Annotated in this window: 106 protein-coding genes, 6 tRNA genes, 3 rRNA genes and 1 pseudogene (1 of these 116 running past the window's edge); 61 read left to right on the plus strand and 55 right to left on the minus strand. The window is 31.1% G+C overall.

Annotation, left to right across the window (positions count from 1 at the left end):
- The first annotated feature begins 7 nt into the window (after nucleotides 1–7).
- The gene (tviB, locus tag AANAER_RS10320; RefSeq protein ID WP_129081145.1) at nucleotides 8–1261 is read left to right on the plus strand and encodes a Vi polysaccharide biosynthesis UDP-N-acetylglucosamine C-6 dehydrogenase TviB; all 1254 of its coding nucleotides are present in this window, start codon (nucleotides 8–10) and stop codon (nucleotides 1259–1261) included.
- A gap of 88 nt (nucleotides 1262–1349) precedes the next feature.
- Here tviB and AANAER_RS10325 read toward each other — a convergent pair whose 3' ends face one another.
- From AANAER_RS10325 to gltB, 11 genes are all read right to left on the minus strand, one after another.
- The gene (locus AANAER_RS10325) at nucleotides 1350–2462 is read right to left on the minus strand and encodes a glycosyltransferase (RefSeq protein ID WP_129081146.1); all 1113 of its coding nucleotides are present in this window, start codon (nucleotides 2460–2462) and stop codon (nucleotides 1350–1352) included.
- Nucleotides 2463–2470: 8 nt separating this feature from the next.
- Nucleotides 2471–3805 (minus strand): O-antigen ligase family protein, encoded by a 1335-nt coding sequence (locus AANAER_RS10330; RefSeq protein ID WP_129081147.1) that lies wholly within the window; start codon nucleotides 3803–3805, stop codon nucleotides 2471–2473.
- Nucleotides 3805–5808, minus strand: a complete 2004-nt coding sequence (locus AANAER_RS10335; protein WP_129081148.1) for an LTA synthase family protein — start codon at nucleotides 5806–5808, stop codon at nucleotides 3805–3807. Before AANAER_RS10335 ends, AANAER_RS10330 begins: the two co-directional genes overlap by 1 nt.
- Before the next feature lies 1 nt (nucleotide 5809).
- On the minus strand, nucleotides 5810–6586 hold the full coding sequence (locus AANAER_RS10340) for a BUD32 family EKC/KEOPS complex subunit (RefSeq protein ID WP_129081149.1): 777 nt from the start codon (nucleotides 6584–6586) through the stop codon (nucleotides 5810–5812).
- Nucleotides 6583–6933 (minus strand): diacylglycerol kinase, encoded by a 351-nt coding sequence (locus AANAER_RS10345; protein ID WP_129081150.1) that lies wholly within the window; start codon nucleotides 6931–6933, stop codon nucleotides 6583–6585. The genes AANAER_RS10340 and AANAER_RS10345 overlap by 4 nt, the downstream gene beginning before the upstream one ends.
- Complete coding sequence (locus AANAER_RS10350; RefSeq protein ID WP_129081151.1) at nucleotides 6933–7844, minus strand: lipid A biosynthesis lauroyl acyltransferase; 912 nt, start codon at nucleotides 7842–7844, stop codon at nucleotides 6933–6935. Before AANAER_RS10350 ends, AANAER_RS10345 begins: the two co-directional genes overlap by 1 nt.
- On the minus strand, nucleotides 7816–8835 hold the full coding sequence (gene waaC / locus AANAER_RS10355; RefSeq protein WP_129081152.1) for a lipopolysaccharide heptosyltransferase I: 1020 nt from the start codon (nucleotides 8833–8835) through the stop codon (nucleotides 7816–7818). Before waaC ends, AANAER_RS10350 begins: the two co-directional genes overlap by 29 nt.
- The gene (locus AANAER_RS10360; protein ID WP_129081153.1) at nucleotides 8832–10304 is read right to left on the minus strand and encodes a Ppx/GppA phosphatase family protein; all 1473 of its coding nucleotides are present in this window, start codon (nucleotides 10302–10304) and stop codon (nucleotides 8832–8834) included. The genes waaC and AANAER_RS10360 overlap by 4 nt, the downstream gene beginning before the upstream one ends.
- Before the next feature lies 1 nt (nucleotide 10305).
- On the minus strand, nucleotides 10306–10560 hold the full coding sequence (locus AANAER_RS10365) for a YfhL family 4Fe-4S dicluster ferredoxin (RefSeq protein ID WP_044418002.1): 255 nt from the start codon (nucleotides 10558–10560) through the stop codon (nucleotides 10306–10308).
- 219 nt (nucleotides 10561–10779) lie between these two features.
- Nucleotides 10780–12153, minus strand: coding sequence for a glutamate synthase subunit beta (locus tag AANAER_RS10370; protein ID WP_129081154.1), 1374 nt, complete (start codon nucleotides 12151–12153; stop codon nucleotides 10780–10782).
- Nucleotides 12154–12157: 4 nt separating this feature from the next.
- Complete coding sequence (gltB, locus tag AANAER_RS10375; protein WP_044417998.1) at nucleotides 12158–16594, minus strand: glutamate synthase large subunit; 4437 nt, start codon at nucleotides 16592–16594, stop codon at nucleotides 12158–12160.
- 215 nt (nucleotides 16595–16809) lie between these two features.
- Between gltB and AANAER_RS10380 the strand changes: the two genes are divergently transcribed.
- From AANAER_RS10380 to AANAER_RS10395, 4 genes are all read left to right on the plus strand, one after another.
- Complete coding sequence (locus AANAER_RS10380; RefSeq protein WP_084593272.1) at nucleotides 16810–17832, plus strand: TRAP transporter substrate-binding protein; 1023 nt, start codon at nucleotides 16810–16812, stop codon at nucleotides 17830–17832.
- Between the two features lie 175 nt (nucleotides 17833–18007).
- Nucleotides 18008–19069 (plus strand): TRAP transporter substrate-binding protein, encoded by a 1062-nt coding sequence (locus tag AANAER_RS10385; RefSeq protein WP_129081155.1) that lies wholly within the window; start codon nucleotides 18008–18010, stop codon nucleotides 19067–19069.
- 3 nt (nucleotides 19070–19072) lie between these two features.
- Nucleotides 19073–19696: a TRAP transporter small permease gene (locus tag AANAER_RS10390; RefSeq protein WP_164969314.1), complete on the plus strand. Its 624-nt coding sequence runs from the start codon at nucleotides 19073–19075 to the stop codon at nucleotides 19694–19696.
- The gene (locus tag AANAER_RS10395) at nucleotides 19693–20976 is read left to right on the plus strand and encodes a TRAP transporter large permease (RefSeq protein WP_129081156.1); all 1284 of its coding nucleotides are present in this window, start codon (nucleotides 19693–19695) and stop codon (nucleotides 20974–20976) included. The genes AANAER_RS10390 and AANAER_RS10395 overlap by 4 nt, the downstream gene beginning before the upstream one ends.
- Before the next feature lie 44 nt (nucleotides 20977–21020).
- Here the strand turns inward: AANAER_RS10395 and AANAER_RS10400 are convergent, their stop codons facing one another.
- Nucleotides 21021–21572, minus strand: coding sequence for a manganese efflux pump MntP (locus tag AANAER_RS10400; RefSeq protein WP_044417994.1), 552 nt, complete (start codon nucleotides 21570–21572; stop codon nucleotides 21021–21023).
- A 108-nt stretch (nucleotides 21573–21680) separates the two neighbouring features.
- Between AANAER_RS10400 and zupT the strand changes: the two genes are divergently transcribed.
- Nucleotides 21681–22520: a zinc transporter ZupT gene (gene zupT / locus AANAER_RS10405; protein ID WP_129081157.1), complete on the plus strand. Its 840-nt coding sequence runs from the start codon at nucleotides 21681–21683 to the stop codon at nucleotides 22518–22520.
- A 71-nt stretch (nucleotides 22521–22591) separates the two neighbouring features.
- Complete coding sequence (locus AANAER_RS10410) at nucleotides 22592–22786, plus strand: hypothetical protein (protein ID WP_129081158.1); 195 nt, start codon at nucleotides 22592–22594, stop codon at nucleotides 22784–22786.
- Between the two features lie 23 nt (nucleotides 22787–22809).
- Here the strand turns inward: AANAER_RS10410 and AANAER_RS10415 are convergent, their stop codons facing one another.
- Genes AANAER_RS10415 through AANAER_RS10425 form a run of 3 tightly spaced genes read right to left on the minus strand, consistent with a single transcriptional unit; the run spans nucleotide 22810 to nucleotide 27211 of the window.
- Nucleotides 22810–23928 carry a sensor histidine kinase gene (locus AANAER_RS10415; RefSeq protein ID WP_044417990.1) on the minus strand — a complete coding sequence of 373 codons (1119 nt, stop codon included), beginning with the start codon at nucleotides 23926–23928 and terminating at the stop codon, nucleotides 22810–22812.
- Entirely contained in the window at nucleotides 23925–25430 is a 1506-nt protein-coding gene (locus AANAER_RS10420) for a sensor histidine kinase (RefSeq protein ID WP_129081159.1), read from the minus strand. The genes AANAER_RS10415 and AANAER_RS10420 overlap by 4 nt, the downstream gene beginning before the upstream one ends.
- 11 nt (nucleotides 25431–25441) lie before the next feature.
- Entirely contained in the window at nucleotides 25442–27211 is a 1770-nt protein-coding gene (locus AANAER_RS10425) for a response regulator (protein WP_129081160.1), read from the minus strand.
- A gap of 121 nt (nucleotides 27212–27332) precedes the next feature.
- Here AANAER_RS10425 and AANAER_RS10430 point away from each other — a divergent pair, with 121 nt between their 5' ends.
- From AANAER_RS10430 to AANAER_RS10440, 3 genes are read left to right on the plus strand one after another with little or no spacing between them, the layout of a single operon-like run.
- Entirely contained in the window at nucleotides 27333–28013 is a 681-nt protein-coding gene (locus tag AANAER_RS10430) for a winged helix-turn-helix domain-containing protein (RefSeq protein WP_129081161.1), read from the plus strand.
- Nucleotides 28014–28062: 49 nt separating this feature from the next.
- The gene (locus AANAER_RS10435; RefSeq protein WP_164969315.1) at nucleotides 28063–28797 is read left to right on the plus strand and encodes a response regulator transcription factor; all 735 of its coding nucleotides are present in this window, start codon (nucleotides 28063–28065) and stop codon (nucleotides 28795–28797) included.
- Nucleotides 28790–30064, plus strand: a complete 1275-nt coding sequence (locus tag AANAER_RS10440) for a response regulator (protein ID WP_129081163.1) — start codon at nucleotides 28790–28792, stop codon at nucleotides 30062–30064. Before AANAER_RS10435 ends, AANAER_RS10440 begins: the two co-directional genes overlap by 8 nt.
- A gap of 1 nt (nucleotide 30065) precedes the next feature.
- On the opposite strand, the gene AANAER_RS10445 is transcribed toward AANAER_RS10440, so the two are convergent.
- Entirely contained in the window at nucleotides 30066–31652 is a 1587-nt protein-coding gene (locus AANAER_RS10445) for a cache domain-containing protein (RefSeq protein WP_129081164.1), read from the minus strand.
- 27 nt (nucleotides 31653–31679) lie between these two features.
- On the opposite strand from AANAER_RS10445, the gene AANAER_RS10450 reads away from it, so the two are divergent.
- Nucleotides 31680–32363, plus strand: coding sequence for a response regulator (locus AANAER_RS10450; protein ID WP_044417979.1), 684 nt, complete (start codon nucleotides 31680–31682; stop codon nucleotides 32361–32363).
- Here AANAER_RS10450 and AANAER_RS10455 read toward each other — a convergent pair.
- The 4 genes from AANAER_RS10455 to AANAER_RS10470 are packed head-to-tail and all read right to left on the minus strand — an operon-like array spanning nucleotide 32358 to nucleotide 36189.
- Complete coding sequence (locus tag AANAER_RS10455) at nucleotides 32358–33185, minus strand: EI24 domain-containing protein (RefSeq protein ID WP_228711119.1); 828 nt, start codon at nucleotides 33183–33185, stop codon at nucleotides 32358–32360. The genes AANAER_RS10450 and AANAER_RS10455 overlap by 6 nt on opposite strands.
- Nucleotides 33178–34101, minus strand: a complete 924-nt coding sequence (locus AANAER_RS10460; protein ID WP_325050988.1) for a radical SAM/SPASM domain-containing protein — start codon at nucleotides 34099–34101, stop codon at nucleotides 33178–33180. The genes AANAER_RS10455 and AANAER_RS10460 overlap by 8 nt, the downstream gene beginning before the upstream one ends.
- Nucleotides 34059–34601, minus strand: coding sequence for a hypothetical protein (locus AANAER_RS10465; RefSeq protein ID WP_044417976.1), 543 nt, complete (start codon nucleotides 34599–34601; stop codon nucleotides 34059–34061). Before AANAER_RS10465 ends, AANAER_RS10460 begins: the two co-directional genes overlap by 43 nt.
- Complete coding sequence (locus tag AANAER_RS10470; protein ID WP_129081165.1) at nucleotides 34594–36189, minus strand: PAS domain-containing sensor histidine kinase; 1596 nt, start codon at nucleotides 36187–36189, stop codon at nucleotides 34594–34596. The genes AANAER_RS10465 and AANAER_RS10470 overlap by 8 nt, the downstream gene beginning before the upstream one ends.
- Nucleotides 36190–36295: 106 nt before the next feature.
- Here AANAER_RS10470 and AANAER_RS10475 point away from each other — a divergent pair, with 106 nt between their 5' ends.
- From AANAER_RS10475 to AANAER_RS10530, 12 genes are all read left to right on the plus strand, one after another.
- Nucleotides 36296–36718, plus strand: a complete 423-nt coding sequence (locus AANAER_RS10475; RefSeq protein ID WP_129081166.1) for an NUDIX domain-containing protein — start codon at nucleotides 36296–36298, stop codon at nucleotides 36716–36718.
- A 276-nt stretch (nucleotides 36719–36994) separates the two neighbouring features.
- A complete protein-coding gene (locus AANAER_RS10480) occupies nucleotides 36995–37228 on the plus strand; it encodes a hypothetical protein (RefSeq protein ID WP_129081167.1) in 234 nt (77 codons plus the stop codon).
- Nucleotides 37228–37887 (plus strand): hypothetical protein, encoded by a 660-nt coding sequence (locus tag AANAER_RS10485; RefSeq protein ID WP_129081168.1) that lies wholly within the window; start codon nucleotides 37228–37230, stop codon nucleotides 37885–37887. Before AANAER_RS10480 ends, AANAER_RS10485 begins: the two co-directional genes overlap by 1 nt.
- Before the next feature lie 60 nt (nucleotides 37888–37947).
- A complete protein-coding gene (locus AANAER_RS10490) occupies nucleotides 37948–39066 on the plus strand; it encodes a branched-chain amino acid ABC transporter substrate-binding protein (RefSeq protein ID WP_129081169.1) in 1119 nt (372 codons plus the stop codon).
- A gap of 17 nt (nucleotides 39067–39083) precedes the next feature.
- Nucleotides 39084–39986: a branched-chain amino acid ABC transporter permease gene (locus AANAER_RS10495; RefSeq protein WP_044417970.1), complete on the plus strand. Its 903-nt coding sequence runs from the start codon at nucleotides 39084–39086 to the stop codon at nucleotides 39984–39986.
- Nucleotides 39986–40939, plus strand: coding sequence for a branched-chain amino acid ABC transporter permease (locus AANAER_RS10500; protein ID WP_129081170.1), 954 nt, complete (start codon nucleotides 39986–39988; stop codon nucleotides 40937–40939). The genes AANAER_RS10495 and AANAER_RS10500 overlap by 1 nt, the downstream gene beginning before the upstream one ends.
- A complete protein-coding gene (locus tag AANAER_RS10505; protein ID WP_044417965.1) occupies nucleotides 40939–41718 on the plus strand; it encodes an ABC transporter ATP-binding protein in 780 nt (259 codons plus the stop codon). Before AANAER_RS10500 ends, AANAER_RS10505 begins: the two co-directional genes overlap by 1 nt.
- 2 nt (nucleotides 41719–41720) lie before the next feature.
- Nucleotides 41721–42443, plus strand: coding sequence for an ABC transporter ATP-binding protein (locus tag AANAER_RS10510; protein WP_044417963.1), 723 nt, complete (start codon nucleotides 41721–41723; stop codon nucleotides 42441–42443).
- A gap of 132 nt (nucleotides 42444–42575) precedes the next feature.
- Nucleotides 42576–46145: a proline dehydrogenase family protein gene (locus AANAER_RS10515; RefSeq protein WP_129081171.1), complete on the plus strand. Its 3570-nt coding sequence runs from the start codon at nucleotides 42576–42578 to the stop codon at nucleotides 46143–46145.
- 65 nt (nucleotides 46146–46210) lie between these two features.
- Nucleotides 46211–47926, plus strand: coding sequence for an FMN-binding glutamate synthase family protein (locus AANAER_RS10520; RefSeq protein WP_129081172.1), 1716 nt, complete (start codon nucleotides 46211–46213; stop codon nucleotides 47924–47926).
- Entirely contained in the window at nucleotides 47919–49805 is a 1887-nt protein-coding gene (locus AANAER_RS10525) for a methyl-accepting chemotaxis protein (RefSeq protein ID WP_129081173.1), read from the plus strand. The genes AANAER_RS10520 and AANAER_RS10525 overlap by 8 nt, the downstream gene beginning before the upstream one ends.
- A 131-nt stretch (nucleotides 49806–49936) precedes the next feature.
- Nucleotides 49937–52663 carry an EAL domain-containing protein gene (locus tag AANAER_RS10530; RefSeq protein ID WP_129081174.1) on the plus strand — a complete coding sequence of 909 codons (2727 nt, stop codon included), beginning with the start codon at nucleotides 49937–49939 and terminating at the stop codon, nucleotides 52661–52663.
- Here AANAER_RS10530 and AANAER_RS10535 read toward each other — a convergent pair.
- From AANAER_RS10535 to AANAER_RS10560, 6 genes are all read right to left on the minus strand, one after another.
- Nucleotides 52660–54084, minus strand: coding sequence for an ATP-binding protein (locus AANAER_RS10535; protein ID WP_164969316.1), 1425 nt, complete (start codon nucleotides 54082–54084; stop codon nucleotides 52660–52662). The genes AANAER_RS10530 and AANAER_RS10535 overlap by 4 nt on opposite strands.
- 99 nt (nucleotides 54085–54183) lie before the next feature.
- Complete coding sequence (locus AANAER_RS10540) at nucleotides 54184–55626, minus strand: sensor domain-containing diguanylate cyclase (protein ID WP_129081176.1); 1443 nt, start codon at nucleotides 55624–55626, stop codon at nucleotides 54184–54186.
- A gap of 219 nt (nucleotides 55627–55845) precedes the next feature.
- Nucleotides 55846–56424 (minus strand): YkgJ family cysteine cluster protein, encoded by a 579-nt coding sequence (locus AANAER_RS10545; RefSeq protein ID WP_164969317.1) that lies wholly within the window; start codon nucleotides 56422–56424, stop codon nucleotides 55846–55848.
- A gap of 8 nt (nucleotides 56425–56432) precedes the next feature.
- Entirely contained in the window at nucleotides 56433–57065 is a 633-nt protein-coding gene (locus AANAER_RS10550; RefSeq protein WP_206732530.1) for a carboxymuconolactone decarboxylase family protein, read from the minus strand.
- Between the two features lie 86 nt (nucleotides 57066–57151).
- The gene (locus AANAER_RS10555; protein WP_129081179.1) at nucleotides 57152–57646 is read right to left on the minus strand and encodes a (R)-mandelonitrile lyase; all 495 of its coding nucleotides are present in this window, start codon (nucleotides 57644–57646) and stop codon (nucleotides 57152–57154) included.
- Nucleotides 57647–57660: 14 nt separating this feature from the next.
- Nucleotides 57661–58098: a cupin domain-containing protein gene (locus AANAER_RS10560; RefSeq protein WP_129081180.1), complete on the minus strand. Its 438-nt coding sequence runs from the start codon at nucleotides 58096–58098 to the stop codon at nucleotides 57661–57663.
- 242 nt (nucleotides 58099–58340) lie between these two features.
- Here AANAER_RS10560 and AANAER_RS10565 point away from each other — a divergent pair, with 242 nt between their 5' ends.
- Nucleotides 58341–59255 (plus strand): AraC family transcriptional regulator, encoded by a 915-nt coding sequence (locus AANAER_RS10565; RefSeq protein ID WP_129081181.1) that lies wholly within the window; start codon nucleotides 58341–58343, stop codon nucleotides 59253–59255.
- Nucleotides 59256–59258: 3 nt separating this feature from the next.
- Here AANAER_RS10565 and AANAER_RS10570 read toward each other — a convergent pair whose 3' ends face one another.
- Nucleotides 59259–59699: a MarR family winged helix-turn-helix transcriptional regulator gene (locus tag AANAER_RS10570; protein ID WP_084593264.1), complete on the minus strand. Its 441-nt coding sequence runs from the start codon at nucleotides 59697–59699 to the stop codon at nucleotides 59259–59261.
- 98 nt (nucleotides 59700–59797) lie between these two features.
- Here AANAER_RS10570 and AANAER_RS10575 point away from each other — a divergent pair, with 98 nt between their 5' ends.
- Together AANAER_RS10575 and AANAER_RS10580 are read left to right on the plus strand one after the other, a co-directional pair.
- Nucleotides 59798–60400 carry an FAD-dependent oxidoreductase gene (locus AANAER_RS10575; protein WP_129081182.1) on the plus strand — a complete coding sequence of 201 codons (603 nt, stop codon included), beginning with the start codon at nucleotides 59798–59800 and terminating at the stop codon, nucleotides 60398–60400.
- A 28-nt stretch (nucleotides 60401–60428) separates the two neighbouring features.
- Nucleotides 60429–61172 carry an SDR family NAD(P)-dependent oxidoreductase gene (locus AANAER_RS10580; protein ID WP_129081183.1) on the plus strand — a complete coding sequence of 248 codons (744 nt, stop codon included), beginning with the start codon at nucleotides 60429–60431 and terminating at the stop codon, nucleotides 61170–61172.
- Between the two features lie 55 nt (nucleotides 61173–61227).
- On the opposite strand, the gene AANAER_RS10585 is transcribed toward AANAER_RS10580, so the two are convergent.
- The 3 genes from AANAER_RS10585 to AANAER_RS10595 form a co-directional block, all read right to left on the minus strand.
- Entirely contained in the window at nucleotides 61228–62400 is a 1173-nt protein-coding gene (locus AANAER_RS10585; RefSeq protein ID WP_129081184.1) for a MalY/PatB family protein, read from the minus strand.
- 16 nt (nucleotides 62401–62416) lie between these two features.
- Complete coding sequence (locus AANAER_RS10590; RefSeq protein WP_129081185.1) at nucleotides 62417–63289, minus strand: DUF3737 family protein; 873 nt, start codon at nucleotides 63287–63289, stop codon at nucleotides 62417–62419.
- Between the two features lie 162 nt (nucleotides 63290–63451).
- The gene (locus tag AANAER_RS10595; RefSeq protein ID WP_129081186.1) at nucleotides 63452–64447 is read right to left on the minus strand and encodes an LLM class flavin-dependent oxidoreductase; all 996 of its coding nucleotides are present in this window, start codon (nucleotides 64445–64447) and stop codon (nucleotides 63452–63454) included.
- A 291-nt stretch (nucleotides 64448–64738) separates the two neighbouring features.
- Here AANAER_RS10595 and AANAER_RS10600 point away from each other — a divergent pair, with 291 nt between their 5' ends.
- The 9 genes from AANAER_RS10600 (at nucleotide 64739) to AANAER_RS10640 (ending at nucleotide 74003) form a co-directional block, all read left to right on the plus strand.
- Nucleotides 64739–65827, plus strand: a complete 1089-nt coding sequence (locus tag AANAER_RS10600) for a Gfo/Idh/MocA family protein (protein ID WP_129081187.1) — start codon at nucleotides 64739–64741, stop codon at nucleotides 65825–65827.
- 24 nt (nucleotides 65828–65851) lie between these two features.
- Nucleotides 65852–67045, plus strand: coding sequence for an MFS transporter (locus AANAER_RS10605; protein WP_129081188.1), 1194 nt, complete (start codon nucleotides 65852–65854; stop codon nucleotides 67043–67045).
- A gap of 136 nt (nucleotides 67046–67181) precedes the next feature.
- Nucleotides 67182–67643 carry a cyclophilin-like fold protein gene (locus AANAER_RS10610; RefSeq protein WP_129081189.1) on the plus strand — a complete coding sequence of 154 codons (462 nt, stop codon included), beginning with the start codon at nucleotides 67182–67184 and terminating at the stop codon, nucleotides 67641–67643.
- Nucleotides 67644–67670: 27 nt separating this feature from the next.
- A complete protein-coding gene (locus AANAER_RS10615; RefSeq protein ID WP_129081190.1) occupies nucleotides 67671–68627 on the plus strand; it encodes an alpha/beta hydrolase in 957 nt (318 codons plus the stop codon).
- Nucleotides 68628–68653: 26 nt separating this feature from the next.
- Nucleotides 68654–69811: an NAD(P)-dependent alcohol dehydrogenase gene (locus AANAER_RS10620; protein ID WP_129081191.1), complete on the plus strand. Its 1158-nt coding sequence runs from the start codon at nucleotides 68654–68656 to the stop codon at nucleotides 69809–69811.
- A 2-nt stretch (nucleotides 69812–69813) separates the two neighbouring features.
- Nucleotides 69814–70542 carry an SDR family NAD(P)-dependent oxidoreductase gene (locus tag AANAER_RS10625; protein WP_129081192.1) on the plus strand — a complete coding sequence of 243 codons (729 nt, stop codon included), beginning with the start codon at nucleotides 69814–69816 and terminating at the stop codon, nucleotides 70540–70542.
- Between the two features lie 17 nt (nucleotides 70543–70559).
- Nucleotides 70560–71708, plus strand: a complete 1149-nt coding sequence (locus AANAER_RS10630) for an iron-containing alcohol dehydrogenase (protein WP_129081193.1) — start codon at nucleotides 70560–70562, stop codon at nucleotides 71706–71708.
- 31 nt (nucleotides 71709–71739) lie between these two features.
- A complete protein-coding gene (locus AANAER_RS10635; protein WP_129081194.1) occupies nucleotides 71740–72936 on the plus strand; it encodes an MFS transporter in 1197 nt (398 codons plus the stop codon).
- The gene (locus AANAER_RS10640) at nucleotides 72933–74003 is read left to right on the plus strand and encodes an MBL fold metallo-hydrolase (protein ID WP_129081195.1); all 1071 of its coding nucleotides are present in this window, start codon (nucleotides 72933–72935) and stop codon (nucleotides 74001–74003) included. Before AANAER_RS10635 ends, AANAER_RS10640 begins: the two co-directional genes overlap by 4 nt.
- A gap of 70 nt (nucleotides 74004–74073) precedes the next feature.
- On the opposite strand, the gene AANAER_RS15160 is transcribed toward AANAER_RS10640, so the two are convergent.
- Nucleotides 74074–74205 carry a hypothetical protein gene (locus AANAER_RS15160; RefSeq protein ID WP_267898121.1) on the minus strand — a complete coding sequence of 44 codons (132 nt, stop codon included), beginning with the start codon at nucleotides 74203–74205 and terminating at the stop codon, nucleotides 74074–74076.
- Nucleotides 74205–75251 carry a TsoY family (seleno)protein gene (locus AANAER_RS10645; RefSeq protein WP_129081196.1) on the minus strand — a complete coding sequence of 349 codons (1047 nt, stop codon included), beginning with the start codon at nucleotides 75249–75251 and terminating at the stop codon, nucleotides 74205–74207. The genes AANAER_RS15160 and AANAER_RS10645 overlap by 1 nt, the downstream gene beginning before the upstream one ends.
- Nucleotides 75252–75347: 96 nt before the next feature.
- Between AANAER_RS10645 and AANAER_RS10650 the strand changes: the two genes are divergently transcribed.
- Nucleotides 75348–75770, plus strand: coding sequence for an HTH domain-containing protein (locus AANAER_RS10650; RefSeq protein ID WP_129081197.1), 423 nt, complete (start codon nucleotides 75348–75350; stop codon nucleotides 75768–75770).
- 6 nt (nucleotides 75771–75776) lie between these two features.
- Here AANAER_RS10650 and AANAER_RS10655 read toward each other — a convergent pair.
- From AANAER_RS10655 to AANAER_RS10665, 3 genes are all read right to left on the minus strand, one after another.
- Nucleotides 75777–75853 (minus strand) — tRNA-Gly (locus AANAER_RS10655).
- Nucleotides 75854–75895: 42 nt separating this feature from the next.
- Nucleotides 75896–75972: transfer RNA gene (locus AANAER_RS10660), tRNA-Ile, on the minus strand.
- Nucleotides 75973–75992: 20 nt separating this feature from the next.
- Nucleotides 75993–76083, minus strand: a tRNA-Ser gene (locus AANAER_RS10665).
- 137 nt (nucleotides 76084–76220) lie between these two features.
- Between AANAER_RS10665 and AANAER_RS10670 the strand changes: the two genes are divergently transcribed.
- Nucleotides 76221–77699 (plus strand): sensor domain-containing diguanylate cyclase, encoded by a 1479-nt coding sequence (locus AANAER_RS10670; protein WP_129081198.1) that lies wholly within the window; start codon nucleotides 76221–76223, stop codon nucleotides 77697–77699.
- Here the strand turns inward: AANAER_RS10670 and pyrF are convergent.
- The 7 genes from pyrF to AANAER_RS10705 form a co-directional block, all read right to left on the minus strand.
- Nucleotides 77696–78382, minus strand: a complete 687-nt coding sequence (gene pyrF, locus AANAER_RS10675) for an orotidine-5'-phosphate decarboxylase (protein WP_129081199.1) — start codon at nucleotides 78380–78382, stop codon at nucleotides 77696–77698. The genes AANAER_RS10670 and pyrF overlap by 4 nt on opposite strands.
- Before the next feature lie 2 nt (nucleotides 78383–78384).
- The gene (nusB, locus tag AANAER_RS10680) at nucleotides 78385–78780 is read right to left on the minus strand and encodes a transcription antitermination factor NusB (protein ID WP_044417905.1); all 396 of its coding nucleotides are present in this window, start codon (nucleotides 78778–78780) and stop codon (nucleotides 78385–78387) included.
- A gap of 1 nt (nucleotide 78781) precedes the next feature.
- Nucleotides 78782–79252 (minus strand): 6,7-dimethyl-8-ribityllumazine synthase, encoded by a 471-nt coding sequence (ribH, locus tag AANAER_RS10685; protein WP_044417903.1) that lies wholly within the window; start codon nucleotides 79250–79252, stop codon nucleotides 78782–78784.
- A 61-nt stretch (nucleotides 79253–79313) separates the two neighbouring features.
- A complete protein-coding gene (gene kdsA / locus AANAER_RS10690; RefSeq protein WP_129081200.1) occupies nucleotides 79314–80111 on the minus strand; it encodes a 3-deoxy-8-phosphooctulonate synthase in 798 nt (265 codons plus the stop codon).
- Entirely contained in the window at nucleotides 80108–81799 is a 1692-nt protein-coding gene (locus tag AANAER_RS10695; protein ID WP_044417900.1) for a potassium channel family protein, read from the minus strand. Before AANAER_RS10695 ends, kdsA begins: the two co-directional genes overlap by 4 nt.
- A gap of 12 nt (nucleotides 81800–81811) precedes the next feature.
- A complete protein-coding gene (locus AANAER_RS10700) occupies nucleotides 81812–82189 on the minus strand; it encodes a DUF6394 family protein (protein WP_044417899.1) in 378 nt (125 codons plus the stop codon).
- 73 nt (nucleotides 82190–82262) lie between these two features.
- The gene (locus AANAER_RS10705) at nucleotides 82263–83147 is read right to left on the minus strand and encodes a DMT family transporter (RefSeq protein WP_129081201.1); all 885 of its coding nucleotides are present in this window, start codon (nucleotides 83145–83147) and stop codon (nucleotides 82263–82265) included.
- Between the two features lie 154 nt (nucleotides 83148–83301).
- Between AANAER_RS10705 and murA the strand changes: the two genes are divergently transcribed.
- The 3 genes from murA to AANAER_RS10720 all read left to right on the plus strand — a co-directional run bounded on the left by murA (nucleotide 83302) and on the right by AANAER_RS10720 (nucleotide 86362).
- Nucleotides 83302–84567 (plus strand): UDP-N-acetylglucosamine 1-carboxyvinyltransferase, encoded by a 1266-nt coding sequence (gene murA, locus AANAER_RS10710; protein WP_129081202.1) that lies wholly within the window; start codon nucleotides 83302–83304, stop codon nucleotides 84565–84567.
- 64 nt (nucleotides 84568–84631) lie between these two features.
- On the plus strand, nucleotides 84632–85732 hold the full coding sequence (locus AANAER_RS10715; protein WP_129081203.1) for a DUF5644 domain-containing protein: 1101 nt from the start codon (nucleotides 84632–84634) through the stop codon (nucleotides 85730–85732).
- A gap of 9 nt (nucleotides 85733–85741) precedes the next feature.
- The gene (locus AANAER_RS10720; RefSeq protein ID WP_129081204.1) at nucleotides 85742–86362 is read left to right on the plus strand and encodes an HNH endonuclease; all 621 of its coding nucleotides are present in this window, start codon (nucleotides 85742–85744) and stop codon (nucleotides 86360–86362) included.
- On the opposite strand, the gene AANAER_RS10725 is transcribed toward AANAER_RS10720, so the two are convergent.
- Together AANAER_RS10725 and AANAER_RS10730 are read right to left on the minus strand one after the other, a co-directional pair.
- A complete protein-coding gene (locus AANAER_RS10725) occupies nucleotides 86359–87816 on the minus strand; it encodes a type II secretion system protein GspD (protein WP_129081205.1) in 1458 nt (485 codons plus the stop codon). The genes AANAER_RS10720 and AANAER_RS10725 overlap by 4 nt on opposite strands.
- 47 nt (nucleotides 87817–87863) lie before the next feature.
- Entirely contained in the window at nucleotides 87864–88439 is a 576-nt protein-coding gene (locus AANAER_RS10730; protein WP_129081206.1) for a YigZ family protein, read from the minus strand.
- 57 nt (nucleotides 88440–88496) lie between these two features.
- Between AANAER_RS10730 and tlyA the strand changes: the two genes are divergently transcribed.
- From tlyA to AANAER_RS10765, 7 genes are read left to right on the plus strand one after another with little or no spacing between them, the layout of a single operon-like run.
- Nucleotides 88497–89204 carry a 23S rRNA (cytidine-2'-O)-methyltransferase TlyA gene (gene tlyA / locus AANAER_RS10735; protein WP_129081207.1) on the plus strand — a complete coding sequence of 236 codons (708 nt, stop codon included), beginning with the start codon at nucleotides 88497–88499 and terminating at the stop codon, nucleotides 89202–89204.
- Nucleotides 89173–90018, plus strand: coding sequence for a bifunctional riboflavin kinase/FAD synthetase (locus tag AANAER_RS10740; protein ID WP_129081208.1), 846 nt, complete (start codon nucleotides 89173–89175; stop codon nucleotides 90016–90018). Before tlyA ends, AANAER_RS10740 begins: the two co-directional genes overlap by 32 nt.
- Nucleotides 90019–90057: 39 nt before the next feature.
- Nucleotides 90058–90768 (plus strand): carboxy-S-adenosyl-L-methionine synthase CmoA, encoded by a 711-nt coding sequence (cmoA, locus tag AANAER_RS10745; RefSeq protein ID WP_129081209.1) that lies wholly within the window; start codon nucleotides 90058–90060, stop codon nucleotides 90766–90768.
- An 11-nt stretch (nucleotides 90769–90779) separates the two neighbouring features.
- Complete coding sequence (bcp, locus tag AANAER_RS10750; protein ID WP_044417881.1) at nucleotides 90780–91286, plus strand: thioredoxin-dependent thiol peroxidase; 507 nt, start codon at nucleotides 90780–90782, stop codon at nucleotides 91284–91286.
- Nucleotides 91286–92368, plus strand: a complete 1083-nt coding sequence (locus AANAER_RS10755; protein WP_052502676.1) for a plasminogen-binding N-terminal domain-containing protein — start codon at nucleotides 91286–91288, stop codon at nucleotides 92366–92368. Before bcp ends, AANAER_RS10755 begins: the two co-directional genes overlap by 1 nt.
- Nucleotides 92368–93753 (plus strand): FAD-binding oxidoreductase, encoded by a 1386-nt coding sequence (locus AANAER_RS10760; RefSeq protein ID WP_407646609.1) that lies wholly within the window; start codon nucleotides 92368–92370, stop codon nucleotides 93751–93753. Before AANAER_RS10755 ends, AANAER_RS10760 begins: the two co-directional genes overlap by 1 nt.
- Before the next feature lie 9 nt (nucleotides 93754–93762).
- A complete protein-coding gene (locus AANAER_RS10765; RefSeq protein WP_129081211.1) occupies nucleotides 93763–94563 on the plus strand; it encodes a YihY/virulence factor BrkB family protein in 801 nt (266 codons plus the stop codon).
- Here AANAER_RS10765 and AANAER_RS10770 read toward each other — a convergent pair.
- Both AANAER_RS10770 and AANAER_RS10775 read right to left on the minus strand, forming a co-directional pair.
- Complete coding sequence (locus AANAER_RS10770) at nucleotides 94560–95549, minus strand: type IV pili methyl-accepting chemotaxis transducer N-terminal domain-containing protein (RefSeq protein ID WP_129081212.1); 990 nt, start codon at nucleotides 95547–95549, stop codon at nucleotides 94560–94562. The two genes, AANAER_RS10765 and AANAER_RS10770, sit on opposite strands and share 4 nt — an antisense overlap.
- A 1-nt stretch (nucleotide 95550) precedes the next feature.
- Nucleotides 95551–96213: a Crp/Fnr family transcriptional regulator gene (locus AANAER_RS10775; protein ID WP_044417875.1), complete on the minus strand. Its 663-nt coding sequence runs from the start codon at nucleotides 96211–96213 to the stop codon at nucleotides 95551–95553.
- Between the two features lie 95 nt (nucleotides 96214–96308).
- Here AANAER_RS10775 and AANAER_RS10780 point away from each other — a divergent pair, with 95 nt between their 5' ends.
- The 14 genes from AANAER_RS10780 to AANAER_RS10845 all read left to right on the plus strand — a co-directional run bounded on the left by AANAER_RS10780 (nucleotide 96309) and on the right by AANAER_RS10845 (nucleotide 108502).
- Nucleotides 96309–96647, plus strand: coding sequence for a nitrous oxide-stimulated promoter family protein (locus tag AANAER_RS10780; protein WP_129081213.1), 339 nt, complete (start codon nucleotides 96309–96311; stop codon nucleotides 96645–96647).
- Nucleotides 96648–96717: 70 nt separating this feature from the next.
- Complete coding sequence (gene moaA, locus AANAER_RS10785; RefSeq protein ID WP_129081214.1) at nucleotides 96718–97689, plus strand: GTP 3',8-cyclase MoaA; 972 nt, start codon at nucleotides 96718–96720, stop codon at nucleotides 97687–97689.
- 182 nt (nucleotides 97690–97871) lie between these two features.
- Nucleotides 97872–100682, plus strand: a complete 2811-nt coding sequence (napA, locus tag AANAER_RS10790) for a nitrate reductase catalytic subunit NapA (protein WP_129081215.1) — start codon at nucleotides 97872–97874, stop codon at nucleotides 100680–100682.
- Between the two features lie 53 nt (nucleotides 100683–100735).
- Complete coding sequence (gene napG, locus AANAER_RS10795) at nucleotides 100736–101533, plus strand: ferredoxin-type protein NapG (RefSeq protein ID WP_164969319.1); 798 nt, start codon at nucleotides 100736–100738, stop codon at nucleotides 101531–101533.
- On the plus strand, nucleotides 101523–102338 hold the full coding sequence (gene napH, locus AANAER_RS10800; protein WP_129081217.1) for a quinol dehydrogenase ferredoxin subunit NapH: 816 nt from the start codon (nucleotides 101523–101525) through the stop codon (nucleotides 102336–102338). Before napG ends, napH begins: the two co-directional genes overlap by 11 nt.
- Before the next feature lies 1 nt (nucleotide 102339).
- Nucleotides 102340–102972 carry a nitrate reductase cytochrome c-type subunit gene (locus tag AANAER_RS10805; protein ID WP_044417862.1) on the plus strand — a complete coding sequence of 211 codons (633 nt, stop codon included), beginning with the start codon at nucleotides 102340–102342 and terminating at the stop codon, nucleotides 102970–102972.
- Between the two features lie 2 nt (nucleotides 102973–102974).
- Nucleotides 102975–103457, plus strand: coding sequence for a ferredoxin-type protein NapF (locus AANAER_RS10810; protein WP_044417861.1), 483 nt, complete (start codon nucleotides 102975–102977; stop codon nucleotides 103455–103457).
- A gap of 10 nt (nucleotides 103458–103467) precedes the next feature.
- Complete coding sequence (locus tag AANAER_RS10815; protein ID WP_129081218.1) at nucleotides 103468–103746, plus strand: hypothetical protein; 279 nt, start codon at nucleotides 103468–103470, stop codon at nucleotides 103744–103746.
- Between the two features lie 10 nt (nucleotides 103747–103756).
- Complete coding sequence (locus AANAER_RS10820; protein WP_129081219.1) at nucleotides 103757–104698, plus strand: WD40 repeat domain-containing protein; 942 nt, start codon at nucleotides 103757–103759, stop codon at nucleotides 104696–104698.
- A 13-nt stretch (nucleotides 104699–104711) separates the two neighbouring features.
- Nucleotides 104712–105095: a chaperone NapD gene (locus AANAER_RS10825; RefSeq protein ID WP_129081220.1), complete on the plus strand. Its 384-nt coding sequence runs from the start codon at nucleotides 104712–104714 to the stop codon at nucleotides 105093–105095.
- Nucleotides 105096–105539, plus strand: coding sequence for a PAS domain-containing protein (locus AANAER_RS10830; RefSeq protein ID WP_129081221.1), 444 nt, complete (start codon nucleotides 105096–105098; stop codon nucleotides 105537–105539).
- Between the two features lie 111 nt (nucleotides 105540–105650).
- Complete coding sequence (locus AANAER_RS10835; protein ID WP_044417850.1) at nucleotides 105651–106196, plus strand: cytochrome c3 family protein; 546 nt, start codon at nucleotides 105651–105653, stop codon at nucleotides 106194–106196.
- A 23-nt stretch (nucleotides 106197–106219) separates the two neighbouring features.
- Nucleotides 106220–107572, plus strand: coding sequence for a multiheme c-type cytochrome (locus AANAER_RS10840; RefSeq protein ID WP_044417848.1), 1353 nt, complete (start codon nucleotides 106220–106222; stop codon nucleotides 107570–107572).
- A gap of 54 nt (nucleotides 107573–107626) precedes the next feature.
- Entirely contained in the window at nucleotides 107627–108502 is an 876-nt protein-coding gene (locus tag AANAER_RS10845; protein ID WP_129081222.1) for a peptidylprolyl isomerase, read from the plus strand.
- An 11-nt stretch (nucleotides 108503–108513) separates the two neighbouring features.
- Here AANAER_RS10845 and AANAER_RS10850 read toward each other — a convergent pair.
- The 9 genes and pseudogenes from AANAER_RS10850 to AANAER_RS10895 form a co-directional block, all read right to left on the minus strand.
- A tRNA-Thr gene (locus AANAER_RS10850) sits at nucleotides 108514–108589 on the minus strand.
- A gap of 146 nt (nucleotides 108590–108735) precedes the next feature.
- A 5S ribosomal RNA gene (gene rrf, locus AANAER_RS10855) occupies nucleotides 108736–108851 on the minus strand.
- 130 nt (nucleotides 108852–108981) lie between these two features.
- Nucleotides 108982–111866 (minus strand): 23S ribosomal RNA (locus AANAER_RS10860).
- 354 nt (nucleotides 111867–112220) lie between these two features.
- Nucleotides 112221–112296: transfer RNA gene (locus AANAER_RS10865), tRNA-Ala, on the minus strand.
- Between the two features lie 37 nt (nucleotides 112297–112333).
- A tRNA-Ile gene (locus AANAER_RS10870) sits at nucleotides 112334–112410 on the minus strand.
- 105 nt (nucleotides 112411–112515) lie between these two features.
- A 16S ribosomal RNA gene (locus tag AANAER_RS10875) occupies nucleotides 112516–114032 on the minus strand.
- The 16S, 23S and 5S rRNA genes sit together here with 3 tRNA genes alongside, the layout of an rRNA operon.
- Nucleotides 114033–114328: 296 nt before the next feature.
- Nucleotides 114329–114604, minus strand: coding sequence for a hypothetical protein (locus AANAER_RS10880; RefSeq protein WP_140544096.1), 276 nt, complete (start codon nucleotides 114602–114604; stop codon nucleotides 114329–114331).
- A pseudogene (locus tag AANAER_RS15100) lies at nucleotides 114582–115086 on the minus strand (transposase); the annotation flags it as partial. The gene AANAER_RS10880 and the pseudogene AANAER_RS15100, both read right to left, overlap by 23 nt.
- A 99-nt stretch (nucleotides 115087–115185) precedes the next feature.
- Nucleotides 115186–115343, minus strand: the 3' portion of a protein-coding gene (locus tag AANAER_RS10895) for a nucleotidyltransferase family protein (protein WP_129082192.1). Its footprint extends 415 nt past the window's final position; only the last 158 of its 573 coding nucleotides appear in the window; its start codon lies beyond the right edge, outside the window; the stop codon is at nucleotides 115186–115188.

A 115343-nucleotide genomic window follows, 5' to 3' on the forward strand; every position in this document is an offset into this window, starting at 1 on the left:
TTTTTTAATGAATAAAATATGTGTAATTGGACTAGGATATGTAGGGCTTCCTCTAGCTCATGCATTTTCTTCAAAATATGAAGTAGTAGGTTTTGATATTTCAAAATGGAGAATTGATGAGTTATCAAAAGGATATGACAGGACTTTAGAATTATCAGAAAACCAAGTAAATGAAGCTATAAAAAATGGCATGAAATTTACTTTAAATATTGATGATATAAAAGATTGTAATATTTATATAGTAACAGTTCCTACGCCGATAGATAAAAATAAAAGACCTGATTTAACACCTCTTATAAAAGCCAGTGAAACTGTGGGAAAAGTTTTAAAAAAAGATGATATAGTAATATACGAATCTACAGTATACCCGGGAGCTACAGAAGAAGAGTGTGTACCTGTACTTGAAAAATTCTCTAATCTTAAGTTCAATCAAGATTTTTATTGCGGTTATTCTCCTGAAAGGATTAATCCGGGGGATAAAACACATACCGTAACAAAAATATTAAAAGTAACAAGCGGAAGTACTCCTGAAATAGGTGAAAAGGTAAATAAACTTTATTCTTCTATTATTACGGCAGGAACTCACTTAGCTCCTACAATAAAAGTTGCAGAAGCTGCAAAAGTAATAGAAAATTCTCAAAGAGATATAAATATAGCTTTTGTAAATGAACTTGCTATTATTTTTAACAAACTAGGTATTGATACAAATGCCGTTTTAGAAGCAGCGGGAACAAAATGGAACTTTTTACCGTTTAGACCAGGACTTGTAGGAGGTCATTGCATAGGAGTAGATCCATATTATCTTACATTTAAAGCACAAAGTATAGGATATAATCCGGAAATAATACTTTCAGGACGTAGATTAAATGATAATATGGGTATCTATGTAGCTAATCAAGTAATAAAACTAATGATAAAAAAAGGTCATAGAATAGAAGGTTCAAAAGTATTAGTATTAGGTATTACTTTTAAAGAAAACTGTCCAGATATTAGAAATAGTAGAGTAATAGATGTAATAAAGGAATTACAAGAATTCGGTTGTAATTGTGAAGTTTATGACCCATGGGCAGACAGTGACGAAGTACAACATGAATATGCTTTAAACTTAATTCAAAGTTCAGCATTGAACATTCAAGATTACGATGGAATTGTACTTGCAGTTGCCCACAAGGAGTTCAAAACTTTGGATTTTACAAACAGGGGAAAAGCAGTTCTTTTTGATATCAAATCTATCTCTAATAATAGTGATGGGAAATTATAATTCTGCATTAAGACCTTTAAACTTATTTTCTTAATCTTTTTATCTTTTTTAAGTAAATCAAGATATATACTTTAAAAAAGATAAAAAATTATTTTACAAGTTCTAATATTTTTTTACTTCTCGCTTCATAAGTAAAATTTTTCAAGCAATAGTCGTATGCATTTTCTGAAAGTTTTTTCATATTATTTTGATTATCAATTAAGCTACTTAAAGCTTTTATCCACTCATTTACATCATCATTTTTTACAAAAATAGCATGATTTTCATTTATTGATTCTCTTATTGCCGGTAAATCTGAGCAAATTATAGACTTCTTTGAAGCCATATATTCAAAAATTTTTATAGGTGACATATAATCACTATTTCTATTACCTGCTTTTTCTCCTTGATATGGAGCTAATAAAATATCACACATATTTCTATACTTATAAGTCTCTTTAGGATTGATAAAACCATAAAAAAATAAATTATCTAACTTTTTAGATTTTTCTTTCCAATATATTATATCTTCTTTTTTCCCTCCAATTATATGAAAATCAATATTTGCAAAATGTTTTGCTAACTCAATTATTGTTTCTATTCCTCTACCTTTAAAAAGACTTCCTATATATCCAATATTTATTTTGTCTTTAGAAAATTCAATATCAGGTAAATCTTGATTATTAAAAAGTCCTGTAGCACTTTGGGCAACTGATATTTCATCTTCTTTAAGATTGTAGCTTTTACTGTAAATTTCTCTAAGCTTTTTTGAAATAGTTACAAATTTTATTTTATTTTTTTTAATACCTAAAAATTTTTTAAACATTTTGTGTTCAAAATCATTTTTACGGAAAGGTTCATGTCTTTCAAAAAGAGTAAAATAACCGTTTTTTTGAGTTAAGTAAAAAGCAAACATATCATCTCTACCGTAAACAAAATCAGGATTAATCTTTTGAACTTTTTTTAAACAAAGATAAGAATATATTTTTTTCTTAAGATATTTTATATTTGGTGAATATATCTTCTTTAGAATAAAATTCTCTTCAACACCATAATATTCAAAGATATCATCTATCTCTTTTTCTTCTAATTTTTTAGTCCAAGGTGCCAAAAGTATTACTTCATGTCCTAGAGAAGCAAAGGAACTACACATTTTCATCACATTTATACTATTTGCTGTTCGTGAAGGTATTATTGATCTTGATATATATACTATTTTCATTTTTCTTCCTATCTTGTGATACCGATTATTAAAAATAAAATTACAAATATAAAATATTTTATTAGTAAGTTTCTATTCATATCGCAATATTCTATATTTTGTTCCTTATTAGTAATCATTGCACTTATTAATACGACAAAAAGTGGCAAGGTAAATGTTCCAAAAAACAATCCTGGAAGCATAAATACCAAAGTAGCCAAAGTCATTATAATCATAATATCTTTTTTATGTTTTGTTGTATTTTTATAAAACAAAATTGTATATATCAAATACAAAAAAGAAATTGCACCTAAAAGTCCAGTTTGTAATAATATTTGAATATAGACATTATGCGGTTTTGTTAAAGATAATACTATATATTTATATTTTTCAGGTAAAATGGAATATACTTCATCCATATGATCTCCTGTACCTACACCCCATATAAGATTATTTTTTATTACATCAATAGCATATTTTGAAAATCCTAATCTTAAACCTATAGAAGAATTATAATCTTCATTTTCCAATACTTTATTTATACTATTAATAGTTAAGTTGACTCTAGCATTAACTGTATCCGCATAATTATAAGCTAAAGTACTTATTATTGTTAAAAAAAGTATTGTTACAGCTAAAACTTTAACAATTTTCTTTTTAAAAGTTAGAAAAACTACAACTAAAATAATAAATATATATAGAATATACCCTGTTCTACTTGCGATAAAAGACATATTAAGAGAAGCTGTAGTCATAAAAACAAGACTAAAAACTTTAACTCCTATTGGAATATGCCTCTTATTTAATAATTGATAAAGTAGAATAGCAACAACCAAAGCTAAACCAACATTATGATCAAGATGAGAAAAAAATGGGGCAGGACTAGTTCTACGATAAACCTCATAAATTTCATATTTTCCAATAGAAAATTCTAAAGGAAAAATTCCAAAATGAATTAAATATGAAAATATTTCGGCAACTAGCATCCCTAAAATAAAGGCTGTTACTATTCTCCAAACAAATCTTTTATCCAAAAAAGATAAAAACATTAAAGGGAAAAGCAAATATTTTGCTTTATCCATATGAGATTTTCCATAAGCTATATTATCAGTATATAGCATTCCAAAAGCATTTATAAAATAAAAGAGCAAAAAAGCTTGTACTATTTTATTTGAAAAAGCCTCTTTTAAATAAAACCAATAATCTCGTCTATATAAGAAAAGAACCAGCATAACAAAAAACATAGAGCTTTTTGCCCCATTATGTATCGGTATTAAAAAAGTATATAAAACTAGAAGATGGTTTAACCAAAGGGTTATTTTATCTTTTAATTCTTGAGAGGGTGCACTTAAAATACTTTTCATTATTTTCCTTTTTTATTATATTGCTTTATTAAATATTCAGTAATGGCTAAGTTTGCTTTGTAATACTCTAACATAGGCTCATTTTTAATATTTAAATTATCAAATCTTTTTGCTATATTTTTGTTATTTATTACTAAAGAGCCGTTAAAGCCATAATGTTTTTTACTATTGTCAAAAAGATTTGTTCCTATTGAGATATAATTTTTATCTTTCAGCGTTAAATTATAAAGCGTAGGAAATATATCTTTATGAGAACCTGCTACTTTCATATCAATATTTAATTTTTCTTTTAACTCTTTTGGAATATAAAAATAAAGAGGAATATTTTTTGAATTTAAAATCTGATTATTGTCATATTTCATAATTCCATCTATTGTATTATTATCTGCTGTTATTGCAATTATCGTATTATCTTTATATTTTGTTTTTTTAAACTCATCTAAAAATTTACCTATTTGATCAACGGCATAGGCATATGAAGCAAATCTCTGTTTTGCTAAATCTATATCTCCGGTTATATGTTTTTTTATTTTTTCGTTAAAAATGAGACTATTTCTTTTATAATCTTTTGGAACATTGTAAGGTGGATGATTATTTGTTGTAAGAGCAACTATAAACTGTTTTTTATTGTCACTGTTTTCAAGTTTTTTTAGAATATGTTTCATCAAATATTGGTCGTAAATTCCCCAAGGATGAAAATAATCCTCTTTTGGTTTTGATTTATCATTTAAATGCTCATAAATATTTATTTTACCCTCTACATTTTTATAACCTTGGTATTTAACGAAATTACCTAAATTTCTCCAAGTTAAATCACCTCCATACACAAAAGTGGTCTCATATCCTGCACTATCATATAAAAATGCCGGAGTATAAGTAAAAGGCGTTTGTTTATAAATAGATTGAGAAAAAGCAAAAGATTTAGGTCTATGAGGGATATTCAAAAGTAAAGATTCCAGACTAGAAATTGTTCCGTCACCTTCTGAAATAAAGTTTGTAAATAGAGTATCTTCATCAAAATGCTTTTTCAAACTTCCTAAAATATTAAAATCATCGCTTTGGTATTTTAAAATAGGCATACCGAAACTTTCAACCATAATTACGACTACATTATATTGTTTATCATCTTTTTTTTCTGTTCTATTTGTTATATTTTTTAATAAATCATCTCTATTTATATCTTTACTGCTTTTATAAACTTCAAAAGCTTTAGCTATATTTTTATCGTACCCTACAACTTTTAACAAATCATATTTTCTAGCTAAATACTTTTCTCTGGCACTTAAAGCATTTGTATAAGCTCTAAAACCATTGTGTGATACTTTATTTATAAAAGAATTAGTTGAAACATTCGGTATCATTTTTCCTAAAGGATACATCCCTAAAGTTCCACGAACCGCTAAAAAGTTTAATATAAAGATAATAAAAAAAATCAAAGCCGAAATTTTTAGCCCGAAGAACGAATTATAACTTTTATCTTTTATATTAAATATTTTTTTAACGGAAAAAAACAGACCAGACAGATACATAAAAAAGAGTGCCAAAATTAAAACTATGTGATAGTTTTGCCAAAAAGTTACAAGCAAAGCTTCTGTATCGTCATCAAAAAATCCAAAAAGTAAAATATTTATATGCTCTTTAAAATATGAATAAAAACCAAAATCCGTACATAAAAACAGAGAAACTATAAAATAGCAAATAAAGATATAATAGAGTAAAAACTTGTTAAAAATATTTAATAAAGACTCTTTTTTTATATAATACAAAATTATTAAAAAAAGCGTCGGAAGAACTTGTATATAACCGATTACCGTTAAATCAATTCTAAATCCCAAAAAAAAGGCTTTAGCTATGTCTTTATAAAATCCGTTTAAACTATTTAAAGGAGAATAGTAAATAAAAAAAACTAATCTAAATATAGACATCAGCACTAAAAATATTATATGTGCAAATATTAACTTTTTAAATATATTTAAAACTTTTGACATAATTATAGTATTCATATTAACTCTCTAAATTTTTTAATATCTTAAGAAGTTTAAAAAAACTTTTTCCATCTCTTCCTAAAATTTTATTTATAAATTTTATATCACTTAAGAAGATAAAAAAAGATAATTTATTTGCAAGATTTTTTAATCTTTTTTTAAATTCATAGTTTTTCGTCAAAGTGATATATTTATCTATTATATAGTTGAAATCTAATTCAAAATTTGCTCTTGTTTTTGTAAAAGAGAGAAGTAAAAGAAGAAAATCTCTAAATTGCAACAATTTTAAATCTACATCATCTTTAAAACTATCTTCCAAATCAATGGCATATATTTTATCCTCTTTAAATGTAAAGTTTCTAGCTTGTGCACCACCGTGAAACTGCTTGGAATTATGAATTTTAGAGAGTTCTAAAATAACTTTATCTATGAAAAAATACATTTTTTCTTTTGTAATATCTCTTTTTCTAATATATGAGTTTACGTTTTTACCGCAATCTTCCAAAACGAAAAAATCACTGTTTTGAAAAACTACTAAAGGAGTATTCAATCCCAAAGTTTTAAATTTTTTTATTTTTGATGTTTCATACTCCATAGCCTCTTTTGCTGTTTTGTTTTCAACAGGAAATAGTATCTCGAATTTTGTTAAAAAATAAAAAAATCTATGTGAAAATAGAGATTTAGTAGATCTTGCTTTTTTAAGCCAATATTTTTTATTATCAAAAACAACGGGAACAATCTCTTCCCCGCTTTGTTTACTCTTCTTTATTAAGAAAGTTTCAAACTCTTTATTCATATAAGAATCATTATCCAACAAACTACATGAAGTATAATAGCAAACATAACGGCAGAGGAACCTATATCTTTTGCAGTTTTAGCCAAAGGGGCATACTCTTTTGTAACTAAGTCGACTACATTTTCAATGGCTGAATTTACAAGCTCAATAATCAATACCAAAATTCCGCTAACCAGTAAAATAAGTTTATTTGATATGGAAGTATCTATCAAAATTATACCTGCAATAATAAATATTGCACAAAAAAGTTCTACTTTAAATGAACTCTCTGTTTTTAGTACATGTTTTAATCCACTTAAAGCATATGTTGTATTTTTAAACAGGTGATATTTGGGCTTATTATTCATTATTTATTTCTCTTATATAACTCTTTATAGAATTTTTTCCAACGTTTATGTTGCCAAAACCAAAGTTCAGGTTTATCTTTTATCTGTTTTTCTATTAAATCAGCTTGCATTTGAGTAAGCTCCTTGATTTTATCTTCTGTTTTAAATTCAGTTTTAGAAGGGTCTATCATTTTACCCACTTTTAAAGTATAATCTCTAAAATCATTCATAACACAAAAGATAGGAATAATAACAGCATCTAACTTTAAAGCCAATCTTGAAGTAGAATCAGTAGCCATTGCTTTTTTACCGAAAAACTTAATTTCAACTCCGTTTTTTATATTTTGATCTATTACCAAAGCCACTGCTTTTTTCTCTTTAAAAGCTTTTAACATCCCCTTAGCGGCAACTTTTTTTTCAAGCATTGTAATATTATTTCTATCTCTAGCTTCTATATACATGTTGTTCATATAAGGATTATCCATCTTTCTGTTTACTACTGCTAATTTCCCGTATTTTAAAGCAACATAAGGAAGAGCTAATTCCCAACCGCCGTAGTGAGCAGTTATATATATAATTTTTCTTTTACTCTTAATTGCTTCTAAAATAACCTCTTCATTTTCAACTTTCCCTTTTTTTAGAAGCTGCTCTTTTGAAATAGACTGATTTTCTACAAATTCATACAAATTAAAAACTAAAGATTTATATGAATTAAAAATAATCTTCTCTTTCTCTTCATTTGAAAGAGAATCTCCAAAAGCTAAGTCTAAATTTACTTTTGCTATATGTTTATGTTCTTTATTATATTTATATGCTAATTTTGCAACTAAAATAAGAATTTTTTTTGAAATATTTTTGGGAGTATAAGAAATTATATATTTAAAAATATTGTATAGAGTGTAATTAAGATAGTCCCTTATCTTTCTTATCATTAAGAAGTTCCTTCGCTATTTTTACTATATCTTCTTCATTGATATCATTTATTGAAAAATCTTCTTTTTTTAGTTTAAGAGGATTTACTTTTGATTTTGATTCAATGATTTTGTTTATATTAGTTATATAAGTGTTTCTTTTTCCTGGCGTACATCCAAAAATTGTAATTGAAGGGACATTTAAGGCCCATGCCATATGTGTGGGTCCCGTATCGTTTCCTATTACTAAATCCATTTTTGAGACTAAAAATTTTAAATCATTTAAATTTAGTTTAGGCAGAACTTTTGAGTTAGAATTTGAGCTTATAAATTCTGCACTCTCTTTTTCTTCATTACTTCCCCAAGCAATTAAAACATTTTCATCTAATATATTTGATATTTTAGCGAATTTCTCTTTAGAGTAAATTTTCGAGTCCCAACTAGCTCCGATTATTAATAATATATTCTTTTTATCTTTTGATAGAAATTTTTCAATATCTTCACTGTTTTGGTTAAAAAACAAAAAAGGTTTTTTTTCTAAAATCTCTTTTTTCGTATATGAAATATTTAAAGGTGTTAAAATAACATCCAAATTTCTTTCAATAACGTTTTTACAGTAATCAGAACTTATTCTTCTTTTATATAAATAAGAAGAGACTCCTTCTCTTGTAGAGGTTCTATCGAAACCTGCTATATCTTTTCCAAGAAGTCTTGATACTATTGCAGATTTTGCCAATCCTTGTGCATCGATTACCAAATCATAACTGTTTTTAGAGTAAGTTCTTACTTTAGTAACTTCTGTTGGTAACTTTTTTTTATCATTTTTTAATGCTTTTAAATTTAAAGTATAAATATTATCTATATCAGGATTATTTTGTAAAACAGGTGCAAAGACCTCTTCTACAAACCAATCAATTTTTATATCAGGATTACTCTTTTTTATAAATTGCAAGGCTAGCATGGCATGGATAATATCACCCATGGCAGAGAGTTTTACGATAGCTATTTTCATGAATAAATTTTAACCTTTAAACCCTTTGGTATCTCTAACTTGTCAATATCATTTTCAATCATAAATATAGGTCTGTCCAAACAGACTCTTAATTTATTGTTTTTTAAATTATATTTTACATTCGGCATGGACATATCTTGATTAATCATCAAATTCAATGATATCATAAAAGATAACCACTGCATAACTTCAAAATCAGGCAAAAGCTGTTCATACTCTTTTAAATCTTTTCTTTTAGGCAAAGATTTTTTAGAGAATTTGATAATATGTGCAACAGTTACTCTTGAAGAGTGAAGAAAATCATAATTCAAGCCGTTTAAGATAAAATCAAAAGTATTATCATTTGACTTGTAAAAATTTAGCACTGTTCCTATTGAATGAAGTTTTGAAGCTATAACCAACAGCTGCCTATATTTTTCATTTAAATTATGCAAAGGTGCTAACACATCAAAAATAGCTTTTGCATTACGTCCGAAATATGAACTCTGTTTTGGATCTATTTCAAATCTGTCAAGCATACTTCTAACACTTACATTAAAGTTTGCAGGAAAAATTCCATTTGAATTTCTTAAAAGATCATCTAAATAAATCCCCTCTCTAACCCCTGCACCTGAGGTAATCACTCTTTTTATTTGCAACTCTTCTAAAATTGTTTTAAAAATAAATGTTCCCTCTTTTATCGTATCGACTCTCTCTTTTTTTACACCCAATGATTTTAAGCTTAAACAATCTTTTGCTTCTAAAATCGCATCGTAAATATACATATTCAAATCAGTGCTGTAATTAAAGCCGTGTAAAATATCAAGAGGATAAGAGTTCTTAGCCATAATAATTCTACTTAAAGCTCTTATTGTTCCACCTATACCTACAATAGTATTGGGAATTTCATAACCGCAATGTAGAACCTCTTCAAGTTTTTCCAAAATATATCTTTTAGCTGCTTCAAAATCGTTTTTTTTGAAAAAAAGCTCATTTATTCTGACTGTTCCTATATTTAATGAAATACACTTTTCTATTTTTCTATTTTTTACAAAAGCAAATTCCGTAGAACCTCCACCTATATCAACTGTTACAAATTCATTGTCATGAAGTAGATTTAAGGCTGCTACTCCACCGTAATATGCCTCTTTTACTCCATCAATAACTTTTATGCTTAATCCCAATTCATTTTTTACTTTTTGTAAAAAAACTTTTGCATTGGGAGCATCCCTTAATGCAGAGGTTGCTACACATATTATTTTTCTGGATTTGAGTGCTTTGGAGATATTTAAAAAAGATTGCAAAGAGTTAAATGCTCTTTGCATAGGAGCTTCTTGAAGGTTACCATTATTTTCATAGCAACCTTCTGAGATTTTAACACGACTTCGCGTCTCGTTAATCAAGTTAAAAGCAAACCTACTGCTTTTTTCCAAAACAACCATTCGCATTGAGTTTGACCCAATGTCTATAATAGTTGTTATCTTGGCCATATTATGCTTCTTCTTCCTGTAATTGTTCGTACTTGAATTGTAGTTCTTCCATTGTTTCTTGATTATCAGAATCTACGATAATACAATCAACAGGACAAACTTCTACACATGCCGGTTCTTCATAGTGACCAACACATTCTGTACACCTGTCCGGATCAATAATATATATTGGATCACCTTCTTCTATAGCATAATTTGGACATTCTTCCCTACATGCATCACATGCAATACATTCATCAGTAATTATTAAAGACATCTACCTTTTCCCTAACTAAAATATTCTGTTGGAGTTATAACCTAAATATCTTTAACTTTTTCTTTAAGTAGTATAAAAAAACAATCTTTTTTAGTCACAATTAAGAATTTATGAATTTAAAATACAAAAGGTTACTAAAATATACAAATTTGAAAAGTAAATAAGGAGAAAAAAAGGAGCATAAAATGGATTTTAAAATCCATTTTATACTTAAAAAAATTATGAGATAACTTTGATTATCTCTTTTGCCGCTTCTCTTCCGTCAACAGCAGCAGTAACAGCTAAATGGGCACCTCTTTGGCAATCTCCACCTGCATATACTTTTTTATTTGAAGTTTGATAGTTGTTTGTTACTATTCCACCCCAAGAGTTAAGTTCAACATTTAGTTGACTTAAGAATTTTGGAGCTTCAGGAGAGAATCCAAGAGCAAAAATAATAACATCTGCTTCTTCTACAAACTCACTTCCTTCAATTATTTTAACTCTTTGTCTTCCACTTTCATCGGCTTGGCTTAAAGTTGTTTCTAAAAGCTCAATTCCGACTGCTTTATCACCCTCTTTGATGATTTTATTAGGACTTACATTGAAAATAAACTCTACACCCTCTTCTTTTGAGTTTACAACCTCTTTTTTTGATCCGGGCATATTTGCTTCATCTCTTCTGTAAAGACATTTTACCGTTGAAGCACCTTCTCTAACTGATGATCTTACGCAGTCCATTGCAGTATCACCACCACCTATTACAACAACTCTTTTATTTTTTACATCAATAAAATCACTGTTTTTCTTACCTAGGTTTCTTTTTTGAATTCCTGTTAAAAACTGCATTGCAAGGTAAGCATTTGAAGCATCTTCACCTTGAATTTTAGGAAGTCTACCCTCTTTTGCTCCAATTCCAAGATAAATAGCATCAAACTCTTTTTCAAGAGATTCAACACTTTTATCTTTTCCTATTTCACAATTTAAATGCAGTTTCATTCCTGCTTCAAGCAACCAGTTGATTCTTCTGTCAACAGTTGTTTTATCAAGTTTAAATCCAGGAATACCGTACATTAAAAGTCCACCGGCTCTATCTTCTCTTTCAAACATTTCAACTTCGATACCACGTCTAAGAAGAAAAGTTGCAGCAGAAATTCCAGATGGTCCAGAACCTACAACTGCTACTTTTTTACCTGAAGTTAAAGGTGCAAACTTCGGTTTTAAACCGTTTTCAAAAGCTCTTTCATTTAGGTGTGTTTCAATCGCACCGATTGATATGGCACCGTGTCCTGTATTAAGTGAACATGCACCTTCGCAAAGTTTATCTTGTGGACAAATTCTTCCTAAAATTTCAGGGAAAGGAGATGTCTCATTTGATAAAGCAAAAGCTAAATCCATATTTTTTTCTGCCGTTTGTTTCAACCAAGCAGGAATAAAGTTATGAAGAGGACAACCTGTATGACAATATGGATCACCACATTGCATACATCTGTCTGCTTGTTCTCTTGCTCTGTGTTTTCCAAATATTTGATACACTTCACCGTAATCTTTTAATCTTTGTAAAACATCTCTTTTTTCAGGGTTTATTCTCTCAAATTTTGTAAAATTTAACATCTTCTTAATCTCCCTCCTCTGGATTAAGCGGTAAAACTGTCATATTTTTAGGTTTTACCAACCAGAAGTCTCTTATCTCTGCTCTAAAGTTTTCTAAAATTGATTCTGCTCTTGATGATTCTGTTTCATTTAGATAATCCATTAATAATCTTTTTAAATAGAGTCTCTCTCTTTCCGTGTCATCCGTATCAATTCTAACTGCCTCAATCAACTCTTGGTTCATTTTATCAACAAAATGTTTTTCAGGATCGTAAACAAATGATAATCCGCCTGTCATACCTGCACCGAAGTTAACCCCTGTATTTCCTAAAATAACAACAATTCCACCTGTCATATATTCACAAGCATTATCACCTGTTCCTTCAACAACAGCCGTACATCCCGAGTTTCTAACTGCAAATCTTTCACCTACAGCTGCTCTTACATAAAGTTTTCCGCCTGTTGCTCCATAAAGACAAGTATTACCTGCTCCTGCAAATTCAGGACCTTGATGAAGCGTATTTACGATAATTTTTCCACCGTTCATACCTTTACCCACATAGTCATTTGCCGCACCTTCTAAATAAAGGTTCATCCCTTTAGATAAAAATGCGCCGAAAGATTGACCTGCAATACCTTTTAAGAAGATATTTATTGAACCGTCAGGAAGTCCGCCATCTCCATAATATTTTGCAATTTCACCTGAAATTAACGTACCGAAAGATCTGTTTAAGTTACAGATATTTTCTTTAACTTTTATAGGTGCAGTCGGTTTTTCTATAGTTCTATGAACTTTTTTAAGAAGTTCTTTTTCAAATTTGTTTTTATCGAAAGGTTCATTTTTCTCTTTTTGACATGTATCAAAACCTTCGATTCTTCTTAAGATATTTTGAAAATCAAATTTTTTGGCAAAATCATCATCAATTACTTTTAATAAATCACTTCTTCCAATAATTTCTCCCAAAGATTTATATCCTAGTTTTGCAAGAATATTTCTAACATCTTCAGCTAAAAATGTAAAATAAGAGATAAGTCTTTCAACTGTACCGTTAAAGAATTCTCTTAAATCTTCATCTTGTGTTGCAACACCTACAGAACATTTATTTGTATGACAAATTCTTAAAATTTTACATCCTAAAAGTGTTAAAGAAGCTGTACCGAAAGCATATGATTCTGCTCCAAGCATCGCAGCTTTTACAACATCAAGACCTGTTTTTAACCCACCGTCTGTTTGAACATGAACAGACTCTCTTAAATGGTTTGCTTTTAAAGCATTATGAGCTTCAGAAAGTCCCATTTCCCATGGATTACCCGTATGTTTAATAGAAGTAAGAGGAGCAGCACCGGTACCACCGTCAGCCCCTGAAATTACGATTCTATCTGCATAAGCTTTTGCAACACCTGCTGCAATTGTTCCTACACCTATTGTAGATACAAGTTTAACTGTGATTTTAGCTTCAGGATTAATCTGTTTTAAGTCAAAGATCAATTGTGCCAAATCTTCAATTGAATAAATATCATGGTGTGGAGGAGGTGAAATAAGAGTTACACCTTCAACCGTATGTCTAAGTGAAGCAATAAGGGCAGTAACTTTATGTCCCGGAAGTTGACCTCCCTCACCTGGTTTTGCACCTTGTGCCACTTTGATTTGAATCTCTTGCGCACTTCTTAAATATCCAGGAGTTACACCGAATCTTCCTGAAGCAACTTGTTTGATTTTTGAGTTTTTAAGAGTCCCGAATCTTTTTGGATCTTCTCCACCTTCACCTGAGTTACTCATTCCGCCTATTGTATTCATAGCCATTGCCAAAGCTTCATGAGCTTCAGGAGAGATTGAACCGCAAGACATTGCTGCTGTCGCAAATCTTTTAAAGATATCCTCTTTTGATTCGACTTGGCTTACATCAATTGCTTCTTTATCTGAATTAAATTCAAAGAAGTCTCTGATAAATTTTTTATCTCTGTTTTCTACAAGCTCTTTTAATTTGTTGAAATCAGAAATATCTTCTTTGTTTTTTGCAAGTTTATTATGCATTGCATTTGTTGTAGCAGGACCGTAATCATGGTATTCACCACCCTCTAAATATTTATAATATCCACCTAGATTTAATGGGAACATATGTTTATTGTCAAAATATGCGTTGAAGTGTTGTTTTTCTATTCTATCTTCAATATCTTTATATGTAAGCCCTGCTAAATCAGAATGTGATCCAGTAAAACACTCGTTTATGATTTCATCACTTAATCCGATAATATCAAATAATCTTGAGTTTCTATATGATGCAACCGTAGAAATACCCATTTTAGACATAATTTTAAGAAGACCTGCATTTAATGCTTTTTGAGTATTTTTAAGAACTCTTTGCATTTTATATCTAGATACATCTTTTCTTTCATATAAAGCAACTACTGAAGAGTAAAGCATATATGGATAAATAGCAGTAGCTCCGTATCCGATTAATACTGCTGCCATATGAGGATCATAAACTTCTCCTGATACTGCAACAACAGATGCACTGTGTCTAATACCCTCTTCTAAAAGTTTTTCATTTATAAATCCTACTGCCATTGCCATAGGAATTATTTTTACACCTTTATTTACATCTCTGTCATCTAAAATTACAACAGAAACTTTATCCTCTTTTACTGCTTTAATTACATAAGAAGCCAATTGTTCTAAAGCTGCTTTTAAATCATTTTTAAATGTTGTAGAGAATACTCTGTTTTTGTAATATTCATCATATCTTGGAGAGTCTATATCCCCAAAAGATGTTAATACGTCAAACTTCTCTTTCATCATAATCGGACTTGCAACTTTTAATCTTTTTGCAAATTCCGGTCTTTCTGCTAAGACATTATGGATATGACCGAAGCCTGTCTCCAAAGACATTACTATTTTTTCTCTGTATGGATCAATTGGAGGATTTGTAACTTGTGCAAATTTTTGTCTAAAAAAGTCTGTAAAGTTTCTATCTACTTGAGAGAAACAGGCTAAAGGAGTATCATCACCCATAGAACCTACGGGCTCTTTCCCGTCTTTTGCCATTGGTCCTATCATTTGATCTAATACTTCATACGTAATATTGAAATATTTTTGTCTTTTTTCCAAATCATCGAATTTGTAATCTTCAATATCAATAAAAGATTCATCAATATACTCTTGAAGATATTCCATATCTCCGTTCAACCATTTACTGTAATTTTGTGAAGATTTTAGGTAATCATTGATATCGTCTTCTTTTAAAACTTTTCCGTGTTTTAAGTCGATACCCATCATTTGTCCGGATTGTAATCTTCCTCTTTCAACAATGATTTCTTCATCTAAACTTACCGTACCGTATTCAGAAGTAATATAGATTTTATGATCTTTTGTAATAATATATTTTGCAGGTCTTAAACCGTTTCTGTCAGTCAAACATCCAAGATGTCTACCGTCAGTTAAAGATACAGCCGCAGGACCGTCCCAAGCTTCCATTGCAGTTGATGTATATTCATAAAATGCTCTTAATTCAGGATCCATATGAGGTGCATTTTGCCAAGGTGCAGGAACCATACTTCTTGCAGCTTTAAAGAAATCAACCCCGTTTACAATCAAAAATTCAAACATATTATCCAATGATGCCGAGTCAGACCCGCCGTCTTGCAAAATAGGAAGAATTCTTTCTATCTCTTCTTTTGTAAAAACTTCTGATTCTACTTGTTCTGATTTAATTTGAACATTTACTCTGTTTGCTTCAACCGAGTTAATTTCACCGTTATGGGCAATTGATCTAAACGGTTGAGCCAATCTCCATTGCGGCAATGTATTTGTAGAAAATCTTTGATGAAACACAGCAAAAGAGATTTTGAAATCTTCGTCTCTTAAATCAATATAAAAATGTTTAATATGCGTCGGCATAATTAGCCCTTTATAGGCTATTACCTTAGATGAAAACGTTGGAATATAAAAATCATCTTTGTTAGCTAATTTGTGTTCACACTCTTTTCTTGTTAAATAAAGCATTGCATCAAATCTTTTTAGACTCATTAAAGCATTTGCACTTACAAATACTTGAATAATATGAGGTAAAGTCTCTAATGCTTGTTGCCCTAAAGCATCTGTTTCAACAGGCACTTCCCTTGTTAACAATACTTTTAAATCATTCTCTTCACACTGTAATTTGAATGTCTCAATATCTTCTAAATCTCTGGCAAAAATCATAGCTACAGCATATTTTTCAGGTAAATCAATACCTTTTTCCGAAGCTATTTTTCTCATAAATTTATCCGGCATAGATAGCAATAACCCTGAACCGTCTCCTGTTTTACCATCTGCTGCAACCGCACCCCTGTGCATCATTCGCTCTAGCGATGTTACGGCATCTTCTAAATTCTCATGACTTGGTCTGTTTTTTAAGTCAGCAATAAGACCAAACCCACAATTATCTTTAAAAGAAGTAAGTAAATCTAAATTACATCCCATCATTATCCTTTATAGTATCTTTATATTCCAAAAAAGTGGACGATTATACTCTTATTTTGTTTAAACGCTGGTTAAGATTTTTTTAAAGGATTTTCGCAAAATTCTATTTTTTATACAAAAAAAGACTTGATTTTTCTATTTTTTTTACTTTGTACATAACTTTTACACAATTTTTGATTATACTCTTTTTCTAACTGATATAAGGAGTGAAAATAATGGAAACAAAAGGAATCCTGTCTACAGGTAAAAAACTAGTAATAGGAACAGTTGCAGCAGCAATGATGGCAACTTCTGCAGTAGCAGCAGAATATACGTTAAAGTTCTCACACGTTGTAAGTGCTAATACGCCAAAGGGAAAAGCGGCGGATTTTTTTGAGAAAAGATTGGAAGAGTTATCTGGAGGAAGAATAGATGTACAAGTTTATCCGTCATCTCAACTTTACAACGACAATGCAGTTGTAAAAGCGTTAAGACTTAATTCTGTTCAAATGGCAGCACCTGCATTTTCAAAATTCGGGAAAATCGTACCTCAATTAGCTCTATTTGATTTACCGTTCATCTTTAAAGATATTGATCATTTGCATAGAGTACAAGACGGTGAAGTAGGAACAAAACTAAAAGATATGGTAACTGCTAAAGGTATTATTGCTTTAGATTTCTGGGATAACGGATTTAAACAATTTACATCTTCACAAAAACCTATTCTTATGCCAAAAGATGCGGAAGGTCAAAAATTTAGAATTATGTCTTCTAAAGTATTAGAAGCACAAATGAAAGCTGTAGGAGGTAATCCTCAAATGATGCCTTTTTCAGAAGTTTATTCTGGATTGCAACAAGGTGTAATTGATGCAGCTGAAAATCCTATTTCAAATATCTACACTAAAAAATTTCACGAAGTACAAAAATATCTTACAATTTCAAATCACGGATATTTAGGATATTTAGTAGTTATGTCTAAAAAATTCTGGAACTCTTTACCTGATGATTTAAAAGCTGACGTAAAACAAGCTATGAAAGAAGCAACTGCTAAAGAGAGAGAATTGGCACAAGCTTTAGACAAAGAGCAGTTTGAAGAAATCAAAAAATATGCTAAAGATACAGGAAAACTTGAAATATTCACATTAAATGACCAACAAAGAGAGGCTTGGAGAGAAGCTGAAAGTAAAATCTATCCTGAATTCTACAATAAAAGAAAAATCGGAAAAGATTTAATTGAAGGTGCATTAAACACTAAATAATTTAACTTTTAAACTATCGGCTCTTCCGATAGTTTAAATTCTTATATAAATTCCCGTAAACTGCTATTTTATAGATGATTTTATACAAGATTTAAATTTAAAAATTTCTTCTTATGTACATAATAGCTACATAACTTTTAATTATAATTTATATACAATAGAGGAAGGAGAGAAAATGACAAAATATGCACTAAAATGTGTAATATCAAGTATCATAATCTTACCCATACTGTTTTTTAGTGGTTGTAAAGGGAAAGAAAAAGAGCATAAAGTTGAAGAGAAAAAAGATGCTCCGATTTTGGGTGAATACATTCTTAAGTTTTCTCATGTAGTTAGCCCAAATACACCAAAAGGAAAAGCGGCAAGCTTTTTTGAAAAAAGATTAGAAGAGTTGAGTGAAGGAAGAATTGATGTACAAGTCTATCCTTCATCTCAACTTTATAAAGATAATGCTGTTTTAAAAGCATTAAAACTCGATACTGTTCAAATGGCGGCACCGAGTTTTTCAAAGTTTGGGAAAATTGTTCCTCAACTAGCACTGTTTGATCTGCCGTTTCTTTTTAAAGATATGGCTCATATACATAGAGTGCAAGACGGGAAAGAGGGACAAAAGTTAAAAGATATGGTTAATGCAAAAGGTTATATTGCTTTAGCTTTTTGGGATAACAATTTTAAACAGTTGTCTTCATCTAAAAAACCTTTGATTTTGCCTGAAGATGCAAAAGGACAAAAATTTAGAATTATGTCCTCAAAGGTTTTAGAAGAGCAATTTAATGTAATAGGTGCTAATCCGCAAATGATGCCGTTTTCGGAAGTTTATTCGGGATTACAACAAGGAGTTATAGATGGTCAAGAGAATACTATTTCTAACATCTATACAAAAAAATTCCATGAAGTTCAAAAATACCTGACTATGACAAATCATGGTTATTTGGGATATTTAGTTGTAATGTCTGAAGAGTTTTGGAACTCTTTACCGCAAGATTTGCAAAAAGCTGTTGTACAGGCTATGAAAGAGGCAACGGCAAAACAAAGAGAATATGCTCAAGAGTTAAATGCCAAGCAGTTTAACTTGATAAAAGAGTATGCAAAACAAAGCGGTAAATTAGAGATTATTAATTTAACAAAAGAGCAAAAAGATGCTTGGAGAAGAGCCGTTAGTAAAATCTACCCCGATTTTTATGATTCAAATAAAATCGGTGAAGATTTGATTAAAGGCGTTTTAGCGACGGAGTAAAAAATGATTATTTTTAGAATTTTAGGTAAAATCATCGGTTTTATAAACCAATCAATTGCAGCAATCGGTATTACAGGCGGTGTTGCAATCGCATTTACTAATGTTGTAGCAAGATATGTTTTTGATGCATCATTAGTTTGGGCCACAGAACTAACTATTTTAATGTTTTTGTGGAGTGTATTTTTTGCAGCGGCATACTGTTTTAAACAAGATGCACATATTGCAGTAACAATTATTCTTGATATTGTACCGACAAAAGTTGCAAAAGTAATGTTACTTATATCTCATGTAGTAACACTTGTATTCTTAATTGCAGTTGCATATTACGGTTATGAATATCTTCTTTTGGTAATTGATTTGGATGAAAGATCAATTGATTTATGGGGTATGCCTATGTGGATTCCTTATTTAGTAATTCCTATTGCTTTTTCACTTGCAGCATATAGAGTTTTGGAAAAAATATATATTATTTTAAAAACACCTCACGAAGAGGTCTTAAAAGACAGTGAAGCAGAACAAGTTTTAGCAGGAATGGGAGTTGGAGCAGAAGATAAAAACAATGAAAATGTTAAGGAGCTAAATAAAATGGTTAAAGACGTTGAGAAGAAAACAGGAGGATTACTATGAGTATAGCTTTATTATTTGCAATATTTTTCCTTCTGGTTATTCTTGGAACTCCTATTGCTATCTGTTTGGGAGCATCTACATTTATTACGCTTTTAATCTTTACTGATATTTCTCCTATTGAAGTTTCGGCAATGATTTTTGAAAAAGTTGAACACTACTCATTGATGGCAATTCCAATGTTCATTCTTGCAGGTAATCTTTTAAGTAAAGGTAGTGCGGCACAAAGAATTATAGAATTTGCAAAATCATGCGTAGGTCACTTACCCGGAGGATTACCGATTTCAGCTATTTTTGCATCAATTATTTTTGCAGCTGTTTCAGGTTCGTCTCCGGCAACAGTTGTTGCTATCGGATCTATTATGTTTGGTGCTATTATGCAAGCTGGATATCCAAAAAAATATGCAGTGGGAACTATTGCAACAGCAGGTTCTTTAGGTATTTTAATTCCACCTTCAATTGTATTAATTGTTTACGGAGTTACGGCAGAAGTATCTATCGGTAAACTTTTTATGGCAGGTGTAATTCCGGGTCTTATGCTTGGGATTATGATGATGACTATTACTTATATTGGAGCTAGAAGATTAGGTTTTGAAAAAGAAGAACCGCAACCTCTTAAAATAAGACTTAAAAAGATGAAAGATGCTTCGTGGGGACTTTTTACTATCGTTTTAGTAATCGGTGGTATTTACGGGGGAATTTTTACTCCTACTGAAGCAGCGGCAGTTGCAGCGGTTTGGGCATTTATAGTTTCTGTTTTTATTTATAAAGATATAAAACTTTCAGAACTTTATGCAACAGCTTTAGAGTCTGCTAAAACTACTTCAATGATTATGTTTATTATCGCAAATGCGATGCTTTTTGCACACTTTTTAACAATTGAAAATATACCTCAACAAATCACTGAAGCACTTGTTGCTGCAAATGTAAATAAATATATGTTCCTTTTGATGGTTAACTTACTTCTAATTTTAGCCGGTTCATTTATGGAACCAAGTGCTATTATTATGATTATGGTTCCTTTACTGCTTCCTGTGGCAGTAGCTCTTGGAATTGATCCGATTCATTTTGGTATTTTAATTACGGTGAATATGGAGTTAGGAATGGTGTCCCCGCCTGTTGGACTAAATCTGTTTGTTACATCCGGGCTTACTGGTATGAGTATAAAAGATGTAATAGTTGCAGCGTTCCCTTGGACCATGACTATTTTAGTAGGTCTTATTTTAATTACATATATACCTGAGATTTCTCTGTTTTTGCCTAATTTAATGTATGGGCATTAATTAAAAATTTATAAAGTAGAGAGGGATTTTAACTCCTCTCTATTTTATAATAAAGTTTGTTCTATTAGAATTTTCAATCCGATAAGAATTAAAACAACTCCACCTATTTTTTCAGCTTTATCTTCTAAAAAACCTCCGCCTTTTATACCTATATAATTACCTACTATAGAAAAAACAAATGTTACAAGAGCAATTATAATCATTGATAAATAAGGATTTAGTTTCAAAAGAGAGAGTGTAAATCCAGCAGCCATTGCATCAATACTTGTTGCTATTGCCAAGATTAACAAAACCTTGTTTGTTACAATTTTTATTTCCTCTTCCGTACTCTCTTCAAAACTTTCATAAAGCATTTTACCTCCTATTAAAGTTAAAAGAAAAAAGGCAATCCAATGATCTATTGTTTCAATAAAACTTCCCACTCCAACACTTGCTAGATAACCTATTAGAGGCATAAAACCTTGAAAAAAACCGAAAAACAGTCCGATTTTCAAAGCTAAAAATTTATCAAATTTTTTGGTTTTTACACCTAAACCTATTGAAACTGCAAAGGCATCCATAGATAAGGCAAATGCCAAAAGAAATACTTCTATCATCTCTTATATAATCCTTTATTTTATTTAAAAGTGGGATTATAGCTAAATAATAAAATATACCTCTTTAAAAGAATTTTGCTAAAATATAAAAAAAGGTGGAAAATTATTATGCTTGAATCATATGAATTAAACAATTATCTGTACGCTTTTTTATTAACTTTATTTGCAGGCTTATCAACTTCATTAGGTGCAATAATCGCTTTTTTTTCAAAAAAAAGGAGTGAAACTCTGCTCTCCCTGGGACTTGGATTTTCTGCCGGGGTTATGATTTATGTTTCATTTATGGAGATTTTGAAAAAATCTCAGGACTCTTTTTTTAATCTATATTCAAATGATGTTTTTTCTGAATTTCTAACTATATGCTGCTTTTTTTTAGGCATTGCTTTAAGTGCATTTATCGACAAACTTATTCCCGAAGATGTAAATCCCCATGAACCTAAATCATATAATCAATTAGAAGAGTTAAAAGATTCAAAACAAACACATATTACAAAACTAAAAAGAACAGGTATTTTTACTGCACTTGCCATAGGAATTCATAACTTTCCCGAAGGTTTTGCCACATTTATCTCCTCTTTGGATGATTTGACTATCGGAGTAACTATTGCTTTGGCAATTGCTATACACAATATACCTGAGGGTATGGCAATTTCACTTCCTATCTATCATGCAACCCAAAATAAGAAAAAGGCTTTTTGGTACTCTACTTTATCCGGACTTGCGGAACCTATCGGAGCTGTTATAGGATTTTTCCTACTTTTGCCTTTGATGGGCAGTGCAACGTTGGGAATCACTTTTGCAATTGTTGCGGGAATTATGATTTATATCTCTTTTGATGAGCTTTTACCTGCTGCAAGGGTTTACGGAAATGCCCATACTTCAATCTTAGGTCTTGTTTTAGGAATGTTGATTATGGCAATAAGTCTTTTAACTTTTAAAATATTTTAAAAATACTGTTTTGATACACTTTTGACACACTTTTTATATATAGTTATATATATGGATATAAAGGATTAGTCATGAGCCAAAGTATAAAAAACGGGAAAAATAAAGTTTTAAACATCTCCAATATATTAACACAAAAAGAGAAAAAAATGTTGCAAAACGTGGGGTATGTGCTTTTGTCGGGAAATCTTGTGAAAAAAGTAGCTAACTCACAAAACTTTAAAATAAAAAAAAGTGACAGTGTTTTGTTTTTACAGCTGAGTAACTAAGCTATAAATTAATATAACTTAAGTTACTCTTGAATTTTATCAAACTCCATAATAAATTTAACTCCTACGTTAGAATTTTCCAAAGTTAAATTTCCTTCAAAAGAGTTTTTAACTACGAGTTTAACCATATAAAGTCCTATTCCTGTACCTTCGGCTTTTGTAGTATAATAAGGATCAAACACTTTTTCTAAATTTTCTTCATCTATTCCTCCTGCATTATCGGCAAGAGTTAAATAGTTCTTATCATCTTTTGAATAGACTTCGATTATAATCTTTCTATCTTCTATATTTCTATCTTGAAATGCTTGTATAGAGTTTGTTACAAGATTCATTAAAACTTGTGTCAATTCCATTTCGACACCTTTTAAAGAGAAATCATTTTCAAAATTTATTTCAAGGTCTATATTGTTTTTCTTTATTACCGAATCAACTAATTCAAAACTTCCGTCCAATGTTTTTTTGATAGAAAATGTTTTTTTATCTTTGTTTGATTTAAAAAATTCCAAAAAACCGTCTATGGTATCCCTCATATGATGGATTTGTAATTTCGTATTTTCCGAGAATTCATCTATTGCTTCTTTATCCAACTCACCGTAATCATATGAATACTTTATATCATCACAATATAAAGACAAAATATTAAGAGGTTGTTTCAACTGATGTGAAATCACACCTATCATCTCTCCTATTGATGCCATTTTAGTATTGTGAACAACTAATTTATTCGCCTCTTTTAAAGACTCTTTAGTCTCTTTGTTTTTATGAAAAAGATCAATATATACTTTTAGTTTTGAACTTAAAAGGTTTACATCAATCGGTTTTGAGATATATTCGATTACACCTAAATCATACCCTTTTTGCTGATAAGCATCTTTATCGTATATTCCTGTAATAAAAATAATAGGAATATCTTTTAACTTGTCAATTCCTTTTATATATTCTACAAACTGGAAACCGTCGATATCAGGCATTTGAATATCACTTAAAATCAAATCTACATCATTATCCATTAGAATTTGTATTGCATCTTTTGCATTTAAAGCAGTATAGATATCAACATCAAACTCTTCTATTAAAAGTTGTAAAGAGTAAATATTCTCTTCAACATCATCTAAAATTAAAATTGAAAATCTGTTTTTCATCTTCTTCTCCCTATAAACTCTTCTATATCGGTTATATCTACAATATTACCTTTTATTACATAAATATCGTTTTTAAATATCTCTTTTAAAAGGTTTAACTCATGCTTTGATATGCCTGCACTGTCTAAGATTATTACATCAAAAGAACTGTTTGCATTTTGAAAAAGTTCTTCCAAGTTTGTTACTTGTTTTAAAGTATGAACTTTTTGTAATAATATTACTATATTAATAAACTTTACCGCATCTGTGTTGTAAAGCAGAATATTTCTATGTACTTGTATTTTCGTCTCATTTCTAACTCCTTCTTTTTTATTCACTTTGCTGCTTTGCTCCTCTAAATCAAGAATATCCAAGCATTTGATTGCTTCACTGTTTTTAGGAACTGTTGCATAAAAAGTCGTTCCCTTTCCTACTTCGCTTTTTACAAAAATCGAACCTTTTAAAAGCTCCAACAACTCTTTTGTAATAGCAAGCCCCAAACCTGTACCTCCAAACTTCCTTGTTGTACTGCTGTCTGCTTGTTTAAATCTGTCAAAGATATCGCTTAATCTATTTTGAGGAATTCCTATTCCCTGATCTTCCACGGAGATAGTTACCTGGTCATCTTCATCTTTTGCTTTTAAATAGATTGCTTTGCCTCCTTCTACAAATTTAACCGCATTGCTTAAAAGGTTTTTTACAATCTGTTTAATCTTTTTTTCATCGCTGTAAACTTCTGTTATTTTTTTATCATATTCAAAATGTAATTTGATTTTTTTCTCTTGTGTTTGAGGAAGAAACATTGAATATATCTCTTTTAGAAGTTTATATAAATTTATTTGAGAATAATCAACAACCACCCTTTTAGACTCAAGTTTTGATAAATCCAAAACATCATTTATCAAATCCAAAAGATATTTTCCCGAACTATTTATTATTTGCAAATTTTTAATATCCCTTTGCGTTAAGTTCTCGCTTCTATTCTCTTTCATTACAGAAGAGATTACATTTATAGAATTTAGAGGAGTTTTAAGTTCATGACTCATATTTGCCAAAAAAATATCTTTTGCTTTGTTTGCTAGCTGCAACTGCTCTTTTTGCTCTTTTAAAAGCTTATTTGTATCTTTTAGTTTTTTTATATTTAAACAAGATTTTATACTCAAATTTAATTTGGGAATAAAACTTTTAAACATTTCTAGGAAAAAATCCTTATCTATACTCTCTTTTTCCACTAAAAATATTGAACCGTACTCCAATCTTAAAATTATTACACTCATTTCTTCATCAACTCTGTTAATACTTTGCGTATAATTTTTATAAAGTTTTGGTTCAAACTCAGTTATAGTGCCGAAAGAAGCAATTTCTTCAACTTTTTTTTCATATTCGACGCAATAAAGAGCATAAAAAGCATTTGTCTGTTCAACAAATGTTTTTACTACCTCACTCATCATTTCAGATAAATCCAGGCAATTACCTATTGAACTATAACATTTATAAGTAGTTTCCAAATTACTAACTTGCATAACAGCCTCTTTTAATCTTTATATTTATTTCTTATTTCTACTATTTTATTCATATTTTTAAATAGTAGATCTACAAGTTTAGGTTCAAACTCTTTACCTGCTTTTTCACGCATATACTCTTTTATCTCTTCTAAATCCCAACTTTTTTTATAACATCGTTTACTGCTTAAAGCATCAAAAACATCGGCAACAGCCGTTATTCTTCCGAAAACATGAATCTCTTTGCCTTTTAAGTTGTTTGGATATCCTGTTCCGTCCCATTTTTCATGATGTTCATGGGCTACTATTGAAGAGCTTTTTAATATTCTTCTTTCTGAATTTTTGAACATATTAAAGCCTATTGTGGTATGGCTTTTCATAATTTCAAACTCTTCTTGCGTTAATTTATCGGGTTTATTTAAAATATAATCGGGAATTCCCACTTTTCCTATATCATGCATTGGTGAAGCCATTTTTAACAAAGTTGCCTCATCTTCACTTAAACCGTACTCTTTTGCCAGCAAATATGAATATAAAGCCACCCTTCTTACATGATTTGCAGTCTCTTTACTTCTTGATTCACCGATAGAACCTAAAGTTAAAATCAAATCTTTTTGTGTTTTTTCTATCTCCAACTGTAACTCTATAATTTTACTTACATCGTTTCCTACAGCCAAATACTCAAAAACTTCACTCTCTTCATTAAAAACAGGAGAAAAGGTAAAATCAATATATTTCTCTTTGCCTTTAAACAAAAACTTGATAACTTTTTGTTTAATATTTTTATTTACTAAAGAGTCAAAAATTTCCCCGTAGATTTCTTCATCATTTAATACTTCATCAAAACTTTTGCCTAAATATGCATTTATACTTAAATTCGATAATTTTAAAAATCTACTGTTTACGTTTGATATTCTAAAATTTCTATCCAAATTTATCAAAATCGATGAATTATCCAAACATCTTTTATACTCGTTTAAAAGATGACTTTTACTAACTAAAGTATCTTTAAACTCTTCTAATTCAACTTTTAAAAGTTTAGTCAAACCTTCATCATCCGTAACATCATTGGAAATACATATAAACTCTATTATTTTTTCATTACTATCTCTTATTGGTATAACAGTAGAGTTTAATACATATTTTTTATGATTTTTCCCTTTACAAGAGTGTTTACCTTTCCAAAATTTTTTACTCTCCAATAATTTTAATATATCAGAAGATAAGATAGAAGATTTTTCTATGCTGTTAAAATTAAAAATTTTATCTTTCACATCTTCTAAACTAAACCCTGTTACTTTTTCATATTGAGAGTTTACAAAGGTTATTTTCCCTTCTATATTAAATTTAACGACGATTGTACTCTCATCTATCGCTTCTTTATACTGTTTTAAAATCTTTTTTGATTCTAAAGCTTCAATTTTTTCACATATCGCATAGATTTTTTCAATTAAGATATCCAACTCTATTGGTTTTAAAAGATAACTGTCTATATTAAGTTCTATTGCTTTTATTAAACACTGCGTTTCCGTTCTTGCCGTAGTTAAGATAATAGGAGTATTGCTGTTTATCTCTTTTATCTTTTCAGACATTCTTAAACCGTCTACAATAGGCATATTAATATCACTGATTACCAAATCTATACTCTTTTTTGAAAAAGTGTCAAGAGCCTCTTGCCCATTTAAACAAAGATATACATTATTAAAGACTCTATTTAAAAATTTTACAAGTTTTGTTGCAGCTTCAAACTCATCTTCAACATATAAAATGTTTAATCTTTTTAAAAACTCTTTATTTACCATTTCAAATCCTTTGCCGAATTATAACTACAAAAGGTATTTAAAAAGTATTTTTTTTAAATGAAAGAATAGTACTTTTGAAATATTGTTTGTTGTTATAATTCTCAAAAATAAGGAGGTTATCATGACAATGAAAATGGATGCTTGTGAATTTTTAAAAGAAAAATCTATTTTAATATTGAGTTTCGATAAAGCCATAAGTAATAGAATAGAGAACTCTTTGAGACCATATTCAACAAAAGTGGAAGTTTTAAGAATAATTCCTAATTATCTTAATATTTCAAAATATGATCTAATCATTATTGATTTAGAGTATTATGAAAAAAGAGAGTTGATTAAAACATTTTCAAACGATTATTATAATACGCCTATAATTTTCCTGATATCAAAACTTGAAAATATTGATTTGAACAACTTTAGTAATATTTGTATCAAAAATATTCTATTAAAAGATGATAATTTAAAGAATATCTCTATTTATATTCAAATTATTTTACAAAAAAAAGACAAAATAATTTTTAAAAACGGATATTCTTATTTGTTAAAAGAGAATCGTTTTTATTTCAAAAACAGTGAAGTTCCTTTAACAAAACTTGAGATTAAACTTTTTGAATATTTGATAAAGAATATTAATAGAACCATAGATTATCAGGAGTTGGTATCTAATGTCTGGGATGATAAAAGTTGTACTATCTACAGTATTAGAAACGTAGTAAATAAAATAAGAGAAAAATCATATTATGAGATTATTAGTAACATTTCAAAAAAGGGATATACTATTAATAATGACTATATTTATATTTAAAAAATTATGGTATTATTATTGTAATACCTTTTTTAGTAGAATATATATTATGGAAAAAATTGAAGATTATGAAAAAAACATTAGAATACTGTTAGTTGAAGATGATTATCTGACTCAAGTAAAATTAGTAAAGATTTTAAACAGGGTTTATGATGATATTGTAGTTGCAAAAAACGGTGAAGAGGCTTTAACTATTTTTAAAGCCTATCACTCACAAAATAAATCTTTTGATTTAGTAGTAAGTGATATTAATATGCCTATTATGAATGGAATTAATCTCCTTGAAAACATAAGGCAGATAGATGAACTTCTACCTTTTATTTTCGTAACCGCAAGATTGGATTTAGAGACTCTTCTACAAGTTGTAAAACTTGATATTGACGATTATATTCTAAAACCTATTGAAATAGAACCTCTTTTAAAAAGTATAGAAAAGACTATGAGAAAAAGTCTAAAAAGAAAAGAGAATCTAAATATATCTCAGAAACTCTGTTTAAGTGATGATTTGTATTGGGACAGTATAGAAAAATATATTTATAAAGATGAAAAACAAGTTAAATTAACAAAAAAAGAGATTATGTTTTTAGATATTTTATGTAGAAGAATCAATCAAGTTGTAAACACTGAAGATATCGTATATACTCTTTGGGAAGATGATATTGAAGTAGATTCGAATATAGCAAATCTTAAAAATCTAATCTCAAGAATCAGAGTTAAAATACCTAATCTGAATATAGAAAACGTATATGGTTTAGGATATAAATTAAGGATGAAGCATGAATGAAATTGATACATCAACTTTTAAAGTTCTTTATATTGAAGACGAAGATTTAGCAAGAGAAAAATTCGGTAAATTTTTAAAAAGAAGATTCGGAGAAGTAGTTCTTTGTGAAAACGGTGTCGAAGGTTTTATGAAATTTCAGGAAAGTTTCACGAAAAATGAAAAATTCGATTTGATTTTAAGTGATATAAATATGCCTAAAATGGATGGCTTAGAGGTTTTAGAAAATATTAGAAAATATGACAAAGAGATTCCCGTAATATTTTTAACGGCAAGATCAGAATCTGAACAAATGTTAAAAGCTATAAATCTTCATGTGGAGAGTTATATATTAAAACCCCTTGATTTTGATATGGTAAATGAAAAACTTGATAAAGTTTGCAAAGATATCTATTATAAAAAAATGTTTATAAAACAAGAACAAGAGATGAAAAATTATATAGATGTTTTAGATCAAGAAGCACTTGTTTCAAAAACAGACGCAAAAGGAGTTATAACTTTTGTTAATAACGGATTTTGTGAAGTTTCAGGTTACTCAAGAGAGGAGTTAATAGGAAAACCTCATAATATAGTAAGACATCCCGATGTTCCCAAAGATTTTTTTAAAGAGATGTGGGAAACTATAAAAGCGGGTAAAATCTGGACAGGAATTCACAAAAATCTGGCAAAAGACGGATCCACATACTTTATTAACTCAAAAATCTTTCCTATTTTTGAATTAGGAGGAAACAACGTAAAAGAGTATATGTCCGTAAGATTTTTGGTTACCGATTTGGAACAACAAAAAAGAGAAAGCCATAAAAACTATTTAAGCCAGCTTACAAATTATAAAAAAAATCTGAATGTTATAAATAAAGAAAAAGAGACTTTAGAAAAAACGATTCAAGAACTTGAGTTCTCAATTTCCGCTTTAAATGAGAAGTATAAAGTAAGTGAAATGAAAAGAAAAGAGTTACACTCTCAATTAGAAGCTTATGAAAAAAACAATTTAGAGTATAATAAAATCGATTTAATGACAAAAAGAGACAAAACCAAACAGTTTGAAGAGATATATAAATCTTATAACCTTATAAAAGGGAAATTAAACAGAGTAGAAAAAGAGTTAAAAGAGAAAGAAAAACAGTATCAAAGCAAAGTTGAACAAATCGATGACTTCGTATCAAGAGAGATAAAACTAAATAAAAGAATCTCAGATTTAAAAGATTTAGTAACAAATCTTCAAAAAGAGAATACTCAAGTTTTGAAAAACAAATCAATACTTCCTTTTTAATCTATTTAGGCAAGATTATTTCAAATCTTGCTCCAGCTTTCCCCTCTTTTACTTTTAATTCCCCTTTCATATTTTTTTCAACAATAATTTTTGACATATAAAGCCCTATTCCTGTACCGTCACTGCCATTTTTTGTCGTAAAATAGGGTTCGAAAATTTTGCTTTTGGGCTCTACTTTTATACCTCCGCCGTTATCTTCTACGATTATAATTATATTTTCGTCTACCTCTTTACTATCTATTTTTATCCAGGGTTTTTTTATTTTGTTTTTTATTAGAATATCTTTTGCATTTGTAATAATATTTAAAATAACCTGTTCAAACTCATTTAAATAGGTATTCAACTTTAGATTATTATCTATACAAATTGTAATACTAATTCTATTGTTTGATAAAGAACTTGAAACTATAGTCATAATAGAATCCATTGCTGTTTTTAAACTAAATTGCTCTTTTGCTTTTTTAGGCATAAAAAAGTTTCTAAAATCATCTATAGTATGAGACATATATTCTAAAACCCTGTCTGCCTCTTTTGATTTTTTTTTCATTAACTCTTCATCAAGCTGCCCCATATTGTATTTGAATTTTATAAACATAAGTATTGTAGAAAGCTCCGACAAAGGTTGTCTCCATTGATGGGCAATATTTGAGATCATCTCTCCTAAAGCAATAAATCTTGATTTTTGTACCAGCAACTGTTCATGTTCTCTGTTTTTTTCTATCTCCTGCTCTACTCTTTTTTCCAAAGTCTCATTTAACTCTTTTAATTCCTGAGATTTTGAGTGAACACTCTCTTGATAACTTTTTAAAACCTCATCGATTTTTTGTGAGATTAAAATAGAGATTACTATTGCCATAGAAAGGAAAAGTAAAAAAAGAAGAATATTTTGGAAAACTTGGTTTTGAACTCTTTTTTTCAGATGCTCTTTGTTTATCGCAATCTCTTTTTCTATATCATCAACATAAACTCCCACGGCAATAACCCAATTCCATCTTTTAAAATATCTAAAATAAGAAAGCTTCATTTTAGCTTCATTGGTATAAACTTTATTATAAGTATATTTAGTAAAAGATTCACCCTTTTGTCTTATATCTTTTAAAAAAGCTTCTCTAAATTTTTTGCCGTTGCTGTCTTTATAGTTTGTTGAGATAGGTTTTCCCAAAAGATCGGGTCTGTTTGGATTTACCAAAAGTTTTGCAAAATTATCTCCTCCTTGCATATTCATAATTTGATATACGAAAATATAGTTGCTTTTATCTCTGTTAAATTTTATATTATTTAGAAGTCTTACGGTATCTGCTTTTAACTCCCTTTCATCTTCGTCACTTTTAGTTGCATTATAATTTATAATATCAATAATAGTGTTAATCTCTTTTTTCAAAGCACTTTTTTGATCATCATATTGATCTTGGACAAATTTTTCCATCTGAATTTCAAAATCTTCATAAGTATTTTTTACATAAAAATAAGAGATTAGAAAAATCATTGTAGTCATAATGATTATAAAAATGTAGATTATCATTTTTGAGATATTTTTTTCGCTAATAAACTTCACTTCAACTTCCGTAAAATGGATTTTTGTTATCATACCATATCTTTAATAATAAGGCTTTATATGGATAAATCACTAATTTCTAAACTTAGTAACTTTTCCCTTTTATATGTGGAAGATGAAGAGGGAATAAGAAATAACATATATGAAATTCTTAGACATCTATTTAAAAAGACTTTTGTCGCAAAAAATGCAAAGGAAGCATATAATATGTATCAGTCAAATCGTCCCGATTTGATAATTACCGATATTAAAATGCCGAATGAAACAGGAATCGATTTAATAAAAAAAATCAGAAAAAGAGACAGCAAAGTAAGAGTTATAATAACTTCTGCGTACACTGATTTAGATTATATGTTAGATGCAACGGAACTGCATTTAGTAAAATATATTATAAAACCTATTACCGAAAATAAATTAAAAGAGGCCTTTGAAGCTTTTATAAAAAGTTATGATGACTCAAAAGTTTTCAATTTAAAAGAGGGATGGCTGTTTGATGCTAGTAAATCTATAATTCAGAATGAAGAGATTGAGTATAAATTAACAAAAAAAGAGAATCTGTTTTTAAAACTTCTTCTTAAGAAAAACAGAATAATCACTTACCAAGAGATGGAAAACGTAATTTGGAACGAAGATAATATTATGACACCAAATGCAATGAGACTCTTTATAAAAAACTTTAGAAAAAAACTTCCTTCTAATGTACTAAGAAATGTTCAAGGAACAGGATATAGATTAGTTTTATAAATCCTGTTCGATTAACTTATTTTTATCTTCCACTTTTTTTAACTTTTCCAATTCTATAAAATATCCATGACCTAAATATATTATAAAAAATACGGCAGAAAAAAGCATTAAAGAAGGAATCATTGATAAAAAGTAGAGTAACAAAGTTCTAAATCTAAAAGTATTTGCCTTTTTTGAGTGTATATATCTATACTCTTGTTCCGTTAAAAGTGTTGAAGCAACATCATAATTTAACATTTTATGAAAAAAGTAGTAAAAAGGCAGATTTATTGCCAAAAGATTTATAAAAGGTATAAAATACAGAGGAATAAAAAGAATAAAAAGTAAAACCATTACTATAAAACTCTTTATTGCAATAAGAACAGGACTTAAAAAAGAGCCGAATCCATTTGTTTGAATATGAGAATAGTGTCTTTTATGCAGTACATTTAAAATTGTAGGAGTTAAAAAACCTATAATAATCACAGTCAAAAAGACAGAAAACATCATAATAAAAATTGTTCCCACAGTATATATTAAAAAGCCTACTAACCATGAGGTAATAGAGTATTTAAATAAAAATGCCATTAAAGAGGTAATCCAGATAAAGTAAAAAGGTGCTTCTTCATCTATCATAACATTTTGCCCGTTTTGAGTCTGTTCGATATATATTTGCAAGGAATCAAACCCGTAACCTGCTGCCGTATAAAACATTACTAACATAATAATCAAAGTAAAAACAAGAGGTAAAAGTGCAATCTTAAGCATAGGTTTCGTAAAAAAATCTTTTATACTTAAAATAATTACTTCTCCTTCTAACATTTCAGAATTCTTCTTAGTCAAATCTTCTCCTATAACTGCATTTTTGGCAAAGTTCTTCTACTACTTCACCTTTTTTAAACCCTTTTTGTATATCTAAAACTCTTTTTGAATTTAGAATATCAAGCAGACTCTCTTTTTGTAAATTTCCTAAATCTATAATACCATCTTTATCCAAACAACAAGGTATCACTTTTCCGCTACTTAAAATCCCAAAATGAGAGTCCAAACCGTAACAAAAACCCTTTTTTGATACAAACTCGTTTTTTAAACTAGGCCATTGAAAATAATCGTCAAAATTTAGAAATACCATTCTTGCAACTCTTATATTTTTCGGTCTGTTTTGATAAACTTCATCAATATCAATACTGCTTTGAAATCTTTTGTTTATTCTTAAAAAAACCTCTTTATTAAACTCTTTTGCACTTTTAGAATCATCTAAATTCCAGATTCTAAGATTTATAAAAAAGTGTTGCTTCTTTTTTACTGCATACTCTATAAAATCCAAAATTGGATTTAAATATTCATCCAAACTTTTTTTATGGGAGTTTGCATTATATGAGTTTATTGAAAAATTTATCTGCTTTATTGCCCTATTCATCAAAATATCAAAATGTTTATTTTCCAAATTATTTGCAGTTGTCGTAATATTTACTTTTAAACCGTTGTTTAAACTTATATTCAAATATTTATCCAAGTTGCTTAAGACCAAAGGGTCTCCTACAATATGATAAGCCAATTCATTGGTTACCTCTTTTAACTCTTTGTTTATTTTTTCAAAAAAATCTAAACTCATAGTATTGTTTGGAAGTAGTTTAGGAGGACAAAAACTACATTTCAGATTACAGATATTTGTTATTTCAATATGAACTTTTCTAAACTTTTTTATATTTTTTCCTATCTTAATAAATAAGGCAAATCTCTTTTTAAAGACTCTAATAAATCTTCATTTATAAAAAACTTGGCATACTCTTGATTTTGATTTTTATAAGCATAAGCACATACATATCTGTTTCTTCTAAGCAGTTCTAAACTCTGCTCTAAAATAACTTTGGTCTCTTCATCGCTATTTTGGTAATACTCGTAAATTGCTTTTAAAGGTTCTTCATAATTTGTATCTTTAAAAAATACTACATTATCTTCTAAAAGCTCTATTACATTCTCTTTATTTGATTTTATATTAAAAAAAGCCTCTTTAATATCATTCATTCTAAGATCAAATTTATATCCTAAAAGCAATAACTCTTTAAAATTTTCAATACTGTTTTTTTGAAAATAGTATTGCAGAAGAAGCGTTAAATAATGCTCTTTTACATCATCTTCATACTCTTCTATATATTCTAAAATATAATCTAAATTTTCAATTTTTCCATCTTCTAAAAGAGCTTTATGTATTATTCCTACTTGGGCTAATACTTCATGCAATCTATTATCATCCATTTTTTGTTCCTCTAATAATCGACAAAGGTAATCTTATTTTAAAACATGCCCCTTTGTAAGTTCTATTTTCATACTCTATAATATCATTGTAAGCTTCAAGTTTTCCATGAATATGTTTTATAATATTTTTTGACATATAAAGCCCTATTCCCGTTCCGTGATATTTATGTTTTGTAGTAAAATAGGGTTCAAAAATTCTATCAAGTATTTTTTCATCTATCCCCCCTGCACTATCTTTAATTTCCAAAATTATTGAGTTTTCGTTTCTATAAGATTTTAAAGATACGATTTTTTTATTTCTTTTTCTAACCAATTCATCAACTGCATTACTTATAATATTTAATATAACTTGCAAAAGTTCATTTTCATAGGTAAAAAGTTCAAGCTCTTCTAAATCTTTTATAAAAATTATAGAAACACTATTAAATCTTGATCTTATAAGTTTGATGGCATTTTCAACCAAATTTTCCACTTTAAAGATATTTTTCTCTTTATCAGGTTTAAAAAAGTTCCTAAAATCATCAATAGTTTTAGACAAATACTGTACTTGTTCGTGAATTGTATTAAGTCCTGAAGTTAAAAGCTCTTTATCTAAAATTCCCTCTTCATTTTGCAATATCATTCCGCTTGCCAATACGGAAACTCCTGATAAAGGTTGTCTCCATTGATGGGCAATATTTTCTATCATTTCACCCATTGCTGCCATTTTTGACTGTTTTTTCATTATAATTTCATACTCAATAAGTTCTTTTTTTACTTTGCTTATTTCATGTTGTAAAGTTCTGTTATACTCTTTTAGTTTCTGATTCAATTCCTCTTTTTTATTCTCAATTTCAATTCTGTCACTTATATTCCTTGAAATTGCCGTAACAAAACTTTTTCCCAAATAGTTTTTTAACTGTAAAGAGGTCTCCACGGGAATTGTAGAACCGTCTTTTGCTTCATAAATACCGAAAGTTATTAAATTCTTTTTAGTTTTGATTTTAGTAAAAATATCTCGGACATCGTTGTTTTTCACATCTTCAAAAGGTTTTCTTATTTGAGAAATTTTCATCTCTTTTAACTCATCAAGAGAATATCCCAAACTTTTACACACTATTTTATTGGCAAACTCTATTTTTTCATTCTCTAAATCAACTAAAAATATCATATCCCTTGAAGAGTTTATCAATTCAAAATAGAGATTTATCTTTTCCGTTCTTTTTAATCTATGAGTAATATCTTTAGAAAAAGAGATAACAAATTCTTGATTATCGATTATTTTAAATTTGGATACAACCTCTACAGGAAAAACTTCTCCACTCTTTTTTTTATGTGTCGTCTCTACAATATTCGAATGAGCTCCCACTTCACCGTTTTTAAATCTTTCAAAAACTTCCAAGTATTTTTCTTTGCTATCTATAACAGCATCTATATCCCAGATTTTAAGCTCCTGAAGTTCTTCTAAAGAGTATTCAAGTTTAACCAAAGCATTTTCATTTGCAAAAACAAATTTTCCGTCTTTGTTAAGCCAAATTATTCCTTGATTGGATAATTCAAAAGAGGATTCTAAAATTTCATTAAGATTTTTTTCTAAAAAATTGGTCATAGTTAAGAATTTCTTTGTTTATAATTTGCATATGATTTTATTTAACTTAAAATTAAAAATAGTTAAAAACTGATAATATAAGAAAAATAGAAAACAAGGCTTTTATATGATAAAAACTCCTTTTTTGGCAACTGACGGAATTATAGAATTATATGATGAAAACAATAATTTTAAAGGTATAGTTTTAATACAAAGATTAAATAAACCTCACGGTTTGGCACTTCCAGGAGGTTTTGTAGATATAGGAGAAAAAGTTGAAGATGCCCTAAAAAGAGAGATGAAAGAGGAGACCTCTTTGGATGTAGAGATAAAAAGACTTCAAAACATATATTCAGATCCAAAAAGAGATCCCAGATTTCATACAGCCTCGGCAGTTTATATTTGTAAATCAAAAGGAGAACCAAAAGCGAATGATGATGCAAAAGAGGTATATATCTACGATTTAGATAAAATTCCTTTGGATAAGTTGGTATTTGACCATAAAAAAATTATAGAAGATTATCTTCTTTCAAAAGAGCAAATTTTGTGATTTGTTCTACTCTTACTAAAAAATAAAAAGAAGTACAAATGTATTCCCATTCTACTCACTTTAAAATAAAAAATTTTTTTTCTTATCTTTTTTTCTCAACTTAAAATCCCCAAAAAATGGAACTGTCTAATTAGTTTATTAATATTGACTATTAATTATACAAGAAAGGTGGCAAAAATTAAGTTTCAAATAAGTTTTTATATGAAATAATTTCCTTAAGTTTAATTTAGTAGTACAAAAAGTAGTACAAAAAAAACTTTATAAGGATTTAAAAAATTGGCTAAGCTTAAAAATAGACGATCTGTGATACAAAAGGTTATTAGTAAACATTCAAAAAGTAAGAAAAAAGAGATTTCTCAACTTACAATAAAAATCGACAGTAGATTGGATGATGCTTTAGCAATTTTAAGTAAAGATTTAAGTATCTCAAAAAACAGACTTATAGAAGACATCCTCTTTGAAAGCGGTATTTTAGAAGAGGTAGATGAAAACTATGTGGAGATTGAATAATGAGTAACTTTCCAAAAAAAGATGAAATTGTTAACGCAGTTTTAAAAGGCATTGAAAATGCAAAAAAAAATTATACCTTTTGGACTTGTGATGATTTATATCTTTCATACGCTCCACCTAAATTTCTCTCAATACATGTAGCCCAGGAAATAGGCGAACTAAAAGATGCTCCCGAACTTTTCATAGATGCAACGATTTCAGATATTCTTAGATGTTCTTTACCCAACAGATCAGATTTTAGAGAGTTTATGAGAAAAAAATATATTATGGATAGAAGCTTATGTATAACTTTAGATGAAAGAAAAGAGCATAAAAGTGATAACGACTCTATTTCAAAAGTAGTTATGTCTTTGAAAAACGGTGTAAGAAACGTCCAACAAGAGTATTTAGACGATGTAGAACTTATATGTAAATTAATAGAAAGAGACAATTCAAACGATACAACCTTAGATTACGGAATATTCGCTTTTTATTTAGATATTTCAAGCAGTGCAAGAAAAAAAGCACAAATCAGACTAGAAGCAATTATAGAATCTTTTGATAAAGTAGTATCGAAATTCAAAAATCTTAAATCAAATTTTAAAGGAGGAGAAATACACAAAATCGACAAAGTTGGAGAGTGGTGTATAGGATGTTATATCATTGAACCATCATTATAATTTAATAGAACAAAATAGTAGGACAACCAAAAAAGTAGTAAAAAATTTAAGGAGTTAAATATGAAAAAGATTGTTAAAGCATTAGCTTTAAGTGGAATTGTAGCTTGCTCATTATTTGCAAGTGATGTAGTAAAAGTCGGAGTACAAGCACCAATTACGGGAAAATATGCAAATGAAGGTCAAAGTATCGATAACTTTGTTAAACTATTAGTTGACGAGAAAAACAAAGAGGGTGGACTTTTAGGTAAAAAAATCGAAGTTGTTACTTGTGATGATGAAGCAAAAGCTCAAAAAGCCGCTGTTTGTGCTAAAAAACTTGTAAATGCAGGTGTTTTTGCCGTAATCGGTTCATATACATCAGGAGCAACAGAAGCTGCACAAACAACATATTACAGAAATAAAGTATTACAAACAAGCGACGGAACAAGTGATTCTTTAATTAAGAAAAAATATTGGACTTTTTTTAGAAACTCATTCCCAAATGAGGCACAGAGTGATTTTACTGCTGACTATTTTGTAAATGTAAAAAAATATCAAAAAATAGTAGTTTTATCTGATTACTCTTCTTACTCAAACGGCTTGGGAGACGCAACAGAAAACTCAATTAAAAAAATCGGCGGAAATGTAATTTTCAGAGGAAAAATCAAATCCGGGACTCAAAACTTTACGGCAGTTCTTACTAAAATAAAAGCTATGAATCCCGACGTTATTTACTACTCTGGATATTATACGGACGGTGGACTACTTAGAGCACAACAACTTCAACTAGGAATAAATGCAGATTTTGTAGGCGGTGATTCAAATGATAATCCCGATTTTTATAAACTTGCAGGTAAAGCATCGGCAGGAACTATAATTATAAACTTCCCTACTCCTGAAATATTACCTTATAAAGAGGCAAAAAAATATCTATCTGCATATAAAAGAGAGTTTGGGGCAAACCCTCCTTCAATTTGGCCTGTAACAAATGCCGACGGATTAAGAGCTATTTTTGAAGCTGCTGAGAAAACAAACTCACTTGATACAAAAACAATCTCTGATTATATTAGAAATACTATGAAAGACTTCCCTGGAATTACAGGTCCCTTTAATATTAGAGAAGACGGAGAAAGAGTCGGAGCTAAATTCGTAGTATATAAATTGAACGATAACGGAACAAAAGACGTTGTTGAGCAATAATAAAATAAAGAGGTAATATGGATATTTTTCTTCAACAGTTAATTAACGGTTTAACTATAGGAAGTCTATATGCATTGGTTGCTTTAGGTTATACAATGGTCTATGGGGTAATGAAGTTAATCAACTTCGCCCATGGAGACCTTGTCGCCTTCTCAGCATATGTAGGGCTTACTATTTTCTCACAACTATTTGGAAGCAGTGCAAGTTCTTTTGTGAATGTAATTATTATTTTCGTATTGACTTCTATTATTGTGGCTTTTGTGGGTGTTCTTCTTGAGCGTCTGGCATATAGGCCTTTAAGAACGGCACCGAGACTTAGTGCTGTAGTTTCGGCATTAGGAGCATCTTTAGTTATTCAAAACGGAATTATGCTTATTTGGGGTCCGAATATGCAAATTTTCCCGGCAGATTTACTTCCAAATACAACTTGGAACTTTGGCGGAGTAATTATTACTTTCACGCAATTATGTATTTTAATTTTATCTGCCGTTTTAATGGCTGCTTTGTTTATTTTTATTAATAAAACAAAAATGGGAACGGCAATCAGAGCAACGGCAATAGACCAAGATGCGGCAAAACTAATGGGTATAAACGTAAATAAAGTAATTACCCTGATTTTCATAATAGGTTCAATGCTTGGAGCAATAGGCGGTTTGTTTATCGGTTTATATTATAGAGCTTTAACTTTTGATATGGGATGGCTTTATGGATTAAATGCCTTTATTGCAGCAATTATAGGAGGTATAGGTTCAATCCCGGGAGCTATGATAGGCGGTCTTTTATTAGGATTGTTTAATGCTTTAATTGCAGGATATATTTCGACGGAATGGGCGGAAACCTTTACTTTTATTTTACTGATTATAATTTTAATTGTAAGACCTACAGGTATCTTAGGTGAAAAAACGGCGGAGAAAGTATAATGAATAAAACAACAATATTAGCAACTATTTTTATAGTAGTAATGGCAGTTTTTCCGTTTTTAGTCGATTCTACCTGGCTTACTATCGGTATTACTTTTTTAGTATTTGCAACGGTTGCTTTTTCTCAAGATATAATTTTAGGAAGAGCAGGAGTATTTAATATGGGACATGCCATTTTCTTTGGTATAGGAGCATATACAACTGCTATTTTAAATGTGCATTTTGGATTTGAGATAATAGAAACAATCCCTTTTGCAATCATTTTCCCTATAATCATTGCCATTTTACTTGCAGGTCCTATTATACACCTAAGAGGAGATTATCTTTTAGTTGCAACTATCGGATTTAATATTATATTTGAACAAGTCCTAAAAAATGACGTATTTGGATTAACAGGCGGTCCAAACGGAATTTTCGGAATTGATGTGGTAAGAATTTTCGGATATGAACTATTCTCGGATACGGCAATTTATTATATGGCTTTTATTCTAATGATTTTAACTCTTATAATTATCAGAAATCTTGACAATTCAAGATACGGAAGAGCTTTATACTATATAAACAAAGATGAAATTGCGGCAAAATCTATGGGAATAAATATTCCTTATTATAAACTTTTTGCATTTGCATTAGGTGCTGCTATTGCAGGAGCCGCAGGAAGTATTTTTGCCGTTCAGTATTCAGCCGTAAGTCCCGAATCATTTAACTTTATGCAGTCTGTTATGTTCTTTGCAATCGTACTTGTAGGAGGTTCAGCCTCACTTCCGGGAGTTATTATAGGTACTTTCGTAATGTTCGTACTGCCTGAACTTTTTACTGAATTTAAAGAATCAAGATATCTGATTTTCGGTGCTGCTATGGTTTTAACTATGGTTTTAAGACCGAACGGTGTCTGGCCTGCAACTTTTGGAAATATACCGAAGTTTTTAAGACCTAACAAAGGAGCTAAATAATGGAATATGTATTAGAAATAGAAAACGTATCTAAATTTTTCCACGGTTTAGTTGCCATTGACGATCTAACAATAAAAGTAAAACCAGGGCAAATATATGGAATCATAGGTCCAAACGGTGCGGGAAAAACTACTCTTTTTAACTGTGTAACAGGTATTTATACTCCAGAAGAAGGAACTATAAAATACAAAGGTGAAAATATCACGGGAATGGAACCTCATAAAATTGCAGGTCGAGGTATTTTAAGAACTTTTCAAAACATAAGACTTTTTAAAGAGATGAGTGTTGCAGAAAATATTATGGCAGGATACCACACAAAATCAAAACAAAAATGGTACCACGCAATTATCCATACGCCTTTTTACAAAAAAGATGAAAAAAAAGCTTGGGAAAAAGTTGAAGAACTAATGAAATTTTTCGGTTTAAGCAAATATGCCATGACTCCTACAGGAGATCTCTCTTACGGGAATCAAAGAAAAGTCGAAATGGCAAGAGCCCTTGCAGCAGATCCCGAACTTTTAATTTTAGATGAACCGGCTGCAGGTCTTAATGAAAATGAGACAAAAGAGCTTACAGAGATTATTAGAAGTATAAGCAAAATGGATATCGGTATTATGATGATTGAACATGATATGGAAATGGTAATGAGTCTAACAGATTATATAACTGTAATTAACTTCGGAAAAGAGATCTCGCAAGGAGTTCCGAGTTTTGTTCAAGATGACCCAAGAGTTATTGAAGCCTATATAGGTTCAGACGATGATGAGGATGAGGAGTAGCAATGGTAAACAATGAAATTCTATTAGAAGTAAAAGATTTAGAAGTTAGTTACGGTGCCATTGCCGCAATAAAAGGTATCTCTTTACATGTAAACAGAGGTGAAGTAGTAACAATTCTAGGGGCAAACGGTGCGGGAAAAACCACAACTCTTAGAACAATATCAGGTCTTTTAAAAGCAAAAGCAGGTCATATTATTTTTGATAAAAACGATATTACCAAATCCGAAGCCCATGATATTGTTGCCCTTGGAATGTCTCACTCACCTGAAGGAAGACGGGTTTTCGGAACTTTAAGTGTAGAAGAGAACCTTATGATGGGAGCATATACTTTAAAAAATCACGATAAGGAGACACTAGAGTGGATATATGATATTTTACCTAGATTAAAAGAGAGAAAAAAACAGCTTGCAGGTACTCTTTCAGGAGGAGAACAACAAATGTTGGCAATCGGAAGAGCAATCATGTCAAAACCGAAATTATTGATTTTGGACGAGCCATCTTTAGGTTTGGCACCGATTTTAATTAAAGCAATTTTCAAAGCAGTAAAACAGATTGCACAAAGCGGTGTTACGGTGTTATTAGTTGAACAAAATGCAAAAGCGGCTTTAAAATTAGCTGATAGAGCATATGTTTTAGAAGTAGGGAAAATTACCCATGAAGGTACAGCGCAAGAGTTATTAAATTCTAAAACAATACAAGAAGCCTATTTGGGTAAAAAACATTAATTAAAAAGAAGAAAAATATCAAGTAGCAAGAGGGGCGTACTTGGCGGTTGTCCCCTCTAAAGCACATTTAAAAGCGTGCGCTTTAAGCTACTTAAACTTTTATTAAACTTTGATAAATTTTAAGGATCGCAAATGAAAAATGAACAAGAAATGATTCAATCGGCTATAAAATTAGCAGAAAAATGGCAAAACAGAGCAACACAGCTTGTAAGTGACTTTGACAAAGAGTTTTACGTAAAAATGAACAAAATGTTGGAACATCCCGAAGATAAAGCTTTATTAATTGAGCTTATGGATCAATGTTTCAGATGTAAATCAAACAAAAGAGTAGCTGACCAAATCTGCTTTTTATTAGAAAAGCACGGTATGGCACATTTTTTTACTACAAAAGATAAAACTCTATTATGGTTGTTTCAAAACTTAGGAAAATATCTTCCTGATATCTCTGTTCCGCTGTTTGTAAAACAAATTAGAGAAGATACTAAAACAGTTGTATTAAAAGGAGAAAAAGAGCCTTTTAATAAACATTTAGAGATGAGAAAAAAAGAGGGAACCAGAGTAAATATCAACCTAATAGGAGAGGTTGTATTAGGTGAAGAAGAGGCACAAGAGAGAATTGAAAAATATTTAGAAGCTTTAAAAAATCCTAATATAGACTATATCTCAATTAAAATTTCTACAATCTATTCTCAAATCAATGCTTTGGATATTGAGCATACAGTTGAAGTTTTAGTAGAAAAACTAAGCAAACTCTATGCACAAGCAAAAAAATATCCATATATAGCTCCTGACGGAACAAAATCAAATAAATTTATAAATCTTGATATGGAAGAGTATAGAGATTTAGCAATTACTGTTGAAGTATTCAAAAGAACTTTAGAAAAAGAGGAGTTTAAAGACTTCTATGCAGGAATAGTTCTTCAAGCATATCTTCCGGATTCTCATCTTTGGCAAAAACACCTTAGAGACTGGGCAAAACAAAGAGTTGAAAACGGCGGAAGCCCTATTAAATTCAGACTTGTAAAAGGTGCAAATATGGAGATGGAAGAGACAGAATCATCTCAAAGACATTGGGAAATGGTAACATATACAGACAAAAGTGATACGGACTCAAACTATAAAAGAATGGCAAGATATGCCCTACAACCCGAAAACGCCCAATATATGAATATAGGAACAGCTTCACACAATCTTTTTGAACAAGCTTTTGCAGTAACAATGGCTGAAAACTTTAAAACAGAGCAATACCATACCGTAGAGATGCTTGAAGGTATGAGTGAAGCTGCAAGATTAGCAGTAAAAGAGATTTCAAAAAATGTAATTTTATATGCACCTACTGCGGCAATGGAACAGTTTACAAATGCTATTGCCTATCTTGTTAGAAGACTTGATGAAAATACGGGAGATGATAACTTTATTAGATATTCATTCGGACTTAAAGTAGGAAGCGCAGATTGGAATATGCAAAAAGAGCTTTTCCTAAAATCATTTGAAAATGAAAAAACTTCATTTGTAGGTTCAAAAAGAAAACAAAACAGACTTACTGAAAAATGGGAAGATTATAATAAAAGTTCATACGATACAAAAGAGTATGCTTCAGAAGCAGATACCGATTTTGTACTTCCTGCTAACCAAGAGTGGGCAAGAGATATCGTAAAAAAATGGAAATTTTCAAAAGATACCCAACATGAAGTTAAACCTATAATTGTTGCAGGAGAAGAGATTAGAGATAGAATTATTGTTGAAGCTATTGATAAATCTCAACTAGAAGAAAAAGTTTTAGCAGGTAAATTTGCAACTGCAACTGCAACTGACCTTAAAAAAGCAGTTGATACGGCAAAAGCAGATGTGGACGGATGGAGAAGTTTAAGCCATGAACAAAGACATGCAGCTTTAAAACAAGTTGCTATAAAGGTAAGAGAAAGAAGAGCTGAACTACTTGGAGTTGCAGCGGCAGAAGTGGGTAAAGTGTTCACTGAAACAGATGTTGAAGTTAGTGAAGCAATCGACTTTTTAGAATTTTATCCATACTCAACCCACTATTTTGAAAAATACGAAAACTTGGAATTTGCAGGAAAAGGTGTAGGTGTTGTTATTCCTCCTTGGAACTTCCCTGTTGCCATTCCTTTAGGCGGTATTGCGGCAACTTTAGCTTCTGGAAATACGGCAATAATCAAACCTGCATCGGCAGCTGCACTTACGGCTTATGAAATGTGCAAATGCTTCTGGGATGCCGGTATTTCTAAAAATATATTGCAATTCGTACCTTGTCCGGGAAGTTTGGCAGGAGAACATTTGATCGGAAACAAAGATGTTGATTTTGTTATTCTAACAGGTGGAGAAGATACTGCTGCAACTATGTTAAAAACAAGAGCAGATTTATACCTAACAGCTGAAACAGGCGGTAAAGATGCAACAATCGTTACTAGTATGGCAGATAGAGAACAAGCTATTAAAAATGTTTGCCACAGTGCTTTTTCAAACTCAGGTCAAAAATGTTCGGCAACTTCACTTTTAGTTTTGGAAGAAGAAGTTTACAATGACGAAGCCTTTAAAAAAGCCTTAGCTGATGCGGCAAGATCTATGAGTGTAGGTTCTGTTTGGAACTTAAACAACAGAATAGGAACATTGGCAAATCCTGTATCAGGAAAACTGAAAAAAGCAATTGATACATTAGAAGACGGTGAAGAGTGGCTTGTATCTCCTGAATTTGCACATAATAATGAGTATATGTTAAAACCTGCTATAAAATGGGGTGTAAAAGAGGGAAGCTTTATGCATATGAATGAGCTTTTCGGACCCGTACTAGCTGTAATAAAAGCAAAAAATTTAAAACATGCGGTTGATATTGTAAATGCTACAGGATATGGACTTACTTCTGGTATTGAATCTTTAGATGAAAGAGAAGTTGAATACTGGAAAAATAATACAAAAGCAGGTAACCTTTATATTAACAGAGGAACCACGGGTGCTATTGTTACAAGACAACCTTTCGGCGGTATGGGAAAATCTGCAATCGGTGCAGGAAGAAAAGTCGGTATTTTTAATTATGTAACTCAATTTATGGATTTTAAAGAGATCTCTAAACCAAAAATTTCGACTAGATATAATAATGATTTAACAAGATTTATCGAAAAAGCAAAACAATCAAATAAAAACAAAGAAGATTTTGAAAAATTAGAGATTGCACTTCAATCATATCTTGATAATTTTACACATGAATTCTCTTTAGAAAAAGATTACTGCAAAGTAAGAGGTGAAGACAATTTATTTAAATATCTTCCTATTAAAAACGTTCTTATCAGAGTATCTAAAGATGATTCTATTTTTGAAGCAGTTTCAAGAATACTTGCAGCAAGAGTTGCAAAAACGCACTTTAGAGTATCTATTGATAACAATGAAGAGGTATTTAACTTCCTTGAAGAATCAAAGGCCCAATTATTTACTGCAAGAGATACTATGGCAAAAGAAGATGATTCCCAATTCTTACAGGCACTTGCTAATTATGAAAGAGTTATCTACTCGGATATTGCAAAAGTTCCGTCAAGCGTATTTGAAAAAGCGGCACAGTCTCTTACTTTTATTGTAAGAGCTAAACCTATGATGGAAGGAAGACTTGAACTTCTTAACTACTTTATAGAACAATCAATCTCTCACTCTTTCCACAGATATGGAAATATCGGTGCAAGAGGAATTAAATAAGAAGGTCTCCTTCTTATTTAAACCTTTGATTATCTACTAACAATCATAACAAACTAGGAAAAAAAATGGAAATATGGATTATAATATTCATATGTTTCTTCATCTTTATATTTGCTTGGTATATACATGATAAATATGTACAAAGAAAACATCAAATTTTAGTAAACTACCCTATTATAGGAAGATTACGATTTGTTTTTCAAGAGTTTAGAGAGCCCTTTAGACAATATTTCGGTGATGAAAAGTTTTATGAATCAATGGATAAATTAGAGTGGGTTTACAGTGCCGCAAGAGATAAAGTTAATTTCTCATCTTTTTCCCCCTCTCAACCTCTGCCAAAACCTAAATTTATGTTAAGACATACGAATATTGTTTTAAACGATAATGAAGTAGAAAATGATTTTAGAGTAACTTTCGGAGAAAAAAGGGAAAAACCTTTTATCACTTCATCTATAATTGCAAGAGCCCCTATGAGTGACGGTTCTATTTCTCCTGAGGGAACAAGAGCTTTTGTTCAGGGTTCAAAACTGGGCAGTTTTCCTATTAACACGGGAGAAGGCGGTCTAACCTCAAACTTTTTTGTAACACACAATAACTATAACGCCAAATATATTACAGAAATAAAAGGGAATAAAAAACAATCTAAAATATTTAAAATTTCAAAAATACTTTTTAATTTACCTGTTGCAGTAGATATCTACAGAAAAATCATTTTTAAAAATGATCCTCTAGCTGATACTTATGTTTTCAACAAAGAAAAAGAGTGCTTTTTCAGACCTAATTGGGATGCGCCCGTGGACTCTTTTCCAAAAGAAGTTCCCGAAGATATGCCTGATATTATTTTACAAAGAAGTTCAGGACTTTACGGAGTTAGAACAATAAACGGAGAATTTGACAAACAAAGATATAAAAAGCAGATGAGTTTTTGTCGTATGACAGAGATAAAAATAGCCCAAGGAGCAAAACAAACGGGAGGAAAACTGATTGCAAATAAAGTAACCCCTGCTATTGCTTATTATAGAAATATTCCTGCTTATAAAGATGCTTTCTCTCCAAACAGATTTCCTTATGCAAACAGTGTTGAAGAGCTTTTTGATTTTATAGGAGAACTTCAAAAAATATCACAAAAACCAGTAGGAATAAAAATAGTAATTTCAGATTATGAAAATATTGTTCCCCTTGCAAAAGAGATAAAAAGAAGAGTCGAATTAAATCTTCCTTATCCTGATTATATCTCAATTGACGGAGGAAGAGGAGGAAGTGCAACGGCTCCACTTGATATGATGGAAAGAATCGGTATGGATATAAGAGATGCCCTTTATCTTGTTGACAAAGTCTTAAAAGATTACGAGATAAGAGATAAAATAAAGATCTCGGCAAGCGGAAAGATCTTGACTCCTGATGATGTTATTATAATACTTTGTTTAGGTGCCGATTTCGTTCAAATAGCAAGAGGATTTATGATGAGTGCCGGCTGCATAAGAGCAAGATATTGTTCAGGTGCTACAAAACATCAATGTCCAGTAGGTCTTGCCACGCAAAATAAAAAAAAGAGAAAACACTATTTTGTAAACAAACACTCAGAATATATAAAAAATTATCATAATCAGATATTAAAAAATATGAAAAGTTTACTTGCAGTAATGGGAGTAAAAAATATAAAAGAATTAGATAAAAACAAACTTATCTTTTTGGATAAAGATTCAAAAATACATGATGATATGGATGCTTTGTTCGAAAGAAGAATATTTTTAAAAAAGGATAATAAAAAAAATGTTTAGATTAAACAATCTTAAAATTGTAAATAAAGTTAACATTTCACCCGTAGTTGTAATGTTATTTTTAATACTTATCTCACTATTTTCCATAAATACTTTAAAAAACGATAAAAAAACTTTTAAAGATATTGTAGAAGTAAAATTTGAGCTTTTAAATTTAGGAAACAAACTTTTAATAGATACAAGTTCATACAATACTTTAGTCTATAAAGTTTTTAATTATGTAACAAATGCTTATGAAGATTCTCAAATCAATGAACAAATAGAGCTTATAGGAAAGATAAAAAAAGTTGTCGCAAAAGATTTAAAAGAGTTAAAACTTTTAGCAAAAGAGAATACTCAGATAAATAAAAACGTTCTTAGTGTGGAAAAATATATTATAAGTTATAACCAAGCAGTAGACGATGCTATGAATGACGTAATGAATATAACTTTAGACAGACTTCTAGATGCAGATATATTTTTTGTAAAAATTGAAAAAGAGTTAAAAAAAATAAATACCTATGTAAATAAAACAAATATTATCGCATATAAACAATCTCTTGAAAATATAGACTGGGCAAGCAATATAATGTACTTTTTAGTTGCGGCAGTTCTTCTTTTATCTTTATTGATTACTTTTTTAGTGGCAAAATCTATAAAAGATCCTCTAAAAGAGTTTCAGCTTGGCTTATTGGACTTTTTCAAATATCTAAATCAAGATACAAAAGAGGCAAAACTTATAAAACTTGACGGAAATGATGAATTAGGACAAATGGCTAAAATAGTAAATAACAATATAAAAAAATCTAAAGTTCAAATTGACAAAGACAGAGAACTGGTAAACAATGCAATTAATTGTGCAAATGAAGCAAAAAAAGGTTTTTTAAATATAAAAATTGAAGGTGAAACAACAAATCCAGCTTTAAATAAATTAAAAGAGGTGATAAACGAAATGCTTGAAAAAATAGAGATTAATATTAAAAATGCAATGAATGTTCTCTCTTTTTACACCCAATATGATTACAGACCTAGAATTGATACGACACATATTCAAGGAGATTTAAAAGACTTAAGTTTAGATATAAACTCTTTAGCAGAAGCAATTAGCTCAATGTTAAAAGAGAATCAAAGCATAGGAACAGTTTTATCTTCAAGTGCAAACAGTCTTTCAAGCGATGTTGAAAATCTTACAAAAGCCGCAAACACGCAGGCAGCTTCCCTTGAAGAGACGGCAGCTGCAATTGAAGAGATTACTTCAAATATGCAAAATAGTTCGGAAAATATAAACAAAATGAATTCTTATGCAAACGAAGTATCAAACTCTGTAACAAAAGGGCAAAATTTGGCAGCGAAAACGACCTCTTCAATGGATGAGATTAATGAAGAAGTAACAGCTATTAATGAAGCAATTACGGTAATAGATCAAATAGCCTTCCAAACAAATATACTTTCACTAAACGCAGCAGTCGAAGCGGCAACAGCGGGAGAAGCTGGAAAAGGCTTTGCCGTAGTTGCACAAGAAGTTAGAAACTTAGCTGCAAGAAGTGCCCAGGCAGCTAAAGAGATTAAAGAGTTAGTAGGAAGAGCAACAATTAAAGCCGATGAAGGTAAAGAGATCTCTTCTGAAATGATAAACGGATATAAAGAGCTAAATGAAAATATTCATAATACTCTTCTTCTTATAGATGAAGTTTTTCAATCATCAAAAGAACAATTTACGACAATGCAGCAGATAAACAATACTGTAAATAACTTAGACAGCGTAACACAACAAAACAGTATTGTCGCCCAAAAAACAGAAGAAGTGGCTATTGAAGTAAACAAAATAGCACAAAAGGTTGTAGAACAAACAAATAATAAAAAGTTTGAAGAAGAAAAAAAAGAAGAAATTCCGGCTTAATCTAATAAAGAAGAGAGAAATAATTTTATCTCTTCTTCTTAAATTATTAATATAAATTATCCAATTTAGACTTGATTTTATGAAATAACAATATTATAATAAACAATAAAAGTTTAAATATAGGGTTGTGCATGAAATTACCTTTATCAAAATTAAATTTTCTGACTCTGTTAACAAGTGCACTACTTTTCTCTTGTGTTACAGCTTTTTTCGTATTTAAATTTTCAAACGACTTTTATGAAAATAGAGTAGAAGAGATTGAAAAAAAGTATATACAAAACAATAAAATTCTTATAAAAAATGAAGTTGACAAAGTTGTCAAAAGAACAGAAACTCTGCAAAACCTTGCTTATAAAAACAACAAAATAATCTTAAAGGATAAAATAGATTTTCTTTTAAGAGTTTTATCAAGCAATTATTCATTGAACAAAAATATAGAAAAAACAATTAATGAATATAAACCTCACCTTGATTATTATAAATGGGATAATAATACGGGATATATCTATATTTTTGATCAAAAAGGGAAAATCCTTTATCATGGAAATAACAAAAACTATATTTCTAAAAATATTTTTGATATTGCAAAAAACAATAAAGAGTTATTAAATCTTTTAAATGAGGTTTTGAAAAAAGATGATTCTTACGGAAGTTATCTCTGGAAAAAACCGAATATAAAAAAAGATGAGCTTTTTAAAAAATATGTTTATATAAAAAAAGATAAACAAATGGGTATTTATATTGCAGCAGGAGTTTATAAAAGTGAAGTAGATAAAAAAATCATCTCCACTCTTTTTGATGAATTAGAAGTTGATAGATTCGGACAAAACGATTACGGATACTTTTGGGTTCAAAATATAGAAAACAAAATGCTACTGCACCCTATTTCCAAAGAGCTTGTAAATAAGGATTTAACAAACCTTGCAAGTAAAAAAGACAAAGACAATAAATTTATAAGTGAAATAAGTAAAAAAGCACAAAAAGAGACTTTTGGTTATATATCATATTTTTGGCAAAGACCGGATTCTTTGAAAATAGATGAAAAAACTTCGTATTTCCATCTTATAAAAGAGTGGGATTTGATAGTATGTTCAGGATTTTACCTTACTGAATTAAAAGAGTTGTTAAAAGATGAGAAAAAAGAGTTAAAAAGACTTTTATTCAATAACTCTATAAAAATTATCGGCATCTTAATTATTTTGACACTTATCACAATCATTATAGGACTTTATATCTCATATAAAATAAAAAGAAACGAAAAAGAGAGACTTGAAAACAACAATATGCTGCAACAATATAAGATGATTTTAGATGCAACTTCCGTGGTATCAAAATCCGATACAAAAGGAAATATTTTATATGTAAACGATCACTTTGAAAAAATAAGCGGTTATAAAAAAGAGGTGATAAAAAATAGAAGTTACAGTATCTTAAGACATCCGGGAAATCATAAAAGCCTGTTTAAAAATTTATGGGGAACGATTAGCAAAGGAAATATCTGGAAAGGAATAATAAAAAACAGAAGAAAAAACGGTGAAACATATTTTAGTAAAACTACCATTGTACCTATTAAAGATTCAAAAGGAGAAATAATAGAGTATATTTCCTCTTCAACAGACGTAACGGAACTTATTGAAAACAGAAGCAAACTTAACGACCTTTTTAAAAATGATCCTCTGACTGGACTGGGAAACAGAGTTAGTTTAATAAATCATTTAGCTAAAAAAAGCAAAGGAGTCTTAGCTCTTATTAATATTGACCGATTTAAAGAGATAAACGACAGTTTTAATCATAAAACGGGAGATGAAGTAATAAAAATCTTTGCAAACAGACTTTTTAACTATTTTGCAGAAAAAGATTGCAAACTATACAGAGTACAAGCAGATATAATTGCCATATATTCTCAAAACAAAAGTAAAGATAAAATAATAAAAGAGTTAGAGACTTTTATGGATTTAAACAGCAAAAAAGCTTATGAAGTAGAAGATACAAAATTTTTATTAACCTATACCTGCGGTGTCGCTTCAGACAGCGAAAACCTTCTTACTTTTGCAGATATTGCCCTTAGTGAAGCAAAAAACAAAAAAGTAAAAATAAAAGAGTATGACTCTTCAATGAAAAGCATAGAAAAATTTAAAAACAATCTTCAATGGGTTGAAAAACTGCATAAAGCTATTACAGAAGATAGGATAATAGCCCATTATCAACCTATTTATAACTATAAAACAGGGAAAATTGAAAAATATGAAGCTTTGATGAGACTTGTGGAAGATGATAAAATCATATATCCAAATGAGTATTTAGGCATTGCAAAAAGAACAAAACTATATCCTGAACTTACTTATAAGATGGTTGAAAAAGTAATAAATAAATTTTCAAATATCAATAAAGAGTTTTCTCTAAACTTGAGTGTAGAAGATCTGATGAATGAAGAGCTTATGACTTATATTTTTGATTTTGCCCAACAAAAAAAGATTTTCCATAAAATGGTATTGGAAATAGTCGAATCAGAAGAGATTGAAGATAGTGATTATATAACAAAACTTTTGGAGAAATTCAAAGAAAAAGGCTGCAAAATTGCAATTGATGATTTTGGAAGCGGTTATTCAAATTATGATTATTTGATAAAACTTCAAGCTGATTATATAAAAATCGACGGTTCTATAATAAAACATATATTAGAAGATGAAAGAACACAAAATCTGGTAAAATCAATAGTCAGTTTTGCCAAAAAATCAAATATGAAAGTTATAGCCGAATTTGTCTCTTCAAAAGAGATTGATGAGTTGCTTAGAAAATTGGGAGTAGATTATGCACAAGGATTTTATTACGGTAAACCTTTAGAAGATTTAATCTAATAGTTAAATATAATCTTAAAATAGGCTCCTTTGTAAGTTTTATTATTATATTCAAACTCTCTGTTTTCTACAAAAATAACTCCTTTGTGCCGTTCTCTTATTATTTTATCACACATAGACAGCCCTATTCCCGTCCCTACAGTAGGATGTTTTGTAGTAAAATAGGGCTCAAAAATTCTATCTATGATTTCTTCTTGAATTCCCCCTGCGGTATCAAGAATAGACAAAAGAAACTCTTTACTGTTTAACTTTTTCGTCTCTATAAAAATAACCCTCTCACTCTTTTTTTCATCTAATAAAACAAGAGCATCTTTTGAATTTTTTATTATATTTATTAAAGCTTGAGATAATTCGTTAATATTACCTAAAATCAGTATATCTTCATCAATTTTTGTCTCTATTTTTATATGATTGGATTTTAAGGAAGCATCTACCAAACTAAGAGTCTTTTTTATCACCTCTGTTATTTTAATCTCTGAATAGTTTTTCTCACTTTTTATAAAATCTCTAAAATCATCTATTGTTTTTGACAAATAATCTGCTTGCTGCAAAATTTGCTTAGAAGCTTCTCTTAGTTCTTTTTCAAAGACTTTTTGCCCGTAATCAAGCTTAAGATTTATTCCGCTTACAATGGTGGTAATTACGCTTAAAGGTTGTCTCCATTGGTGAGCAATATTTCCAATCATCTCTCCCATAGAGATAAGTTTTGATTGATCTGATAGAGTTTTTTCCCTTTTTTTAACTTTTTCATGCTCTTCTAAAATAAGTTTTTTTTGTTCATCGACTTTTTTTTCTAAATTTTGATTTAACTCTTTTAATCTTTTTTCCGTTTTTATAATTCTTTTCACCGATGGAATAACAATTAAAACAGCCTCGAAAAGAATAGTTAGAAGTGTTCCTATAAGAATAAAGAGTTCTCTTTGTTTTAAGGCATAAGTATACATTTCACTCTCTTTTTCATATTTATTAACGGCAAAATCTAATTTGGGCAGTAAATCAAAAGAAAAACTCAAAATAGATTCTACAAGTTTTACGTTGCCGCTATCAAATAAAAAGTTATCAAGCAAACTAAAATATTTTTCAACATCTCCATTCAAATTATATTTTTTTCCGTAATATATTTTATTGATTTCATCACTTGTTAGATTTTCTAATAAAAAATGGTGGTCTCTTTTCATCAAAGAGATTATCTCTTTTAGATGTTTAAAAAGAAGTTTATCTTTGGATTCATTTACTCTTTTTACCATAAGAGCAGTTTTTTGAGAAAGCATTCTTTGTTTACCGCTTATATTTATAAGTTTTGCGTAAACCTCTTGAGTTTTGATTAATTGATTCATTGTAAAAAAAGCAAAAAATGCCCAGAAAATTAGAGAAGCAATCAAAATTGCATAAGTAATTTTTATATTAAATATTGTTTTCATTTTATACACCATTGTATATTATAAAATAAAAATGCAACAAAAAAGTTACATAATTTTTTATTATACAATGATATAATAATCTATATTATAAGACAATTATCAGTTTAGAATTTTTGTTCTGTTTTTACCCTCTTTTTTAGCTTCGTACATAGCTTCATCGGCTCTTTGAACAACCTTTTCGATAGTATCTTCTTGAGAAACCATTGTTAAACCGAAACTTGCAGTAATACAATAGTTGCAAATATTTTTTAATTTTAAATCCTCTTCTAAAGAACTTCTTATTTTTTCACAAACTACTAAAGTATCATCTAAAGAAGAATCTATTAAAGCTACGATAAACTCTTCTCCTCCCCATCTTGCTATTAAATCTGTTTTTCTTACACTTTTTTTCAAAATAGAGGCAATACGTCTTAATACCATATCTCCTTTTTGATGTCCTAACTTATCGTTAATACTCTTAAAATCATCAACATCAAAGAAAATCACTCCAAGATCTGAGTCTCTTCTTCTTTTTAATAAAAGATGAGAATTAAACTTCTCTTCAAATGTTCTTCTATTTGGAATGTTTGTCAAAGTATCGTAAGAAGAGAGATACTCCAATTTTTTACTATAATTTTTAATAATAAAATATATAAGAAACGAAATTATAAAAGTTATAACTATCGAAGTTAATAAGTTTAGATAAAATACGTTTTCTACATCTTCCGTGAAGTCGTTTAAATTTGCTTCAACCGTTAAATACAGATCAAGTTCGGGAATATATTTTGTATTTAAAATATATTTATTCCCCTCTTTTTTATACTCTATAACATTTGTTTTTTTAGAAAGAATCAGCTCTTTATACTCTTTCAACTTCTCATAGTCATCTAAAGTTTTTTTCTTGTTTATCGTTCTTTCCGATAAAACCACTCTTCCGTTTTTATCAAAAAAAGTAACGATAAATTTGTGTTTTAATCTAAAAGATTTAAGCAAATCATCGATATACGAAATCTTAAGTGCCACACCCGTTGCACCTAAAAAGTGAAAATTATGATCAAAAATTTTATAATTTATAAACATAATCATATGATTTGAAAGATGCTCGTTAAAATCCAAATTTATTTCATGTTTATTTTGAATATTTTTAAATCTAAAATACCACTGATTGTCTTTTTTATTTTTATCAATAGTCTCCGTAAAACCGTTTTGAGTATAATAATTTTTTGTTTTGTCCGAAACCAAAAAGGTATTAAACATATCATATTTATTTTTTATAGCTTCAAGATATCTTATAATTTTTTGACTATTATCCTCATCGTTTACCAACCAATCTTGAACGAAAGTATCATTAGCCATCAAAGAAGAGACTAAATAAGGCTGAATTATACTTTTTTGAATATCCGTATAAATATTATCTAAAGAGAGAGGTAAAGCCTGATCTTTTAGTTGAGACTGTGCATTATTTAAAGAAACAACATAATTTATAGTTGAAATTGAAAGCGATAGAATAATTAATAACGTAGTAATTAGAAAAACAACTCTATATTTTGATTTTAATAACATTTTTCCTCTTTTAAAAGATATGCTGTATTGTATTTAAATAAAAATTAAATCAATATTTCAAGGGTTAAAGAGGAAAGAGGAGATTAGAGAAAGCGAGTAAAATCTCCTCTGACATATTGAATTTACTTGACATGTATGCTAGTTATAATTGTAGCAATATTGTTGAATTTTAATCCATATTAATTGTATAAAAAATATACTTTTTATGATTTATCCTTATCAAAAAGAAAAAGTTTTTATATGCTTAAGAGATTTTTTGTGCATATTTATATGAGTATTTTCCAAGTCTCCATTGTAATTATAAAGTTGAAGACCTGCTATTACTATGCTAGGAACTAGACTATTTTCTATTGTATTTAAGAAATTTTTTGTTTTATCGAGTTTTTCGATAAAGTTATCTACTCTTGGATGAAAGAATTTTTCATTAAACATATCCTCTTTGCAAATCAGTTCGCCCTGTTTTTTTGTATTTAAAGCTTCACAATCCATATTTATAAAAAATTGATCAAAATAGGGAGAGATAGGAAACATTCTACAAGCGGGCGGTCTTTGCTCATATATTTGACATCTGTTATTTACATAATATACGCAACTGCTTGAACCGTCATTTATAACCATTAAGATTCTTAACTCTTCTCCTATATAAGCAAACTGTATAAGAAAATTTTCATATACATGTTCAAAATCTTCCAAAATCAAAGGTGCAAATATAACTTTCGGTGCACTGCAACAATCTTTTGAACATTCATCGCATGAGGTGAAATACTGTGTACCCGCTTTTTTTATGTTGATAAACACACTTCCCCTTATTTAAGCGTTTCTAATACACTGTTTGCTTCTTGAGCTTTTTTCTCTCCTAAACAATCTTTAATAACTAAGGTAAACTCTTTTAACTCGTCTTTTGTCCAGCCGCTGTTCATTGAAGCTTTAAAATGAAAAGCTATAGGTCCTTTTACATTTCCAAGAGCGGCTAATACGGAGATAGTAGACAACTCTCTTTGTTTAGGGGTTAAAATATCTCTTACAAATATATCTGCAAACAGATGCTCTTTTAGATAAGTATCAATTATCGGTGAGAAGAGTTGATAACCGCTTGGTTCTGGAATTTTATCCTGACCTGCCAATTTTGCTCTTACCTTTGCACCGTATTCATCTTTATTAAAATTTTCAGGAAGCGGCGATGACTCTTTTCCCTCTTTATCTTCTATTCCTTTGGCTTTTCTATCTTCCATAACTTTCATAAAAGTTCCGATTCCTCCAAGACTTCTGGGAAAACCTGCATAAGCATAAGTTTGAACCAATACCTCTTTTACTTCATTAACGCTTAAACCGTTATCTAATCCTTCATTTAAAACCTGATATAGTTTATTGGTATCTCCTACAGTTGTTAATGCGGAGATTTTTATAATACTCTGATCTTTTTTATCCAATAATTTCAAATCCAACTCCTTTGCATTTAATAAGTTAAAAAGTGTAAAACAACTACATAATATTAAAAATAGATTTTTTTTCATACTTCTGCCTTTTAGTTAGAATTATATTGTTCATCACTAACAGCTTCCATCCACTCTACGTTTTTACCTTTTTCATCTGCTTCCGTAATAACAAAATGTGTCATTGCAATATCTTTTGATGCCCCGTGCCAGTGTTTTACCCCGGGCGGACACCAAACTACGTCACCTGGTTTGATTATAGTTTTTTTACCGCCCCAAGTTTGAGTATATCCTACTCCTGAAGTAACAATTATATGCTGTCCTCTTGGATGAGTATGCCATTTTGATCTGGCACCCGGCTCAAAAGTTACATAAGCTCCTGAATGCATCTTAGTATCGCTTTTAGGATATACGGGATCTATTCTAACTTCACCACCTGTAAAATATTTTTTGAAGTCTGTTTTATTTACTATAATTGATTTTCTATTCTCTAGTTTTGTTACTGTTTGTTCTTGTTTTATTTCACTTGCTTCTAATTGAGTAACTGCCAATACTACTGCCAAACTCAGAAAACTAAATACCTTCATTCTTTCTCCTTCTTTTATTTAAGTTTTTTATAATAGTCGTCAGATACGGGTTCTAACCATTCATTGCTTGTTTCAGTGCCGGGAACTTCAACGGAGATATGACTAAACCAACTATCGGCTTTTGCCCCGTGCCAATGTTTTGCTCCTGTGGGGATATATACAACAGAACCCTCTTTTAAACTTTGAGGTTCATCGCCTTCTTTTTGATACCACCCTTCACCTGCTGTACAAATAAGTATTTGCCCGCCGCCTGTTTTGGCATGATGAATATGCCAATTATTACGACATGCAGGTTCAAAAGTTACATTAGCCAAAATAAGAGGTGCTTCACCTGGTTTTAATAAAAAGTTTAGAAAAGAATCTCCTATAAAATATTGTGCATAGTTATCATTAGGAATACCTGTTCCAAACATATTTACTTTTTCAAATTCACTTTTATCTGTATATTTCATTTTATTTCCCTTTTTTAAAAGTGTTTAAATAACATTCATATAGTTATCACTATTTCAAGTATATAAAAATTTTTTACATTTGACTAGCATAATTTTATAAATTGATTGCCTAATACTCTAAATCAAATAAATCATTTTTATTTTTTGGAGTATTAGGCAATTTTTATAGAGAATTTTTATATTAAGATTAAAAAATTTCTTATATAATAAGAAAAAAATATTGATTAAAAACAAGGGTTTTAATGGAAAATTTAGTAGAAAAGCTTCAGAAAGACGCGTTGGATTTTATTGAAACAAAATATACATTAAATATAAACGGTGGATTACAAACTGAAATATCAAATTTAGATTTCTATTTTTCCGATGAGACTACTGAATTTAATGCAATCGTATACGAACCCTCTTTATGTATTATTTTACAAGGGAGTAAAGCCGTAGGATTTGGAAATGAACTTTACAATTACGGACCCAAAGAGTATTTATTATCTTCGACACATGTTCCTGCAAAAGTAAAAGTGCTTGAAGCAAGTAAAGAAAAACCTTTTGTCTCTTTTCGTATTAAATTTGAACTTGAAGATATTTATGATGTTATAAAAAATATTGATACTCAAAAACTGGCACTGGATTCAAAATCCGAAAAAGGTCTCTTTTTTGATGAAATAAATGAAAAACTATATGACCCTATATTAAGATTGATTAAACTTCTTGATAAAGAACAAGAGGAGATTAATTATCTTTCTAGTTTAATAATAAAAGAGATACTTTTTATTTTAATCAATGACAAAAGCGGTTACTTTCTAAATAAATTTGCAATGGAAGGTACAGTTTCAAATAAAATTGTAAAAGCCATATCTGAAATAAAAGATAATTTTAATGAAAAATTAAATGTTAAAGAGTTGGCAAAACTTATTGATATGAGTGAATCCTCTTTATATCAAAATTTTAAAACAATAACATCAATGTCTCCTATTCAATTTCAAAAAAAGATTCGTTTAGAAGAGGCTAAATTAATGCTCTTAAATCAAAATATCGAAGCTTCGGAAGTAGCTTTTGCAGTAGGATACGAAAGTCCTTCTCAATTTAGCAGAGAGTATTCAAGAATGTTCGGTATGTCGCCTAAAGCTCATGCCGAGTTTCTAAAAAAAGAGATTGCCTAAGCTTTAAGCTTTATTAGAAGAGAGGGTAACTTTTTGAAGTAACCTCAACAACTGCTCCGCTTCCTCTTCTTCCAAATTTTCCGTAAGCTCTTTATTTACTTTTACGGCACATAAAATAAGTTTTTCCGTTAAAGCTGCTCCGCTTTGAGTAAGTACGATTTTCTTTTTTCTTTTATCATCGGTGCATTTTTTTCTTTGAAGGTAACCTTTTTTTTCTAATCTATCAATCAATCTTGTAATACTAGTTTCATCACCGTAAGTAAATTTCAATAACTCTTTTTGAGTGGTCACGTTATTCTTATATAAATTTATAAGAATACTAAACTGTAAATGGGTTAGATTATATGATTTTAATCTAATTTCCATCAATCTTTTCGTATTAATAAATATGATGTTAAAGTGGTATCCGAAGGACTCTTCTAATTTAAATTCTTTTTTTTCCATTCCTTATTATATCATAATATATTAATACTTGTCTTTAACAAGTATTTAAGTTTCAAACTATTATACTTGTCAAATGCAAGTATAATAAGGAATAGAAAATGGAAAGATATAGTGTTATTATCATCGGCGGCGGTGTTTCAGGTTTATCTTGTGCTATTACATTAGGATCTGCCGAAACAAAATTAGAAACTATCTCTGAGAATAAGATATTAGTTATCGACTCAGGAGAATCACACTTAAAAAAAGCTCAGTTATATAATGTAGCAGGAGTAGAAGAAGGAACAAAAGGTTTAGAACTTTTAAACTCTCTTTCAAAAAGAGCAGAAGCTTATAAAAATGTATCTATTTTAGATGATACCGTATTATCGGTTGAGGGAGAAAAAGATAATTTTACGGTAAAAACAGAGACTCATACATTTACTGCAAATATTGTGGTTTTTGCCAACGGTATGCAAACAATAGATGTTGAAGGTATCGGTGCACCTGTAGTAGATCATATTAGAGCACCTCGTCCGAAAATGCTTATGATTGAAAATAATTACGGCGTTATTAGTGAAGGAAAATATGTTACGGGTTGTGCAGCAGGTGCTTCATCAATGTTTTCTACGGCTGCCGGTTACGGTGCACAAACGGCTACGGATATTATCAGTTCATGGATAGGTAAATATACCGTTATTCATGATGTACCGAAAAAAGATTAACAAAAAATTTATTTTACAAGGAGTTATTATGGAAAAAAAGAATGTTCTTATAACAGGTGGAGCAAGAGGAATCGGAGCAGCAGTTGCAAAAGAAGTTGCCAGAAAAGGATACAGAGTATTTATAAATTACGTAAACAGCACTCAAGTTGCAAATGAGTTGGCTTCTGATATAAATTTAAACGGTGGAGAAGCTCATACTATTCAAACAGATGTTAGAGACGATGCTCAAATCAAACAAATGTTTGATAAAATCGAAGTTGATTACGGAGGTGTTGATATTCTTGTTTCAAATGCAAATATGAATTTCGTACCTAAATCTTTTATTGAACAAACATGGGCAGAGTTTTCTCAAAAATTAAATGATGAAATGCATGCAGCATATGTTTGTGCCCAACATGCGGCAACATCAATGATAGAAAAAAAATTCGGTCGTATAGTTTTTATTTCTAGTACTTTATCGGAAGATCCTTTACCTAGTTTTATTGCTCACGGTTCGGCAAAAGGAGCATTGGACTCTTTTAATAAATATCTGGCACAAGAGTTAGGACCTCATGGAATTACTACTAATATAGTAGCACCTGGATTAGTTTTAACAGATGCAACAAGTCAGGCACCCGATGAGTTTAAAGAGTTTATCAAATCAACAACTCCTACAGGAACAATTGCCCAACCTAAAGATATTGCAAATGCAGTAGCTTTTTTTATAAAAGATTCTAGCTCTCATATTACTGGAACTTATCTTCCTGTATGCGGTGGAGCTTACCTCTCTTAAAAAAAGGTATTTCAAGTATTTAAAAATACTTGAAATATCCATATTTTTTTAGTTTTTAATGATTTGCTTTTATCAAATCTATGGCACTATGAAGTCTTTTTACTCCCTCTTGTAAAGTTTTCATAGGACAAGCGATATTTATTCTTATAAAATTTTCTCCGTTTTTACCGTAAGTGATTCCCGAAGCAATACGCAGTCTCCCTAATTTTTTAATTTTTTGAGCCAATACTTCTGATTTGATATTTAATTTAGAACAATCAATCCAAAGCAAATATGTTGCTTCTAGTTTGATAACGTTTAATTCAGGTATATTCTTTTTTATATATTCAATAAAAAAATCTCTGTTTTTTTCTAAGTAAACTAAAAGTTCATCCAACCAATCATCTGCAAAAGTATAAGCACTTATCAAAGCTTCAATACCGAAAACATTTGGTTCGATTGCTTCATTTATATTTAAAGAACGATTGATTTTTTTCTTAAACTCTTGATTTGCCACTATTATATTTGATGTTTTCAAACCTGCAAGATTGAAAGTTTTACTAGGAGCTGTACAGACAATAAAATTTTCTAAAAATTCTTTGCTTATAGAGATAATAGGAGTATATACAAAATCGCTGTATACGATATCTCTGTGTATATCATCGCTTACGATAATAACATTGTTTTTAATACACAAATCTCCCATTTTTTTGAGTTCTTCTTTACTCCATACTCTTCCTACTGGATTATGAGGATTACACAAAATAAACAGTTTGACCTTTTCATCTTTGACTTTTTCTTCAAAATCCGAAAAATTTATCGAGTATGACTCTCCTTCATAAACTAATTCATTGCTTACTATTTCACATCCGTTATTTTTTATTGAACTGTTAAAATAGTTATAAACAGGCGTTTGAATCAGAACTTTATCCCCTGCTTTACAAAAAGCTTGAACAATTGCACTTAAAGAGGGAATAACTCCCACCGTAGGTTCAATCCACTCTTTTTCAATTTTAAAGCAGTGTCTGTTTTTCCACCAATTAATCTCTGCATCATAATATTTTTCAGGAATACTGCTATAACCGAAAACTCCGTGCAGAGTTCTTAATAATATACTATCTACAATGGGAGTAGCAACTTTAAAATCCATATCCGCAACCCACATAGGCAAAACATCTTTGGGAGTTGTATCCCATTTATAACTGTTTGTATTTCTTCTATCTATAATTTTGTCAAAATTATATTTCATCTATATCACCTTGTTTTTACTTCTTACTTATTTGTGTGACTATTTTTAAATTTTTTAAATCTACTTTTTCATCGTCAAGTATTAAATTTTTTATCTCTTTTGCTTCTATTGTGCCGCTAATTGGATTTTTTACGCTATGAATTGAAGTTGTTACTTGAGCATTTAAAGTAGAATATTCAAACGCCAAATCCGTATTAAGCATTTCGCAATTTTCCAAAATAAGATTTTTGGCATAACACAAAGGTTGAGTACCTGCTATTTTGCAATTTACAAATTTTAAATTTTTTGAATACCAACCTAAATATTCTCCGTTTATTACTGAATCGTAAACCGTAACATTTTCACTATTCCAAAAAGCATCTTTTGATTTTATTTCTATATTTTTAAGCTTCATATTTTTTGTATGTTGAAAAGAGTAGTTTCCGTCAAGAGTAAAGTTTTCAATATCAATATTACTGCTGTGAAAAAGCAAATAATCTCCTTTGAACTGCACATCTTTGATTTTTATATCTTCACAATCCCATAAAGTTTCATTTGTATTAAAAGCTGTATTTTGTATGGTAATATTTTTTGCATCTCTAAATATTTTGGGAGAATCTACTTTACAGTTTTCTAAAACGACTTTGTTCGTATACCAAATACTTGCTCTAGCACCGTCATAAAAAAAACTGTCTTTGATATTTAGATTTTTATTATGCCAAAAAAGATATTTACTGGAAAATTTACAATTTTTTGCATTTATATTATTTCCAATTTTTACGGCAGACTCTCCACTTATAAACTCACAATCATCTAAGTGTAAAAACGAAGATTTAAATAGAGGTCTTTCCCCTTCAAATTTTTGTTTTTTTATATATTCATATCTTTTGTCAATATAATGATTCTTCATATTTTTTATATTACCTTTCACAAAACGCTTAGATAAATCAATTTTAAAACTATATAAAAATGCCTAAATAAGCTTTTATTAGTATATAAAAAATATGAAATATGTAATAGAATAATAATCTAAATTAATTGCCTAATATTATGAAATCAGAAATTTGATATTTTAAAACCAAACTTCTGAAATAAGTTCATAAGATTTTATTCTCTTTTCAGGATTATGTATCCAAGAATTTATCATAATCTCATTGGCATCTGTTCTTTTTATAAGATTTTCTAAGCTTTTTTTGACAGTTTCAGGTGTTCCCCAGATAGATTCTCTTGTCTTATGTCTAATACTTCTTTCTTCCCAATCTTCCCATAAACTACTCATATTTTCTGTAGGTTTAGGCACTAATTTATCTTCACCTCTATATAAATAAAGAAATTTTTGAAGTTCCGTTGTCGCTAAAAACTCTGCTTCTTCCTTTGTTTTTGCGCATACTGCATTTATACAAATCATCAAATATGGCTCTTTTAACTGTTTTGAAGCTTTAAAATTTGCACGATAAATCTTTATCGCATCTTCCATTGCATCGGGAGCAAAATGTGAAGCAAAAGCAAAAGGCAAGCCTTCTTGTGCCGCTAATTTTGCACTGAATGTACTAGAACCCAAAAGCCAAAGGGGTATATCAAGATCATATCCTGGAACGGCTTTTATTCTTTTTTCATCTGCTTGGTCGGAGAAATAATATTGCAAATCTTTGAGCATCATAGGAAAATCAGAACCGTCGTTATTTATATCTCTTCTAAGTGCCATTGCAGTTTGTCTATCTGTCCCGGGAGCTCTTCCCAAACCTAAATCAATTCTATTTGGAAAAAGAGATTCTAATGTCCCAAATTGTTCGGCAATAACCAAAGGTGAATGATTAGGAAGCATAATTCCGCCCGAACCTAATCTGATTTTATCCGTTTTTGATCCAATATAACTTAATATAACCGAAGTAGCGGCACTTGCAATACTGCTGAAATTATGGTGTTCGGCAACCCAATAGCGCTCAAAACCGAACTCTTCCACTGCTTTAGCCAATTTCGTACTATTTTTTATAGATTCAGAGATAGTAAAACCTTCTCCTATCGGAACTAAATCTAATACAGATAAGGGTATCTTTTTATTATTCATATTTTCTCCTGCTTAAAACTTTAGTATACAAAAATATTTTCTAGTATAGTAGAACAAAATTATGAAAACATTGCCTAAAAATATAAGATGTAAAATTTTAGTTACTTTTATATAAATAGATATTTTTTATTCATCCTTACAGTAAAAAACAGAAAATTGTAGAATTAGACAAGTACAATGGATTATCCTTCTATTAAAAATCAATAATATAATTTATAATAGTTTATAGAAATTTTATAAAATTCAAAATAATTAAAATCTATTTGACTTTTAAATAATAAGGATATAAAAATGAATAAAAATATTATAAAAGTAGGATTTATCGGATTAAATCCAGATAGTCATTGGGCAGCTATGGCTCATATGCCTGCACTTAAAGCTCTTGATAAAGATTTTGAAGTAGTAGGTGTAGCAAATTCAACTCTGCAAAGCGCTCAAAAAACAGCAAAAGCTTTTAACCTTCCTTACGCATTTGAAACTCCCCAAGATTTAATAAATTCTTCCGAAGTTGATCTTGTAGTAGTAACGGTAAAAGTTCCTTATCATTATGAATTTGTTAAAGCCGCACTTAAAGCAGGCAAACATATACATTGCGAATGGCCTTTGGGAAATGGACTAAAAGAAGCAGCAGAATTAGCAGAATTAGCAAAACAAAAAGGTGTCGTAAATAGTGTAGGAACTCAAATGAGAACTGCAGTTGAAGTTAAATATCTAAAAAAACTTGTTTCAGAAGGTTATTTAGGAGAGGTTTTATCTACTACTTTAGTTGCAGACGGAGGAAATTGGGGAGCAGAAACTATTGCCGATCTTGCATATCTTAGTGATAAGACAAAAGGAGCTACGATGCTAACTATCCCTTTTGGGCATACTTTAGCAGGAGTAAGAGAAGTTCTAGGGGAGATTTCCGATATTTCTGCAAGAATGATAAAAAGACGAGAAAACGTATATATAACAGATACAAAAAAAAGTATCCCAAATAGTGTTGAAGATCAAATTATGGTTAACGGTATATTTAAAAGCGGTGCTGCTTTTTCTGCCCATTATAGAGGAGGATTATCGAAAGGAACAAACTTCTTATGGGAAATTAACGGAACCAAAGGTGATATAAAAGTAACAGGAGATATAGGTCACGGTCAAATGACTCAATTACATATTTTAGGAGCACAAAACAGTGATGAAAAGATGAAAGAACTTCTAGTACCGGAAGAGATGTATCTAGAAAAACCTGAAAATGTTATTCCCCGAAATGTTTTTGGAATTTATTCTTTAATTGCAAAAGATATAAAAGAAGGGACAAGAGAAGCACCGAGTTTTCAAGATGCAGTATCATTGCACAAATTGCTTGATGAAATTGAAAAATCATCAAACAATAAAAAATAGATTAAAAACTCAAGGAGTAATAACTTGCAAAAAATTAAAGTTAATTTAGGCTTTATAGCTGCTTCTCTTGCTTTTTTAGTGATTTTTGCCGCTTCTGCCACACCTATACCTTTATATGATATATATCGTAAAGCAGATGGTTTAAACTACAACGATCTTGCTCTTACTGCCGTCGTATATTTTATAGGAGCAATTACGGCTCTGCTTATATTCGGACGAATATCAAACCATTTAGGAAGAAAACCCGTAATTTTTCTATGTTTTGCTCTTGCCGCTGTTTCTAGTATTATATTATTAGATGTAAGCAGTGCAACACCTCTTATTTTAGGAAGATTGTTATTGGGTTTAGCTTGCGGTTTGGCTTCAAGTGCAGTTGCCTCGTATATCGTAGATAAAGGCTCTTTTCTTCCTAACTGGGTACCCGCTGCCGTTGTTAGTAATTCTCCTATGGTCGGACTTACAATAGGTGCAGTCGTGTCAGGCAGTCTTGTTGAATATGCTCCTTATCCAAAAGAATTATGCTATTTTGTTGTTTTGGCAGCACTTGCAATTTGTACGGTTTTAATTACATTTAGTAAAGAAAGCGTTGAACAAAAACCCGGTGTTATATCATCTTTGAAACCGAAATTTTCGCTGCCGCACGAAGATAAACGTTTATATCCTATTGCCGCTTGTACTTTTATAGCAACATGGGCATTAGGCGGTTTTTACCAAGCTTACGGTCCTTCTATAGCCGTAAGCCAATTAGGCACGCACAGCACATTAATGGCAGCTATAGTATTTTCATCGTATTTGCTTCCTTGTGCCCTAGGAGGTCCTCTTACGGCAGGTTTTTCTCCTGCAAATGCCCAACGTTACGGAATGGTTGTTTATACCTTAGCCGTAATAGGTATTTTAATCTCTATTAAATTTTCTTTAATTGAAAGTTTTTTAATCACAAGTGCTTTTGCAGGAGCGGCACAAGGAGCCGTATTAACAGGAAGTATACGTTCTTTACTGGCAGATATTTCAAGCCAAGAGAGAGCCGGAGTTTTATCTTTGATATATGCAACTTCATATGCAGGTGCAGCTATTCCAAGTTTTATTGCAGGACAACTATCTCATTTTATGAATTTATTTCAAATTGCAGTTTTCTACGGTCTTTTAGCCGTTATTGCATGTATTATTACTCTTATGTTTGCCCGTAACCCAAAACATGTAGAGATCAAAATTGATTAAAGTGATTTAGTTATTTACTACTTGGATTTTAGATATTTATAGAATTAGGCAATAATCATAGAGTATTCTTCTACCGCTTTTAAAACTATTAAATTATAATAAAATTATAAACAATCAAAAAAAGTGGGAAGTGAAAATGAAAAAAACAATTAAAAAAGTCTTTATGGTTTTATTATCTCTTCCCCTACTCTCTTGTTTGGCAAATCCAAATAAAGAGATTGATAATAAAATAGAATTTCAAAAAGGAGAAACAATGAAAATAAGTGTTCAGGCAAAAGGAGAGACTGCCGTTTTTAAATTAAACAACTCACAAGCGGCAAAAGAGCTTTATGAACAACTGCCTTTAGAAATTGAAGTTGAAAATTTTGGAAACAATGAAAAAATATTTTATCCGCCAAAAAAACTTTCAACAAACAATACCCCTCTTGCAAAGGCAAAAAACGGAACTCTTGCTTATTATGCACCTTGGGGAGACGTTGTTATGTTTTATAAAGATTTCGGAAGTGCAGGAGGTTTATATGAACTTGGAGAAATCGTATCAGGATTAGAATATATTAAAAATATGTCAGGAATAATTAAAATAAACAAAGAAGAGTAAAAATAGATAAAAAAGAAAGGAGTTATTATGATGTGGGATAAAATTTTTGAAAAAAGTGATAATGTAATAATCCAAAGAGTCTCTTATAGAAATAGATACGGAATAAGCGTATCTGCGGATTTATATCTCCCAAAAGAGATAGATAGTTCAAAAAAATATCAGGCACTTGTTATAGGAACACCTTACGGAGGAGTAAAAGAACAAGGAGCAGGATTATATGCTCAAACAATGGCAGAAAGAGGTTTTATAACTCTTGCTTTTGACGAATCTTATAACGGAACAAGCGGTGGAGAACCAAGAAGAACATCTTCTCCCGAAATTTTTACGGAAGATTTTAGTGCAGGAGTAGACTTCTTAGGAACGAGACCTTATGTTGACAGAGAAAGAATAGGAGCTATAGGAATTTGCGGAAGCAGCGCTTTTGCATTGAAAGCTGCCCAAGTAGACCAAAGAATCAAAGCCGTGGCAACTGCTAGTATGTATGATATGAGCCGTGTTTTAAGAAACGGCTGGTTAGATAGTATGAGCAGTGAAGAGAGAAAAGAGAATCTTACAAACTTAAGTTTACAAAGATGGGAAGATTTTGAAAATTCTCTTCCTAAAATTGCACCAGGCTTTCCCAATAAACCCCAAGAGAGTATTCCCGAAGGTTTAGATTCTATTACAAGTGAATTTTTTGAGTTTTATGCTATGAAAAGAGGCTTTCATCCAAATGCTCCTGCTGCTTTTACCTTAACCAGTCAAATGGCTTTTATGAATTTCCCTCTTTTGAATTATCTTGAAGATATTTCTCCTAGACCTATTCTTCTAATTATAGGAGAAAATGCCCATTCTAGATATTTCAGTGAAGATGCTTATAAAAAAGCAGCGCAACCAAAAGAGCTCTATATCGTACCAAATGCAAGACATATTGATTTATATGATAGAACTGATTTGATTCCTTTTGACAAACTGGAGTCTTTTTTTAATGAAAATTTGAAATAAACTTTAATCTGAAAAAAGGAGAAACAATGAACGGGAAAACTCAAACAAGAAGAGATTTTATAAAAAACTCGGCAATAATCGGTGCAGGTTTGGTATTTTACAAACCTACGGATATTTTAGCAAATGATAAAGGAATTATAATGAATAAAAATTTAAAAGTAAAAGGTTATGCAGCTTTTGATGAATCAGGAGTAATAAAACCGTGGGAATTTGAAAGAAGACCCGTGGGAGATAATGATGTTTTAATAGAGATAAAATATGCAAGTATCTGCCACTCTGATATTCACCAAGAAAAAGGAGATTGGGGTAAACAACAATATCCACAAGTTCCCGGACATGAGATTGTAGGAATCGTTACTAAAGTAGGAAAAAACGTAACTAAATTCAAAGTTGGAGACAGAGCGGGTGTAGGATGTATGGTTGACGGTTGTACAGAGTGCGAAAATGAAGAACAATATCAACCCGATACTCTTTTTACTTACGGATATCCTGATAAAAGAGACCCGACAGGAATTACCCAAGGAGGTTATTCAACACATATCGTAGTAAGAGATCATTTTGTAGTGCATATTCCGGAAAATATCAGTTTCCAAGAGGCTGCTCCGCTTTTATGTGCGGGAATCACCACCTACTCTCCTTTAATGAAAGCAAAATTTAAAAAAGGAGATAAAGTAGGAGTTGCAGGAATCGGAGGTTTAGGACATATGGCAGTAAAACTTGCTGCATCTATGGGAGCAGAAGTTTATGCTTTTACTACAAGTGCCGATAAAAAAGATGATATTTTAGGTTTTGGGGCAAAAGAGGTAATAGTTGTCGACAGCAGTGAAAAACTTGCACCTTATGCAAAAACGCTTGATTATATGATTTCAACTATTCCTGCTCAGTTTGATGTTGCAGCTTATGCCGCTACTGTAAAACCTTATGGTTTTTTCACACAAGTAGGTATGCCTAAAGGTTTTGAACTAACATTAAGCAACATAGGTTTTGCGGCAAACAGAGTTAATTTTAACGCTTCTTTAATTGGAGGTATGAAAGAGACTCAAGAGGTAGTTGATTATTGTGCAAAAAATAAAATCTATCCGCAAATTGAGATTATTGATGCAGAAGAGATAACTCAAGCTTGGCAAAATGTTATAGATAAAAAAGCAAGATACAGATACGTAATAGATTCGGCAACAATTTAATTATGGCAAAAATATTTATTACAGGTTCTTCCGACGGATTAGGTTTATTTACCGCTCAAAAATTAGTAGAATCGGGGCATGAAGTAGTACTTCATGCCAAAAATGACAAAAGAGCTGAACAAACAGCTGCAAAGTTTCAAAAAAAGATGAAAATATTAACTGCCGATTTATCCGATTTAGAAGAAGTAAAACATCTTGCAAAGAAGGTTAACAGCTTAGGAAATTTCGATGTTATTATACACAATGCAGGAGTTTATAATGAATCAAAAGAGAAAATTTTTAAAATCAACAATCTTGCCGTATATATCTTAACAGCTTTAATCAATAAACCCAAACGTCTTATATATATCGGTTCAAATATGCACCCACAAGGTGATACAAATATAGAAAAGTTATCCCTTGAAAAAGGAGTTGATTATTCAACTTCAAAACTTCAAATCTTGATGTTAAGTTTAGCACTTGCAAGACTATGTCCAGAAATTTATACAAACACGGTAGACCCGGGATGGGTAAAAACAAAAATGGCAAACTATAATGCACCCGATAGTTTGGAAGACGGTAGTCAAACACAAATATGGCTTGCTTCAGATGATACTTTAACATTTAACGGAAAATATTTTTATCACTTGAAAGAGAGCGATTACTCTTCAAAAGCCGAAGATATAGAGATGCAAAATAAATTATTAAAGATTTATGAAAAAATTACAGGTATACCTTTACCGAAAGAATAAAAATAAAGAGGAATTTTATGAGAGATTTTACATATTATAATCCAACAAGAATAGAGTTTGGAAAAGATAAAGAGAAGCAAATAGGAAATTATATTTCAGAATATAAAATAAAAAAAGTTTTAATAACATACGGAAGTGACAGAATCAAAAAAAGTGGACTTTTCGACAAAGTTACGGCTAGTTTAACCGCTCAAGGTATAGAATATTTAGAGTTAGGAGGAATTCAAAGTAATCCTCTTTTATCAAAAGTTCATGAAGGTATCCAATTAGCAAAAAAAGAGAAAGTCGATGCACTTTTAGCTGTTGGCGGAGGTTCAGTTTTAGACAGTACAAAAGGAATCGCGGCAGGTGCTTGTTATGACGGAGATGTTTGGGATTTTTATACATTCACTGCAACAATAGAAAAAGCTCTGCCCGTGTTTGATATTATCACCCTTGCAGCAACGGGAAGTGAGATGAACTCTTTTGCGGTTCTTACAAATGAAAAAACAAAACAAAAATATTATATAGCATCACCTTTTGTTTTTCCAAAAGTTTCGGTTATTAATCCCGAACTTCAAAAAAGCGTATCTAAAGAGTATTTGGTATATTCGGCAGTTGATGTTATTGCCCACTCTATAGAAGGATATTTTACTGCAACATATCAATCCGAAATTGTTTGTTCATATATTGAAACAAATATAAAAGCTGCAATAAGAACTGCCGAAATTCTTTTAAAAGATCCTGATAACTACGATGCAAGAGGAGAGTTTGCATGGGCTGCAACACAAGCGCTCAACGGTTCCACTTATACGGGAGTTGAAGGAGCAACTTCACCAAATCATATGATAGAACACGATATCTCTGCTTTATATAACGTTCCTCACGGAGCAGGTTTGTCTGTTGTAATTCCGGCTTGGATGAAATGGTATTATAAACAAAACGAAGAGCAATTTAAAAGATTTGCAGAAGAAGTCTTTGGATTAAATAGTGCCGTTGAAGGTATTGAAGCCTTAGAAAACTGGTTTAAAAAAATAGGCTCACCTACAAGACTTTCAGAGTTTGATATAAAAGAATCAGAATTAGAAAAAATTGCCCAAAATGTAGAAGGAAATACAAAATATTTCGGTCTAAGCGAAAAATACAATAAAGCAAAAGTTTTAGAAATATTAAAATTGGCATTATAAGATTAAAGAAGAAAGCAGTTATACGAATAAAATGAATAATGTAGAAAATAAAGAGGTCATAGATCCTGTATGGGGTGCAGTTTGGGCAATGTCCTTATGTGCCTTTGTTTTAATTGCATCAGAATTTATGCCGGTAAGTTTACTTACGCCTATTGCCTCTGATTTGGGTATCACGGAAGGTCATGCAGGACAAACAATTTCAATATCAGGATTGTTTGCCGTAGCTACAAGCCTGTTTTTAACAACGATAGTAGGTCATATTGACAGAAGAACTATTCTACTGTTTTTTACTATCTTAATGGGAGTTTCAGGAGTAATCGTTGCTTTTGCTCCTAATTCCATAATGTTAATGTTAGGAAGAGCACTTTTAGGTATTTGCATAGGCGGTTTTTGGTCTATGTCTGCTGCAACGGTAATGAGACTGGTTCCTAAAAATTCCGTGCCTAAAGCTTTGGCAATACTCAATGGAGGAAATGCCTTGGCTACTACAATCGCAGCACCTCTTGGAAGTTTTTTAGGTGGAATAATAGGTTGGAGAGGTGCATTTTTTTGTATTGTTCCTATTGCAATTATTGCTTTTGTCTGGCAGTATAAAAGACTACCCGAACTTCCGGCAAGACACGCATACGGACATAGACCCAAATTAAGCAGTGTTTTTAAACTATTAAAACGCTGGCAAGTTACTTTGGGAATGGTTTCTATAATGCTGTTTTTTATGGCGTTGTTTTCACTTTTCACATATTTAAGACCTTTTTTGGAAGTTGAAACAAAACTCGATGTGGATATGGTTTCATTGGCTCTTTTAGTCTTAGGAGTCTCGGGACTAATAGGTACAATATTAATAGGTTATATTGTAAAAACAAAACTCTTTAGCCTGTTAACGATTATTCCTTTTCTTATGATGTTTTTAGTAATTGGATTTATACTTTTCGGACATATAACGGCTTGGGTTTTTATACTTATAGCTCTTTGGGGATTACTTGCAACATCAGCCCCTGTTGCCCATTGGACCTGGGTAAGCAAAACCTTGCCCAATGATGCTGAAGCAGGAGGCGGTCTGATGGTTGCCGTAGTTCAGCTTGCTATTACTTTAGGTTCAGCTCTTGGAGGGCTGTTCTTTGATATATACGGATATGAAATTACATTTGTATTTAGTGCCGTAATATTTGCAATAGCAACTATGATGTCAAGTATAACGGCATTTTATACTTTAAAAAAAATAAGATGAGAAAAAAACTATTAAAAAGCTTAATAGTATTATCTCTGTTTACGGGAATAGTAATGGCAGGATGTAGTCAAAATAAGAAAAATATTCAATGTAATTTAAAACATTATGAAAATGGAAAGTTTAAAAATCTTGAAGCAGATTTTAAGTCGGATTTTAAAGATTTTATTTCTAATGTTTGGGCGGTATTTACGGATACAACCAAAAATAAGATACCTCCTAAAAACGCTATTCCCGTTGTAAAACTTACAAAAGAAGATATTATAAATATGCCTGATAATTCCGTAGTAAGATTAGTACATTCAACACTTTTGTTTAAACTTGATAACAAATATATTTTAACCGATCCAGTATTTTCGGAAACAATAACGCCTTTTCCTTTTGTTGCTCCAAAACGTTTTCATGATTTGCCTATCACTATTGAGCAGTTGCCCAAAATTGACGTAGTTATTATCTCCCATAATCATTATGATCATTTGGATGAACAAAGCATCCTAAAATTAAAAGACAAAGTAGAATATTTTTATACAACTTTAGGTGTAAAACAAAAGCTTTTAGATTTGGGTGTAAATACGATGAAAGTGTGCGAATTAGATTGGTGGCAGTCATGTACGGCAAATAATCTAAAAATTACGGCAACCCCTGCCCAACACTTTTCAGGGAGAGGATTATTTGATAAAAATAAAACATTATGGGCTTCTTGGGTTATTACCTCTACAAAAGCAAATCTCTTTTTTAGCGGTGACAGCGGATATTTTAATACTTTTAAGAAAATAGGTGAAAAGTATGGACCTTTTGATATGACTTTTATAGAAGCAGGAGCATACAATGAAAGATGGAAAGAGATACATATGATGCCAAAACAGAGTGTTCAGGCAAATATTGATTTAAAAGGGAAAATATTATTTCCAGTGCATAACAGCAGTTTTAATCTCTCTATTCATCCTTGGAATGAACCTTTAAACAAAGTTGTAGAAGAAGCTAAAAAACAGAATGTGACTGTAACTCATCCTAAAATGGGAGAAATAATCCCTTTATTATCAAAAAAAGAGACGCAAAAATGGTGGTAACTTTTATACATAATCAAACTAAACAATCTACAAGAGATTAATCTTGCAGATGTTAAGTTAAAGTAAAAAATTATGCTTTTACTTTAATTAATTTTGCTTCTAATTTAAAAAAAGTAGATATAGTTTTATATTGAACAAAAATCAATATTGCCAAAAGAACAAAAAACAGCGGTGAAAATAGAGTTATAATGTCATTTTTCACTAATCCAGCCATAATAAAAAAGAAACATAAAAAGCAACTCCCGGACAAATAATTGCAAAACTTAAATTACTCTTTTCTTCTCCATTGATAAAATCTTTAAAATAATTCAATTTTTTCATTACGAAATATCCTACCAAACCAAATACTATTTCTAAAGAGAAAATAGAAGAAGTAATTAAAAACAGCCATGCTGTAGGAACATGATCATTGATAAGATGATGATAAAAACCAAAAGTCAATCTTATAAATGCAATACTAAGCAGTGTCAAAATAGGAAGCATAATCCAAATACTTACGCTTGTCTCTTTTGTAATACCGTGTTCCAAAATTTCTCTCATTGCTAATATAATTTTTATAAAAGTTAAACTAACGGCAATAACAGCAAAAAATACAGCCATAAAGATTCCTATACTTGAAACTGCCGTATTGGCACTCATAGCACCCGGTGCAGAGAATCCTACAGAAATCATTGCAAAAGCAAAAATTGCAATTAACTGACTGAAATTATTGTTTTCATTTAGATTAAAATCACCGCTTATTATCATATGTGTAAAATATCCTAAATATATTTTAAGAGCATAAAAAGCAATAATAAAAAAACAAATTAATGCAAAAGGGAAAATATACTCGATAATATCGTAAATCCCCGGTACCGTTAATGCAGCTAAAATAAAAACAGTATTCATACTCATTCCGAAAGTAAGAGGCATTGCCATCAAAGAGACTTCACTGTTTGTTCTTTTTAATTTTTCAAAACCTTTAGTGTTTTTAAACTTTCTGTACTCTTTTATATTCCAAAGCAGAAGCTCAAAATGTTTGAAAATAAAGAAAAATGTAGCAAGCATAGCCAAAACAACCAATGCTGATATAAAATCACCCTTTTTTATAAAAGGAAGAAGAAAATCTATGCTTACCATCTCAACACCCTTATGCGGTATCAAAAAATTTAGATATAAAAAAAAAGATACTGCCAAACCACCTGAACCTAAAGAGGCTAAAAAATACATCGGTGAATACTTTTCACCCAAATTACTAACTTTTGCCATAAATTTTTATCCTTTATCATAAACTTAATAGTAGTTATTGTAAACTAAGTTGACATTCTAGTCTAAAAAATATATTTTGTCAAGGAGGTTGACAATATGGAAGAAAAATATTTTGATTTAAAGTTTTTATTGTTGGAAAAACTAAATCTAATTGAAGAACTAAGTTTTATAGAGGCAAAAAAAGAGAAATTTGAGAGTAACGATATAGTTACCTCTACAAGAATACTAACACTGATACAAAATGGAACTTTTACCTCTTCAGAACTGGCCAAAAAACTTAATATAAGCAGACAAGCCATACATAAAAGTATTAATAATCTTTGCAGCAAAGGGTACTTATTGCTACATAATGAAGAAACAATTAAAAAAAACAAACATATCTATATAACGGAAAAAGGCAAAGAATTACTAATATGCAGAAACAATGTAATGAAAAAAGTCGAAAAAACGGTTAAAGAAAAAATAGGAAAAGATGATTTCTTAAAATTAAAAGAATTACTAAAAAAAGATTGGGATTAAATCAAGTGGAGCGGGAAACGAGACTCGAACTCGCGACAATCTGCTTGGAAGGCAGAGGCTCTAGCCAACTGAGCTATTCCCGCATTTAAAAAAGTATAAAGAAGCCTGAAAAAGGCACTTTAAAGTGGTGGGTCATGAAGGACTCGAACCTTCGACCACTCGGTTATGAGCCGAGTGCTCTAACCAGCTGAGCTAATGACCCACGCTGACTTAAAAAGCCAATGGCGGACAAGGAGGGATTCGAACCCTCGGTACCGTTGCCAGTACGCATCCTTAGCAGGGATGTGGTTTCAGCCAACTCACCCACTTGTCCTTGTTTTCAGGGATGTAATTGTACTTACTTTGTTCTTAAATATCTCTTAATTTTTTACATCTTTTAGATATAACTACTTATGTTATCTAACTCTTTTAAGTTAGCTAGGAGTATAATTTTTTAAAGAAGGATCTAATATGGACGAGAAATTCAAAAAAATAGCTCCGTATTTAACTATTTTTATAGTTATATTTTTTCTTATAGGTTCTTACGTTCTTTATAAAAGTGAAGCTAGAAATATAGAAAAAAAAGTTTATAACATTCTTTCTCACAACACTTATCATTTTAAAGAGTATTTTTCTATTTCTGAATCTTTCCTTTATGCTATGAAATACACTATTGAGGACAAATTTGAATTAGGTTATAGTTGTGTCCACCCTTCTTATAAAGATTTAATTTATAAAAAAGATCTAAATTTTTATCAAATAAGAGACAACAGAACTTCTTTGATGGGAATAGGAAATCCAAAAGATTTTTCAGCTGAACTGATAAATGAATTAAACAGCACATTATATTTGACACCTCTGTTTTTTTCCGCTAAAAAAATAATTCCCGATATGAGAAGAATTTATTATAAATCGGCAAATCATTTTATTTTTACCTCTGAAAACCTTCAATATAAAGATAAAAAACAATTTCTATCTATATACAAAAAAAGTTCATGGGAAAAATTTATAAAAAATCAAAATAAATATAAAGATATGATTATCTCAAATACATATAATGGATACTTGAAAAAAGAGCATCTACTGACATTGTCCCTTCCTGTTTACAAAGAAAAAAATTTCACGGGACTTGTTTCTATTGAAAAAAATTTAAATACCTTAACTGAATATTTAAAAAGAGTCGCCTTAAGCGGCAGAACATATCTAGTAAACGGCAAAGATGATATTATAGTATCAAAAGAGAATTCTTCACTTAACACAAAATTAACCGATAATTCGGATATTATAAAAATTCCAATCGTTGAAAATCAACTTTATCTAACCCATGTAATAGATAAATATAAATTAAGAAAAGAGGCTTTTTACAGAAGTTCGGGAAAAATTTTAATACTTCTTCTTCTAATAGTTATCTCTATAATTTTAATATATTTAAAAGTTGTTTTAACAAAAGTTCAATATTTGGCAAATACTGATGCACTAACAAAACTTTTAAATAGAAGAGCTATGAAAGAATCCATTGAAAATCAAATGAAAATAAGCAGAAGATATAATCAAGACCTCTCTTTTTTACTTATTGATATAGACTATTTTAAAAAAGTAAACGATAAATACGGTCATCAAACAGGAGATTTGGTATTAACAAAAGTTTCTGATCTTTTTAAACATTTGATAAGAAGCTGTGATATAGCTGCTAGATACGGTGGAGAAGAGTTTTTAATTGCTTTAGCTAATACAGATATAAATGAAGCATATCTTATGGCAGAAAGAGTTAGAAAACTTGCAAATAAAATAAAAATAAAAGGGATAAATCTAAATCTAACAGTAAGTATAGGCTGCTGTAGTTTAAAAGAAGAAGATGATTATGAATCTATTTTAAGAAGAGTAGATAAACTTATGTACAAAGCAAAAAAAAGAGGAAGAGACAATAGTGTAAAAGAAGAGATAGATTAGATACTTTTTAGTATCTTTTCTACCACTTCTTTTGGATTTTGAGCTTTATAAATCGGTCTTCCCACAACTATAAAATCAACCAAATTCTTTTTTGCAAAAGGTATATCTGCAACTCTTTTTTGATCTTGTGCATCTTCACCGAAAGGTCTGATTCCCGGACACAAGGTTATAAACTCTTTTGAAGTATTATCTTTTATATCTAGACTTTCAAAAGCAGAACATACAACACCGTCAACTCCCGATTCAAAAGTATCAATCGCAAGTTTAGTGGCTTTTGTTTCAATATCTTCATTATAAACAGATCTAAACTCTTCATTATCAAAAGAAGTAAGTGCAGTAACAGCCAAAACCAAGGGTTTGTTAGGAATATCTTTTATCCTTTGCATTACTGTTTGCATAGCTCTTTTCCCTGAACTTGCATGCACGTTAAACATATCTACAAGATTAAACAAAGCTATCTCTTCTGCCGCATCTGCCATAGTATTTGGAATATCATAAAGTTTTAAATCTAAAAATATTTTAAAATTGGGATTTATAGCTTTTAAATCTTCTAAAAATTTTTTCCCGTCTCTAATATAACTTCTAAAACCCACTTTTAACCAAACATCAAAATCTTTGATTTGTTCAACTAAAGCTAAATTCTCTTTTGCACTAGGTAAGTCTAAAGATACGCACAACTTCACTTTTAAGCCTTTTTAACTTTGTCTAGAACTCCGTTTATAAATTTAGGAGCAGAATCTGAAGCCAGCTTTTTAGCCAATTCTATTGCTTCATTTATAACGATTGCTTTATCTAAACCTTTGAAAATAATTTCATAAATAGCAAGTCTTAAAATAGATTTTTCAACACTTCCCGTGTCTTTTATTCCACCTTGATTTAAATGACTTATTATCTCTTTGTCAATCTCTTCCAGGTTTTTAATTACACCGTTAAAAAGATCAAGGGCAAACTCTTTTTGTTTGTTTCTGATTTTTTTATCTTCCAAAATTTCATCAACAAACTTTACGATTCCCTCATTTCCTAAATCATAGGCATAAAGCAATCCGATAACTGATTCTCTCGCTTGTGTTCTTGTTGCCAAATTATTTTCCTAATTCACTATATAAATCTAGCATTTCAATAATTGTAGTCATTGCTTCTGCACCTTTGTTCCCTACTTTGCTACCTGCTCTTTCGATTGCCTGTTCTATTGTATCTGTCGTTAAAACTCCGTTTGACACGGGTTTTCCGTATTTTAAAGTAACATTTGCAATACCTTTGGTAGCTTCTGCACTAATATAATCAAAATGAGGAGTTGCTCCTCTAATTACTGCACCTACGCAGCATACGGCATCATATCTACCGCTTGCCAATGCTTTTTCAAGAGCAAAGGGAATTTCAAAAGCACCCGGAACTAAAATCAAATCTAAATTCTCTTCTTTTCCGCCGTGTCTTAAAAAAGAGTCTTTTGCTCCCTCAACTAATCTATCAGTAATAATATGGTTAAATCTTCCATTTACAATAGCGATTTTTTCATCGCCTTTTAAGCTTAATTTACCTTCTATAATTTTCATAAAAAACCTTTTGTATTTTCCTAAAGTCTATTATTATACTTAAAAATGTGTTTAATATTTATTAAAGTTTCAGAGCATCTTTTATAGCAAAGATCTCATCAACTGTTTTATACAAGTCATCTATTTGAAGCATATTAGGTCCGTCACTTAAGGCAATAGAAGGATCATAATGTGTTTCAAAAAAGAATCCGTCTACACCTACAGCAGCCGCAGCTCTTGCAAGACTTGGAACTATTGCACTGTTTCCTCCTGTTGTTTCACCCGTACTTGGAACTTGTGCAGAATGAGTTGCGTCAAAAATAACGGGAGCAAACTCTCTCATGGCAATTAAATTTTTCATATCAACAACCAAAGCGCCGTATCCAAAAGTATTTCCTCTTTCACAAAGCCATACACCGTTATCTTTAGAATTTTGATAACTTACCTCATCAACACCTCGTGTTTTTAAAACTTTTTCAACAGGATGTTTCATACTGTTTGCAGCTAAAAACTGCCCTTTTTTTATATTTATTTTACAAGGTGTTTTTGCAGCTGCTACAAGTAAATCCGTTTGTCTGCATAAAAACGCCGGAATTTGAAGTACGTCGACTACCTCTGAAGTAGGTTTGGCTTGATAAGATTCATGAATATCCGTAACAACTCTATAACCAAACTGTTCTTTAATCTCTTGAAACATTTTAAGACCTTCATCTAGTCCCGGTCCTCTAAATGAGTTTAAGCTTGTTCTGTTTGCTTTGTCAAAAGAGGCTTTAAAATAAAAATCGACTCTTTTATTTTCACTTAAAGGCTTTAACATTTCAGCTATTTTCATAACCTTGTCTCTATCTTCTAATACACAAGGTCCTGTTAATATAATCATTTTTTGTTCCTTACAAATATTGTTCTTTTTTCTTCACCCGTATATGCATAATAAAACTCATAAAGATTTTGTGCAATATACTCAATATCATCTTTTGCATTTTCATCACAAGCAAATAAGATTTCATCCCCCTCTTTTAAAGGAGTTTCATAAGCAGGTAGAATTTTCTCTTCCTCTTCTCTTATTAATAAAAGCGGTATTATATTGTTTTTTTGTTCTCTATTATATAAAGAACGGCTGAAAATCTTCAATAAAACCTCTTTACCCTCTTTTATCGTATCAATTATTTGAGGCGCTTGATATTTATCTACTTTAAGTTCATAAAGTTTTGGATTTTCATCTATTGTTTGAACTAAATCTCTAACTAATTTTGCACCCCAAATATCATCCTCTTTGCACATCAAAGTAATAAATTTATCAGACAAAGGACTTATCAAAGCATTAGTCGTTTTATTTATCAAAATTCTTGAAGGCATAAAAATATGATCGATTTTTGCATTTTTAAAAATAGAAAAATCTTCCATTTCATTCTCTCTTGCTATTGTCATAATTCTTGGATTAAGTTTTTTCGCTGTTGCCAAGATTGAAAGATTTGTCGTATCATCATTAGTTGCAGAGATAATTGCAACGGCATCTTGAATTCCCACATTAGAGAGCATCTCTTTATCATCTGCATTTCCGTAAGTAATATGCAAACTCTCATTTGGAATAAAGTTTTCGACTTTTAATCTATCTAATTCAACAAATTCTGCTTCAACTTTATCTTCTCTTAGATTTTCATAAATATGCTGTCCCATTCTTCCATATCCGCAGACTATATATTTTCCTTTTGGAAATATTGGCAAATTTGCATTTAAATCATCGATTTTATATATCCACTTTTCAAGTTTCAAAAGATTCGGGGCATTTAAAGCCATCGCTATTTCACTTGAAATTATTGAAAAAGGATTTGCTATAATCTCTACGTTTAAGTCTCTTAAATTTTCACTGTGGTTTAAAGTAGTTGATTTAACGGCAAGTCTTATATGAGAATTTAAAAGTTTGGAAGTAAGCGCAATTCTAAGATTTAAAGAATCATCTTCAAAAATAGAGACTAAACCTTTACAATTATATTTTTTGATTCCGGCTTCCATTAAGACTTTGGGAGTATAAGCATCTGCAACCAAAACAGGTACCGTAGGAGTAAAATTTTCCAAAATCAAATCATTTGCCCTACTCTCGTTTTTTTCAATAACTACTGTTCTAATATTTTGCTCTAACGCCCTGTGTATTATCTCGCTGCTTATTTTATTGTAACCTAAAATAATAATAAATTTTTGTTTTAAAGTTTTTACCTGTCTTTTAAATTTCGCCCTTTTTATCTCCCTTAAAAAGACTTTATCTCCTAAAAGACTAACAACAGAACCGATTCCGTAAAACCATCCAAGAACAGTTAAATAAATAGAGAAACTAACCCATAAACGCTGAGGATAAGTAAAAGTATAAGGAGTCTCCCCGAAACCTATTGTTGTTGCCGTATACGTTACAAAATAAAAAGCATCAAATATTGTCATTTGATAAGGCTGACCTTTGTCATCGACTCCTGTAATAACAAGTAATCCAACTATTGCAATAGTATATGTAATAACAATAATTAAAAAAGGTCCTCTCATCCTTTGAAGGACGATAAATAAAGAGCTATCTTTCACTAGAAAACCTTTTTATCTTTTTGATTTCAGGGTATCTCCCACATAAAGAGTTACGGAAACGATATTTGCCAATAATGCACCGCCTGATAAAGAGATAATAATTCCTATAATCTCAGGAGTTATACTATAAGCATAAAAAGCAATTGTCCAAATTGAAGCAGCTGCTATTAATTGGATATCAGCAACAAGAGAAGTTGCCAGAAGGACGGAACCCATTTGTGTTTTATCTCCAAGCTTCAAAGTTGTTGCAATTATATTTACGACAATAGCAGCCAAAAGTTCATATTTACTGTGGCTTTCCAAAGAGTTCATATCTCCGTAAAAAAAACCGAAGTTTAGGGTCATAGCCAATATAATAAAAAAACCTGATATAACTTTATCTAAATTCATAAAAACTATCCTTCATCTCTTAAATAATAGTTAATTTTATCAAATTGATGATTAAGATTAATAAAACTCACTTTTAATTCTTTTTTGAAGAGACGAAAACGCCGCTTATAACAATTAAAACAATTCCTAAAATAACCCAAATATCAGGAAATTTATCTCCCAAAAACAATCCTACAATTATAGAAAAAGCAATATTGGCATAAGATATTGTTCCTATTATCCCTGCTTTTGCTACAGAATAGGCTTTTGTCATAAAAATTTGAGCTAAAGTCGCAAAAATTCCTAAAAAGACAATAACAATCCAGTCTGAACTTTTAGGCATTACAAAAGTTCCGAAAATATAATCATAATTTGAATTTGTATAAAACTCCGAAATAATCATTAAAAGAAGAGGTCCTATGGTTCCTATTCCCATAAAAGACATAACAATAGTTCTTCCGTCATAATATTTTCTAAGTTCCCTAATAGAGGTATAAGCAAGCCCTGCTCCCACACCCGATAAAATTCCAAGCCAATCTGTTTTATCCAAAGAACTTCCGTCAAATTTAGTAATAAACAAAATTCCGATAAAACCTACAAATACTCCAAGCCAACCTCTAAAAGCCAACTTCTCTTTTACAAAAATATAGGCAAATACTGCACTGAAAATTGTAGAAGTTTTTGAAAAAGTCATAGCTTCACCCAAAGGAATATTTGCAATATTATAAAAGAAAAAAAGTAAAGCAATAAATCCTGCAAGTCCCCTAAAAATAAGTAAAAGAGGTTTTCCACCTTTTTGATTTAAAGGTGATTTATAAATTGATAAAAGTATTAAAACTACGCCGAAAACATTTCTGAAAAAAACAACTTCAAGCGAACTCATAGAACCACTTAATTGTTTTGCAAAAGCTCCCATGCAAGCAAAGCAAAAAGAGGCAAAAAGCATATATTTAATACCCAAAGATACATCATTGGTCATTAAAAATCCTTAAAATAATGGTGGCATTTTATATCTTTTCTTTTTAAATAAAGATTATTATTAAACTTAAATTATAAAATTAATATTTTTAGTATAATTTGGGTAAAATTCAAAGATTTTTATAAATAATGAGTCTTACTCTATTAGGAAAATAATGGAATATCTAAAAATTACCGGTAAAACAAAATTAGAAGGTGAAGTAAAAATATCAGGTGCAAAAAATGCAGCTTTACCTCTTATAGCAGCAACAATCTTGGCAAAAAATGAAATTTCTATATGTAATCTACCCGATGTTGTTGATATTAATACACTTTTAAAACTGATTGGAAAATTAGGCGGAAAATTCAAAAAAGAAGAGGATTGTATCAAAATTGATACTTCAAAATTAAATAAAACAACTGCAACTTACGATATTGTAAAAACAATGAGAGCCTCAATTTTGGTTTTAGGTCCCATTTTGGCAAGATTCGGACACTGTGAAGTATCACTTCCGGGAGGTTGTGCAATCGGGCAAAGACCTGTAGATCTGCACCTTAAAGCGTTAGAAGCAATGGGAGCAAAAATCAATATAAATCACGGATATATAGAAGCTTCTGCTCCAAACGGTCTGAAAGGAACAAAAATTGTATTCGATAAAGTTACGGTGGGTGGAACAGAAAACAGTGTTATGGCAGCAGCTCTAGCAGAAGGTGTAACAACAATCATCAATGCGGCAAAAGAGCCGGAAGTACAACAACTTTGCGAAGTAATAAGCAATGCAGGGGTTAAAATTGAAGGTATAGGAACATCTAAATTAGTAATTCACGGTTCAAACAAAGAACTTTTACATATGCAAGATTTTGATGTTATTCCCGATAGAATTGAAGCCGGAACTTATATGTGTGCCGCAGCTATTACAAATTCGAAATTAAAAATTACAAATGTGAAACCTCTTCATTTAGAAGCTGTTATTGCTAAATTAGAAGAGATGAATTTTAAAGTTCTTCAAGATAAAGATTCCGTTACAATATTGCCGACAGAAGAGATAAAACCCGTAAATATTATTACAAGTGAATATCCGGGATTTCCTACAGATATGCAGGCGCAATTTATGGCTTTGGCTACTCAGGCAAATGGAACAAGCACCATTGATGAAAGATTGTTTGAAAATAGATTTATGCATGTAAGTGAACTTCTTAGACTTGGAGCTGATATTCATCTAAACGGTAATATAGCAAGCATAAACGGAGCAACCGATACTTTAAACGGAACAGATGTCATGGCAACTGATTTAAGAGCATCCTCGGCGCTGGTTTTATCTGCACTTGTTGCAAAAGGAGAGACTTCAATTCACAGAATATATCATCTTGACAGAGGATATGAGGATTTAGAAGGGAAGTTAAACAAAATAGGTGCAAAAGTAGCAAGATATAAAGAATAAAATATTTTATAAATTAAGAATAAATTTTATAAAATAGATTTAAAATAAGCTTAAAGGTTATTATATGAAATTAGAGATCTCACTTTTTAGATTTAATTATAAATCAGACTATTTACCTTACTATACAAAAAATTTTGTAAAAGTAAAAGATGAAAAAACATTACTTGATATTTTAAACAGTATCAATGAGGAGCAGCCTTTTGCATATGAAAATATTTTAGACTTTCCTTTAGTTGTAAACGGTGTTTATACTTATGCTTCAATTACCTTAGAAGAACTTACAAAAGAGTTCGGTTGCGATTTAACTATTGAACCTATTTCTATAAGAAGAGCTCATACTGATTTATTGATTAATGACGCGGATTTTCAAGAAAGATTAAAAATTTTATCTGAGTTTATCGATAATGAAGATAAAAAAGTTTATGAAAGTTATAAATTATATTTCTATGCTTCAAATACAATGAATTACGAATATGATTATATAGGAGACTCTATCCTTCTTCTTGCAGCTGATTTAATTGAAAAAAATCCGGCAGACGAAAGTGAGATTTTAAAAGCGATTATAGAATATGATACTTCAATCGTATATCATACAAGTTTGGAAAAAAGAGTATATAATCTTGATTTAAAAGTTGAAGAAAAAATCCAAAATTTAAAAAATAAACTAAACCTCTCAAAACCTCTAAAAGAACAAAATCTGTTTTTAGATAAAAAAAACAGTATAGATTTTGGAACATTTGAAGAAAATTACGAAGTAAAATATAACTTTGAAGACTTTAACCTTGCATATTTTCAAGGAACAAAAGAGGATTCTCAAACTCTTGAACTACTTGGAAAATTAAGTGCAAAACTTATTGATACACCTTCAATGCACTCAGATTTGGCTTTGGAATCATTTCATGTAAACTCTGAATTTACGATGAAATTAGCTTCAACTGTTATGTTAGATGCTTTTGACAATAGTGCAGATCTACTTATAGTTGATAGTGATGAACTTTTTTATCTATTTGATTCAAACAGAAAAAGTATGGAAAAAGTTTCGGGAAGAGAGATTATAACTCCTGTAATCCATAAAAACGAACTGCAAAAATTAGTCTCAGGAAAACATGACGATACTTTAAAAAGCCAGCTAAAAAAACATATAGTAGATCCTGAAATTATTTAGGCTTAAAAAATGGTATTAGATATAACCTTTACAGTAATAGGCTCTTTGCTTATTTTATCTCTAATACCTCTTTATATATATAGAAAAGAGATTTACCGAAAATTTTCTAAAGCAGGAGATACAAAAACACTTATTAACGATTTAAAAAGTTATTTAAGTGCCAACTGTCCAAAAATCAAATTTGATTATAATGTTTTAAAAAAGTTTGAAAAAGAGAGTGACATAAGAGTAAAACAGACACTTATAGTAGAAGAACTCATCAAACAATTTGCCTATTTCCAATATGAGATGAATACGCAAAAATCGGTTCCTCATAATATGCTTTGGAGTAGTTACGACCAAAACTCAAAACTTTTAAAAGATAATAAACTTCCCAAAGATTGGACTCAAAGAAAAAAAACGGCCTGGGTTAGAGATGAAGGAAAATGCGACAGATGTGGCTGTAAAACGGAACTTTCAAAAACAAATGCTCTATTAGTAAAGCAGATGAAAGACGGAGGCGGTTTTAATCTGGAAAATATAGTGATTTTGTGCAATGATTGTTCAAGAATAATAAAATCTTCAAATCTGGAAAAAACAAGAAAAGATTTGAATCTTTTAGATAAACTTATGGGCAAAATCTTTTTTTAAATTCCGAAATACTCTTTAATCATCTCTTTGTGCAGAGTTTTACTGCTAAGAGTCTCATTTTTATTCTCAACTTTTTTTGTTTTTCTCTTTTTTAGCTTTATTAATACTTTTTCCAAAAACTGATCTTCCAGACTTTTTAATTTTGACAACTCTTTTCTTACATACGTTAAATCTCTGTTTTCAGGAATTATATATGGAGTTATTACCACAACAAGATTTTTGTTTTGTGAATTTTCGCTTCTGTTTTTAAAAAGTTCGCCTATTAAAGGAATATCTCCAGCAAAAGGAACTTTTTGTACTGTTTTTTCATTTTTCTTTTCCATTAATCCTCCTATAATAACACTCTCGCCGTTGTTTAATATGGCTTGTGTTTTTATCTCTTTTTTTGAAGTATCAGGATTAAAATAGGTATTATCTCTGTTTTTTATATTTTCAACAAGGGTTGTAACTTCTAAATATACTTTGTTGTTTTTAGATACTCTTGGCTTAACATTAAGGGTTAAACCCACATCTTCTCTTTCATAACTATTTGTCGTATTTCCTCCGTCAGTTACCGTTGTTCCTGTTTGAATTGAGATAGTTTCACCTACATAAATTGAACTTGCTTTATTGTTTATACACAAAATTGAAGGCTCAGAGATAATATCAAGTCCATAAGTTTTATTAAGAAGATTTAAAGAGGCTCCCAATGCCAAGGTTGAAGTAACATTGGGTATTTCTAGACCTATACTTGAAGTATTTATAGCAATAGCTTCACCTCCGTTTAGATTTGAAGAGAAAGTATATAAACCGCCTGAATAAGACTTTCCTCCTAAAATGCCGAATTTTATACCTATATCTTCAATCAAATCATTATCCAACTCCACAATCAAAGCTTTGACATAAACCTGTTTTTTCTCAATATCCAGCTTTTTGATAAACTCTTTTAGATTTTCAATCTCTTCTAAATTTCCGTCTAAAACAATAGAATTTAACTCTTCATTCACAGCAACAGTAGGTTTTGAAAACTTTTCATAAACTCTTTTTTCAATAATCTTATTAAGAACTTTTTCTACGTTTTTTGCATCGATATTCTCTAAAAATAGAATCTCGCAATGATTTTTTATCTTATCTGTTTTTTTCTCTTTTTTAGGAAGTTCTATATTTTCTTCTTTAGGATCAATTTTTACTACTCTTAAGATTTCTTTGCTTTGAACTATTTTATAGCCTTTTGATTTTAGTGTATATTTTAAAATATCAAGTAAGCTCTCTTTTTTTATTGCAGAGCTTGAGAGAAAATCCAATTTACCCTCGATTTTATTAGTTACTAAAATATTTTTTTCTATCTCTTTTGAAGTAATTTTTATAAGTTCGTTTATATCCAAATCTTTAAAGTTTATATTTATTAACTGGGAGCAGAAAAGAGAAGACGGAAGATGAAAAGACAAAAAGAGAAAAGAGAACAAGAGTTTCATTTAAATCCTTAAATATTATAATTTAAAAGATTATATTTTAAAAGCTCTTAAAGTTTAATTTCCACCTCTCTTGGAAGTTCTGTTTTTAAACTGCTTAACTGTTCATCGCTTATTTGCAGATGAAGTTTTACCTTTGAAGTAAACTCTTTATTGCTAACAATAATATTCAAACTGTTTATAAGATATTCAACTTTTGAAAGAGTAGAATAATCAACTTCTATAATAGCTGTTTGCAGTTTTTCATATTTTAAAAGTTCGGCACTGTTTATTACCAAATTTACAGAATCACTGTAAGCTCTGACTAAACCTCCCGTTCCTAGCTTTGTACCGCCAAAATACCTTACGATTATAACTGCACTGTTTATAAGTTCATTTCCCGCCAATACATTTAATGCAGGTTTACCGCTGGTTCCTTTTGGCTCTCCGTCATCACTGCTGTTTTCAACAATCTGCTCAAACTCATTTAAATATCTATACGCATAAACAAAATGTCTTGCTTTAGTATGTTCTTCTCTTAATCTTTTCATTAAAGAATCAAACAGAGAATAAGGAGTTAAATAGGCTATAAATTTTGATTTTTTTTCTTCATAAGTTTGCGAAAACTCTTCTTTTATAAAATACATGATGAAATTTTACTTAAAATAATCTAATTTAGAGCTTTTTTTTATTATAATCTTTTCATGAGATTAGACCTTTATCTAACAAAAAATTTTGATATTCAAAGCAGAAACAAAGCCCATGAAATTATAAAGTCAAATAAAGTAAAAGTTGACGGTAAAACTGTTTCAAAACCCTCATTTTTAGTAGATGAAACTTCAAAAATAGAACTATTGGAAGAGGATTTTTATGTAAGCAGAGCGGCATATAAACTAAAACATTTTTTAGATGAGATAAAAATTGATTTAAAAAACAAAGAGGCTTTGGATATAGGAAGCAGTACGGGTGGATTTACCCAGATTTTGCTCTTAAACAGTATCAAAAAAGTTACTTGCGTGGATGTAGGTTCAAATCAGTTACATGAAAAAATAAAAAACGATAAAAGAATTGTTTTTTTTGAAAAACAAGATATAAGAAAATTTCAAAGTGATAAAAAGTTTGATCTTGTAACTTGTGATGTCTCTTTTATCTCTATTTTAAATATATTAAAAGAGATAGACTCTTTTGCAAAAAATGAGATTATAATTTTATTTAAACCTCAGTTTGAAGTAGGAACAAATGTTAAAAGAGATAAAAAAGGTGTGGTAAAAGATAAAAAAGCCGTTTTAAAAGCAAGAGAGAAATTTTTAGATCAAACCAAACTTTTAAACTGGAAACTAAAATACAATTCACAAAGTAAACTTGAAGGAAAAGAGGGAAATGAAGAAGAGCTCTTCTATTTTAATAAATAAAAAAGATATTACGGCAATAGCCTTGGGAGGTTTTGACGGGATGCACTTAGCACATCAAAAACTCTTTAAACATTTAGGAGAAAAAGGAGCTATTGTCTCTATAGAATCCGAATATGCCAATTTAACGCCTAAAACATACAGACAAGAGTACTCTTCTTATCCTATTTATTACTATCTTTTAGAAAATATAAAAAATTTAAGCGGTCAAGAGTTTATCTCTTTGATAAAAGAGGAATTCCCAAATCTAAAAAAGATTGTAGTAGGTTTTGATTTTTGTTTCGGGAAAAACAGAAAAAACTGTATAAATGAGTTAAAAGAGCTTTTTAAAGGAGAAGTTGTTGTCGTAGATGAAGTAAAAACACACGGCATAGCAATTCACTCAAGAGTTATTAGAGATTATATTAAAGACGGAAATATAAAAATGGCAAACTCTCTTTTGGGAAGAGAGTATAAAATATTCGGAACACAAGTAAAAGGTCAAGGATTAGGCTCTAAAAGTTTTGTTCCTACTATAAATTTAAATATTGAAGATTTTATTCTGCCTACAGAAGGTGTTTATGCAACTAAAACAATAATAAATGAAGAAGAGTACGACTCGGTAACTTTTTTAGGACACAGAGTAACAACAGACGGAAGTTTTGCCGTAGAAACACATATTTTGGGAAAAGAGATAATAAACAAATTTTCATTGGTTCAAATAAAATTTTACGACAAAATAAGAGAGAACAAAAAGTTTGACTCTTTTGAAGCTTTAAAAAAACAGATTGAAGTTGATATAAACAAAACAAAAGAGTTTTTTTCAAAAGCAGTTTGATAAATTGTTATTAATCTTCATTTAGATAAAATATCTCTTATGACAGATAAGGTATTTGAAAAAACAATTACAAAACAGTTTGAATTTGATGAAGACGTAGCATCGGTATTTGACGATATGTTAAGCCGTTCTATCCCTTTTTACAAAGAGATGCAAAGACTTACCATAAATTTTGGACTTAAATTTTTAAAAGAGAGTGACAAAGTCTATGATTTGGGATGTTCTACAGCTTCAACACTTATCGAACTTAGCAAACACTCACCGTTTCCTCTTGAATTAATAGGAATAGATAACTCTGAAGCGATGCTTCAAAGAGCAAGAAAAAAGTGTAAAGCTTTCGGAGTGGAAGTAAAACTTTTAAATGAAGATCTGCATAAAGCAAACTACGATGATGCAAAACTTATAATTTCAAACTATACTTTACAATTTATAAGACCTCTACAAAGAGAAAAATTAGTAAAAAAAATCTATAATAGCCTACAAAAAGATGGAATATTTATTTTTTGTGAAAAAGTTATCTCATCTGATAAAGTTTTAGGCAAACAGTACATTGATGAATATTATGAATTTAAAAAAAGACAAGGCTACAGTGAATTTGAAATTTCGCAAAAAAGGGAAGCTTTGGAAAATGTACTTATACCTTATACTGAAGAAGAAAATAAAAATATGATTTTAGATGCAGGTTTTAGCCATTGTGAAACACTTTTCAAATGGGTAAATTTTGCAACATTTATAGCAATAAAAAAATAAAAAGGAAAAGAATGTTAGAAGTTGGACAAACAGCACCGAAATTTTGCGCACAAAACCAAGATGATATAGAGATTTGCTCAAGGGATCTTTTAGGCAAATGGATCGTTTTATATTTTTATCCTAAAGATTTGACTCCTGGATGTACAAATGAAGCTTGCGATTTTACGGCTGCTATGCCTGAATTTGAAGATTTAGATGCGGTTATTTTAGGAGTTAGCCCCGATGATACGGCAAAACACAGAAGATTTATAGAAAAAAAAGAGCTTACAATTACGCTTCTATCCGATATTGATAAGAAAATGTGTGAAGATTATCAAGTTTGGCAACTAAAACAATTTATGGGAAAAGAGTTTATGGGAGTTGTCAGAACAACTTTTATAATAGACCCTGAAGGTAAAATTGCTGCCGTTTGGCCAAAAGTCAGTGTAAGAAAAAAGAAAACCGTAAAAGGTGAAAAAATAGAGATACTTCATGCAAATGAAGTAAAAGAAAAATTAAAAGAGCTACAAGGAAAGTAATGAAATTTTTAACAAAAACAGTATTTGCCCTATTTGCAACAACGATTCTCTCTCAAGGACTAAGTGCAAAAACAACAATCTGCTATAAAAAAGATTGGAAAACTCCCTCAACAATCGAAGACACAAAACTTGACGGGGGTGAATGCGACGGTGAATTATCTTACAAAGATATGCTTAAGAACGGTTGGTTTCTAAAAGATATAAAAATAGAAAAAGGTACAGTAGGATTAAACTATATTTATGTATTAACAGACCAAAAAATGATTGACATAGATAATAGTACCTTTATGGAAAACAAAGTAGTAAAACTTGATTACAAAGCAATCGCTTCTAAAATTACTAATATTACTGATGAAACGGCAAAAATCAGTATCGGTAACTTAAGAGTCGGACAAAGTGCAATTATTCAACATAGATATGAAAACAGTAAATCACTTATTGTTTCAAGTGCTTATGTAACCTCTTCAAACAGCAACAGTTCAACAATCAAATTTATTCCTTTTCTTGATTTAAAACAAAATGCCCTTCCAACTTCAAACAGAAAACCTCAAGACGGTGATATTGCTATATTAAATTATCTTTATGATGCTTCACTTATAATTGCACCTTCACAAGATGCTTTTACGGCAACAAGACAAAAATTCAAAGAGAATAACTTTTTACACTCTGATCTTTTTGCAGCTTATTTAAAAAAAGAGGGTATTCCTTTTCCTTCAAAACAGATTATTCAAGATTATGCCCTGTCTCAAAACTTGGGAACAATATTTTTTGTAATAGGAAGTACGGTTTATGTAGTAGATACAAGAACTTTTGCAATTTTAGAAAAAGATGCGATATCATATAACTTTGTAGAAGATGAAAAGATGCCTTTTTATACAAGAGTAGAAAAAATCGAAAAAAATCTTGTTACTTCTTTATTAGACGTTTCAAGCTGGTTCTCTTTTCTTGACGATATTTTCGGCGATGATGAAAGATCAGAAGATGAAATTCTTCTTGAAGATGAGATTGCTTCGGGAGAAATTAACGTAAAACCGGAAATCTATAATAATTATTATAAAACTATTTTAGGTATTAAACAATGATGAACCAAGAACATATAGACTTTTTTATCTCTATAGTAGGTAAAGAGAATGTATACAGTGATAAAGCCCACAAAATAGCATATTGCTATGATGCAACAAAAGAGAGATTTGAACCCGATGCGGTAGTTTTTCCAAGAGATGAACAAGATGTATCGAAAGTTTTAAAATACTGCAATGAACATAAAATAGTTATTGTTCCAAGAGGTGCGGGAAGCGGTTTTACAGGCGGAGCTCTTCCTTCAAACGGAGGAATTATTTTAAGTTTAGAAAGACATATGAATAAACTTCTTGAAATTGATATGGAAAATATGGTGGGAGTTGTACAACCCGGACTTGTTAATATGCAGTTTCAAAAAGCAGTTGAAGAAGTAGGACTTTTTTATCCGCCTGATCCTGCTAGTGAAGAGTATTCTACTTTAGGTGGAAACGTATCTGAAAATGCAGGAGGAATGAGAGCAGCTAAATACGGTATTACCAAAGATTATGTTGTTGCTCTAAGAGCAGTTCTTCCAAACGGTGATATTATTGTTGCGGGTAAAAAAACTATTAAAGATGTAGCAGGATACAATACGGCAGGAATTTTAATTGCCAGTGAGGGAACTCTTGCAGTTATTACACAAATGACTTTAAAACTTATTCCAAAACCAAAATTCAAAAAAACATATATGGGAATTTTTCCTGACGTAAATAAAGCAATGAATGCAGTTTTTAAATCTCTTGCAGCCGGAGCAAATCCTGTTGCCATGGAATTTTTAGATGCGCTTGTAATAAAAGCCTTAAAAGAAAAATTTCCTCAAGTAGAATTACCTCAAGATGCAGGTGGAATTTTAGTAGGAGACGTTGACGGAAGTTCCTTAGCCGATGTAAATGCACAACTTGAAACCCTGAAAGAATCTTTTTCTAAAAACGGTTCTATCGGATTTATTATTGCAAAAGATGAAGAAGAGAGTAAAAAACTTTGGTTTGCAAGAAGAAATGCTTCTCCTGCAACTGCCATTTATGGAACAAAAAAATTAAATGAAGATATCTCCGTTCCAAGATCAAAACTTCCCGAAGCTTTAGACGGAATCTATGCAATCGGTAAAAAATACGGTTTTAATGTTCCTTGTTTCGGTCATGCAGGAGACGGAAATATCCATGTTAACGTTATGGTAAAAGATAAAAATAATCCAAAAGAGATGGAAGACGGACATAAAGCTATTAAAGAGATTTTCCAATTTGTAGTTGATTTGGAAGGAACTTTAAGCGGAGAACATGGTATTGGATTATCTAAAGCTCCTTTTATGAATATTGCTTTTACCCAAGCTGAAATCAATCTATTTAAAAACATAAAAAAAGCTTTTGATCCAAACAATATTCTAAATCCTCATAAAATGGGTCTCTAAAATTGTAAAATGGAAGATTCTGATATCGTAAAAAAACCTTTTAGGAGTCTATTAAAAGCTTTAGACTCCTTTTTCAACGATGACACGACATATTATGCCGCAAGTCTAAGTTTTTTTACAATTTTCTCTCTTTTACCTATTATCGCACTTTTGATTTCAATAATTTCAAGTTTGGAAATAGTTCAACAATATCATGATATTTTTGTTGAGTATATTTTTGATATCTTAAATCCTACTCATTCAAAAGCTTTTATCCAAACTTTCACCGACTATATCTCAAACTCAAATAAACTGGGATTTTTGGGTCTTTTATATATGCTTTTCGTATTTATTATGTTTTTTAAAGATTATGAATATATAGTAAATAAAATACACAATGCAAAAAGAAAACCTCTGCTTCAATCTTTCTTTTTCTATCTTGTATTTTTAATTACTCTGCCTCTTATGTTAGCAGCACTAAACATTGCGTTAAGTTTTTATGAAAACAGTTTTTTTAACTGGTTTATAACCTTCATGTTTGCATGGTTTATATTTTTCGGTCTGTTTAAATTAAGCGTTAATAAGCCGATCTCTTTTAAAGCTGCCGCAATTTCATCTTTATTTACTCTAATAGTTTTGTCTATTACAAAAAATCTGTTTGTCTATTATGTAATTTATAATAAAACTTATACGACAATTTACGGTTCTTTGGCTATTTTATTATTTTCATTTTTTTGGATTTATATCTCTTGGGTGATTTATCTTTACGGAATAAAGATGTGTCATAGATTGAATATTCAGGAAAGAATAAAAAACAGAGCAAAAGATTAATCTTTACTCTGCACTACTTTTAAAACATTATCTAACTGCTTTTTTAAATCATTTAATTTTTTTGTTGTTTTTATAAGATTGTCGGAAGACTCTATTGCAATATCTTCACTTCTGTCAATTCCTTTCATAATATCCGATTTATTCTCCAAATCATCAATTATATCTTCAAACTCATCTGTTAAATCCTGAAGTTTTTCAGAAGCCAGTCTTGATTGTTCTAAAGCCACTTGGGAATAATCCATTGCAGAATTTACTTTATTGATAAAAAAGTTAATATTATCTGCCATCTCCACAAACTCTTTTTCGGATTCAACTTTTATAGGTTCGATTTTATTTATATCTGTTGCTCCCATTTTTTTATATTTTTCTAAAAACTCGTTTGCATGAGTCTCTATTTGTTTTAATTGAATCAAAGAGTAAAGAGAAAAAATAAAAAGAAAAGAGAAAGCCAAATATTGAAAGTTTTTAATAAAAGCTGTCTTATGTTCAATATATTCCGTATATAAAGTTACAATTTCATCGACCTCATCAAGAAGTTTATTATTTGTTTGATATATATATTTAATAAGAGAATTAAGCTCTTGAATATCATTACTTAAAAGTGCTTTTTTAAACTCATTCGTATTTTTTTCAAAAGTTGTCCAAAGAACAGTAACTTTTGCAATCTGATTTACAATTTTTTCTGTAGGAGCTTTTGATATTTTCAAAAGTTCATTTCCTTCTCCTAAAGTATTCAAACCAAATTTAAATTCATCAATCGCATTATCTATTTCGGTAAAATTATTCGTTTTTGTTTGATAAAGATAAAATATATTTTTTGTAATTCTTTGAGTAAGCATTCTTTGCTTCCCTGCAATATTTACTATCGTCGCATCTTTTATATTTTTTTGATTTAGATAAATAGTAATTGCTATTACAAAAAATATCGAACCTAGAAGCAAAGCTCCTAAAATTTTAATTTTTTGACTAACACCGATTTTTTTCATTTTATATTCCTAAATAAATACTTCTTAATTCATCTTCTTTTAAAATTATAACTTCACCTTTTTCTATTGAAATAGTCTCATTTCTGACTAATCTTTTTAAAACTCTTGAAAGAGTTTCAGGTTGAATATGAAGCAGTAAAGCCACTTCATTTCTTTTTAGTTGGTTAAACATAGATAAATCATTTGTTAACATAAAAGCAACTTTTGAAGTTGCATCAAAAACCAACTCCCTGTTTACAATACATTGAAGCTGTTGATTTTTATAAATAAGTTCGTTTATAAATTTTAAAACTAGCTCGTTTTGAGATAAAAACTCTTTTTTAAACCTTTTAAAATCTATAGATAGAAGAAGACTATCTCTTAAAAATTCACTATTTGAAAAACAGTTAATTTTATTATCTTTTAAATTTGACAACTCTGAAATCATTGAGTTTGGATATACATAATATAAAAATATCTCATTGTCATATTTATCGATTTTATAAACTTTTAAAAGTCCATCAACCAAAAACAACAATCTATCTGTAGACTCAGTCTCATAAAATAGCACCGTATCGGTGTTATAAGAGGAGAGTTCAGACATTGATGCAATTAATTCCAGCTCTTTATCTTCTAAATGAGAAAAGAGACTTATTGATTTTATAGCTTCTTTTGTTTTAATCATAAATCTATTATATAAAAAAAAACTGAAATATTAATTGACTCAAATCAATTTAATATTTTTTTTATTTTTGTAAAATGGAAATAAAAAGATAAGAAATGACAAAAGAGAAATTTAAAAGTGAAATTCAGATACTAAAAAAATTTTCTGAACTATATTGCAAAAACAAACATTCAAATCAAAACTCTTTTAAATCTGTAATTATATATAAAGATGAAAAAATCCATATAAATCTAAATTTATGCGAAGAGTGTGAAGAGATTATCAATTACAGCATAAAAAGATTACAAGAGTGCCCTCATGAGGAAAAACCAAGATGCAGAAAATGTCCAAATCCCTGTTATGAAAAAGTTTATTGGAAAAATTTATCAAAAATCATGAGGTATAGTGCTCTTAAATCAGGTCTTACAAAAATAAAAAAATTTTTTTCCGAATAAATTCAAAATATTGATTTAAGTCAAGCAATAAAGTTCTTTTTTGGTGTAAGATTTTAAATAGGAGATTATTATGTTAGTAGATAAATTTGACAGAAAAATTGATTATTTAAGGGTGTCCGTAACACAAAGATGTAATTTCAGATGCCAATACTGTATGCCTGAAAAACCTTTTGAATGGACGCCTAAAGAGGATTTACTTTCATATGAACAGATGTTTGATTTTATCAAAGTAGCAATTGATAAGGGAATAAAAAAAATAAGAATAACAGGTGGAGAACCTTTAGTTAGAGATGATTTACATAAATTGATTTCTATGATTTCATCTTATAAACCTGATATCGATTTAGCCATTACTACAAACGCTTATCTTCTAAAAGAGCAAATTTTTAAACTAAAAGAGGCTGGATTAAAAAGAGTAAATATCTCTCTTGACTCTTTAGAAAAAGAGACTTTTTGGTATTTAAGTAAAAGAGATGCACTTCAAAAAGTATTAGACTCAATTGAAGCTGCTTTAAAAGCAGAAGTAAAAGTCAAAATAAACAGCGTAATTTTAAAAAATATAAATGAAAATGAGATATTAAATCTCTATAATTTTGCAAAATCGAAAAATATACAAATCCGTTTTATAGAGTATATGGAAAATAAAAATGCCTATATAGATTTAAAAACAGTTCCAAGTTCCCAAATAATAGAAACCATAAAAAGCAAATATTGTCTTGAAGAGACCAATCTTCCCAAAAGCTCCGCGGCAAAACTATATAAAGATGAAGATGGATATGTTTTTGGAATTATTGAACCTTATGACGACTCATTTTGCAAAGCCTGCAACAGAATAAGACTAAGTGCAAACGGAGATTTAATTCCTTGTTTATATTATGAAGATTCCTTAAATATAAAAAGCAGCCTGCATAACAAACAAAAAACGGAAAATATTTTAAAACAGGTAATAGATAATCGACCTGAAAAAAACAAATGGTCACATAATAAAACAGCAGAAAATACGGAAATATCAAGTAGAGCTTTTTATTTTACGGGAGGATAAAAAACTTTTTATAAGACTCCTTCTCTTCTGCTTTATTAAACTTTATAAAATCTCACTTAATTTTTTTTATTATATTAAAAACAAATCTTTTTTTAATTATTTGACTTAAGTCAAGGTATTAATTTTTATTTGGTGTTAAACTTGTCTTGTTAGAAAAGAAAAATTTTAGAGGGAGGAAGAAGATGTCACTTTCAAGAAGAGATTTTCTAAAAAGCTCTGCAGCAGCTTCAGCAGCTGCTGCAGTGGGCATGAATGTACCAAGCAGTTTAAAAGCTGCAGCTTCTACGGCAGAAGCCGGTTGGCGATGGGATAAAGCTGCATGTAGATTCTGCGGTACAGGTTGCGGAATTATGATGGCAACAAAAAACGGAAAAATTGTTGCGGTAAAAGGAGACCCTGCAGCTCCTGTAAACAGAGGGTTAAACTGTATTAAAGGGTATTTTAATGCAAAAATTATGTATGGAGCAGATAGATTAAGAACTCCTCTTTTAAGAGTAAATGCAAAAGGAGAATTCGATAAAAACGGTAAATTTGCTCCTGTGTCATGGAAAAGAGCTTTTGATGAAATGGAAAAACATATCAAAATAGCTTTAAAAGAATCAGGTCCCGAAGGAGTCGGAGTATTTGCATCAGGGCAATATACTATTATGGAAGGTTATGCAGCCCAAAAAATGATGAAAGCCGGATTTAGATCTAATGCAATTGATCCAAATGCAAGACACTGTATGGCTTCAGCTGTCGTCGGATTTTATCAAACTTTCGGAATCGATGAACCAAGTGGATGTTATGATGATATCGAATTAACCGATACGGTTGTAACATGGGGAGCTAATATGGCGGAAATGCACCCTATTTTATGGTCAAGAGTTACAGATAGAAAATTAACAGATCCAAAAAGAGTAAAAGTCGTAAATATCTCGACATATAGACATAGATGTTCTGACTTGGCAGATATGGAGATTATTTTTACACCTAATACAGATTTAGCTTTATGGAACTATATAGCACATGAAATCGTATATAATCATCCCGAAGCTATTGACTGGGATTTTGTAAAAAAACATATAATTTTTGCTGCAAGTCCCGTAAATATGGGTTATGGAATGAGAAGAGCAGGAGAAAAATCTCTTGTAGAAGGGAAATATACTAAAAAAGAGATGGAAACTATCTCTAAAGAGATGAAAAAAATCGTATCACAAACTGAGGCACCTGCTCTTGCTCCATATGGATATAAAGAGGGTGAAGTGATGGAGAATAAACCAGCTGGATTAAAACACTGGGAAATCTCATTTGAAGAGTATAAAAAATTCCTTGAACCTTATACCTTAGATTATGTTGCAAAAATAGCAAAAGGTAATCCCGATGAAGATATAAATGAATTTAAGAAAAAACTTAAAACATTGGCTTCATTATATGTTGAAAAAGGAAGAAGAGTGGTGTCTTTTTGGACAATGGGAATGAATCAACATACAAGAGGAACTTGGGTTAATACTTTGTCATATAATGTTCACTTCTTATTAAACAAACAAGCAAAACCAGGTTCTGGAGCATTCTCTTTAACAGGACAACCAAGTGCATGTGGAACAGCAAGAGAAGTGGGAACATTTTGTCATAGACTACCTGCTGATATGATGGTTGCAAATCCCGCTCACAGAAAAATTGCGGAAAAAAGATGGAAAATTCCTCAAGGAACACTAAATCCTGTAGGAAATCAACATATTATGAAAATCCACAGAGATATAGAAGACGGCATTATCAAATTTGCTTGGGTAAATGTATGTAACCCTTATCAAGATAGCGCAAGTGCAACTCACTGGATAAAAGCTGCAAGACAAATGGATAACTTTATCGTTTGTTCAGACGGGTATCCCGGAATCTCTGCAAAAGTATCCGATTTGATACTTCCAAGTGCAATGATTTATGAAAAATGGGGAGCATACGGAAATGCCGAAAGAAGAACCCAACACTGGAGACAACAAGTACTTCCTGTAGGTGACGCAATGTCGGATACCTGGCAATGGGTAGAATTGGCAAAAAGATTTACGGTAAAAGATTTATGGAAAGACTATACCTTAAGAAACGGTAAAAAACTTCCTAATGTAATCTCTAAAGCAAAAGAGATGGGATATGATGAAAATACAACTATGTATGATATTCTATTTGCAAACGAAGAGGCAAAAAGTTACAAACTAGATCACAATGATCCAATACAAAAAGGTTATGATAATTCAGAAGGTTTCGGTGACAGCAGAAATGTAGAGGGAAGTGACGGAGAAGTTTGGAAAGGTTACGGATTTTTTATCCAAAAATATCTATTTGAAGAGTATGCTTCATTCGGTAGAGGTCATGCCCACGATTTGGCAGACTTTGATACATATCACAGAGTAAGAGGACTTAAATGGCCCGTAGTTGACGGTAAAGAGACTCAATGGCGATTTAATACAAAATATGATCCTTATGCAAAAAAATACGGTAAAGAGACAGGAGATACAGATTTTGCTTTTTACGGAAAACTAGCAAAAGCACTTCCAAGCGGAGATTTATTAGGAATTAAAAACAAAACTAAAAAATCTTTAAAAAACAAAGCAAAAATATTTGCAAGACCCTATATGGATCCTCCGGAAGTTCCAAATGAAGAGTATCCTATTTGGTTATGCACAGGAAGAGTTTTGGAACACTGGCACAGTGGAACAATGACAATGAGAGTTCCTGAATTATATAGAGCAGTTCCTGAAGCTTTATGTTATATGCATCCCGAAGATGCAAAAAAATACGGCTTAAAACAAGGTGAATTATGCTGGGTAGAATCAAGACGTGGAAAAGTTAAAGCTAGAGTTGAAACAAGAGGAAGAAACAGACCTTCAAAAGGTTTAGTTTTCGTACCTTGGTTTGACGAAAAAGTTTTCATCAACAAAGTTTGTTTGGACGCAACTTGTCCTCAATCAAAACAGACTGATTATAAAAAATGTGCAGTAAAAGTTTATAAAGCATAAAAACATTAAGGAGTACTGCTTTGAACAGTAACAATCCTTTAAAAGAGAAAAAGATGAAGAACGAAGAGATAAGTGACAGAAGAAAATTTTTTCTAACTATGGCAAGAGCGGCAGGACTTGCTGCCCTTGGAGGTCTTATGTGGAGTGCATATGTTGATGAAGTTACGGCTTCACAACTGACACTTAGACCTCCTGGTGCTTTAGATGAAAAAGATTTTCTAAAAACATGTATCAAATGCGGAATGTGCGTAGAAGCATGTCCTTATGATACTCTCAAATTGGCAAAACCGGGAGACAACAAACCTTTGGGAACTCCTTTTTTTGAACCAAGAGAGACTCCATGTTATATGTGTACAGATATACCTTGTGTTCCTGTTTGTCCGACCGATGCCCTAAATTTAGACAAAGTCAGCACAAACGGAAAACTTGATATCAATAAAGCACAAATGGGAGTCGCTGTTGTAGATACAAAAAACTGTATTGCTTTTTGGGGAATTCAATGCGATGCCTGCTATAGAGCCTGTCCCTTATTAGATGTTGCTATAAAATTAGAATATACAAAAAATGAAAGAACAGGAAAACATGCTTTTTTAAAACCGATTGTCGATAGTGATTTTTGTACAGGCTGCGGTCTTTGCGAAAGAGCTTGCGTAACGGAAAAAGCATCAATTTTTGTTCTGCCTAGAGAAGTGGCTTTAGGACGTGCCGGAGATTATTATATCAAAGGCTGGGATAAAAACGATGAAAAAAGATTGGAAAATGCAACAAGCAAAACAACCAAAACAGAACTTAGCAAACAAAAAGCTGTAGATTCGTTAAATGATATGGAAGGACTTTTAGATGATGAATAATAAATTTTTAATTCTTAGAAGATTTACCCAAATATCAATAATGTTTTTATATTTTGCGGCAAATGCCTGGGGATGGAACTTTTTAATTGGAAATTTAAGCTCATCAAAAATCTTAAATCTTATTCCAATGAGTGACCCTTATGCAGTATTACAAATGTTTGTATCAGGAGCAATTATAGCTTCAGATGTTTTCGTAGGTGCTTTAATTGTTGTTTTATTCTACTCTATAATCGGAGGAAGAGCATTTTGCTCTTGGGTTTGTCCTGTTAATATGATAACCGATTTAGCAAATTATACAAGAAGAAAATTCGGATTAAACAGAATTCAAAAAAAACAACCTGCAACTAGAAATATGAGATACTGGATAATTGCTTTAAGTTTAATTATCTCTTTTATTTTTGCAGTACCGGCTTTTGAATTTATCTCTCCTATTTCAATGATACACAGAGGTATTGTTTTTGGATTAGGATTCGGCTGGGCAGCAATTTTAATGATATTTTTGTTTGATCTTTTTGTTTTAAAAAACGGTTGGTGCGGACATATCTGTCCTTTAGGCGGATTTTATTCCCTAATAGGAAGATTTAGTCTTATAAAAGTAGAGCACCAAGAAGAAAAATGTACGCTTTGTATGAAATGCAAAGAGGTTTGTCCAGAGAGTCAAGTACTTTTTATGGTAGGAAAAGAATCGGGACAAGTTTTATCAGCAGAGTGTACGAATTGTGGAAGATGTATTGAAGTTTGTGAAGATGATGCAATGAATTTTTCAATAAGAGATCTAATTGCAAATAAAAAGAAGGAGAAATGATATGAAACTTGTTACTAAACTTGGGCTTGGTTTAGCAGTGACTTCATTTATAGTATTTATAGGTTGCAGTAAAGCTCAACCGACATATTCAGAAGAGTCATTAGGGTTAAGAAAAGATAACCTTTATAATGAAGATAAAGTTGTGCCTGAAGAGACACATTATAGTAAAGTAGCACCTAGTACGGGAGGAAAAACATTTAAAAGAGCTTTTCAAGACGCTCCGCCGATGATTCCACACGATGTTGAGGGTATGTTACCTATTACTATAAACAATAACCAATGCGTAAGCTGTCATTCGCCTGAAGTAGCACCGTCGTTAGGGGCTTTGCCATATCCTAACTCACATATGATTAATTTCAGACCTGATACTTCATTGGCAAAAGATGGTAAAATTACAAAAAACGGTAAAGAGATTGACAACACTTCTAGTGAAAAACTTGCGAATGTTTCAATTAAACATTTAAATAAGTTATCATCTGCTAGATTTAACTGTACTCAATGTCATGCACCGCAAAGCAAAGGAGAATTGGTAGGAAATACATTCCAACCGGATTTTACCGATAAAGAGGGAAATAAAAAATCAAGCTGGAGCGGAAGCAAACTAACCGAAGGGTTAAATACTTTAATGGAATAAAGATGGAAAGAAGAGAGCTTTTTAGCTCTCTTGCCAACTCTTTTTCAAAAAAAGAGGGTCAAGAGAGTATTATTCGACCACCGTACTACAAAGATTTAGATTCTTTTTACAAAGAGTGTCTTGATTGCGATAATCAATGTGCCACTTTTTGCGAAGAGAATATAATTGTTATAAAAGAGGATAAAACTCCTATCTTAGATTTCAGTCTTGGAGGCTGCACTTATTGTGATGCTTGTGCAAATAATTGTCCTAAAGAGGTATTATCCCTTGAAAATAAAAAAAGAGTTAATGCCAAATTTGAGATAGATATACTAAAATGTATGAGTTGGCATCAAACAATGTGTTTTTCCTGTAAAGACCCTTGTTTAGATGATGCTATAAAATTTTTAGGAGTTTTTCGTCCCTCAATAGATGAAAATCTTTGTACAAATTGTGGATTTTGTGTTAACATTTGTCCAAGCAATGCAATAAAAATAGTTGATTAAGGAGAAGAAAATGCCGGTAAAATTCGTATCTCACGTAGATGAAGACAAAGATCAAAATTGGTTTATAAAACTAACCGATACCTTAAGTAATAACAGTGTTATTTGCAAAGATTTAGATGAGTACAAAATAAAACTTGAAGAGTATTCAAGTGAATATGGTTTTGATATAGAAGTGGTATGGACGAAATCAAAGTCACTTTCACCTAAAAATTATCAAGATTTAAACAATCAAATGGCTCTTTTACAAGAAGAGTATAAAAATGAAATAGATGAAATAAATCAAAAATAAGGAGATTAAAATGTATAAAATTTTACTCTTAATCTTTTTTTCTCTAAATCTTTTTGCTACACAAATAATGCAGCCTCAAGAAGTTTTTAAAGCCTCAGGCAGTGTTCAAGATATAAAATTTAAAAACAATAAAATTTATACGGCAACAGATAACGGAAGTATAGAAATTTTTGATTTAAATACAAAAAATAAAATCAACACTATAAAAATCCCCGATATAAAAGATTTTATGGGTGATTCTATTGCCTCAAAAATCTACTCTATTGATCTGCTTGAAAATAAAATTTTAATTGTATCTCAAGGAATGAAAGGTTATAGAAATATCTATATTTATGAAAATAACTCCTTGAAAAAAATTATAGGAATAGACAAAAAGTATTATATTCAAAAAGCATATTTCGTAAATAAAGATGAAATAATCTTTGCCCTTCTTAGCAATCAAATAGGTTTATATAATATAAAAACAAAAACCTTAGAGTATTTAGTTCAAGTTAGTGCTTCATCCTTTTCCGATTTTGTAATAAGTGAAAATAAAAAAAGTATCGCTTCAACAGATGAGAGCGGAATAGTACGAGTATTAGATATTCAAAAAGGAAGTATAAAAAAAGAGTTAAAAGCCTTAAATCTTGATAAAGTATATCAGCTTGACTTTAAAAAAGGAGTAATTTTAACAGCAGGACAAGATAGAAAAGCCGTTTTATACGATAAATTAAACACTTACAGTCTTGATTTTGATTTTTTACTTTACAGCTGTGCTTTAGATAAAACTGCAAAATTCGCAGCAATAGCCTTTAATGAACAAAATGATGTATTAATTTTTAATACAAAAACAAAAAAATATCTTTATGAATTAAAAGGTCAAGATGCAACTATAACAAAAATATTATTTATAAATAAAAATGAAGTCTTAGTAAGCAGTGATAGTCAGAAAATAAACTATTTTAGATTTTAAAAGGAGAGATAAAATGAATATTTCAAGTATAGTAGTACAAACTACTCCAAAATATTTGGATCAGGTTGTAGAAGCTTTAGTAGCTTGCAAAGAGTGTGATTACTATATACATGACGATAAAGGAAGAGTAGTTGTCACAATAGAAGGAAACGGCGTAGATGAAGAACTTGCAAAATTAAGAGTAATAGAAGCAATTCCCCATGTAATCTCGGCAGATATGCAAATGGCATATAGTGAAGAGGAGTTAGAAGAGCATATGGAAGTTTTGGAAAATGCCGATTTAGTTCCTAAAATGTTGAATGATGAAAATGTAGATCCTAAAAAAATTCTTTATAGAGGAGACTTGAAAAAGAAAGATTTAGAAGGCTTTGCAAAAGATTTTAGTAAGGTTGATTAGATGGAATATAATGAGAGTGAATTTCTAATAGAAACAATAGTTCCAAAAAATGAACTTATTATTTCAAGAACAGATTTAAAAGGTGTTATTACCTACGTAAATGACACCTTTGCTCAAATTAGCGGTTATGAAGAAGAGGAATTAATAGGAAATCCTCATAATATAGTAAGACATCCGGATATGCCAAAAAAAATCTTTAGGCAGATGTGGGAAAAACTCCAAAACAAGCAAAAATGGGAAGGAGTTATAAAAAACTTAAGAAAAGATCATGGATTTTATTGGGTCCATGCAATAATAAGCGGTGTTTATAAAGACAATCACTTAGTAGAATACAAATCAATAAGAACTCCAATAACTTACGAAACAAAACTAAAATATCAAAAACTCTATGATCAATATAGAAATATTGATAAAGAGAATATTCGAAGAGTAGTCTATTCATAAAATAGACTGCTTTTTTCTTTTTTTTAATCAACTCTCTTGACTTAGGTCAATAAAAATGAACATTCATTTAGGTTATAATGAAAACGGTGAATCTAACGGTAAAGGAGTACGATGGAAAAGATTAAAAAATCCAAATCCAAAGTCATTGTTCCGTTATCACTTGTTTTAGTCGGGCTTATTGTAGGTCTGATTATTTCGTTTGGTAGCTCAGTCGGGGTAAAACATACAAGCGATAAAAACTACTGTGCAAGCTGTCACACCATGCAACCCGTTGTTGATTCATATAAAATGGATATACATGGAGGAGCAGGAGAGCACGGCATAGAAGTAAAATGTGTTTATTGTCATTTACCGCAAGACTCAATGGCTAATTACTTAATCACTAAGGTTAAAACAGGAATGCATGATTTATATGTAGAAAACTTTGAAGATACTTCAAAAATAGATTGGCATAAGATGAGAGAACACAGAGAATCTTTCACTTATGATAGTGCCTGCCTTAATTGTCACACAAATCTTAAAAATGCAACAGAATCAAATCTAAAAGCATTTAATGCACACAGAAAGTATTTTGCAAAAACTACAGATAAAACTTGTGTTGGTTGTCACGAGAATGTAGGACATAAAGATTTAGGTTTATATTTGCCTAAAAATTAAGTCCCAAAAGAAAAGGAGAAGAGATGTTAAAGAAGTTACTGTTATCAATATTTGCTTCAAGTATTATGCTTTTTGCGGCTAATGTCGGTGACTTAAGTTCAGTTAAAACCCTCAAAGTTGACAGGGATATGACAAAAATTGGAAAAAGCTGTGTAGAGTGTCATGCCAAAGAAACACCAGGCATGGTAAATGATTGGAAAGAGAGCCGCCACGGTCATGTGGGAATCTCATGTATTGATTGCCACCAAGTAAAAAAAGATTCACCAATGGCAACACAAGCCTGTCCAGGAGTAAAAGGGACAGAAGTATATATTTCGTTATTGGTTACTCCTAAAACTTGCCAAAGATGTCACCCTAACGAAGTAAAAGAGTTTGAAGAGAGTGGACATGCAAGAGCAGGTCTGCAAGTTCATGCAAAAGCAGGAATGCAGTCACTAATACACCATTTTGAAGGTGCAGATAATCCTCACACAAAAGGTTCACCCGAAGCAACAGGATGTATGCAATGCCACGGTAGAGTCGTGGAATTAGATTCAAACAAAAGACCGACACCCCAAACTTGGCCGCAAGCAGGAATGGGAACTATTTATCCCGATGGAAGTGTAGGAAACTGTGCTACTTGCCATACAAGACACAAATTCTCTATTGAAGAGGCTAGAAAACCTGCCGCTTGTGCTTCATGTCACTTAGGACCGGATCATCCTGATATTGAGATTTATAATAACTCAAAACACGGACATATTTTTAATGCAGAAGGAAATAAATGGAAATATGATTCAGCACCCGATGCTTGGGAACCGGGAGATTACAGAGCACCTACTTGTGCTACATGTCATATGAGTGGAATCGGAGATTTGAAAACAACTCACAATATAAGCAGAAGATTAAAATGGAATTTGTGGGCTCCAAAATCTAACCTAAGAGACGGCGGATTTGATAATGCCGTAAAAGTTTGGAAAGAAGAAGGTAAATTTACAAAAGGAAATCCTGTTGCAGGACATCCTGACGGACACAAAGCAGCAAGAGCAGAGATGGAACAAGTATGTAAATCTTGTCACAGTACATTACACACTAAAAACTTCTTTGAGATGGCAGATAAACATGTAATACTTTACAATGAGTCTTATTATGCACCTGCTAAAAAAATGTTAGATGAATTAAAAGAAAAAGGTTTGATTGAAAAGGATCAATGGACAGATGAATTCTTTAAAATCTACTATCATTTATGGCATCACCAAGGAAGAAGAATGAGACAAGGTGCATTAATGAATGGACCTGATTATGCTCACTGGCACGGTGTATTTGAACTTCAACAAGATATTAGAGCGATGAAAAAAATATACGAACATAGAATAAAAACCGGAAAAATCGACTAAATTATAAGGGAGAAGTTCTCCCTTATATAATAAGCTAAATAAAAAGGAAAATTCATGAAACTTTTAGTATCCCTGTTACTTATACTTCTTGCTACAAATATATATGCAAAAGAGTTGTTGGCAATTGTAAACGGAAATGAAATAACAACAGATGTAACCCATAATGACTTTTCAACCATGAATATAGATCAAAAGAAAATTGCAATAAAAAGATTGATTGAAAAAGAACTTGCAATAGAATATGCATTAAATAGCGGTATTATAAAAGAAAAAAAATTTATTGATATATTTAATCATATAATTGAAAAAACAAAAAAAAACAATAATGATTTAGCATCAAAAGTTAAAAAGAGTGAAAATAGCTATTCAAAAGAGCAAATAAGAAGTAAAAAAGGCTTATTGGCTTTTGATATGTTATTAGATAAAAAAGCTAAAAAATTAAATCCTGATATAAATACATTAAAAAAATATTATGAAATAAACAAACAAAAATATGATACAAAAAAAATGTATGAACTTTTACATATAGTTGTAAATACAAAAAAAGAAGCATCAGAAATAGAGAAAAAATTACAAAAAAGTAAAAATCCAATAAAAACATTCCAAGAACTAGCATCAAAAGAGTCTCTGGCGCCTACAAAAGACAAAAACGGTTACTTAGGACAATTCTATTATGAAAATATGCCCACAGAGCTAAAACAAGCTCTAAAAGAGCTAAAAAGAGGAGATTACAGTAAACCCTTTAAAACTGATTTCGGTTACCAAATAATATATGTAATGGGATATCAAGATGAAGTAAAAAGAGGATACAAAGAGAGTCAAATCAATGTCAAAGAAGATTATATAAAAGAGACTGTGATTAATTGGGCATTTGAAGAAATAAACAAATTAAAAGAAGAGGCAAAAATAAAAATCATTTTTAAAGGTTAAAGTATTTAAAATGGTGCCCACAGCAAGATTTGAACTTGCAACCTCTCCCTTACCATGGGATTGCTCTACCGTTGGAGCTATGCGGGCAATTAGTAAACAAATTATTAAGGAGAGAATAATACCAAAAGAATAATCAAAACTAATTTAATTTTGAGAAAAAGGGCTAAAAAAAAGCCTTGTCTTAGACAACTAAAGATAAGTTGAGAAAGATAAGGCTTAAAAATAAACTCAAGAGCTGGCAGCGGCTTACGTTTCCACTCCCGTAGGGAGCAGTATTATCAGCGCAGAGGTGCTTGACTTCCGGGTTCGGAATGGAGCCGGGTATTTCCACCTCGCTAAAACCACCAGCAATATGAGTAAAGAAACTATTTTTAATAATATATCTCTTTACTCACATCTTCTGAGTTCTTTAAATTAATGTTAAGTCTTTTGACACTCTTTTGAGTTTAACTCAATAAGATAGTAAACCAAGAAATTTATAAAAAAAGCCAAACGATCTATTAGTACTGGTCAGCTAAATGAATTACTTCACTTACACATCCAGCCTATCAACCAGCTAGTCTTGCTGGGATCTTCAGGGAAAGTTCATCTTAGAGTTGGCTTCGTGCTTAGATGCTTTCAGCGCTTATCTCATCCGTACGTAGCTACCCAACGATGCCCTTGGCAGAACAATTGGTACACTAGTGGTACGTTCATCCCGGTCCTCTCGTACTAGGGACAAATCTCTTCAACTTTCCTACGCCCACGGAAGATAGGGACCGAACTGTCTCACGACGTTCTGAACCCAGCTCGCGTACCGCTTTAAATGGCGAACAGCCATACCCTTGGGACCTGCTCCAGCCCCAGGATGCGATGAGCCGACATCGAGGTGCCAAACCTCCCCGTCGATGTGAGCTCTTGGGGGAGATCAGCCTGTTATCCCCGGCGTACCTTTTATCCTTTGAGCGATGGCCCTTCCACACAGAACCACCGGATCACTATGACCGACTTTCGTCTCTGTTCGACTTGTATGTCTCACAGTCAAGCTAGTTTTTGCCATTATACTCAACTGGCGATTTCCATCCGCCATGAACTAACCTTTGTAAGCCTCCGTTACTTTTTAGGAGGCGACCGCCCCAGTCAAACTACCCACCAGACATTGTCCTGAAGAAGGTTAACTTCTCGCAGTTAGTAACTCAAATATTCAGGGGTGGTATCTCAAGGTTGGCTCCACGTCTACTGGCGTCTACGTTTCTAAGCCTCCCACCTATCCTGCACATGAATATCCAAGCTACAGTGTCAAGCTGTAGTAAAGGTGCACGGGGTCTTTCCGTCTTTCCGCGGGTAGGAGGAATTTTCACCTCCACTACAATTTCACTGGATCCCTGGTTGAGACAGCTCCCATCTCGTTACGCCATTCATGCAGGTCGGTATTTAACCGACAAGGAATTTCGCTACCTTAGGACCGTTATAGTTACGGCCGCCGTTTACTCGGGCTTCAATCAAACGCTTCGCTAATGCTAACGTCATCAGTTAACCTTCGAGCACCGGGCAGGCGTCACACCTTATACATCCACTTACGTGTTAGCAAAGTGCTGTGTTTTTGGTAAACAGTCGGGAGGGACTCTTTGTTGCAACCTCTTTAGCTTTCGAGAGTAAATCTCTATACCAAAGTAGGCACACCTTATACCGAAGATACGGTGCTAGTTTGCAGAGTTCCTTAACCAGGGTTCTTCCACGCGCCTTAGAATACTCATCCCACCCACCTGTGTCGGTTTACGGTACGGGCAATATATAATATACTTAGTGGCTTTTCTTGGCACGACAGTATCATCGATTCTGAATCTCCTCCGAAGAGTGTCATCAGCCTGTAAGATCTCGGTCTATCGTAATCCGGATTTTCCTAAATTACAACCTACTTCCTTCGAGCCACTATTCCATCAGTGACCTCGACTAACTCTATGCGTCCCCACATCGCGCTTATATATTGGTATTGGAATATTAACCAATTTCCCATCGTCTACCCCTCTCGGACTCGACTTAGGACCCGACTAACCCTACGATGACGAGCATCGCGTAGGAAACCTTGGGTTTTCGGCGTTAAGGATTCTCACCTTAATTCTCGCTACTCATGCCTGCATGCTCACTTCTATCCGCTCCACCACTCCTTACCGGTATGGCTTCAACGCTGAATAGAACGCTCTCCTACCACTCGTGAAAAATCACGAATCTAAAGCTTCGGTGTACATCTTAGCCCCGTTATATTTTCCGCGCAGAATCACTAGACCAGTGAGCTGTTACGCTTTCTTTAAAGGGTGGCTGCTTCTAAGCCAACCTCCTGGTTGTCACAGTAACTCCACATCGTTTTCCACTTAGATGTAACTTTGGGACCTTAGCTGTTAGTCTGGGTTGTTCCCCTCTCGACGGTGGATTTTATCACCCATCGCCTGACTCCTATGATTACGCATATAGTATTCGAAGTTTGATAGGGTTTGGTACCGCGGTAAGCAGCCCTAGCCCATTCAGTGCTCTACCCCTATATGTTACTACATAAGGCTATACCTAAATATATTTCGGAGAGAACCAGCTATCACGAAGTTTGATTGGCCTTTCACCCCTATCCACAAGTCATCCGAAGACTTTTCAACGCCTACCGGTTCGGTCCTCCACTAGCTCTTACACCAGCTTCAACCTGCTCATGGATAGATCACTTCGTTTCGGGTCTGCAGCATCTGACTAATTCGCCCTATTAAGACTCGCTTTCGCTACGGCTTCACACTTGGCTTAACCTTGCCAGATACCACAACTCGCAGGCTCATTATGCAAAAGGCAGTCCGTCACCCTGATAAATCATAGGGCTCCGAATGATTGTAAGCTAATGGTTTCAGGTTCTATTTCACTCCCCTCACTGGGGTACTTTTCACCTTTCCCTCACGGTACTTGTTCACTATCGATCTGTAAGTAGTATTTAGGGTTGGAGGGTGGTCCCCCCATCTTCAGTCAAAATATCACGTGTTCCGACCTACTCGTTCCTTAGTCTAGTACCACATTCAAGATTTCGTATACAGGAGTTTCACCTTCTATGCTATATCTTTCCAGATATTTCTACTATCTTAAATATTATCACTAAGTGCCCTAATCCCATTTCGCTCGCCGCTACTTTGGGAATCTCATTTGATTTCTCTTCCTCTGGCTACTGAGATGTTTCACTTCACCAGGTTCGCTTCCTTTAAAAGGATAGTATGCATAACATACTGGGTTGTCCCATTCGGAAATCACTGGATCAATGCCTCTTGACGGCTCCCCAATGCTTATCGCAGTCTAGTACGTCCTTCATCGCCTCTTACAGTCTAGGCATCCACCATTAGCCCTTTATAGCTTTTTAATCTCCTTTAAAAATTTTCATTTTTAAAGGGACCAATTTGAGAATAAAATAACTTTCGTTATTCTACCTTTTTTGAATAATTATTCCTTGGCTACTATCTTATTGAATTAACTTCAATAATATAGTTGTGTCTATCATGTTTTTACTATTTCTAGTAAATTTTAGATATGAAATTTTTTTGTTTTTTAAATCATCTTTATACGAAAGATATTGATTTAAACGAAAAAATTAAAGACTTTAACATTATGTTTTTAAATATCACTTTGACTTTAAAAGTCAAATATAAATTCAACTTTTTTATTGAACTTATATTTGATTTTTATTTCAAAACTCTTTTTCTTGATTTGTTATAGATGGTGGAGATAAGCGGGATCGAACCGCTGACCTCCTGCGTGCAAGGCAGGCGCTCTCCCAGCTGAGCTATATCCCCATCTACTGGATAATCCTTCTATCAGATTATTTAATAATGGTGGGCCTACCAGGACTTGAACCTGGGACCTCACGATTATCAGTCGAGCGCTCTAGCCAGCTGAGCTATAGGCCCATTCTCACCTATTTGTCTTAAATAACCTTTATAAACCGAATATGATAATTAATGCAATCTTTGATTGCTTTGGAGACTTAAAACGAATTAAGTCTCTCTTCTCTGAAAGGAGGTGATCCAACCGCAGGTTCTCCTACGGTTACCTTGTTACGACTTCACCCCAGTCGCTGAATCCACTGTGGAGGGTAGCTAGTTTAGCATCCCCGCTTCGAATGAGTTCAACTCCCATGGTGTGACGGGCGGTGAGTACAAGACCCGGGAACGTATTCACCGTAGCATTGCTGATCTACGATTACTAGCGATTCCAACTTCAAGTAGTCGAGTTGCAGACTACTATCCGAACTGGGAAGTATTTTTAAGATTTGCTCCACCTCACGGTATTGCTGCTCTTTGTATACTCCATTGTAGCACGTGTGTAGCCCTGGACGTAAGGGCCATGATGACTTGACGTCGTCCACACCTTCCTCCTACTTGCGTAGGCAGTCTCATTAGAGTTCTCACCCGAAGTGTTAGCAACTAATGACGTGGGTTGCGCTCGTTGCGGGACTTAACCCAACATCTCACGACACGAGCTGACGACAGCCGTGCAGCACCTGTATATAAGTTTCTGCAAGCAGACACCCATCTATCTCTAAATGGTTCTTACTATGTCAAGTCCAGGTAAGGTTCTTCGCGTATCGTCGAATTAAACCACATGCTCCACCGCTTGTGCGGGTCCCCGTCTATTCCTTTGAGTTTTAATCTTGCGACCGTACTCCCCAGGCGGTGCACTTAATGTGTTTACTGCATTACTGCAATGTCTAGCATCGCAACAACTAGTGCACATCGTTTAGGGCGTGGACTACCAGGGTATCTAATCCTGTTTGCTCCCCACGCTTTCGCGTCTCAGCGTCAGTAATGTTCCAGTAGATCGCCTTCGCAATCGGTATTCCTTCTGATCTCTACGGATTTTACCCCTACACCAGAAATTCCATCTACCTCTCCCATACTCTAGATAGACAGTTTCAAAAGCAGTTCAATAGTTGAGCTATTGGATTTCACTTCTGACTTATCTATCCGCCTACACGCTCTTTACGCCCAGTGATTCCGAGTAACGCTTGCACCCTCCGTATTACCGCGGCTGCTGGCACGGAGTTAGCCGGTGCTTATTCATATAGTACCGTCATTATCTTCCTATATAAAAGGAGTTTACGCTCCGAAAAGTGTCATCCTCCACGCGGCGTTGCTGCATCAGAGTTTCCTCCATTGTGCAATATTCCCCACTGCTGCCTCCCGTAGGAGTCTGGACCGTGTCTCAGTTCCAGTGTGACTGATCATCCTCTCAAACCAGTTATGCGTCATTGTCTTGGTGAGCCATTACCTCACCAACTAACTGATACAATACAGTCCCATCCTAGAGCTATAAATATTTCCCTTGCAAACTTTTGTTTTAAAGGCATATGAGGTCTTAGCAGACGTTTCCATCTGTTATCCCTCTCTCTAGGGCAGGTTAACTATACATTACTCACCCGTGCGCCACTTAGCTGACAATTAAAGCAAGCTTTAATCCGTTCTCGTTCGACTTGCATGTGTTAGGCACGCCGCCAGCGTTCACTCTGAGCCAGGATCAAACTCTCCATAAAAAAAGTTTAATCTGACTTTGATTTATAATATCTTTCAATTACAAATTAAATCTCATTGTGTTATAGACAAGGATATATGTTTTACATTTATCCTGTTTCTTTATTCTTGTTTATCATATTCGGTTTATAAAGATTACTTTCCTCTTAACAAACCTTCGTTTTTAAAGATCTTAATCTCTTTAGAACTTTGTGTCGTTCCTCTGAAATTGGACGGGAATTATAATAGATTTTTTCCCCCTTGTCAAGAACTTTTCCTAAAATCTCGCTTAAATTTTTAAATTCTTTTCTCTTCCTCTCTATTCTATGTACGTATATCCACTCTTTGGTTCTATTATTATCCCTATTTCTCGACCTTCTTCTGATTTTAGCTCTATTTTACATCTCTGTTTTATCTCATATTTATTTTCTTGATTTTCATAATTACTAAGCTTTGAATACACTTTCCCATCATTTCCAAAAGAAATTTGCCCCAAACTTGATGTCATGTTACAACTTATATTTACATCACTTATTCCATACTCTTTTGTAAGAAGAACATATTTACTTGTATTTGAATTTATAATGAATGGCATCTAGCCAAACAAATGGATATATTGAATCAAGTGGTCTACTTTGCAAAGCTTTCACTTTATCAATTATTTTATCTGTAATAGTACTTATTGTTGCAGTTGAGATAGATACTTGATAGATTTATGTGAAGAAATATCTGTATAGCTCATTCCTAAACCATACATTGAGAGTATCTTTTCCCCTATTTCATTACTAATTGTAGTTTGATGTTTTTTAACTATTTGCGGTCAACTGTTCCATTTCTATCTCTTGGTGTTTCAAGTTCAAAGCAACCATCTGATAGCCTTTTGATGTTTTTTTTCAAAGAGAGTGTAAGCACAAGATTGACACCTTTTTTTCTATTCTTATTTCCAAACAGAACATCATTTGCAATATGCGATTCTACTTCAGCTTCTAAAGATGCTTCTGTTAGTTGTTTGATAAGAGGTCCTAAAAGCCCATCTTTACCTGTTAATCTTTTCCCATTTCAAAATTGATCTAATATTTCATTCCTGTGCTTGCACTCTCTTTGAGAAAATCAAATTCAATTTGTTCTACCACTGTCAATCCTTGATCTTATTTTATCAGATTCTAAAATTTAAAATTAATATAAATACTTTACTATATCATCAAATATATCTATATCGACAGAATATTTTTTCAATAAAGAAATCTTAATACAATTCTCAGGTTTTAAAATTAATTTAGCTCCTTTTTTAACATTAAGTTCTAAAAGCTTTTTGTAATATTTTTTAGGAAATA

Origin of the sequence: Halarcobacter anaerophilus (genome assembly GCF_006459125.1) — a bacterium.
Lineage (GTDB): Bacteria > Campylobacterota > Campylobacteria > Campylobacterales > Arcobacteraceae > Halarcobacter > Halarcobacter anaerophilus.

What these genes read in the sequence shown, in the direction of transcription:
- AANAER_RS10740 (WP_129081208.1), top strand. Translation starts at nt 89,173, where the DNA reads ATGAAGAAGAGCTCTTCTATTTTAATAAATAAAAAAGATATTACGGCA.
- AANAER_RS10510 (WP_044417963.1), top strand. Translation starts at nt 41,721, where the DNA reads ATGGTAAACAATGAAATTCTATTAGAAGTAAAAGATTTAGAAGTTAGT.
- AANAER_RS10610 (WP_129081189.1), top strand. Translation starts at nt 67,182, where the DNA reads ATGAAAAAAACAATTAAAAAAGTCTTTATGGTTTTATTATCTCTTCCC.
- AANAER_RS10845 (WP_129081222.1), top strand. Translation starts at nt 107,627, where the DNA reads ATGAAACTTTTAGTATCCCTGTTACTTATACTTCTTGCTACAAATATA.
- AANAER_RS10725 (WP_129081205.1), bottom strand. Translation starts at nt 87,816, where the DNA reads ATGAAACTCTTGTTCTCTTTTCTCTTTTTGTCTTTTCATCTTCCGTCT.
- AANAER_RS10335 (WP_129081148.1), bottom strand. Translation starts at nt 5,808, where the DNA reads ATGAATACTATAATTATGTCAAAAGTTTTAAATATATTTAAAAAGTTA.
- AANAER_RS10525 (WP_129081173.1), top strand. Translation starts at nt 47,919, where the DNA reads ATGTTTAGATTAAACAATCTTAAAATTGTAAATAAAGTTAACATTTCA.
- AANAER_RS10385 (WP_129081155.1), top strand. Translation starts at nt 18,008, where the DNA reads ATGACAAAATATGCACTAAAATGTGTAATATCAAGTATCATAATCTTA.
- AANAER_RS10755 (WP_052502676.1), top strand. Translation starts at nt 91,286, where the DNA reads ATGAAATTTTTAACAAAAACAGTATTTGCCCTATTTGCAACAACGATT.
- AANAER_RS10465 (WP_044417976.1), bottom strand. Translation starts at nt 34,601, where the DNA reads ATGGATGATAATAGATTGCATGAAGTATTAGCCCAAGTAGGAATAATA.
- AANAER_RS10520 (WP_129081172.1), top strand. Translation starts at nt 46,211, where the DNA reads ATGGAAATATGGATTATAATATTCATATGTTTCTTCATCTTTATATTT.
- kdsA (WP_129081200.1), bottom strand. Translation starts at nt 80,111, where the DNA reads ATGATTATATTAACAGGACCTTGTGTATTAGAAGATAGAGACAAGGTT.
- murA (WP_129081202.1), top strand. Translation starts at nt 83,302, where the DNA reads ATGGAATATCTAAAAATTACCGGTAAAACAAAATTAGAAGGTGAAGTA.
- AANAER_RS10570 (WP_084593264.1), bottom strand. Translation starts at nt 59,699, where the DNA reads ATGGAAAAAAAAGAATTTAAATTAGAAGAGTCCTTCGGATACCACTTT.
- AANAER_RS10530 (WP_129081174.1), top strand. Translation starts at nt 49,937, where the DNA reads ATGAAATTACCTTTATCAAAATTAAATTTTCTGACTCTGTTAACAAGT.
- AANAER_RS10470 (WP_129081165.1), bottom strand. Translation starts at nt 36,189, where the DNA reads ATGACCAATTTTTTAGAAAAAAATCTTAATGAAATTTTAGAATCCTCT.
- moaA (WP_129081214.1), top strand. Translation starts at nt 96,718, where the DNA reads ATGTTAGTAGATAAATTTGACAGAAAAATTGATTATTTAAGGGTGTCC.
- AANAER_RS10760 (WP_407646609.1), top strand. Translation starts at nt 92,368, where the DNA reads ATGAACCAAGAACATATAGACTTTTTTATCTCTATAGTAGGTAAAGAG.
- AANAER_RS10600 (WP_129081187.1), top strand. Translation starts at nt 64,739, where the DNA reads ATGAATAAAAATATTATAAAAGTAGGATTTATCGGATTAAATCCAGAT.
- AANAER_RS10325 (WP_129081146.1), bottom strand. Translation starts at nt 2,462, where the DNA reads ATGAAAATAGTATATATATCAAGATCAATAATACCTTCACGAACAGCA.
- AANAER_RS10635 (WP_129081194.1), top strand. Translation starts at nt 71,740, where the DNA reads ATGAATAATGTAGAAAATAAAGAGGTCATAGATCCTGTATGGGGTGCA.
- AANAER_RS10645 (WP_129081196.1), bottom strand. Translation starts at nt 75,251, where the DNA reads ATGGCAAAAGTTAGTAATTTGGGTGAAAAGTATTCACCGATGTATTTT.
- AANAER_RS10505 (WP_044417965.1), top strand. Translation starts at nt 40,939, where the DNA reads ATGGAATATGTATTAGAAATAGAAAACGTATCTAAATTTTTCCACGGT.
- AANAER_RS10450 (WP_044417979.1), top strand. Translation starts at nt 31,680, where the DNA reads ATGGATAAATCACTAATTTCTAAACTTAGTAACTTTTCCCTTTTATAT.
- AANAER_RS10830 (WP_129081221.1), top strand. Translation starts at nt 105,096, where the DNA reads ATGGAATATAATGAGAGTGAATTTCTAATAGAAACAATAGTTCCAAAA.
- AANAER_RS10485 (WP_129081168.1), top strand. Translation starts at nt 37,228, where the DNA reads ATGAGTAACTTTCCAAAAAAAGATGAAATTGTTAACGCAGTTTTAAAA.
- AANAER_RS10400 (WP_044417994.1), bottom strand. Translation starts at nt 21,572, where the DNA reads ATGATAGAAGTATTTCTTTTGGCATTTGCCTTATCTATGGATGCCTTT.
- AANAER_RS10440 (WP_129081163.1), top strand. Translation starts at nt 28,790, where the DNA reads ATGAATGAAATTGATACATCAACTTTTAAAGTTCTTTATATTGAAGAC.
- bcp (WP_044417881.1), top strand. Translation starts at nt 90,780, where the DNA reads ATGTTAGAAGTTGGACAAACAGCACCGAAATTTTGCGCACAAAACCAA.
- AANAER_RS10650 (WP_129081197.1), top strand. Translation starts at nt 75,348, where the DNA reads ATGGAAGAAAAATATTTTGATTTAAAGTTTTTATTGTTGGAAAAACTA.
- AANAER_RS10350 (WP_129081151.1), bottom strand. Translation starts at nt 7,844, where the DNA reads ATGATAAGAAAGATAAGGGACTATCTTAATTACACTCTATACAATATT.
- zupT (WP_129081157.1), top strand. Translation starts at nt 21,681, where the DNA reads ATGCTTGAATCATATGAATTAAACAATTATCTGTACGCTTTTTTATTA.
- AANAER_RS10640 (WP_129081195.1), top strand. Translation starts at nt 72,933, where the DNA reads ATGAGAAAAAAACTATTAAAAAGCTTAATAGTATTATCTCTGTTTACG.
- AANAER_RS10780 (WP_129081213.1), top strand. Translation starts at nt 96,309, where the DNA reads ATGACAAAAGAGAAATTTAAAAGTGAAATTCAGATACTAAAAAAATTT.
- AANAER_RS10775 (WP_044417875.1), bottom strand. Translation starts at nt 96,213, where the DNA reads ATGATTAAAACAAAAGAAGCTATAAAATCAATAAGTCTCTTTTCTCAT.
- AANAER_RS10415 (WP_044417990.1), bottom strand. Translation starts at nt 23,928, where the DNA reads ATGAAAAACAGATTTTCAATTTTAATTTTAGATGATGTTGAAGAGAAT.
- AANAER_RS10565 (WP_129081181.1), top strand. Translation starts at nt 58,341, where the DNA reads ATGGAAAATTTAGTAGAAAAGCTTCAGAAAGACGCGTTGGATTTTATT.
- AANAER_RS10670 (WP_129081198.1), top strand. Translation starts at nt 76,221, where the DNA reads ATGGACGAGAAATTCAAAAAAATAGCTCCGTATTTAACTATTTTTATA.
- AANAER_RS10630 (WP_129081193.1), top strand. Translation starts at nt 70,560, where the DNA reads ATGAGAGATTTTACATATTATAATCCAACAAGAATAGAGTTTGGAAAA.
- napA (WP_129081215.1), top strand. Translation starts at nt 97,872, where the DNA reads ATGTCACTTTCAAGAAGAGATTTTCTAAAAAGCTCTGCAGCAGCTTCA.
- tlyA (WP_129081207.1), top strand. Translation starts at nt 88,497, where the DNA reads ATGAGATTAGACCTTTATCTAACAAAAAATTTTGATATTCAAAGCAGA.
- AANAER_RS10770 (WP_129081212.1), bottom strand. Translation starts at nt 95,549, where the DNA reads ATGAAAAAAATCGGTGTTAGTCAAAAAATTAAAATTTTAGGAGCTTTG.
- AANAER_RS10425 (WP_129081160.1), bottom strand. Translation starts at nt 27,211, where the DNA reads ATGGTAAATAAAGAGTTTTTAAAAAGATTAAACATTTTATATGTTGAA.
- AANAER_RS10345 (WP_129081150.1), bottom strand. Translation starts at nt 6,933, where the DNA reads ATGAATAATAAGCCCAAATATCACCTGTTTAAAAATACAACATATGCT.
- AANAER_RS10715 (WP_129081203.1), top strand. Translation starts at nt 84,632, where the DNA reads ATGAAATTAGAGATCTCACTTTTTAGATTTAATTATAAATCAGACTAT.
- AANAER_RS10495 (WP_044417970.1), top strand. Translation starts at nt 39,084, where the DNA reads ATGGATATTTTTCTTCAACAGTTAATTAACGGTTTAACTATAGGAAGT.
- waaC (WP_129081152.1), bottom strand. Translation starts at nt 8,835, where the DNA reads ATGAAAATAGCTATCGTAAAACTCTCTGCCATGGGTGATATTATCCAT.
- AANAER_RS10410 (WP_129081158.1), top strand. Translation starts at nt 22,592, where the DNA reads ATGAGCCAAAGTATAAAAAACGGGAAAAATAAAGTTTTAAACATCTCC.
- AANAER_RS10700 (WP_044417899.1), bottom strand. Translation starts at nt 82,189, where the DNA reads ATGAATTTAGATAAAGTTATATCAGGTTTTTTTATTATATTGGCTATG.
- AANAER_RS10360 (WP_129081153.1), bottom strand. Translation starts at nt 10,304, where the DNA reads ATGGCCAAGATAACAACTATTATAGACATTGGGTCAAACTCAATGCGA.
- AANAER_RS10575 (WP_129081182.1), top strand. Translation starts at nt 59,798, where the DNA reads ATGGAAAGATATAGTGTTATTATCATCGGCGGCGGTGTTTCAGGTTTA.
- AANAER_RS10420 (WP_129081159.1), bottom strand. Translation starts at nt 25,430, where the DNA reads ATGCAAGTTAGTAATTTGGAAACTACTTATAAATGTTATAGTTCAATA.
- AANAER_RS10475 (WP_129081166.1), top strand. Translation starts at nt 36,296, where the DNA reads ATGATAAAAACTCCTTTTTTGGCAACTGACGGAATTATAGAATTATAT.
- AANAER_RS10490 (WP_129081169.1), top strand. Translation starts at nt 37,948, where the DNA reads ATGAAAAAGATTGTTAAAGCATTAGCTTTAAGTGGAATTGTAGCTTGC.
- AANAER_RS10580 (WP_129081183.1), top strand. Translation starts at nt 60,429, where the DNA reads ATGGAAAAAAAGAATGTTCTTATAACAGGTGGAGCAAGAGGAATCGGA.
- ribH (WP_044417903.1), bottom strand. Translation starts at nt 79,252, where the DNA reads ATGAAAATTATAGAAGGTAAATTAAGCTTAAAAGGCGATGAAAAAATC.
- AANAER_RS10370 (WP_129081154.1), bottom strand. Translation starts at nt 12,153, where the DNA reads ATGTTAAATTTTACAAAATTTGAGAGAATAAACCCTGAAAAAAGAGAT.
- AANAER_RS10825 (WP_129081220.1), top strand. Translation starts at nt 104,712, where the DNA reads ATGAATATTTCAAGTATAGTAGTACAAACTACTCCAAAATATTTGGAT.
- AANAER_RS10730 (WP_129081206.1), bottom strand. Translation starts at nt 88,439, where the DNA reads ATGTATTTTATAAAAGAAGAGTTTTCGCAAACTTATGAAGAAAAAAAA.
- AANAER_RS10615 (WP_129081190.1), top strand. Translation starts at nt 67,671, where the DNA reads ATGATGTGGGATAAAATTTTTGAAAAAAGTGATAATGTAATAATCCAA.
- AANAER_RS10840 (WP_044417848.1), top strand. Translation starts at nt 106,220, where the DNA reads ATGTTAAAGAAGTTACTGTTATCAATATTTGCTTCAAGTATTATGCTT.
- AANAER_RS10540 (WP_129081176.1), bottom strand. Translation starts at nt 55,626, where the DNA reads ATGTTATTAAAATCAAAATATAGAGTTGTTTTTCTAATTACTACGTTA.
- AANAER_RS10625 (WP_129081192.1), top strand. Translation starts at nt 69,814, where the DNA reads ATGGCAAAAATATTTATTACAGGTTCTTCCGACGGATTAGGTTTATTT.
- AANAER_RS10340 (WP_129081149.1), bottom strand. Translation starts at nt 6,586, where the DNA reads ATGAATAAAGAGTTTGAAACTTTCTTAATAAAGAAGAGTAAACAAAGC.
- tviB (WP_129081145.1), top strand. Translation starts at nt 8, where the DNA reads ATGAATAAAATATGTGTAATTGGACTAGGATATGTAGGGCTTCCTCTA.
- AANAER_RS10590 (WP_129081185.1), bottom strand. Translation starts at nt 63,289, where the DNA reads ATGAAGAATCATTATATTGACAAAAGATATGAATATATAAAAAAACAA.
- AANAER_RS10805 (WP_044417862.1), top strand. Translation starts at nt 102,340, where the DNA reads ATGAAACTTGTTACTAAACTTGGGCTTGGTTTAGCAGTGACTTCATTT.
- AANAER_RS10330 (WP_129081147.1), bottom strand. Translation starts at nt 3,805, where the DNA reads ATGAAAAGTATTTTAAGTGCACCCTCTCAAGAATTAAAAGATAAAATA.
- AANAER_RS10395 (WP_129081156.1), top strand. Translation starts at nt 19,693, where the DNA reads ATGAGTATAGCTTTATTATTTGCAATATTTTTCCTTCTGGTTATTCTT.
- AANAER_RS10765 (WP_129081211.1), top strand. Translation starts at nt 93,763, where the DNA reads ATGGAAGATTCTGATATCGTAAAAAAACCTTTTAGGAGTCTATTAAAA.
- AANAER_RS10430 (WP_129081161.1), top strand. Translation starts at nt 27,333, where the DNA reads ATGACAATGAAAATGGATGCTTGTGAATTTTTAAAAGAAAAATCTATT.
- AANAER_RS10445 (WP_129081164.1), bottom strand. Translation starts at nt 31,652, where the DNA reads ATGATAACAAAAATCCATTTTACGGAAGTTGAAGTGAAGTTTATTAGC.
- AANAER_RS10820 (WP_129081219.1), top strand. Translation starts at nt 103,757, where the DNA reads ATGTATAAAATTTTACTCTTAATCTTTTTTTCTCTAAATCTTTTTGCT.
- AANAER_RS10705 (WP_129081201.1), bottom strand. Translation starts at nt 83,147, where the DNA reads ATGACCAATGATGTATCTTTGGGTATTAAATATATGCTTTTTGCCTCT.
- AANAER_RS10880 (WP_140544096.1), bottom strand. Translation starts at nt 114,604, where the DNA reads ATGCCATTCATTATAAATTCAAATACAAGTAAATATGTTCTTCTTACA.
- AANAER_RS10720 (WP_129081204.1), top strand. Translation starts at nt 85,742, where the DNA reads ATGGTATTAGATATAACCTTTACAGTAATAGGCTCTTTGCTTATTTTA.
- AANAER_RS10595 (WP_129081186.1), bottom strand. Translation starts at nt 64,447, where the DNA reads ATGAATAATAAAAAGATACCCTTATCTGTATTAGATTTAGTTCCGATA.
- AANAER_RS10560 (WP_129081180.1), bottom strand. Translation starts at nt 58,098, where the DNA reads ATGAAATATACAGATAAAAGTGAATTTGAAAAAGTAAATATGTTTGGA.
- AANAER_RS10810 (WP_044417861.1), top strand. Translation starts at nt 102,975, where the DNA reads ATGGAAAGAAGAGAGCTTTTTAGCTCTCTTGCCAACTCTTTTTCAAAA.
- AANAER_RS10515 (WP_129081171.1), top strand. Translation starts at nt 42,576, where the DNA reads ATGAAAAATGAACAAGAAATGATTCAATCGGCTATAAAATTAGCAGAA.
- gltB (WP_044417998.1), bottom strand. Translation starts at nt 16,594, where the DNA reads ATGGGATGTAATTTAGATTTACTTACTTCTTTTAAAGATAATTGTGGG.
- napG (WP_164969319.1), top strand. Translation starts at nt 100,736, where the DNA reads ATGAAGAACGAAGAGATAAGTGACAGAAGAAAATTTTTTCTAACTATG.
- AANAER_RS10500 (WP_129081170.1), top strand. Translation starts at nt 39,986, where the DNA reads ATGAATAAAACAACAATATTAGCAACTATTTTTATAGTAGTAATGGCA.
- AANAER_RS10555 (WP_129081179.1), bottom strand. Translation starts at nt 57,646, where the DNA reads ATGAAGGTATTTAGTTTTCTGAGTTTGGCAGTAGTATTGGCAGTTACT.
- napH (WP_129081217.1), top strand. Translation starts at nt 101,523, where the DNA reads ATGATGAATAATAAATTTTTAATTCTTAGAAGATTTACCCAAATATCA.
- AANAER_RS10815 (WP_129081218.1), top strand. Translation starts at nt 103,468, where the DNA reads ATGCCGGTAAAATTCGTATCTCACGTAGATGAAGACAAAGATCAAAAT.
- AANAER_RS10365 (WP_044418002.1), bottom strand. Translation starts at nt 10,560, where the DNA reads ATGTCTTTAATAATTACTGATGAATGTATTGCATGTGATGCATGTAGG.
- AANAER_RS10380 (WP_084593272.1), top strand. Translation starts at nt 16,810, where the DNA reads ATGGAAACAAAAGGAATCCTGTCTACAGGTAAAAAACTAGTAATAGGA.
- AANAER_RS10535 (WP_164969316.1), bottom strand. Translation starts at nt 54,084, where the DNA reads ATGAAAACAATATTTAATATAAAAATTACTTATGCAATTTTGATTGCT.
- AANAER_RS10620 (WP_129081191.1), top strand. Translation starts at nt 68,654, where the DNA reads ATGAACGGGAAAACTCAAACAAGAAGAGATTTTATAAAAAACTCGGCA.
- AANAER_RS10835 (WP_044417850.1), top strand. Translation starts at nt 105,651, where the DNA reads ATGGAAAAGATTAAAAAATCCAAATCCAAAGTCATTGTTCCGTTATCA.
- AANAER_RS10435 (WP_164969315.1), top strand. Translation starts at nt 28,063, where the DNA reads ATGGAAAAAATTGAAGATTATGAAAAAAACATTAGAATACTGTTAGTT.
- cmoA (WP_129081209.1), top strand. Translation starts at nt 90,058, where the DNA reads ATGACAGATAAGGTATTTGAAAAAACAATTACAAAACAGTTTGAATTT.
- AANAER_RS10390 (WP_164969314.1), top strand. Translation starts at nt 19,073, where the DNA reads ATGATTATTTTTAGAATTTTAGGTAAAATCATCGGTTTTATAAACCAA.
- AANAER_RS10585 (WP_129081184.1), bottom strand. Translation starts at nt 62,400, where the DNA reads ATGAAATATAATTTTGACAAAATTATAGATAGAAGAAATACAAACAGT.